A 115343-nucleotide genomic window follows, 5' to 3' on the forward strand; every position below is an offset into this window, starting at 1 on the left:
AACAGCTGCCGCCGATGGATTTCGGCCGCATCGCCGCCCAGTCGGCCAAGCAGGTCATCGTGCAGAAGGTGCGCGAGGCCGAGCGTGACCGCCAGTACGACGAGTACAAGGACCGTATCGGCGAGATCGTCAACGGTACTGTCAAACGCGTCGAATACGGCAACGTCATCGTCGATCTCGGCCGCGGTGAGGCGATAATCCGTCGCGACGAGCTGATCCCGCGCGAAAATTACAAATATGGCGATCGCGTCCGCGCCTATGTCTATGACGTGCGCCGCGAGCAGCGCGGTCCGCAGATATTCCTGTCTCGCACCCATCCGCAGTTCATGGCGAAGCTGTTCACCATGGAAGTGCCGGAAATCTACGACGGCATTATCGAGATCAAGTCGGTCGCCCGCGATCCGGGTTCGCGCGCCAAGATCGCCGTCATCTCGCGTGACAGTTCCATCGATCCGGTCGGCGCCTGTGTCGGCATGCGCGGCAGCCGCGTTCAGGCGGTGGTCGGCGAATTACAGGGCGAAAAGATCGACATCATTCCGTGGTCGCCTTCGGCCGCTTCCTTCATCGTCAACGCGCTGCAGCCGGCGGAAGTCGCCAAGGTCGTGCTCGACGAGGATGCCGAACGCATCGAGGTCGTGGTGCCGGACGACCAGCTGTCGCTGGCCATCGGCCGCCGCGGCCAGAACGTCCGGCTCGCCTCGCAGCTCACCGGCTGGGATATCGACATCCTGACCGAGCAGGAAGAGAGCGAGCGACGCCAGAAGGAGTTCGTCGAACGCTCGGCTCTGTTCATGGATGCGCTCAACGTCGACGAGATGGTCGGCCAGGTGCTCGCCTCCGAAGGCTTCACCAGCGTCGAGGAAGTCGCCTATGTCGATGCCGACGAGATCGCGTCGATCGATGGCTTCGACGAGGACACCGCCTCGGAAATCCAGGCTCGCGCCCGCGAATATCTGGAGAAGATCGAAGCCGAGCATGACGAGAAGCGTAAGGCGCTCGGCGTCAAGGACGAATTGCGTGAGATTCCAGGCGTGACCACCGCCATGATGGTGACGCTCGGCGAGGATGGCGTGAAGACGATCGAGGATTTCGCCGGCTATGCAGCCGATGATCTGACCGGCTGGAAGGAACGCAAGGACGGCGAGACGAAGGTATTCCCGGGCGTGCTCGCCAATCACGGCGTGTCGCGGGCCGATGCTGAACAGATGGTTCTGGCTGCTCGCCTCAAGGCCGGCTGGATCACCGAAGACGAGCTTGCAGCCGAAGACGTGCCGGCTGACGAAGCCGTTGGTGCGTGAGGTGAAACCGCATCGCACACAAGCCGCCCTTGGACGAGATGAACGATCGCACTTGCATCGTCACGCGCAGACAGGCCGAACCGGATGAACTGATCCGTTTCGTCGTCGGCCCGGATTCGGCCGTCGTTCCGGATATCAAGAAAAACCTGCCCGGACGCGGTTGCTGGGTGACTGCCGACCGCCTACATATCGACAAGGCGGCAGCGAAAAACCTGTTCGCTCGCGCCTTCAAGGCGCAGGTGACCGTGCCGACCGATCTCGGCGGCATGGTCGACGGGCTGCTTTCCAGATACGCTCTGGGCATGCTCGGTCTTGCCCGCAAGGCAGGCGCGATCGCGCTCGGCGCCACCAAGGTTGAGAGCGCGGTGCGTGGTGGGCTGGCGCTTTTCGTGTTGCATGCGACCGAGGCGTCAGATGACGGCGTCCGCAAGATCAGCCAGGCGCGACGGGCAATCGTCCACCTCGGTGGCCCCGCCATCCTTGCCTACAAACTTTTCTCCGAGGCCGAGTTGAGCTTGGCATTGGGGGGTACAAATGTGATACATGCTGCCGTTCTCGCGGGAGACGCGGGCAGGGCGGTCCAGAAGCGCATGGTTGCGCTCGACCGGTATCGGGGCGGTTCCCCGGACGATCTGGCAATGCTTGCGGCCGTTGCTGACGAAGATGATGCCGCAGAGGATATGGAATGAGCGATACGAAATCGGGCGACGACAAGACGTTGAGTGTTACGCCGAAGAAGACTTTGACGCTGAAGCGCCCCGGTACGGAACAGGGCACCGTGCGCCAGAGCTTCTCGCATGGCCGCACCAAGGCGGTCGTGGTCGAGACCAAGAAGCGCAAGTTCTCGCTGCCCGGTGACAAGCCGGAGCCGGCTGCTGCCCCTGTGTCCGTCTTCACGCCGAAGCCACCGGTCGCGGCAGCGCCGGTTGTGCAGGAAGCGCCCAAGGCGCCGCCGCCTCCGCCGCCGGTCGAACGCGGCGGCATGGTGCTGAACCAATTGTCGCGCGATGAAATGGAGGCGCGCCGCCGGGCTCTTGAGGGTTCGAAGGTGCGCGACGTCGAGGATCGCCAGCGCGCCATCGACGAGGCCAAGCGCCGCGCCGAGGATGAAGAGCGCCGCCGTCGCGAGCGCGAGGAATCCGCGCGCCGCCAGGCCGAGGAAGAAGCCCGGCTGCAGGCCGAGGCCGAGTCCCGCCGGCGTGCCGAGGAAGAGGCGCGCCGCCGCGCGCCGCTGACCGCCGAACTGGCGACAGTCGACGACGAGGACATCAAGCCGAAGCGGACCGGCGCCGGTGCCCCGGTGCGCCGTCCGGTCACGCCCGAAGTGGCGCGTCCGGCCAAGCCGACTAAGGGCGAGGAAGATCGCCGCCGCGGCAAGCTGACGCTGAATGCCGCACTTTCCGATGAGGATGCGCGGGCGCGTTCGCTGTCGTCGATGCGTCGGCGCCAGGAGAAATTTAAGCGCGCGCTGCATAACGAACCGCGCGAGAAAGTCATGCGCGAAGTGATACTTCCCGAAACCATCACCATCCAGGAACTGGCGCAGCGCATGTCCGAGCGCGCCGTCGATGTGGTCAAGTTCTTCATGAAACAGGGCCAGATCCTGAAGCCGGGCGACGTCATCGACGCCGACACGGCCGAACTGGTCGCTACCGAATTCGGCCACACGGTTCGCCGCGTCGCCGAGTCCGACATCGAGGAAGGCCTCTTCAACATCGCCGATCGTCCCGAAGACCTCGAGCCGCGCCCGCCGGTGGTGACCATCATGGGCCATGTCGATCACGGCAAGACGTCGCTGCTCGATGCCATCCGCAATGCCAATGTCGTGTCCGGCGAGGCCGGCGGCATCACCCAGCATATCGGCGCCTATCAGGTCGAGAAGAACGGTAACAAGATCACCTTCATCGATACGCCCGGCCACGCCGCCTTCACGGCAATGCGCGCCCGTGGCGCTCAGGCGACCGACATCGCCATCCTGGTAGTGGCGGCCGACGACAGCGTGATGCCGCAGACGATCGAATCGATCAGCCATGCCAAGGCGGCCGGCGTTCCGATCATTGTGGCGATCAACAAGATCGACAAGCATGACGCCGACCCGCAGAAGGTGCGCTCGGAACTACTGCGCCACGAAGTCTTCGTCGAATCGATGGGCGGCGAGGTGCTGGACGTCGAAGTGTCGGCGACCAAGGGCACCAATCTCGACAAGCTGCTCGAAGCGATCCTGCTGCAGGCCGAAATCCTCGACCTGAAGGCCAATCCGGACCGCACCGCCGAGGGCGTCGTCATCGAAGCTCAGCTCGACAAGGGCCGCGGCCCCGTCGCCACGGTGCTGGTCCAGACCGGCACGCTGATGCCTGGCGACATCCTCGTTGCCGGTAACGAATGGGGCCGGGTGCGCGCGCTGGTCAACGACCGTGGCGGGCAGATCAAGGAAGCGCCGCCGGCGATGCCCGTGGAAGTGCTCGGTCTGCAGGGAACCCCGCAGGCCGGCGACCGCTTCGCCGTCGTCAACAACGAGGCCCGCGCCCGCGAGATCACCGAATATCGCCAGCGTCTGGCGCGTGAGAAGGCGGTGGCCAAGCATGCCGGCCAGCGTGGTTCGCTCGAACAGATGATGTCGCAACTGCAGACGAGCGGGCTAAAGGAATTCCCGCTGGTCATCAAGGGCGACGTGCAGGGCTCGATCGAGGCGATCAGCGCAGCGCTGGACAAGCTCGGCACCGACGAGGTGCGTGCGCGCATCGTTCATGCGGGCGCCGGCGGCATCACCGAAAGCGATGTCTCGCTGGCGGAAACCTCGGGCGCCGCAATCATCGGCTTCAACGTTCGCGCCAATGTGCAGGCGCGTGCGGCGGCTGCGGCCGCAGGCATCGAGATCCGCTATTACTCGATCATCTACAACCTCGTGGATGACGTGAAGGCGGCGCTGTCCGGCCTGCTGTCGCCGGAGCGTCGCGAGACCTTCATCGGCAATGCCGAGATCCTCGAGATCTTCGACATCACCAAGGTCGGCAAGATCGCCGGCTGCCGTGTCACCGAAGGCAAGGTCGAGCGCGGTGCGGGCGTTCGCCTGATCCGCGACAACGTCGTCATCCACGAAGGCACGCTGAAGACGCTGAAGCGCTTCAAGGACGAAGTTGCGGAGGTTCCGGGTGGCCAGGAATGCGGCATGGCCTTCCAGAACTACGAAGACATGCGCGTCGGCGACGTCATCGAGTGCTTCCGCGTCGAGATGGTGACCAGGACGCTCTGAGTTCGAGCAACTTGAGTTCGAGCATTTACAGACCGGGCGGTGGTCGAAAGGCTGCCGCCTAAACCATGATCCCGAAAAGTGGTATCCGGGTTCGGAGAGGATCATGGTCAACAAAAAATAGAGCCTGATCCATTCCGATTTCTATCGGGATGGATCAGGCTTTAAAGCATATGAGACATGCGGCGCGGTCCCATCCCGTGCCTCACGATTTCAGGATAGAGAAAAATGCCCCGTTCAACCACGTCAGGTCCATCCCAGCGCATGCTTCGCGTCGGCGAGCAGGTGCGGCATGCGCTGTCGGAAACCTTGCAACGTGGCGAGATCCTCGATCCGCTGATCGAGAATTCGGTGGTTTCGGTCTCGGAGGTGCGCATGTCGCCCGATCTGAAGATCGCCACCGCTTTCGTCTCGCCGCTTGGCGCCAGTGATGCCGATGCGGTGGTCGAGGCGCTCAACAAGCATGCGAAATTCGTGCGCGGCCGCGTTTCCGGCGCGCTCCGGCAGATGAAGTACATGCCGGAATTCCGCTTCCGGCTCGACACCAGCTACGACAATTTCCAGAAGATCAACGAATTGTTGCACTCGCCCGAAGTGGCGCGCGATCTCAGCCCAGACGCCCAGATCGGCGACCATAACAAAGACAACGACAAGGACGAAAAATAGTGGCGCGTCGCGGCAAGAAGAAGGGTCGGCCGATCTCCGGCTGGCTGGTGCTGGACAAACCCGTCGGCATGGGTTCGACCGAAGCCGTCTCCAAGATCAAATGGCTGTTCCAGGCGGAAAAGGCCGGCCATGCCGGCACGCTCGACCCGCTCGCTTCCGGCATGCTGCCGATCGCGCTCGGCGAAGCGACCAAGACCGTCCCCTATGTCCAGGATGGCGCCAAGGTCTACCGCTTCACGGTTGCCTGGGGTGAGGAGCGTTCGACCGATGACCTCGAAGGGCCGGTGACGAAAAGCTCCGACCAGCGTCCGGCTGAAGCCGATGTGCTTTTGCTGATGCCAAAATACACCGGCGTCATCATGCAGACGCCGCCGCAATTTTCGGCCATCAAGATCGCAGGCGAGCGCGCCTATGATCTTGCCCGCGACGGCGCGACGGTCGACATTCCGGCGCGGGAAGTCGAGATCGGCCGCCTCGACCTGATCGAGCACAGTGCTGACAGCACCATTTTCGAGGTCGAATGCGGCAAGGGCACCTATGTCCGCTCGCTGGCCCGCGACATGGGCCGCGATCTCGGCTGTTTCGGTCACATCGCCGAACTGCGCCGGATCGAGGTAGAGCCGTTCACGCAGGAAGACTTCGTCACCATCGCCGAGCTGGAAGCCGCCCGCTTCGGCGAACAGGGCGACGAGGGTTCGGATTCAGCGGACACGGTGCCGGTCGACTTCGACGCCATCGACGCGTTTCTGGTCGACACGTCAGCCGCGCTCGACTGCCTGCCGCAGATCGCGATCAGCGACGACGCGGCAACAAAAATCCGCCTCGGCAATCCGGTCATCATCCGTGGTCGCGACGCGCCGGTGGAAGCCGAGGAAGCCTGCGCCACGGCGCGCGGCAAGCTGGTCGCCATCGGCGCCATCGAGCAAGGCATGTTCAAGCCGAAGCGAGTCTTTGCCGGCTGAGCCCCCTCGTCTAATCTTGATCAGAGGTACATTCGAGGGGCACATGGCAAAGGCCGAGACGATCAGGAAGCGGGCGCCGGTGACAGCACGGCGGCCGCCGATCGGCGCATCACCGGGCACACTGATCGCCGACCCTACGGCGCGGCGCAGCGAACTGCGACTGACACTGATGTCGCCCGACAAATTCGAGACAATCGAAGATGCCAGCATCGACGACCTGAATGCTCATTGCAACGCATGGCCGGTCATCTGGCTCGACTGCACCGGCCTCGCCAACATCCCGCTGATCGAGGAGATCGGCCGGATTTTCAGCCTGCATCCGCTGGCGCTGGAAGACGTCGTCAACACCGGCCAGCGGCCGAAGGTGGATTTCTTCGAAGACCATGCCTTCGTCGTCGTCAGGATGATCGACGACGTCACCGCGCACCGCTACGAGCAGATCGCGGTCTTCTTCGGCAGGAACTTCGTCGTCACCTTCCAGGAGCGCGAAGGCGATCCGTTCGATCCCGTGCGCAAGCGCATCGAAAGCTCGATGCCCAACCGGCTGCGCTCACGCGGCGCCGACTATCTCGCCTATGCGCTGATCGACGCCATTGTCGACAGTTATTTCCCGCCGATCGAGACCGCCGGCGACTTGGTCGACAGCATCGAGGACCAGATGCTGCGCGCGGCGGACAAGCACCAGATGCGGCGGCTTTACGAGTTGCGGCGCGACGCCAACGTGCTGAAGGGGGTGCTTTGGCCGATGCGCGACGCGCTGGCGACGCTGATCCGCAACGACGTGCCCTATGTCAAGCCCGAGACCAAGATCTTCCTGAACGACACGCTCGATCACTCGCTTCGGCTCATCGAACTGGTCGAAACCCAGCGCGACATGCTGACCAGTCTGATCGAGATGCATCTGTCGTTGAGCCAGGCACGCACCAGCGACGTCATCAGCTATCTGACGATCGTCTCGGTGATCTTCATCCCGCTCACCTTTCTCGCTGGCGTGTGGGGCATGAACTTCGATCCCGAAGCCTCGCCATGGAACATGCCGGAGCTGAAGGCCCAATACGGCTATCCGGCAGCGCTGGTGTTCATGGCCGTTGTCGCGCTCGGGCTTGTCGCCTTCTTCAGATGGAAGAAGTGGCTTTAGCCGAGGCGAAATCTTCGTTTGTGCAGCAAAAAGCCGGCTTGTGAATTGGGCTGGTGTTTTTGCCTGAATTGCCCTATATGCGCCGCAGCATCGTGCAATGCCACGTTGCTTGTACCGGCCCCTGCTGGACGACATCCCGGCCGAGGGCGTCCCGTTTCCTCAAACAGATAAGGAAAAACACGATGTCGATTACTGCCGAGCGCAAGAAGGAATTGATGGGTGAATTCGCAACCGCTAAGGGCGATACCGGGTCTCCGGAAGTCCAGGTGGCCATCCTTTCCGAGCGCATCAAGAACCTGACCGACCATTTCAAGGACCACAAGAAGGATAACCATTCCCGCCGTGGTCTGCTCGCTCTCGTCTCCCAGCGCCGCAGCCTGCTTGATTATCTCAAGCGCAAGGACGACGCGCGCTATCAGACGCTGATCGAGAAGCTCGGTCTGCGCCGTTGACGAATTGACCGGCGGGTTCTTTCGAGAGCCCGCCGCTCGCGCATTGGAGCAGTCCGTTGCTCCAATGAAGGAAGTAGAGCGCCGCGCTTCGATTTGGACGCGCACATGGGACGCTCTGAACTTTGAATTTGCGCAAGGCATTTCCGAGAGCCGCGGTTTTCGGGTCATGCGCAAGGCCAGTCGGATCGATTGGCCAGACCCGGTTTCGATATAGCACAGGGCCATTCGAAACCGCCCATGGACGGTCATGGGGCAGGATTGCAGGACGCTCGCGCGGCACCCGCGCCGGATTTACCCGAGCTTCCCGTTGTCTTGCCCGTGGCTGCCCGAGAAACGAAGCCAAGGGAAAGGGGCACTCGCGCACGGTGAAATGGCGCGGCCCTTTCCGCATATGAAGGACAAGACATGTTCAATCACCACAAAGTGGAAATCGAATGGGGCGGCCGTCCGCTCATCCTCGAAACCGGCAAGATTGCGCGCCAGGCTGACGGCGCGGTGCTCGCCACCTACGGCGAAACCAAGGTTCTCGCCACCGTCGTTTCGATGAAGGAACCAAAACCGGGCCTCGATTTCTTCCCGCTGACCGTCAACTACCAGGAAAAGACCTATGCCGCCGGCAAGATCCCGGGCGGCTATTTCAAGCGCGAAGGCCGTCCGAGCGAAAAGGAAACGCTGGTTTCCCGTCTCATCGACCGTCCGATCCGCCCACTCTTCGCTGACGGTTACAAGAACGACACGCAGATCGTTGTCACCGTCGTCCAGCATGATCTCGAAAACGACCCGGACATCCTGTCGATCGTCGCCACCTCGGCGGCTTTGACGCTGTCCGGCGTCCCTTTCATGGGTCCGATCGGCGGCGCCCGCGTCGGCTACATCAACGGCGAATATGTGCTCAATCCGCATGTCGACGAGATGCAGGAATCCAAGCTTGACCTGATCGTCGCCGGCACCTCCGACGCCGTGCTGATGGTCGAGTCCGAAGCCAAGGAACTCGGCGAGGATCTGATGCTCGGCGCCGTCATGTTCGGCCATCGCGGCTTCCAGCCGGTGATCGACGCCATCATCAAGCTGGCAGAAGTCGCCGCCAAGGATCCGCGTGACTTCACCGCGCCGGATTATTCGGCGCTTGAAGCCGAGATGCTGAAGATCGTCGAAGGCGAGCTTCGCGATGCCTACAAGATCACCGACAAGCAGAAGCGCTATGCCGCCGTCGACGCCGTCAAGGCGAAGGTCAAGGCTGCGTTCGCACCCGCCGAAGGCGAAGAAGCCAAGTATACGTCCGAGCAGATCGGCACCGTGTTCAAGGAGCTCCAGGCCAAGGTCGTGCGCTGGAACATCCTCGACACCGGTTCGCGCATCGACGGCCGCGATCTGAAGACGGTTCGCAAGATCGTCTCCGAAGTCGGCGTCCTGCCGCGCACCCACGGCTCGGCGCTGTTCACCCGCGGCGAGACCCAGGCGCTGGTCGTCGCCACGCTCGGCACCGGCGAGGACGAGCAGTATGTCGATTCGCTGACCGGCATGTACAAGGAGAAGTTCCTCCTTCACTACAACTTCCCTCCCTATTCGGTCGGTGAAACCGGTCGCATGGGTTCGCCCGGCCGCCGCGAAATCGGCCACGGCAAGCTCGCCTGGCGCGCGATCCGCCCGATGCTGCCGACATCGGACCAGTTCCCCTACACGCTGCGCGTCGTCTCGGAGATCACCGAGTCCAACGGCTCGTCGTCGATGGCTACCGTCTGCGGCACCTCGCTGGCGCTGATGGATGCCGGTGTGCCGCTGGCCAAGCCGGTCGCCGGCATCGCCATGGGTCTGATCAAGGAAGGCGAGCGCTTCGCGGTGCTCTCCGACATCCTCGGCGACGAGGACCATCTCGGCGACATGGACTTCAAGGTTGCCGGCACCGCCAACGGCATCACCTCGCTGCAGATGGACATCAAGATCGAGGGCATCACCGAGGAGATCATGAAGATCGCACTGGATCAGGCCAAGGACGGCCGCCAGCATATCCTCGGCGAAATGGGCCATGCGCTGTCCGGCGCGCGCTCCGAACTCGGCGAATTCGCGCCGCGCATCGAGGTCATGCACATCCCGACCGACAAGATCCGCGACGTGATCGGCTCGGGCGGCAAGGTCATCCGCGAGATCGTCGAAAAGACCGGCGCCAAGATCAACATCGAGGACGACGGCACGGTCAAGATCGCTTCGTCCAACGCCAAGGAGATCGAGGCGGCGAAGAAGTGGATCCACACCATCGTCGCCGAGCCGGAAGTCGGCGAAATCTACGAGGGCACGGTCGTCAAGACCGCCGACTTCGGCGCTTTCGTCAACTTCTTCGGTCCGCGTGACGGCCTCGTCCACATCTCGCAGCTCGCCAATGATCGCGTCGCCAAGACTTCGGACGTCGTCAAGGAAGGCGACAAGGTCTGGGTCAAGCTGATGGGCTTCGACGAACGCGGCAAGGTACGCCTGTCGATGAAGGTCGTCGACCAGGCCACCGGCAAGGAAATCGCCCGCGACAAGAAGGCCGACGGCGAAGAAGACGCCGCCTGAGCGATCTGACCGAACAATCGAAACGGGCGCGCCGACAGGTCGCGCCCGCTTTCATTTTCTGGTCAAGCCAGCTGCACTTCGAGATCGAAAAATGTCCGCTGAGCCGCTGAAGACACTGTTCCATCCGTTCGAGGCGGAGGCTGTTTCCTTGCCGCGTAAGGGCGAGCGTGTCCTCTTTCTGGGCGCTGAGCCGGGCTTCCGCCTGCCCGAAGGTTTTGATGCAGCACTGCATCTGGTGCAAGGCTTCCGGCCGCACTATCGCGCGCTGCAGGCGGCCGGTTCCTCCGTCACGCCGCGCCTGGAGGGCGAAGGCTTCGATGCGGCATTGGTGCTTGCCGGCCGCCATCGCGGGCAGAACGAATTGCGCATCGCCGAGGCTATCGAGTGTGTGAGGCCGGGCGGATCGATTGTCGTTGCCGGCGCCAAGGACGATGGCATTGCCAGCCTGCGCAAGCGCATCGACGAGCTTGTGCCGCTCGACGGCCATTTGCCGAAACATCACGGCATCGCCTTCTGGTTTCATCAACCTGCCGATGCTGCGCTCGCAACGGCACTTCGCGCCGCCAATCCAGCCCTTCTGGTCGAGGATCGGTTCCGCACCGCGCCAGGCATGTTCTCTTTCGACAAGATCGATGCAGGTTCGAGATTGCTGGTCGACAATCTGCCCGGCGATCTGCGTGGCAGCGTTGCCGATTTCTGCGCCGGCTGGGGCTATGTGGCGGCCGAAATCGCCGCCCGCTCACCTGGCATATCGGCGCTCGATCTCTACGAGGCCGAGTTCGATGCGCTGGAGGCGGCGAAAGGCAATATCGGCAACACAGCGACGGAACCCAATTTCTTCTGGATCGATCTTTTGAGCGAGCCGGTCGAGCGGCGCTATGACGCCATCGCCATGAACCCGCCCTTCCATCGCAGCCGGGCGGCCGAGCCCGAGATCGGCGCCGGCATGATCCGCGCCGCGGCAAAGGCGCTGAAGCCGGGCGGGCGGCTGTTCATGGTGGCGAACCGCCAGCTTCCCTACGAGCCGGTGCTGGCGGCCGCCTTCTCCAGCCATGCCGAGATCGCCCGCGACGGCATGTTCAAGGTTTTCGCGGCGCGCCGCTGAAGGCTGGTTCACGGGACCAATGCATGTCGCGCAAAAGTGCGCAGCGGTTTTGCGATAACGACATGCATAAACAAGAACTTAAAGCGCGTCGCATGAATCCATTCAAACGCGACGCGCTTTAAGGCATCTTCTGCGGCCGAAATTACTCTCGTCCGCTGTCGGTCCGCTTCAGCTCGTCGAGCGCCGGCATCGACACGATGTGGTAGCCGGAATCGACATAGTGGATTTCGCCGGTGACGCCCGACGACAGGTCGGACAGCAGATAGAGCGCGGAACCACCGACTTCGTCGATGGTCACTGTGCGGCGCAGCGGCGAATTGCGCTGCTGGTAGGAAAACATGTGGCGTGCGTCGGAAATCCCGGCGCCGGCCAGTGTCCGCACCGGTCCGGCGGATATGCCGTTCACCCTGATGCCGCGCGGGCCGTAGTCGTTGGCGAGATAGCGGACGCTGGCTTCAAGCCCGGCCTTGGCGACGCCCATGACGTTGTAGTTCGGCATGACGCGGACCGAACCGGCATAGGTCAGTGTGATCATCGAGCCGCCGTCCTTCATCAGCGCGGCCGCATGACGGGCGACCTCGGTGAAGGAATAGCAGGAGATGACCATGGTGCGGACGAAATTGTCGCGGCTGGTGTCGGCGTAAAGGCCTTTCAGCTCGTTCTTGTCGGAAAAGCCGATGGCGTGGACGACGAAGTCCAGGCCGCCCCAGGCCTCGCCCAAGGTCTCGAAGGTAGCGGCAACCGATGCGCTGTCCTCGACGTCGCAAGGCACGACCAGCGAGGAGCCGAGCTTGTCGGCGAGCGGCTTGACCCGGCGCCCGAAGGCTTCGCCCTGATAGGTGAAGGCGAGTTCCGCCCCATGTTCGGACAGTTTCCGGGCGATGCCCCAGGCGATCGAATGGTCGTTGGCGACACCCATGACAAGCCCGCGCTTGCCCTTCATCAATCCGTCCATGGCGGCAGTCCTTATGCGGAATAGCGCTGGAAAATCAGCGTTGCGTTGGTGCCGCCGAAACCGAACGAGTTGGACAAGACGGTGTCGATCCTGGCATCGTCGATGCGCTCTCGCACGATCGGCATACCCTCGAATTCCGGATCGAGCTGCTCGATATGGGCGCTCTCGCCGATGAAGCCGCCTTGCATCATCAGGATCGAGTAGATCGATTCCTGCACGCCGGCCGCACCCAGCGAGTGGCCGGTCAGTGATTTCGTCGAGGTGATGAACGGCATGTTTTCGCCGAACACCTCGCGGATCGCGCCCATTTCCCTGGAATCGCCGACCGGCGTCGAGGTGCCGTGCGTGTTGATGTAGTCGACCGGCGAAGAGACGGTCGCCAGCGCCTGCCGCATGCAGCGCACCGCGCCTTCGCCCGAGGGCGCCACCATGTCGAAGCCGTCCGAGGTCGCGCCATAGCCGACGACCTCGGCGTAGATCTTGGCGCCGCGCGCCTTGGCGTGCTCGAGCTCTTCCAGGACCAGCACGCCGGCGCCGCCGGCAATGACGAAGCCGTCGCGATCGACGTCATAGGCGCGCGAGGCAGCCGATGCCCGGTCGTTGAACTTGGAGGACATGGCGCCCATCGCGTCGAACAGGTCCGACATCGTCCAGTCGAGATCCTCATGGCCGCCGGCGAAGATCATGTCCTGCTTGCCCCACTGGATCAGTTCGTAGCCATTGCCGATGCAATGCGCCGAGGTCGAGCAGGCCGAAGAGATCGAATAATTGACGCCGTGGATCTTGAACCAGGTGGCGAGCGTCGCCGAAGCGGTCGACGACATCGCCTTCGGCACCGCGAACGGGCCGATTCGCTTGGGGCTGCCGTTCTTGAGCGTGGTTTCAGCGGCTTCGACGATGGTTCTGGTCGATGGTCCGCCCGATCCCATGACGATACCTGTGCGCTCATTGGTGATGTCGCTCTCGCCAAGTCCAGCGTCCACGATAGCCTGGTCCATGGCGACATGGTTCCAGGCCGCACCTTGCGACAGGAAGCGCATGGCGCGGCGATCGATCAGCGCCGAGGGGTCGAGCGTCGGCGCTCCCCAGACCTGGCAGCGGAAGCCGTGTTCGGCGAAGGAATCGGAGAAGCTGATGCCGGATCTGGCATCATGCAGCGAGGCCTGCACCTCGTTGGCATTGTTGCCGATCGACGACACGATGCCGAGGCCTGTCACTACGACCCGTCTCATTCGCAACTCCTTCCAGCGCATGAACCCGAAACCTGCCGGACAAGGATGCGCAAATTAAGTTCTACAGCTTCCTTTGCGCCTCCCGCGGGCTCGCCGCGCTGCGCAGGCGCCGGTCAGGCGGCGGCCGATTGCTTGGACAGACCCACCTTGAGATCCGTTGCTGCGTATATGGGTTCGCCATCCGCCTTCAGCCAGCCGTCAGCGATACCCAGCACCAGCCGGCCGCGCATCACGCGCTTGAAATCCACGCCATATTCTACCTTCTTGACCGACGGCGTCACCATGCCTTTGAATTTCACTTCGCCGGTCGACAGCGCCATGCCCTTGCCCGGCTCGCCGAGCCAGCCGAGGTAGAATCCCGTCAATTGCCACATGGCGTCGAGGCCCAGGCATCCCGGCATGATCGGGTTGCCGATGAAGTGGCAGGCGAAAAACCACAGGTCCGGCTTGATGTCGAACTCGGCGCGGATGAAGCCCTTGTCGAAGGCGCCGCCAGTCTCGCTGATTTCGGTGATGCGGTCGAACATCAGCATCGGCGGATAGGGGAGCTGGGCGTTTCCAGGTCCAAACAGCTCGCCGCGGGCGCAGGCAAGCAGTTCCTCGTAATCGTAGCTGGATTTCGAAACCGCCATCAGTCTCCGTCCCCAATAATCGTCCAGGCGGTAGCGCGCCCTTGTCGTTGGTTCCTAACACAATCTATTTCCGGCCGGAAACCGGCGTTTGCGCTTAACCTGCCCGCCTGCCGGGGTCAATGCGCGCTATTGATCGTATTCGGCCGACAGAATATATGTCGGGGGATGTCCAGGTTCGGTCAATGTTCGTTTTTTGCCGTTCTGGGCAGGTCTTGAGGCGAAACTTGAGCTTGGACGGATAGATGGATCTGGGCTGCCGGAAGGAAAATGTCGCTGTGGACAAGCGGGTTCGCGAAGCTGGCCTGAGGCCGACGCGTCAGCGCATTGCGCTGGCCGATCTGCTTTTTGCCAAAGGCGACCGCCATCTGTCGGCCGAGGAACTGCACGAGGAGGCGATCGCCGCTGGCGTGCCGGTATCGCTCGCCACCGTCTACAACGCCCTTCATCAATTCACCCAGGCGGGCCTTCTGCGCATCCTGGCCGTCGAGGGGTCGAAGACCTACTTCGACACCAACACCTCCGATCACCATCATTTCTACATTGAGGGCGAAAACAGGATTTTCGACATCGCCAGCGGTCCTGTCACGGTTTCCAACCTGCCGGAGCCACCGGAGGGGATGGAGATCGCCAATGTCGATATCGTCGTGAGGCTGCGCCCGAAACGCTGCGAGTGATCGGCGCTTTTACGCATGTCGTTATCGCAAAACCGCTGCGCACTTTTGCGCGACATGCCCATCATCCCGAACCGACAGGAAGAGGTCAGTCCTTGACCCGTTCGCCCGGATAGGCGCCCCAGACCAGCGACTGGGCGAGCCAGCCGGTGTGGCCATTGAAGGTCATTTCGCACCATTCGCCGTCACAGGACTTGATCGTGCCCATGGCGCCCGGCTCGACGATTGCGACGATGCCGGCGTCCTTTTGCGGGTCGTCGAGCAGGTTGATTCGGGCATCCTTGCCGCGCTGCCAGGGTGCCACGATCGCCGTGCGGCGACCGGAAAGCAGCGACTGGTTGATCCAGCCTTCCGAGCCATCGGCATCGCGCACACGACGCCAGGTGTCGAATTCCTGGATGATCTCCATCGGCAGGCCGGGCTTCATATACATCCAGTCGACGGAATAGTTGACGCCTGGCCCGACGCGGGAGTTGACGCGGCCGGCTTTCAGGCTGACGAAGCGTGGCAGCGGCAGGCCGCTCGGCCCGAGCGTGACGCTCTGGGTCGGTGCTGCCGCATTCTGTGCCGCCACATCCGGGGAATAAAGCAGAGCGCCGAGAAATGCTGCGCTGAGGGCCAGGCGGAGCGACGCGAAACCAGACACTTTCGTTCCCTTTCGGCGCCGGCTCATCGGCCTTGGCGCCCCTTTTTCTTTGTCTTCGGCGGAACCTCTTGTTACATGGAGAACTGGCACCGCGACCGGCCTGCAGTTTCGCCTGTCTTGGTTAAAGAGGTCTCAACGAGGTCGGGTTCGAGGAAACAATGGTAGGCAGAAAAAGGCCCCTCGTCGTCATCACGCGCAAGCTGCCCGACCCGGTCGAGACCCGCATGCGTGAGTTGTTCGACGCCCGGCTGAATGTCGAAGACCGGCCGATGACGCAGCCGGAACTGGTCGCGGCGGTCAAGGAAGCCGACGTGCTGGTGCCGACCATAACCGATCAAATCGACGCGGCGCTGATCGCCCAGGCCGGCGACAACCTCAAGCTGATCGCCAATTTCGGCAACGGCGTCGACAAGATCGACGTGTCAGCAGCTGCGAAGAAGGGCATTACCGTCACCAACACGCCGAACGTGCTGACCGAAGATACCGCCGACATGACCATGGCGCTGATGCTGGCGGTGCCGCGGCGGCTTGCGGAAGGCGCCAATGTGCTGACCGGCGACAAGAAATGGGCCGGCTGGTCGCCGACCTGGATGCTCGGCCGGCGTATCTGGGGCAAACGCCTCGGCATTGTCGGCATGGGCCGCATCGGCACCGCCGTCGCCCGGCGGGCCAAGGCCTTTGGCCTGTCGATCCACTATCACAACCGCCATCGCGTCCTTGCCGCGGTCGAGGATGAGCTGGAGGCGACCTATTGGGAAAGCCTCGACCAGATGCTTGCCCGCATGGACATCATTTCGGTCAATTGTCCGTCGACGCCGGCGACCTTCCATCTGCTTTCTGCGCGGCGGCTGGCGCTTCTGCAACCGTCCGCTTACATCGTCAACACGGCGCGCGGCGACATCATCGACGAGGACTCCCTGGTCAAGCTGATCCAGGACGGCAAGATCGCCGGCGCCGGGCTCGACGTCTACGAGCATGAGCCGGCGCTGAACAGCAAATTGCTGAAGCTCGCCGCCAAGGGCAAGGTCGTGCTGTTGCCGCATATGGGGTCGGCGACGCTCGAAGGCCGGATCGACATGGGCGAGAAGGTAATCATCAACATCCGCGCCTTCTTCGATGGCCATCGGCCGCCGGATCGCGTGCTGCCGCTACGGACGTGACCGGCTGCCATATTAAGTTAGTGCAGGCTTACGAAATAACCTTGCGCATGGTGATCGAGGTCGGACGGTCATAGCCACTGTGCGCTGTCCGTGCCGTTTCGTGAAAGCCGAGGCGGGCAAAGGCCGCGTGGTTCCCGGTCAGTTCGATCCGCGTCTGAAGCTCGATCGCAGGCTTGCCGCGGTTGCGGGCAAGATCCTCGACAGCTTGCATCAGCCGCCTGGCGATGCCTTGTCCCCGAAAATCCGGTTCGACCGCGAGCTTTCCGACATAGAAATCTCTGGCCCGCTCAAGGACAAAAACGCAGCCGACAATCCTGCCGTCGTTCAGCGCCGCAAAGCCCGTCTCCTGCCGGGCCTTGTCGCGGAGATTTTCGACCGTGAGCCGATGCGCCGAGGATGGCGGATCGATGACGCCGTCCATGGCAGCGAAGGCGCGCATGATCAGCGCCAGCACCTCGTCCCAACGGTCGAAATCGGCCGGAAGCTGCGCGACGGAAACCAGGCTGTCCAAAATCTAGCTACTCTTGTTCTAGCTGCTCTTGTAACGGATCGTGTCGAAGCGGGCTGCCAATGCATCGTAAAGCAGCAGCCGGCCGACCAGCGGTTCGCCGATCCCGGCGATCAGCTTGATCGCCTCCATGGCCTGCAGCGTGCCGACGACGCCGGTCAGCACCCCAAGCACGCCGGCCACGGCACAGGATGGCACCAGGCCGGCCGGCGGTGGTTCCGGAAACAGATCGCGATAGCTCGGATTCGGCCTGCCGTCCGTTCCCGTCTCGAACGGTTTCAGCACGGTCACCGAGCCGTCGAAGCGGCCGACGGCGGCATGGACCAGCGGCCGCTTTTCCACGGCGCAGGCGTCGGCCACCGCATAGCGGGTTTCGAAATTGTCGGAGCCGTCGACAACGATGTCATAACCGGCGACAAGGGCAGGGGCGTTGTCCGCCGTCAGCCTGAGATTGTGCAGTTCCACGGCGACGTTGGGGTTGATGCGGGCGATCGCCGCCTTGGCGCTGTCGGTCTTCGCCATGCCGACAGCGCCGGTGCCGTGGATCACCTGCCGTTGCAGGTTCGACAGCGAGACGCTGTCGTCGTCGACGATGCCGAGTGTGCCAACGCCGGCTGCGGCAAGATATTCAAGCACCGGCGCTCCCAGCCCGCCGGCGCCGATGACCAGGACCCGAGCCCGCTTCAGTCGCTGCTGGCCGGCGCCGCCAATCTCGGGCAGCACGATGTGGCGGGCGTAGCGTTCGAGTTCTTCGTTGGTGAGCGCGGTGGTGATCATCGCCGGACCATATAGCGGGAGAAAAATCTTGTCAGGCGGTAATGCACGTTGCCAAAGCCTGCCATCGGCTTGCCCATCGGGGTGCGCAGCAGTTGAATAGTGTGAATGGTGAATGGTGAATAGTGAATAGTGAACCCTGATGGTTTAGTGATTAGTGATTAGTGATTAGTGATTAGTGATTAGTGATTAGTGATTAGTGAATAATGAATAATGGTGCTCTCACTACCATTCACCATTCACCATTCACCATTCACCATTCACCATTCACCATTCACCATTCACCATTCACCATTCACTACTACTTTTGGCACAATATCCAGAACTCAAACGGTTGGCCCGACCGTGCCATGATCGACGGTCAGGAACTGCGCGCGTCCGTTGAGGCTGGAAAACAGCGCCGCATCGGTTCCGGTCATGAAGGCCTGGCAGTTCAGCTCTTCGAGGATCGAGAACAGCGCGGCGCGTCGGCCCGCGTCGAGATGGGCGGCGATTTCGTCGAGCAGCAGGATCGGCGTCATGCCAGACATCTCGCCGGTCAGCCGGGCGTGCGACAGGACCATGCCGACCAGCAGCGCCTTCTGCTCGCCAGTCGAACAGAGTTCGGCCGGCATCGCCTTTGGCCGGTGCCGCACCACGAGATCCGACCGGTGCGGCCCGTCGAGCGTGCGCCCGGCGGCGCGGTCGCGATCGCGCGCTTCGGCAAGAGTGCGGCGGAACCGCTCCTCGACATCGACAGCCGCGCTGGTTGCGACCTCGCTTTCCAGCGCGCCGGACAGGCCGATGTCGGCTTGCGGAAACGGACCGGAGCTTGGCAGCCTGTCGATCATGGCGGTGAGCAGGCGCACCAGTTCGGCACGCGCCGCGGCAATCGCCACACCGGTTTCGGCCATTTGCGTCTCGATCGCATCGAACCAGGCGCCATCGCGCGAGCCTTCGGCGAGCAGTCGATTGCGGCCGCGCATCGCTTTTTCGTAGTCGAGCGCGCGCTGGCCGTGGCCCGGATCGATCGCCAGCACCTGCCGGTCGAGAAAGCGCCGCCGATCTGCGGCCGGCCCGGTGAACAATGCATCCATCGCCGGTGTCAGCCAGACGACGCGCAACCATTCCAGCATGTCCTCCGCCGAGCGCGCCGCCGCGCCGTTGATCCGCACCCGCCGGCCGCCTTCGGCGGCGTCGCCGCCCGCGATGCCGGTGCCGATCTCGACCGGGCCGACCGGCCCATCGAGCCGGGCATGAATGGCAAAGCCGCCGTCGCCGCCTTCGCGCGCCACGTCGGCATAAGGCGCACGGCGCAGGCCGCGCCCCGGCGTCAACAGGGAGATCGCCTCCAGCAGATTGGTTTTGCCGGCACCATTGTCACCGGAAAAAACCACCGGGCCGGGATCGAGATCGATCGAAAGTGTTGTGTAATTGCGGAAATTGGTAAGCGAAAGCTTACTTATATGAGTCTGCTGATCGCGCTCAGGCTGCTTCGCAACTCCGGTCATGACAGCAAGATGGCCTCGTTCCGGCCTAAAGCGCGCCGCGTTTGACCGGCCTCATGCGACGCGCTTTAGGTTTGTTGTTTTTATCCATGTCGTTATCGCAAAACCGCGGCACACTTTTGCGCGACATGCATCAGACCCGCATCGGCATCAGCACGTAGAGGGTGGTTTCGTCGGCCATGTCGTGGATCAGCGTTGGCGAGCCGGCATCCGCCAGCATGAATTTTGCCTCGGTGCCGGTCAACTGGGCGGCGACGTCGAGCAGATATTTGGCGTTGAAGCCGATTTCGATCGCGTCGGACGAATAATCCGCGGCCAGTTCTTCGGTGGCGCTGCCCGAATCCGGATTATTGACTGCAAGCGTGACCTGGCCTTCTCCAATCGAAAGCTTCACCGCCCGGCCCCGTTCGGACGAAATGGTCGAGACGCGGTCGACGGCGGCGGCGAAACTCTGGCGGTCGATGATCAGCTTCTTGTCGTTGCCGGTCGGGATCACCCGCTGATAGTCCGGGAAGGTGCCGTCGATCAGCTTCGAGGTCAAAACGACGCTGCCGATGGTGAAACGGATCTTGGTGTCGGACAATTCGGTGGTCACCGCGATATCAGGGTCGTCGACGAGCTTTTGCAATTCGCTCACCGTCTTGCGCGGAATGATGATGCCCGGCATGCCTTCCGATCCTGCCGGCGCGTCGATCTCGGCGCGCGCCAGCCGATGGCCGTCGGTCGCTACCGAGCGCAGCTTCAGCTTGCCGTCGGCGTCATGCGTGTGCAGGTAGATGCCGTTCAGGTAGTAGCGCGTCTCTTCGGTGGAGATGGCGAATTGGGTCTTCTCGATCAGGCCCTTGAGCGCGACCGAATCAAGCCGGAAGATATGCGAGAACGATCCGGCCGAAAGCTCCGGGAAATCGGATTGCGGCAGGCACTGCAGGCGGAAGCTCGAGCGGCCCGAGGTCACCGTCATGGCGTTGCCGTCCTCGTCGGTCTTCAGCATGACCTCCGCGCCGTCGGCGAGCTTGCGCACGATGTCGTAGAGCAGGTGCGCCGGGACCGTCGTCGCGCCGCCGCGCTCGACCTTGGCGGGCGTGGCTTCGGTCACCTCCAGGTCGAGGTCGGTCGCCTTCATTTCAAGGGTGGCGCCTTCGGCGCTCAGCAGCACGTTCGACAGGATCGGTATAGTGTTGCGCCGTTCGACCACGCGATGAACGTGGTTGAGCGACTTCAGGAGATTTGACCGTTCCAGGATAACACGCATGACGAAACAGGCTCGCTTGAATGAATGAGCGGGTCTCCGGCAAGCGGCAACCCGCGAAAGGTCTGAACAGGCTCAGAATCTGCACAAACTGACAGGAAAAAACCCGTGAACGCAAGCCCGTGCTGACGGTTCGGGCCGGTTACGCGGGCTTTCTTGGGATAAAACCGGCGAAGCCCGCAAGCCATGCCTGTCGCCCAAAAGCATGCCCTCGGGTCAGGCCCGAGAGTGTGCATGGGCTTTGCGGCAACGACGTGCATAAAGACAGAGATTTCAAGCGCGTTGCAGCCATCCAGACGCGACACGCTTTTGTTTTTTCGGGCCGGTCAGGCCTGGTCGTTGATCAGTCTTCTCAGCAATTCGAGCTCCTGCGCCAGCGTGTTGTCGACGCCTGAAAGATCCTCGATCTTGCGCACGGCGTGCAGCACCGTCGTATGGTCGCGGCCACCGAAACGCCGCCCGATCTCCGGCAAGGAGCGCGGTGTCATCACCTTCGACAGGTACATCGCGACTTGCCGCGGCTTGACGATGGTGCGGGTGCGCCGGTTGGACAGAAGTTCCGTCTTCGACACATTGTAGTGGCGCGCGACGATGCGCTGGATGTCCTCGATGCGCACCCGCTTCGGCTCGCCCGAACGATAGATGTGGCCGAGGATCTCATCGATGCGGTCGATGGTGATCTGCGGTTCGAACGACTGGCGGAACAGAAGCTGGTTGAACGCACCTTCGAGTTCACGCCCGCTGCCGGTCACCGTGCGGGCGACATGGTTGAGGATCTCCTCCGAGATGTCGAGCGATTGATCGTCGGCCTTGGCGGTGGCAAGGCGCAGCTTGAGCATGCCGATCCGCATGGCGAAATCCGGCGCCGACATTTCGAGCGCGACGCCGCCGTTGAGGCGCGAGCGGACGCGGGGCTCCAGTGATTCCAGTTCCGACGGCGGCCGGTCGGCGGCGACCACCACCTGCTTGGCGCTGTCGAGCAGCATGTTGATCAGATGGCAGAATTCATGCTGGATCGACTTGCCCTGCAGGAACTGCATGTCGTCGATGATGAGGAGGTCGATGTCGCGCAACTGTTCCTTCAGCGTCAGCGCGTTGTTGTCGCGGATCGCGGTGGCAAACCGCCACATGAAATATTCGGCCGTGAGATAGACGACGCGCGACTTCGGATTCTGCTTCAGCGATTCCGCCGCGATCGCCTGCAGCAGGTGCGTCTTGCCCAGCCCCACCGTCGCGTGCAGAAACAGCGGATTGAAGCGCACCGCGCTCGACTGCGATTCCGCCACCGCCTTGGCGGCGGCGAAGGCCACCCGGTTTGACGGTCCTTCGATGAAGGAGCCGAACGTGTAGCGCGGGTCAAGCGGCGAACCGAGCACATTGTGCCTGAACTCGGTCTCGGCAGGCATTCCCGGGCGAGGTGCCGGTACCCGCTCCACCCTGCCGGGGGCTGCCGTTCCCGCGGCCAGCGCCGTTTGCGCTTGCCTGGTCATCTTGCGCGCCGGGGCCACTTCGGGCTCGACGCCGTTGCGCCCCGGGCGGGTAGCGGTGCGCACGACGATCTCGATCTTGAGGATTTCAGGGTCCTCGTGTTTCCACAGCTCGGCGATGAGGTCGAGGTAGTGGCCGTTGATCCACGAGCGCAGGAAGGCGGTGGGCACCGAGATGCGGACAATGCCCCGGGACGCCTCGGCGACCTTCATGCGCCCGAACCAGCTCGAATAGACTTCAGTTCCCAGACGCGCCTTCAACTGGGCCTTGACCCGGTCGAACTTTTGTTCCGCGTCGATGGAAGCCGACATAGCGTCCCCTCCGGTTAAGGTCCCAGGGAATGGGAGGTCGCCCGTAAGCTCCCTTTCGATGCCGCTCTGCATGATCGAGTTCCTTGTCCTTTTGTACCTTTTTCCGCCGGGAATGCGCCTCCTGCATCCATGTTTCCGGCGACCGTGTCCTCACAGCGACACCATCGCCGCCGCCGGCAGCTGATGTCGCCTCATTGTCGGGGAACCGGCGCCGGCTCCTCGGAGCCAGCCCGCTTTGGTCATGTCAGGGCAATACAATTCCGCCCGGCGAAACGCCGGCGCGTCATTGATCTGCCATGTACAATTACGCCATTCCCCTACCGTATCGAAAAGGCAAACCAAACCCGTACGCGGAGATGATCCGCGTCATGAATTCTGCCACTTTTTTGCTGGCCGATTCAGGCTGGGTTAAGGGCCAACGGCCCGTCCCTCTCGATAGACAGACCTTAGCGAAATCGCTGTGGATAGGGCAAGGCCACGACTAACGGATTTTTAAGGAATGTGGTTAGCGCAAACGGGTTCGGAGCCTGCGTTGCACTGGCTTGTTTTGACAAACCCATTGTGATTCAAACCCTTTTCCGGCGAATGTGAAAAAGGCCGCGTCGCGCGAAATTTTATCAAATAATTTTCTTGACAGGCAATTGTCCCCCATCCCTCGCACCCGATGTGAACAAGCTGTGGATGACCGTCCGCAACCGTTTGAAAAATAAAGGTGATTTTCGACAGTTGATATTTTCGCCGTGAACGCTTTCAGCGGCTGCGCCTGTCAGCCGGCATGTATATGCCGGCAAAGCAATTCGAACTTCGAAATCGTGCGGGGTGTTGCTTGCGGGCTTTCTTTTTAAGTACTTGCCGGCAAACGAAAAAACCCGGCACGAGCGGCCGGGTCTGAAAAGGACAAGTTTAGTAAAGGTATATCAGCCCGGATATCCGGGTTAGGCCGACAACACCTTGAGGCGCTGGGCCAGGCGCGACACCTTGCGGGATGCCGTATTCTTGTGCACCACGCCCTTGCTCGCGGCGCGCATCAATTCCGGCTCAGCCACCTTGAAAGCAGCCTGCGCGGCCGCCTTGTCGCCCGAGGCGAGCGCCTCTTCGACCTGGCGGATGTAGGTCCGCACGCGCGAGCGGCGGTTCTTGTTGATCGCCGTGCGGCGGGCGATCTTGCGCGTTGCCTTTTTGGCCGAGGAGGTATTGGCCATGATGCCTCTCTTCTGATCTGGTGGGCGCATGCGGGATGCCGCAAGGCGCAAAAAACAAACGGGCAGCCACAGGGCCGCCTCGGTTGGTGCGGCTTATAGTTCAGCTTTTCCGGCGCGTCAACGCTGCTTCGCCTTCTTTTTGGGCCGCTGCTGTCGCTCGCTCCCGGCTGATGTCGTCGCCATCTACCAGTTCGAGAAATTTGGCTACCGGTTCGAGAAATTTGGCTTCCGCTTCTCGACAAAGGCCGCCATGCCTTCCTTCTGGTCATCGAGCGCAAACAGTGAGTGAAACAGCCGGCGCTCGAACCGCAGCCCCTCGGTCAGTGTCGTTTCATAGGCGCGGTTGACGGCCTCTTTCGCCATCATCACCGACGGCAGCGAAAAATCGGCTATCTTGGCCGCCGCCTTCAACGCCTCCTCGAGCAATTCGCCGGCGGGCACGACACGCGACACCAGGCCGCAACGCTCGGCTTCCGCCGCATCCATCATCCGTCCGGTCAGGCACATGTCCATCGCCTTCGACTTGCCGACGAAACGGGTCAGGCGCTGCGATCCGCCCATGCCCGGCATCACGCCGAGCGTGATCTCGGGCTGGCCGAACTTGGCGTTGTCGGCGGCGATGATGAAATCGCACATCATCGCCAGTTCGCAGCCGCCGCCGAGCGCATAGCCGGCCACCGCCGCGATGACAGGCTTGCGCACCCGGGTGAGCTCTTCCCAGCCGATAAAGAAATCCTGCACATAGGCGTCGACAAAGGAGATCGCCTGCATTTCCTTGATGTCGGCACCTGCCGCGAAGGCTTTTTCGGAGCCGGTGATGACCATCGCGCCGATGTCGGCATTCGCGCAGAAGCCGTTCACGGCCACGACCACGTCCGCCAGGACCTGCGAGTTCAGCGCATTGAGCGCCTTCGGCCGGTTCAGCGTGATCAGCCCGACCTTGCCGCGGGTTTCGACGATAATCGTTTCATAGGCCATGACTGTATCTCCTCACTCGGTCATCTCCTTGCATCAGGCGTCCAACTCACACCCGGCACCTGGCTTACACCCCCCACCTAAGTCACAACTGACAGCTCCGGCAATAGAAGGTGGAACGCCCGCTTTGCACGATGCGCTCTATATGGCCGCCGCAGCCGTGCTTGGGGCAGGCCTCGCCCTCGCGATCATAGACGGCGAACGAATGCTGGAAGTAGCCCAGAGACCCGTCGGTCTGCACGTAGTCGCGCAGCGACGATCCGCCGGCGGCGATCGCATCGGCGATCACCGCGCGGATTGCTTCGGCCAGGGCGTCGCGCTGCTGTTTGGCCTTCTTTCCAGGCTTTGCGATGGTGCCTGCCTCGCGCAACGGCGACAGGCCGGCGCGCCACAGCGCCTCCGACACATAGATATTGCCGAGCCCGGCGATCAGCCGCTGATCGAGAAGTGCTGCCTTTAGCGGCGACTTCCGGCCTTTCAGCAGCGAGGCGAGCAGTTCGCCGTCCAACGCATTGCCTGTCGGCTCGACGCCAAGCCCCGCCAGCATCGGATGCGTGTCAGGCGCTCCTTCGGAAAACAGCATGAAGCCGAAACGGCGCGGATCGTTGAAGGTCACCCGGGACCGGGCGCCTTGGGGGGAGACGATATGGAAGACGACATGGTCGTGCACTGCTCTCTTCGGGCGCTCATGATAAAACGCGCCCAGCATGTCGCTGCTGTCGGGTAGTTCGCTGCCATCGGAGGTCTCGATGCGGAACGAGCCCGACATGCCGAGATGGCAGATCAGCACCGGACCGCCTTCCAGGTGCATCGTCAGGTATTTGGCCCGGCGGCCGAGCGCCGTAATCGTCTTGCCGGTCAGCCTCTCCAAAAAATTCTCGGGAAATGGAAAGCGCAGGTCGGGCCGGCGCGCCTCGACGCGGGCGATGCGGGCGCCTTCCAGAACCGGCTGCAGGCCCCGCCGCACCATTTCGACCTCAGGCAACTCAGGCATGGCCGCCTATCGCTGTGTAGAAGGAGGTGCCGTGACGGCCGCGTGCCAACCCAAGATGCTCGGCGACGGTTTCACCGATGTCGGCGAACGTCGCTCTCAGCCCGATGTCGCCGCCAAAGCCCGGTCCGGTGCCGATCACCGGAATGCGTTCGCGCGTATGATCGGTGCCGTGCCAGGTCGGATCGTTGCCATGGTCGGCCGTGAGGATGAGAAGGTCGCCTTCCCTGAGCCGTGCAAGCGCCTCCGGCAGCCGCCGGTCGAAGGCCTCGAGCGCAGCGGCATAGCCGGCAACGTCGCGCCGATGGCCGAACTCGGTGTCGAAATCGACGAAATTGGCGAAGACGAGATCGCCGTCGCCCGCGTCGTCCATCGCGCCGAGCGCCTTGTCGAACATCGCCATGTTGCCGGCGGCCTTGCGCACTTCCGAAATGCCGCGATGGGCGAAGATGTCGCCGATCTTGCCGACCGCGATCACCCGGCTGCCGTGCGCCGTCAGCCGGTCGAGCAGGGTCGGTTCGGGCGGCGGCACCGAATAGTCCCGGCGGTTGTGCGTCCGTTCGAAGCTGGCGGCGGTTTCGCCAATGAAAGGCCGCGCGATCACCCGTCCGATGTTCAGGGGATCTACCAGCCTGCGCACCACCTTGCAGAATTCGTAGAGCCGCTCCAGGCCGAAGTGAACTTCATGCGCGGCGATCTGCAGGACGGAGTCGACCGAAGTGTAGCAGATCGGCTTGCCGGTGCGGACATGCTCCTCGCCGTACCGCTCGATGATCTCGGTGCCCGGAGCATGGCAATTGCCGAGAATGCCCGGCACCTTTCCTTCGCGAATGATCGCTTCGGTCAGGTCGGCTGGAAAGGCGGGAACCGTGTCCGGGAAATAGCCCCAGTCGAAGCGGACCGGCAAGGCGGCGATTTCCCAATGGCCTGACGGCGTGTCCTTGCCGCTGGAAATCTCCTGCGCCGCGCCGTGGAAGGCGGAGGCAAGCAGGCCGCCGCTGTCGAAGCAGAATCCTGTCGCGGTTTTCGCCGCGTGCGCCAGGCCGAGCGAGAGCATGTTGGGTACGAAAAGCGGGCCTTTGCGCAGCCCCTCGCGATCCGCCCGGCCTTCCGCGCAGGCTCGAGCGATGTGTCCGAACGTGTTGGAACCGGTGTCGCCATAGCGCTCGGCGTCGGCCGCGCCGCCGATGCCGAAGGAATCGAGAACAAAAAGGAAGGCGCGCGCCATTGCAGGGGATCATTATTATCGTTTGTCTGTCCGCCCAGACATAGGCGGCCGCGCCGCCATTGGCAATTCGGAACCAGACGGCTGTGTGCACATCCGGGCGCGATGGTAGAATTGTCGCCGGCATCGGCGTGGATCGACGGAAACGAGAGGGAACTCACATGCGACATGCAAGGCATCCGCGGCTATCGTGCGCCTGGTGTCAGGCCGATAGCAATGGCGATCGGGCGCCGTCGTTCAGCAGGTGTCGCAGGTAATCGTCGGGCTCCTGCGGGGCCTGAGATAATAAGTTTCGCCCATCGATATCGAGTTGAAAGCCGAACTGAAGCCAAGCCGCTTTTCACTATCCGCCGACCAGGTGATGATCGGCTCGTATGCCAGATTGCTTTCGACGCGAACGAGAAACGTGCCCTTGACCTCGAGCTGCGGTGCAACCGTGGTGACGGAGTTTTTGGCGGCGCCAGCGCGGAAGGCATCGCCGACCATCTTGCGTGACCAAGCGACCAACACCCGCGGCGTCGGCTCGTTCGTGACCTCTATTGCGGTGATGGTGATTTCCGGGGTCGATCGGTTGTACGGCTGAAGGGTGGAGTTGCCGATCTGCATGATCGCATCGAGTTCGGCCGGCGTGACGGTCTGCTGCTGGGTGACGAGATCCGCCACCATGCTGCCGATGCGACTGACCTTCTTGTTGGTCTCGATGGCTTGCGAGGCTTCCATGGTCAAGAAGTACATCATCAGCAGGACGGGCACGATGAAGGCAAACTCAACCGCCGCGACACCGCGGCGATCACGGCAGAACCGTATGGCTTTCGCGCAGATCCCAGCGGTCCTCATATGTGCCCCCGCACGCCCCATGCTATCGTCCTTTTCCCACGCAGCGGTTTGCATTTTCAGTCGTCGAACGGCTCGTTCTTCCAGGTCATCGATGCGAAATGCAGCGTGTTGCCGTCTTTCAGATTGGCCATCGACTTGGCCATGAAATCGGTCATGACGGGCCATTTGTAAAAAACCCGCAGCATGTTTATCGATTCAGCCAAGCCGGGGGATACCGTAAAAGTCGAGGGGGTCGTACCGGTCAACGCGATTTCGCCGTCTTGGATATTGAAGCCCGCCTGGGCCGCAGCGGCGAAGCTCGGATACGCGCGCAGATCCACTTCCAATCCCGGGCAGTCCTTGGCGACCATGATCTCCAGCCGGCTGCAGATCATGGACTTCAGCGTCGCCTCGGTCACGTTGGCCTGCCTTATCTGGCCAGTCCGCAGCTGGCGCGCGACATCGTCGGTGATATTGGCCATCACCTCTTGCCCGGCAAATGAAATGCAGCTCTCCAGTATGGCAAAGACGAGGAGCGCAAATGGCACCGCAAGCATCGCGAACTCCAAAGCGGTGCTGCCGCGCCGGTCGCCAAGGAAGCGCGCTGAAAGGCTTGATCGTCCTGCTTTGCTCATGTCCCGTGCCTGCCGATCCCTTAGGGGGTGTCGGGCAACATTAGCGCAAACCCATTGAAGTGCGGTTTTGATGATCGTTAAATTCGAAGGGGAGGTTTTAACAGGCCGAGTAACCGAAGCGGCTTTTTCAGCGAGACGAAACGGTCGGGTCGCTTACTGGCCGGCGCTCATCTCGGCTTCCGAGGTCTTCTCCGCCTCGCTTTTATATGAGCTTTCGCAATACGGCGTGCACGACATGGTCTGTATTTCGGCGCGTCGATAGATGCGCACCGAGGACGCGTCCTGTCGCACGACGGTGATCTGCTCGTCGACGATCGGACGGCCCTCCTGATCGAGGACGACGAGATTGGTGACGCCGAAGCCCTTGCCCGTCAGCACGATCGTCGAAGCATCCTGCACCGAGGCGTCGGCGATCGCCGGATTGCCGACGACGATCGTATCGGCAGCGCGCGACAATTTGACGATCTTCGCCTGGTTCATGGTGACCTCGATGCCTGCGCCGGCCTTGGCCGGCACGATAAGAGCCGTGGCGGCAAGCAGCGCGGCAATCGGAAAGGACGATCTCGGCCCGGTCATTGAAGCGCTCCACGGCGGCAATTTGCTCAACGGAACATGAACGAGATTGGTGAAGCAAGGGTTAAGCGGAGGGGAGCCGTGATGATGTCGGGCTCGGCCCTTTGATCGCCTGGAGCTGGGATCGCCAGGAGCGGCCCGCCCTTTCTCAGGTCGCTAAATTGCGCCTTTCGCAGCCTGCTGCGCCTGTCGGGTCCATAGGCGTCACTTAGTCTACGGTTAACCACGCAATGTCATCGAAGCCGGAAAGGAATCGGTAAGGCTGTTTATTAAGCCGATTGAAAGAGCTTCTCGATAGATTGGCAGTATCCGATCAGCCAACAGAGAAGTTGACGGAATTGCTGTAACACCTGGAGTAGGAGCTCTTGAATGTCTAATCTCATTGCACGTTTTGTGAAGGACGAATCCGGCGCGACCGCCATCGAATACGGTCTGATCGCCGCCCTCATCGCGCTCGCCATCATGGTCGGCGCCGGCCAGCTCGGCACTGCCCTGGACACCAAGTTCCAGGCTATCGGAACCGCGGTGACCAACGCCCCCACCGGCACCCCGCCCGCCGCAACCCCCTGATAACGGCGTTCAGTTGTTTCCAGATAGGGCCGCCGCACTGGCGGCCCTTATCCAATCATGCCGCACGATTTGAATTTTCGGCCTCATCAATCGTTAATCGGACATGCCTAGGCTGAGACCAGCACAGTTCGACCACAGGCGCCACGCCCATGCTTGAAGCCCTGATCTTCGTTGTCTTTCCGTTCTGCATGCTTTTCGCCGCGATCTCCGACATGCTGTCGATGACGATCGCCAATCGCGTGCCGGTTCTGCTTGTCGCCGTCTTCGCCCTGGTCGCGCCGCTGACCGGCATGGACTGGGCAAGCTATGGCTGGCATTTTGCCGCCGGCGGCCTGGTCCTCGCCGTGACCTTCGGGCTGTTCGCGCTCGGCGGCATGGGCGGCGGCGACGCCAAGCTGCTGGCCGCCAGCGCCGTCTGGATGGGGCTGAACATCCACCTCGTCGAATACCTCCTGGTCTCGACCGTCATCGGCGGCCTGCTGACGCTCGCCATCCTCGTCTATCGGAAATCACCGCTTGCGGCCGTCACCAGCCACAATCCGTTTTTACGCCATTTCGCCGACGAGACATCAGGCGTTCCCTATGGCATCGCGCTTGGCATTGGCGGCCTGCTCACCTTTCCGGCTTCGCCGTTGATGGCATGGGCGCTCGCAAGCCTGGCAGGCTGATTCTTCCCGCGTCAGGCCAGCCTACCACATTCGATTTGGCGTTGGAGCAGGCGGCTTGGCCGCCTTTATTGCTGGCCGGACCGGATGCCTCAAATTTATGTAAACCTTAAATTAATCACGATCGTAAGTATTAAATTAACCTTGTTTTGACGATTGCCGCTGCAAGGTCCGGCTTGGCTAGGTTGTTTGCCAAGGCGAGGTTCGGACAGATGCCAGCATCCCGACTGATCATTCTAGGCGTGGCGGTGGCCGCGGCGGGTGGCGCAGGATATGTCGCAAAAAACATGGTGGCGGCGCCGCCGCCTCAAATCGTCGATTCCGGCCCCGAGGCGCCGGCAATCGCGTTGCAGGACGTGCTTGTCCTGTCGGGCGACGTTCCGATGGGCAGTCCGCTGGAGAACAACATCAGTTGGCAGTCCTGGCCGGCCGACGGCATCAACGCGAATTTCATAACCCGCGCCGCGGAGCCCGATGCGTTGGAGAAGCTGAAAGGCGGCGTCGCCCGCGTGGCGATGTATGCCGGTGAGCCGTTGCGGCGCTCCAAGCTGATCGGCGAGGGACAGAGCTTCATGTCGTCGATCCTGCCCTCCGGCATGCGGGCCGTCGCCACAGCCGTATCGGCCGACACGTCGGCCGGCGGCTTCATTCTTCCCAACGATTTCGTCGACGTCATCATGACCCGCAGAGCCGATCCGGCGGCCGGCGGCAGCGGTTTTACCACCGAGACCATCCTCAAGAACATTCGCGTCCTGGCGATCGACCAGACCATCCAGGAGGACGAGGAAGGCAAGCGGACCAGGGTCGGCCAGACCGCCACCCTGGAACTGACACCGCAGCAGGCGGAAATCATCACCGTCGCCCAGCAGATGGCGGATCGGCTGACGTTGGCGCTGCGGTCGATCACCGACACCCAGGAGAAGAACCTGGGCGAGGCCGACTATCTCGTTTCCGGCAATGGCCGGCGCGGGACAGTGCGCCTGATCAAGTCGGGCGAAGTTTCAGAAGTGGGAGCAAGGCAATGAGGTTAAACGCTCCGGTCACACTGGCTGCGGCAATCGGCCTGTTCCTGCTTGCATCGAATGCGCATGGCCCCCTCGAGGCGAATGCGGCAGGCGCCGAGGTGTCGGCTTCGACCGCCACCCAGCGCGTCAAGCTCGGTCTCAACAAGTCGGTGGTCATCGACCTGCCGAGCGATGCCTACGATATTCTCGTCGCCAACCCGGCGGTCGCCGATGCGGTGACCCGCACCGCGAGGCGCATCTATCTCTTCGGAAAGGCGGTCGGCGACACCAACATCTTCGTCTTCGGCCCTAATGGCGAACAGATCGTCAGCCTGGATCTGGCGGTCGAACGCGACGTCGCCGGACTGGAAGACTATATCAGGCGCTTCATACCGTCTTCGAGCATCACGGTCGAATTGCTGAACGACAACGTCGTCCTGACCGGAACCGTGGACACTCCGCTGGATGCCAAGCGCGCGGTCGATCTGGCCACCATCTTCGTGTCCGGCGGTGAAGCGACCACGGGGCAGTATTCGCAGACCGCCTCCGGCGGCTCGGCCGAAGCCGGTGTCGACATCGACAATCCGGATTCCGAGCGTCGCGTCAGCCAGATCGTCAACCTCTTGCAGATCATCGGCGACGACCAGGTGACGCTGAAGGTGACGGTGGCCGAGGTCAGCCGCTCGGTGATGAAGCAGCTCGGCGTCAATCTGATCGGCAGCGGCAGCAGCAACGGCATCAGTTGGGCCGCGGTAAGCGACAACTTCACCGGCCTGGGCAAGTCGCTGTCGAACTCTGGCCTCGCCATCGGCACCTCGACGCTGGACGCCTACATCAACGCCATGGAGCAGTCAGGCGTCATGAAAACCCTGGCCGAGCCGACGTTGACGGCCGTATCCGGCGAGAAAGCGACCTTCAAAGTCGGTGGCGAGTACAATATGGTGACCGGCGTTTCCCAAGCCGTGTCCGACGATAACCAGACCGGTGTGAAGACGTATGACGTCGAGAAGCTCGAATACGGCATTGGCCTGGAATTCCAGCCGGTGGTGCTGTCTCCCGGCCGCATCAGCCTGAAGGTCAGGACTTCGGTTTCCGAGCCGACGACGGAGGGATCGGTATCCTTGTCCGAGGGTGTGACAAGCCCCGGCACGAACGTCCTGTCGCTCCGCAAACGCTTGGCCGACACGACGGTGGAGTTGCCTTCCGGCGGCTCGATGATGATCGCCGGCCTGGTACGGGATGACATCAGGCAGGCCGTCAACGGCCTGCCTGGGCTGACCAAAATTCCGGTGCTCGGCACGCTGTTCCGCAGCCGGGACTTCGTCCGCAACGAGACCGAGCTCGTCATCATCATCACGCCCTATCTGGTGAAGCCGGTGACGCGCAACGCCCTTGCCAAGCCGGATGACAATTTCAACGCGGCCAGCGATGGCGCCGGCATGTTCCTTGGCCGTGTCAATCGCGTCTACGGCACCATGCAGACCGACAAGCCCAACGGCCGTTATCACGGCGTTGTCGGCTTCATCTACAAGTAAGCGGGGAAGCGGACATGTCTCAGTCAGCGTTGAAGCCAAGGACGATCACCGCAGCGATGCGGTCCGGCCGTTCGCGGATCTGCCTGCCGGTCCTGGCGGTTGCGGTCGCCGCATTGCTGGCGGGCTGCGCCAACCGGGACAGCATCACGGTCGGCGCTGTTCCGGACGACTATCNTTGCGGTCGCCGCATTGCTGGCGGGCTGCGCCAACCGGGACAGCATCACGGTCGGCGCTGTTCCGGACGACTATCGCACCAACCATCCGATCGTCATTGCGGAGAAAAACCAGAAGATCGACCTTCCGGTCGGCGCCGGCGATCGCGGCATGACCGGGTCGCAGCGCGACACGCTTCTCGGCTTCCTGGATGGCTATGACAAGAGCGCCGCTCCGACCCTGACGATCTCGATCCCGAGCGGTTCGGCCAACGAGATCGCCGCGACCGCGGCCGGTCGCGATTTCGCCAGGCTTGCGATTGCCAGCGGCATCAGCCGCAACCGGATCGTCATCACCACCTACCAGTCGGTTTCGGCCGAAGCATCCGCGCCGATCCGCGTCGCCTATGTCTTGGTGAAGGCGCAGACCGACAGATGCGGACGCTGGCCCGAAGACTTGATGCAGACCTCGGAAAACAAGCACTATGCCGATTTCGGCTGCTCGTATCAGAACAATCTTGCCGCCCAGATCGCAAATCCGACCGATCTGCTCGGGCCGCGCAAGCAATCCGATATCGACGCGGAAAATCGCGGTGCGGTAGTCGACGTCTACCGCCAGCGAGGCATTTCGGACGAATTCCTCGGCAATTCGGAAGTCGATTATTGAGCTCGAGCCGCCCAAGTCACGGGAAGACAAGTCACGGAAAGAAATGACGATGAGCAACCTTGCCTACGACACGGGGATAGATGGCGGCGACACCTCGCAGCAGGACATCGCCGCCATGCAGGCGTTGCGGCCGATTCCGCGCATCTCGATCCAGGCATTTTGCGAGACCGACGGCGTTGCCAATCCGGTCGAGCGCGCCGGCGAGGATCGCCGCATGGCGAAGGCCCATCTGAAGGTCCATATGGGCGGCGTCGCCACCGCCATCGAATTCTACCAATCGGCGCCGACACCGAACCTGATCCTGCTGGAATCGCGCAGCGAGCCGAAACAATTGCTCGAGCAGCTGACGCAGCTCTCCGAATATTGCGATCCGACCTCGAAGGTCGTGGTCATCGGCCACTACAATGATGTCGGGCTCTATCGCGAGCTCATCCGCTCCGGCATTTCCGAATATGTCATCGCGCCGGTATCGATGGCCGATATCGTCAGCGTGATATCGACGATTTTCGTTGATCCGGAAGCCGAGCCGATCGGCCGCTCGATCGCCTTCATCGGCGCCAAGGGTGGCGTCGGCTCCTCGACCATTGCCCATAATGTGGCCTGGGCGATGTCGTCGCTGTTCAAGTCCGAAGTGGTTGTCGCCGATCTCGACCTGGCTTTCGGAACGGCCAACATCAATTTCGATCAGGATCCGGCGCAAGGCATTGCCGAAGCCGTTTTCTCACCGGAGCGCCTCGACGAGGTCTATCTCGATCGGCTGCTTGCCCAGTGCGCCGAGCACCTGTCGCTGCTTGCAGCGCCTTCAACGCTCGATCGGGTCTACGATTTCGATCCAGACGCTTTCACCCAGCTTATCGACACGGCGCAGCGCAGCGTGCCGCTGCTGGTGCTCGATGTTCCGCACATCTGGACGGGCTGGACCAAGAACATACTGGTCAAAGCCGACGAGATCGTGATCACGGCGACGCCGGAGCTGGCCAATTTGCGCAACACCAAGAATCTGGCCGACATGTTCAAGCGGCTTCGCCCGAACGATCCGCCGCCGAAGCTGATCATCAATCAGGCCGGCGTGCCGAAGCGCCCGGAGATTTCGTCGTCCGACTTCGCCGACTCGCTCGGCCTGTCGCCGATGTCGGTCATTGCTTTCGAGCCGCTGCTGTTCGGAAACGCCGCCAACAACGGGCGCATGCTCGGCGAAATGGATGCCAGGAACCCGGTTGTCGGCATTATCAACGAGATTGCGCATGTGCTGACCGGGCGCAGCGAAATCAAGGCAAGAAAGAAAGCGGGCCTCGGCAATCTCCTTGGCAAGCTCTCGCGCGGCAAGAAGTGATGCTTCCGGAGCGGAATTGGTAATCGATCATGTTTGGTAAAAGAGGCAGCGACGACGGCAGCCGATTCACCCCGGAATTCCGTCAGCCGGCACCTGCGCCTGCCGCGCCGGCGGCAAAACCTGCGGAAACGGCGGTTCTTGCCAAGCCCGCACCGCCGCCATCTGGCACACCTGGCGCGTCTGCTGCGCCGCCGCCCGTGCGCCGTGCGGTCGAGGCGCCGCCATTGACCCCTGAGCCGAAAAAGCTCCAGCGCCAGAAGAGCGAAACCTATTACGACACCAAGAGCCAGGTCTTTGCCGCGCTCATCGACACCATCGACCTGTCGCAGCTCGCCAAGCTCGATCCCGAAAGCGCGCGCGAGGAAATCCGCGACATCGTCAACGACATCATCGCGATCAAGAATTTCGCGATGTCGATCGCCGAGCAGGAAGAACTGCTCGAGGACATCTGCAATGACGTGCTCGGTTACGGGCCACTGGAGCCGTTGCTCGCTCGCGACGACATCGCCGACATCATGGTCAACGGCTCCAAGGACGTCTATATCGAGGTCAACGGCAAGGTCGAGCAGACCGGCATCCGTTTCCGCGACAATCAGCAGCTCCTCAACATCTGTCAGCGCATCGTCAGCCAGGTTGGCCGCCGCGTCGATGAATCGAGCCCGATCTGCGACGCGCGCCTTCCCGACGGCTCCCGCGTCAACGTCATCGCGCCGCCGCTCGCCATCGACGGCGCCGCTCTCACCATCCGCAAGTTCAAGAAGGACAAGCTGACACTCGACCAGCTGGTCAAGTTCGGCGCCATTTCGCCGCCCGGCGCCGAGATTCTCAAGATCATTGGCCGCGTCCGCTGCAACATCGTCATTTCAGGCGGTACCGGTTCGGGCAAGACGACGCTGCTCAATTGCCTGACCAACTATATCGACCGCGATGAGCGCGTCATCACCTGCGAGGACTCGGCCGAGCTGCAACTGCAGCAGCCGCATGTCGTGCGTCTGGAAACCCGCCCGCCCAACCTCGAGGGCGAGGGCGAGGTGACCATGCGCGATCTTGTCAAGAACTGCCTGCGCATGCGGCCCGAGCGCATCATCGTCGGCGAAGTGCGCGGACCTGAAGTGTTCGATCTTCTGCAGGCGATGAACACCGGCCATGACGGCTCGATGGGCACGATCCACTCGAACAGCCCGCGCGAATGCCTGAACCGCATCGAATCGATGATCGCGATGGGCGGTTACACGCTGCCGCAGAAAACCGTGCGTGAAATCGTGGTCGGTTCCGTCGACGTGATCATCCAGGCCGCACGCCTGCGCGACGGATCGCGGCGCATCACCCACATCACCGAGGTGATCGGAATGGAGGGCGACGTCATCATCACGCAGGACATCGTTCTCTACAACATCAAAGGCGAGGACGCGAACGGCAGGCTGCTGGGCGAGCACGTTTCGACAGGCATCGGTCGTCCGCATTTCTGGGAGCGCGCCCGCTACTATGGCGAGGAACAGCGCCTCGCCAATGCGCTCGAGGCGATGGAGAAACGCGCTGACTGATCCATTTGGAGGCGTGGGGGCCAGGGCCGATGTTTGGAATTGACGGCACCGTGTTGGCATTTATCGTGCTCGCCGGCTTCAGCGCCGGCGCGGTCGCCTATGCTTTTCTATTCAACCGGATCAGCACCGAAAAGCAGGTCGGCAGACGGCTTGAAACGATCAAGACCGCAGAGACGGATGGTGCCGTCGTCAAGGCTTCGCGCGATCGCGTGGCGGAAGCGGCCAAGCGGCGCAAATCGGTTCAGGATTCACTGAAGGACCTCGAACAGAAGCACAAAACCAGCCAGAGCCTCGTCAAAAAGCCGCCTCTGAAGGCCCAGATCCGTCAGGCGGGCATGAAGGTCTCGCTCGAGCGCTTCTATCTCTACTCGACGGTTTGCGGCGTCGTCCTGACGTTTCTTGCCTTTTTCGCCGGTGCGCCGTTGTTTGTCTTGCCGGGTGCGCTCCTGGTCGGTGGCTTCGGCCTGCCACGCTGGTTCGTCTCGTTTAGCCGCGCCCGCCGGGTCAAGGCGTTCCTCAACGAATTTCCGAACGCGCTCGACATCATCGTGCGTGCGGTCAAATCCGGCCTGCCGCTGAACGACGCCGTCCGCCTGATCGCCAATGAATCCCCCGAACCGGTCAAGACCGAGTTCCGCCGCATCATCGATTCGCAGCAGATGGGCCTGTCGATCCCCGACGCCAGCATGCGCATGGCCGAGACGATGCCGTGCACCGAGGCGAGCTTCTTCGGCATCGTCATCCAGATCCAGTCCCAGGCCGGCGGCAATCTTTCCGAGGCTCTGGGCAATCTTTCGCGGGTGCTTCGCGACCGCAAGAAGATGAAGGCCAAGGTCCAGGCGCTGTCCATGGAAGCGAAGGCGTCCGCGGTGATCATCGGCGCCTTGCCTTTCGTCGTCGCCTGTCTCGTCTACCTGACAAGCCCGAACTACATCATGCCATTGTTCACCACCAGCGTCGGCAATCTGATCCTCGGCTGCTCCGCGGTCTGGATGTCGATCGGCATCCTGGTGATGCGCAAGATGATGAACTTCGAGGTTTAGGATTTCGAGCGCATGACCGAGAACGTCGTCAAAACCCTTACCGATCCGGCATTTCTGATTGCCCTGCTGGTCGGCATTGCGGTGTTTGCCACCGTGTTCACGCTGCTGCCTGCCTTTGGCGGAAACCAGCTCAAGGCGCGCATGAAATCGGTGGCGCTGGAGCGCGACGAACTGCGCGCCAAGCAGCGTGCGCGGCTTGCCCTCGATGCCGATCGCCGCCGCAAGGGCCTGCGCGAGCAACAGTCGATCGGCATGCGCAATATTGTCGACCGGCTGGACCTCAGGCGCGCCCTGGCCGATGAAGGCACCTTGCAGAAACTCAAGGTGGCTGGCTTCCGCGGGCAGAATCCGTTGACGCGTTTCCTTTTCTTCCGTTTGATCCTGCCCTTTGTCGGCTTTGCCCTGGCTGCGATCTATCTGTTCGTGCTCGGCGGGTTGCCGGAGCAACCGCCTCTCATCAAGTTGTTCGTCTGTATCGTCGTCGCCTATGCCGGTTTTTACGCGCCGGTGCTCTATGTCAACAACCGCGCCAGCAAGCGCAAGCAGTCGATCCAGATGGCGTGGCCGGACGCGCTCGATCTGATGCTGATCTGCGTCGAATCCGGCATGTCGGTGGAGGCCGCGTTTCGTAAGGTCGCCGACGAGATCGGCGCGCAGTCGGTGGCGCTTGCCGAAGAGTTCATCCTGACCAATGCCGAGCTTTCCTATTTGCAGGAACGCAAGCAGGCCTACGAGAACCTTGCAAGCCGCACCGGCCTGGAATCGGTCAAGTCGGTGTCGCAGGCGCTGGTCCAGGCCGAGCGCTACGGCACGCCGGTGGCGCACGCACTGCGCGTGCTTGCCGGCGAAAGCCGCGACATGCGTATGAACGCCGCCGAGAAGAAGGCCGCGGCCTTGCCGCCGAAGCTCACCGTGCCGATGATCCTGTTCTTCCTGCCGGTGCTGTTCGCCATCATCCTGGGTCCCGCCGGCATCCAGGTCAGCGAGCGCGGCATTTTCGGCGACCAGCCGACATCGATATGTATGGCAGGCGCGGNGTTCGCCATCATCCTGGGTCCCGCCGGCATCCAGGTCAGCGAGCGCGGCATTTTCGGCGACCAGCCGACATCGAGCAGCCAGTAATGCATTCTTGACAGGTCGGCGCTGCCCCTCATTGCCCTGCCGGGCATTTCTCCCCGTTTACGGGGAGAAAGTAGCTGGATGCCCCTCGGCGCCCTTCCTGCAATGCTTGTCGTTGGCGAAGCCGTCGACGACGGGGCTTTCTCCCCGACACTATACGGGGAGAAATGCCCGGCAGGGCAATGAGGGGCAGCGCCGACATCGATATGTATGGCAGGCGCGGTCAGTTGGTGGCGGGCTTTGTCTTGTCCTGGTCCTTGAGCTGGCNGCCGACATCGATATGTATGGCAGGCGCGGTCAGTTGGTGGCGGGCTTTGTCTTGTCCTGGTCCTTGAGCTGGCTCCAGGCGTTCTGCTGGGCGAGCATCTGGCGAAGGTAAGTCACGTTCGCCTGCGCCTGTTCGGGCGACAGCTCCTGCGAGGCGATTGTCTCGGCCTCGTCGAAGCGGCCCTGCAGGCCGACGACCAGCGCCAGGTTCTGGCGGACGCGGCTGTCGGCATTCGGCTGCTGGGCGGCCGAGCGCATATAGGTTTCAGCCGTGCGCAGATCACCTTCCAGCACATAGGACATGCCGAGATTGGAAAGGATCGAAGGTTCGTTCGGCTTGAGGTCAAGCGCCTTGCGGTAATTCTGGCGCGCCCCGTCTCTCTGGCCAAGCTGGTCGAGAATAGCGGCTTCCGCCGATACCAGCTTCCAGTCGGGATATTCCGGTGTCTGCGCGCGGCGCACCGCGTCGAGCGCCGGCTCGAACTGCCCGTTGGCGGCAAGTGCCTTGCCATAGGCGGCGAGCACGTCGCGGTCCTTCGGCAGCACGATCGCCAGTTTGCGCATCACGGCGAGCGACTGGTCGGCGTCGCCATCCATTTGCAGCGCCGCGGCATAATTCGTCGCGATCCGCTTGTCGTTGGGGTTCTTGGCGTAGGACTGACCCAGCGCGATCGTCGCGTTGTGCAACTCGCCGGACGACATGGTTTCCAAGGGTTTGCCGCTGGGGCGTCCGATCGAGCCGGTCGTCAACTTGCTGGTTCCGCAGCCTGCAACGCTGGCCGCGAGCGCTATTATGAACGCCGTGGTGGTCAGCCGCTTCCCCGTGGCGTTCGTCATGCGGTTGGTCGGCATCTGCACCAGGGCCTCCATTCGTCAAATTGGCCTTTACGTGGCCATCTTCCCTCCCGCAGAAATATTCTGTTAACCCTAACGGATCGTTAAACGCGCCGACTCGGAAGCCGGAGACCGTCGAATGCCAGTCGAACTCATCGAGAGAGAACTGAAGACCACGCTGCCGGTTCATCTGGTGGCGAAGGATAGACTGGATGCGGCAGGGCTTGCCTCCTCCTCGCTCGCCTGGGCCAGGGCCAACGGCTTTTCCGGTCAGGCCGGGAGGACGCTGATCCTGCCCGGCGAAAACGGCGGGCTTGCCGGCGCCCTGTTCGGCACGGGCGACGGCGAAGGCGCGCTTGCCATTGGCGCGCTGGCGAGAGCCTTGCCCGCAGGCGACTGGCATTTCGCCTCCACGCTGGCCGAGCCGGAAATCGCGGCCATCGCGTTGGCGCTCGGCGGCTATGTCTTCACCCGCTACGGCAAAAAGCCTGGCAGGACGCTGCGTTTTTCGCTGCCGCCCGGCGCTGAAGCGGCTTATGTTCGCCGCATCGCCGATGGCGTTTTCCTGACGCGCGATCTGGTCAACACACCGACCAGCGACATGGGACCGGACGAGCTGGAGAAGGCAGTTCGGACGCTTGCCGGGACGTACAAGGCCGAAGTGTCGGTGACCAGGGGCGACGACCTGCTCAAGAACAATTTCCCGATGATCCATGCGGTCGGCCGCGCTTCGGTCGGCGCACCGCGGCTGATCGACCTGATCTGGGGACCGGAGAACGCCCCGAAGGTGACGCTGGTCGGCAAGGGCGTCTGCTTCGACACCGGTGGTCTCGACATCAAGCCGTCCTCGGGCATGCTTTTGATGAAGAAGGACATGGGTGGCGCTGCCAACGTGTTGGGCCTCGCCTCGATGATCATGGCCGCCGGGCTGAAGGTCCGGCTGCGTGTGCTGATCCCGGCGGTCGAAAATTCGATTGCCGGCAACGCCTTCCGGCCCGGCGACGTGCTGGTGAGCCGCAAGGGCATCACCGTCGAGATCGGCAACACCGACGCCGAAGGACGGCTGGTGCTGGCGGACGCCCTGGCACTGGCAGACGACGACGAGCCGCAACTGCTGATCGACATGGCGACCTTGACCGGGGCAGCCCGCGTCGCGCTCGGTCCCGATCTGCCACCGTTCTACACCGGCGACGAAGCGCTGGCCTCCGACCTGGCTGCGGCCTCCGTCGCAGTCGAGGATCCACTGTGGCGCATGCCGCTGTGGAAATCCTATGCCGCAAAGCTGTCGTCGAAGATCGCCGACATCAACAATGTCACGTCAGACAGTTTCGCCGGCTCGATCACCGCGGCGCTTTTCCTCAAACGCTTCGTCGAGAAGACCGCCGCCTGGGCGCATTTCGACATCTTCGCCTGGAACCCCTCCGATCGTCCGCACGGTCTCGCCGGCGGCGAGGCGCAAGGCATCCGCGCGCTGGAAAGGGTCATCTCAAAACGCTACGCCTGACGCTGCGGTGCAGGACATTCTCGTGACTGAAACGGAACCGAAACAATTTGCCGTCATTGTGGCCGGATGTCGATTTCGATGCGCCCGAGCCAGGCCTTGCGACTGTGGCAGCAGGTGATGCTGTACCAGGTGCGCGACGATGCGCCGGACCTCACCATGCGCCAGACGGCGATCCTGTTCACGATCTATCTCGATCCACCGCCGCATACGGTGCGCGGCCTCGCCGCCCGGCTCAATGTCACCAAGCCGGTGATCACCAGGGCGCTCGACACGATGGGCGCAATGAAGCTGGTTTCGCGCCATCGCGATGAGCTCGACAAGCGCAACGTGCTGGTCAAGCGAACCGTAGAAGGTGCTCTCTTTGTCGAGCGCTTCGGCGATGTTATCATTGCCAGAGCCCAGGAATTGCCGATCTAGAGCAGGATTCCGAACCGCAGGTCAGCGAAGCAAAGCAGCACCGTTTCGGAAGGGATCATGCTCCAACACCAAGCCAGAGCCGAGTTGCCGATTTGATCGCCAGGGATGCCCGCCTTCACGCCTTCCGTTCCGATCTCGCCGATATCAGGCTGAAAGGCGAGGTCGCCGCCGATCGCTTCGTCGCCGGGCGGCCAGCGCGGATCTCAGCCACAGTGGCCGATCTCCGCAAGGCGCCGCGGCCGGATGCCGGCGTCAACACGCAAGCCCTGTTCGGCGACGACGTCCTCGTCTTCGAAGATGCCGAAGGCTGGGCCTGGATCCAGTCGGAGCGCGACGGCTATGTCGGCTATGTCGCCGACACCGTGCTGGGCGGACGGGACCATGCGCCCACCCATGTCGTCACGGTGCCGCGCACCTTCCTCTATCCGGGACCGGATTTGCGGCTTCCGATGAGCGGGCAACTGTCGATGGGATCGGCGCTGACGGTGACCGGCGCGGCAGAAACGCGCGGCACGCATTATGCGTTGCTGCCGTCCGGCGAGGCAGTAATCTCAGGCCATCTCAGGCCTCTGGGAGAGCCGGCTGCCGACTATGTCGCGGTCGCGGAGACTTTTCTCGGCACCCCCTATCTGTGGGGCGGCGCCTCCGGCTTCGGCATCGATTGCTCCGGCCTCGTGCAACTGGCGATGCACATGACCGGCAGGCAAGTGCTGCGCGATTCCGACATGCAGGCGGCGACCATTGGCGAGTCGCTCGACCCGGGTCGGGATCTTGCCGGGTTGCGGCGCGGCGACCTGGTGTTCTGGAAAGGCCATGTCGCTGTCATGACCGACCCGGAAACGATGATCCACGCCAACGGCCACACCATGCTTGTCTCGCGTGAAGGGTTCAGGCAAGCCCTCGCCCGCATCGGCTATCTCTATGGCGGTCCGACAGGGTTCCGGCGGCCGTAGCGCAAGCGCTTTCCCAAAAGGGGGAGAAGGAAAAGCGCACGATCACCTTTTGTTCCGATTCTGCTTGGCGATTGCACGGCGCCGCGCTACCTCTGGCGGGTGACAGAGCAGCCGCGCCTCGCCGAACAGAATGCCGCCGTGCGCTTGCCCGAGCCATTCCTCAAATGGTTTGCGCAAAGAGGCTGGTCGCCGCGCGCCCACCAGATAGAATTGCTGGCGACTGCCCAGGCCGGGCAATCGGTTCTGCTGATCGCGCCGACCGGCGCCGGCAAGACGCTGGCCGGATTTCTGCCTTCACTAACCGAGCTGGCCGGGCGGCCAGGGAGAAAGCCAGGGCAGGCGCGTCGCGGCATCCATACGCTGTACATCTCGCCGCTGAAAGCGCTGGCCGTCGACATCGAGCGCAATCTCGGCAAGCCGGTGGAAGAGATCGGCCTATCTCTCACCATCGAGACGCGCACCGGCGACACGCCAGCGCACAAGCGCCAACGGCAGAAGCTGGCCCCGCCCGACATCCTTCTGACGACGCCCGAGCAACTGGCGCTGCTGATTGCTGCGCCCGATGCCAGGCGCTTCTTCGAGGATCTGCGCTATGTCGTGCTCGACGAACTGCATTCCTTGGTGACGTCGAAGCGCGGGCATCTCCTGTCGCTCGGGCTGGCCCGGCTGCGATCCCTTGTTCCCGGCTTGCAGACGATCGGCCTGTCGGCGACGGTCGCCGAGCCGGACGAATTGCGGCGCTGGCTGGTCAGCCAGAATCCACCGGGTGGCATGGCCGAATTGATCGTCGTCACCGGAGGCGCCAAGCCCGACATCTCCATCCTCGACTCAGAACAGCACGTGCCGTGGGCCGGACATTCGGCCCGCTACGCGACACCGGAGATCTATAGCGAGATCAAGCGACACAAGACGACCCTGCTGTTCGTCAACACGCGCAGCCAGGCCGAACTGCTGTTCCAGGAATTGTGGCGGGTCAATGAGGACACTTTGCCGATCGCGCTGCATCACGGCTCGCTCGATGTCGCCCAGCGCCGGCGCGTCGAAAAAGCCATGGGCGAGAATGCCTTGCGTGCCATCGTCGCCACGTCGACGCTCGACCTCGGCATCGACTGGGGCGATGTCGACCTGGTCGTGCATGTCGGCGCTCCCAAAGGTGCGAGCCGGCTGGCGCAGCGCATCGGCCGCGCCAACCACCGCATGGATGAGCCGTCGAAGGCGATCCTGATTCCGGCCAACCGCTTCGAGGTGCTGGAATGCCGGGCGGCGCTCGACGCCAATTATCTCGGCGCCCAGGACACGCCGCCGCTGGTCAATGGCGGGCTCGACGTGCTGGCGCAGCATGTCCTGGGTTGCGCCTGCGGCGCGCCTTTTCATGCCGATGCGCTGTTCGAGGAGGTGCGAACCGCCGCGCCCTATGCCGAACTCGACCGGCCGACGTTCGACCGGGTCGTTGACTTCGTCGCCACCGGCGGCTATGCGCTGAAGAACTACGAGCGCTACGCCCGCATCCGCCTGAACAAGGACGGGTTGTGGCGCGTGTCCAATCCTCGCATCGCCCAGCAGTACCGGCTGAATGTCGGCACCATCATCGAGGTGCCGGCGCTCAACGTGCGTTATGTCAAGGCCGGCAGCAAAGGCTCTGCCTCGCGCGGCGGTCGGGTTCTCGGCAAGATCGAGGAGGCGTTCCTCGAAACGCTGACGCATGGCGACACCTTCATGTTCGCCGGCAAGGTGCTGCGCTTCGAGGGCATCCGCGACAATGAATGTTTCGTGTCGAATGCGCCCGGCAGTGACGCCAAGGTGCCCTATTATGGTGGCGGCAAATTCCCGCTTTCGACTTACCTCGCCGAACAGGTCCGCATCATGCTGGATGACCCGCAGCGATGGAAGAAGCTGCCGGAACAGGTCGCCGACTGGCTGCGCTTCCAGGCCGACAAATCGGTGCTGCCGAAGCGCGACGACCTGCTGATCGAGACCTTTCCGCGCGGCAACCGCTACTATCTGGTGGCCTACCCGTTCGAGGGCAGGCTGGCGCACCAGACGCTTGGCATGCTGCTTACCCGCCGGCTCGACAGGGCGGGAGCCAGGCCGCTCGGCTTCGTCGCCACCGACTATGCGCTTGCCATATGGTCGCTGGCCGATATGGGCAGGATGTTCCGGGCGAAGAAACCGTCGCTGGCCGCGCTTTGCGACCAGGACATGCTGGGCGACGATCTCGAAGCCTGGCTGGCCGGCAGCTGGCTTTTGAAGCGCACCTTTCGCAATTGCGCGCTCATCTCCGGACTGATCGAAAAACGTCATCCGGGCCAGGAGAAGAGCGGCCGTCAGGTCACCGTCTCGACCGACCTTATCTACGACGTTCTGCGCAGCCATGAGCCCGACCACATCCTGCTGCAGGCGACGCGTGCCGACGCGGCTACGGGTCTGCTGGATGTCAGCAGACTTGCCGAGATGCTCTCGCGTATCCAGGGACGAATCGTGCATAAAGACCTCGAGCAGATTTCGCCGCTCGCCGTGCCTATCATGCTCGAGATCGGCAAGATGCCGGTGCATGGCGAGGCCGATGATACGCTGCTGATGGATGCGGCAACGCTGGTCGAGGAGGCCATGGGGACGAAATGACATTCGCACTCGCCATGACGGCGCTCCTGGCGGATGCCGATCCTATCGGCGTCGCCGGCGAGCGTGCGATCTGCGATCGGCGCGGCGTGCTTTATTTTCCCGAGCTTCGGCTTCTGACCGTGTCCGACCTGCATCTGGAAAAGGGCTCGTCGCTGGCACGGCGCGGTACATTGATCCCGCCTTATGATACCGGTGCGACGTTGCTGCGATTGCAGGCGGTGATTGCCGATTATCAGCCGGCGATCGTCATCAGCCTCGGCGACAGCTTTCATGACGGCGGCGGCGCCGCGCGCATGCATTCAAGCTTTCGCGAACGCCTGGAAGCGCTGATGGCCGGCCGCGACTGGTTCTGGGTTGCCGGCAATCATGACCCGGATGCGCCGGCCGACCTGCCCGGCGAGACGGTGCGCGAGCTGGCCATAGGCTCTCTCTTATTCCGGCACGAGCCTTCGGCGGTGAGAGTGGAAGGCGAGGTATCAGGTCATCTGCACCCTTGCGCCCGCATCGTGCAGCAGGGCCGCTCGGTGCGACGGCGCTGCTTTGCCGGCGACGGCGGCCGCATGATCATGCCGGCCTTCGGCGCCTATACCGGCTCGCTCAATGTGCTCGACCGCGCCTATGCCGGGCTGTTCCGCCGCGAGACGCTGATGGCCTATATGCTCGGCACCGAGCGCATTTTTGCGATTTCCCACGCGATGCTGCGGCCGGGCTGAGCTGCTCTACCGGCCGTAGTAGAGGGTGACGGTGTGTTTCGCTTCGGCGAAGAACAGCCAGCGTTCGACCAGCATGCCGGCGAATTGGGCTGATGTGGCGAGTGCCGACAGCACCGCCGCATAGAGCCACGGCAAGGCGAATGCGGCAATCAGCAGCAAGACGGGCAGAGCGAAGGCCAGCACTTGCGTGATCTGGCGCAGCCGCGCCTTGTGCTTGCGGGCGATCCGAAAGCCCATCTCCTTGAGCAGGTAGTTTTCTTCGGTGTGCGGCCATTCCAGCGACCGCACCGTACCGCCGGCAAGTCCGGTCGCGGTGTTGGCGTTGGTCGGGATTTCCAGCCTGTCATTGTAGCGCCAATTTGCCAGCTTCCAGCCCCAGCCGAGCAAGGTCAGCAGCACGCAACCTGTCAGAACGATAGTCGAGCCGAGGGCGAAGCCCTGCAGCAGCGCGTTGAGAAGCACGCTGCCGCTCATCGCCGAAAAGATCAGGTAGCCGGGCAAAGTGAAGCGGCTGTGCCACTGGGCGATCGGCTTCAGCGAGGCATAGATCATGCCGGTGGTGCAGACGGTGGCGACCGCGCCGACCGCAGCCAGCAGCCCGGCGACGGCCACCCAGCCGTTTGTGCGGCCGAGGAACAGCCAGCCGACGGCGAACAATCCCGCCGGCACGAAGGTCGCGACCGAGGCAACGCCTTCGCGCGACAGCCATGAGCTGCGCCATTGCGAGAATGCTCTCCAGGCGCGTTCTGGCCGGCCGAGATGGCCGGCCGACGACAGCAGGCCGGCCGAGATCAGGCCGAGCGCCAGCCCCATGCCGACGAGGCCGAGCCAGAAGTCAGGCGGGATAATTCCTTGTCCGGCCAGCACGCCGAGCAGCGCGAGCAGGCCGTAACCGGTGCCCGTGGCAGTGGTGAAGAAGACGACGGAGAAGGCTGGATGCATGGATGCTGATCAATGCGAAAGCATGCGGTCGACCCAGCCGAGGAAACCGCCTTCAGCCCGCACCGGTTCGAGCCTCGGCGCCGGCACCGATGCAGCGCGCGGCGTGTGGGCGCGCGGCGGCAAATATTTGTTGGTCGGGTGATAGCCGAGTTCGGGCATCAGGTCGACGCCGCCGCGTTCGGCCACCAGTTGCGAGATCGCGGATGCCGGGTCGCCGAGATCGCCAAAGTGCCGCGCGCTGGTTGGACAGGCGGCGACGCAGGCCGGCACGCGGTCTTCTTCCGCCAGATTGTCGTTGTAGATGCGGTCGACGCACAGCGTGCACTTCTTCATCACGCCGACATCGGTGTCGAACTCACGCGCGCCATAGGGGCAGGCCCAGCTGCACAATTTGCAGCCGATGCACTTGTCCTCGTCGACCAGTACGATGCCGTCCGAGGCCCGTTTGTAGGAGGCGCCGGTCGGGCAGACGGTGACGCAGGCCGGTGTCTCGCAATGCAGGCAGGAGCGTGGGAAATTGACCGTGCGCCCACCCATCTCCGTCATGTGCTCATAGCTGTGCACGCGGTTGAACCAGACCCCATCGGCATCGCCGCCATAGGGATCGATGTCGGTCAGCGGCGCCATGTGGCCGCCGGTGTTCCATTCCTTGCAGGCGGCAACGCAGGCCTGGCAACCGACGCAGGTGTCGAGGTCGATGACCAGGCCGAGCTTCTTGTCGGTATGGGCGGGAAGGCAGGTCATGGTCTGGAAGCTTCTCTTGCCCGGCGAAACTCGGCGCCAAAACTGAGCTTGTCGGGCGAGGGTTTGAAATGCGGTGGCTGCCGGAAGCGCTCGAACTGCGGCTCGGTGAAGCCGGCTTCTTCAGCCGCGCATTTGACGATGCGGACGCGCAGGTCGAACCATGCCGCCTGGCCGGTGATCGGATCGGAATTCGAGTAGCGCTTGCCGTTCGCATCGGCAGAAGTCTGGTCGCCGATGATGTGGTTGAGCAGGAAGCCGCGGTTGGATTCGGCCGCGTCGTCCTTCAGGCCCCAGCTGCCACGCCGCTTGCCGATCGCGTTCCAGGTCCACACCGTGTCGGCGTTGACCCCGTCGACCAGCTTGATCTGTCCCTTGACCCTGCCGTTGATGCTCTCGATCCAAACCCAGTCCTCATCGGCAAGCCCGAGGCCGGCGGCGGTTTGGCTGTGCACGAACAGCCGGTTCTGGCTGGTGATCTGCCTGAGCCAGGCGTTCTGCGAGCCCCAGGAATGATACATGTGCATCGGCCGCTGCGTCAGCGCATGCAGAGGGTATTTCTCAACGTTGACAACCGCCTCCTCGAAGGGCGTGTACCAGAACGGCAACGGGTCCATATAGGTTTCGATGCGGCTGCGCTCCGCCTCCGGCGGCAGCACCCTGCCATGGCCGCGCGCGGCGAGGCGAAACCGCTGCATCGGCTCGGAATAGAGCTGGAACACGATCGGCTCGGCCTTCGGGATAAAACCCATAGTCTCGGCAAACTCGAGATAGGAGCGGTTGGCCATCTTATAGTAGCGCTGGTTGTCGGCAAAATCCTGGTGCCAGAAGCCGCCATTGTCGATGTAGCGCTGAAGCTGGTCGGGATTGGCCTCGCCCTTGCCGATCGAAGTACCGTCCTTGCCGCGCCAGCCGGCGAGCGGGCCGATGCCCGGCCTGCGCTCATGATTGACGATGTAATCGGCATAGTCGCGGTATTTGGCCGAGCCGTCGTCGTCGACGAAGCCGGGCAGGCCGAGCCGCGCGCCGAACTCGATCAGCACCGTCTGGAACGCCCGCACGTCGCGGTCCAGCTCGACAACCGGATGGCGGATGGCGTCACCCGGTCCATCGGCGTGGCTGATCGGCCGGTCGAGCAGGCTGATGCAGTCATGACGCTCGAGATAGGTCGTGTCGGGNGAAGCACGAGATCGGCGAACGGCACGGTCTCGGAATAATAGGCGTCGGAATAGATGATGAACGGGATCCTGTACTCGCCTGACGCATCCATGTCGGTCAGCATCGCCATCGTCTCGACGGTATTCATCGACGAGTTCCAGGCCATGTTGGACATGTACATGAACAGCGTGTCGATCCTGTAGGGATCGCCGGCCCAGGCGTTACGGATGACCGTGTGCATGAGCCCGTGTGCTGCCAGCGGCGCATCCCAGGAATAGGCCTTGTCGATACGGATCGGCGTGCCGACGTCATCGACCAGCAGATCGTCCGGGCCGCAGACGAAACCGAGCGGCATGCCTTCGAGCGGCGTCATCGGCCTGACGTCCTTGCCCGCCGGCCTCGGCCCCGGCGGCGCCGACCGCGGATAAGGCGGCTTGAAGCGAAACCCGCCGGGCACGTCCACCGTACCCAGGAGTACTTGCAGCAGGTGGATGGCGCGGCAGGTGTGAAAACCGTTCGAATGCGCCGAGATGCCGCGCATCGCGTGCATCGACACCGGCCGGCCCTTGATCGTCTCGTGCCGGCGGCCGGCCCAGTCGGTCCACGCCACCGGCAGTTCGATCGCCTGCTCGAAGGCGACATGCGCCAGTTCGGCGGCGATGCGGCGGATGGTGTCGGCGGTAACGCCGCAGCGTTCGGCGACCGCATCGGGAGAATAACTCTCGTGCAGGTACCGGTCTGCGATAAGCTGGAAGACCGGTACGCAGCGGCGGCCATCGACCTGGAAGTTGCCGGTCAGCGCCGGCTTTGCGTCGGTATCGGTGGCGCTGACGGAGACTTTGGCCAGCCTGTCCCAGGCCAGCGGATTGCCGCCGCTGTCGCGTGCGAACAGCCCGTCATCTGCTGCACCCGGCTCCTGGATGACGAGGACATGGGCGTTGGTGTAGCGCAGCAAATAATCGAGATCGACGCGGCCGGCCTTCAGCAGTTCATGGATGAGAGCAAACACGAACAGGCCGTCGGTGCCGGGCCGGATGCCGATCCAGTCGTCGGCAATGGCGTTGTAGCCGGTGCGGCATGGATTGATCGAGACCACCTTGGCGCCGCGCGCCTTGAGCTTGCCGAGACCGATCTTGATCGGGTTGGAATCATGGTCCTCGGCGACGCCGAACAGCATGAAGTACCTGGTGTTGTCCCAGTCGGGTTCGCCGAACTCCCAGAACGAGCCGCCGATCGTATAGAGCCCGCCGGCCGCCATGTTGACCGAGCAGAAGCCGCCATGGGCGGCGAAATTCGGCGTGCCGAACTGGCTCGCCCACCAGCCGGTCAACGATTGCGACTGGTCGCGCCCGGTGAAGAAGGCGAGTTTCTTTGGGTCGGTGCGGCGGATTTTCGAAAGCCGTTCCGTCGCGATCGAGAAGGCCTCCTCCCACTCGATCTCGCGAAACTCTCCCGAGCCGCGCGGACCGCTGCGCAGCAATGGTTTCTTCAACCTGGCCGGACTGTAGTGCTGCATGATGCCGGCGCTGCCTTTGCCGCACAGCACGCCGCGATTGACCGGATGGTCCTTGTTGCCGTTGATGTAGCGGACCTTGCCGTCCTTGATGTGGACGTCGATACCGCAGCGGCAGGCGCACATGTAGCAGGTGGTCTTGGCGATGCTGTCGGAGACATCAGGCGAGGTATCGACGCCATCACCCTCGTCGGGCGCGCGGGTGTCGGCAAGCGACCGTTGGGACGGTGCGGAATTGGCGCCGCGCAGCGGTCCGTGGTTCATGATTGGGCGCTTTTGCGGTCTGCGAATTTGGCTCTCGTCTTCGGCCCGGGGCCGCGCATATAGTGTTCTTCCGGATGATAACGGTCGCCGGCAAGCCGACGCCGCAGGCCGCGGGTCCAATGGGCAAACAAGGATTTGAACCGCCCGATCACTTTTCTACCCGTTCCAGGTTGGCCGCGATTTTTTTCCAACTCCGCCGGGAAAATTAGAACAAAGCAATCGATCCGTCTAACAAGTTGCTCTTGTAATTCCAATCGAAATTCTTTCTTAATTCTCCGCATGACCCTGGACCAACTGCGGATATTCGTTGCTGTCGCCGAACGGGGGCACATGACCAAGGCGGCCGAGCTGCTGGGCATTTCCCAGTCGGCCGCCTCGGCCGCCATCCGCTCGCTCGAACAGCAGCATGGCGTCCAGCTGTTCAACCGGGTCGGTCGCAACATCGAACTGGCGCAGACCGGGCGCAGGTTTCTGCCCGAGGCGAAGGCCGTGCTCGAACGGGCGGCTGCCGCCCACGACGTGCTGGAGCACGTCTCGCAGACGATCACCGGCAGCCTTTCCATCGCCGCCAGCCAGACCATCGCCAGCTACTGGCTGCCGCGCCGGCTGGCCTCCTTCCACGAGGCCTATCCCGCCGTCAGGCTGAGCGTGACCATCGGCAACACCAGGCAGGTTGAGACCACCGTACTCGACGGTACGGCTGATTTTGGCCTGGTCGAGGGGCGCACTGAATCGGACATATTGCGGCGCGCCAAGGTCGATGTGGATCGCCTGATGCTGGTCGTGGCGCATTCGCATCCCGAGATCGCCGAAGTCTCGCGCGGGCATCCCGATATCAGGGAACTCCGCTGGATCATCAGGGAAGGCGGATCGGGCACGCGCGAGGTGCTGGAAGATCTTGCCCGCCGCGAAGGGATATCGTTCGCAGAGCTGCGGATATTCCTGGTGCTGCCGAGCAACGAGGCGGTTCGTCAGGCGGTCGAGGCCGGCGCCGGCGCCACCATCATTTCGGAGCTCGTTGTCGAACGCGCGGTCGCCGAGGGCAGCCTGCGAGCCGTGCCGATCGATCTGCCAAAGCGCGATTTCGCCATGATCACGCATCGTGACCGGCAGGCAAGTCTGGCCCAGATGGCGCTCAAGGCGCATCTGGGCGTGAGGGCCGGCGAGACCGTCCGCGGGTAAGCCGGGTCAGCCGAATTTCCGCTGCGCATCGAGCGCCAGCCCAAGCCCGACCGAGCCGAACATATCACCTTCGATGACCGACGCCTGCGGCACCAGGGCCAGTATCTGCTGCCTTGCCAGCGGGATGGCGGTCGATCCGCCGGTCAGGAACACCGCGGTGATGTCGGACGGTTTCACCTGCGCGTCGCGGATCGTCTCACCAACCGTCGCGGCCACCCGTTCGATATCCCTGGCGATCGTGTCGTCGATCCCGGCGCGCGTAATTTCGGTCGCAAACCTCGCTCCCGTCAGCGCGACCATCACCTCGGCGGACGGTTGCTCCGTCAACTCGATCTTGGCCCTCTCGACCAAAGCGGCCAGCGCGTGCCCGTAACGATGCTCGACGATGTCGATGAAGCGGTCGACCAGGTCGGCGCGTTCCGCCTCGTAGCGGATCTGGCGCAGATGCGTCATCGCGCGGGCGGTGTAGACCAGATTGATGCGCTGCCATGTCGCCAGGTCGATGAAGTAGCTGGCCGGCAAGTTGCGCTTGCCGTCCTTGGTCGGCGAGAGGTAGCCGAGTTGCGGCATCACATGGGCGATGCTCAACAGCCGGTCGAAGTCGGTGCCGCCGATGTGGATGCCTCGGCTGGCCAGGATGTCGTCCTTGCGATCGAGGGAGCGGGCGCGCTGCGGCGAGACCCGCACGATCGAGAAGTCGGACGTGCCGCCGCCCATGTCGACGATCAGCGCCAGCTCTTCGCCCGTCACCGTCTGCTCGTAGTCGAGCGCCGCCGCGATCGGCTCGAACTGGAAGGCGATATGCTTGAAGCCCTGGGTGCGGGCCGCGTTTTCGAGTTCACCTTCGGCCTTGGCATCGGCCTCGGCATCGTCGTCGACGAACTGCACGGGACGACCGAGCACCACGCTTTCAACCGTATCGTCCGCATCCTCTTCCAGCCTTTTCCTGAGATGGCCGACGAACAGGCCGATGATCTCGGTGAAGGCGATCGATCGGGTTTTGATGCGCGTCTTTTCATGGACTAGCGTACCGCCGAGTACGCTCTTCAGCGAGCGCATCAGGCGACCCTCGATGCTGTCGGTATAGTTGGCGATGGCGCGGCGCCCAAAGTAGGTGCGGTTGTCCTCGAAATTGAAGAACACCGCGCTGGGCAGGGTCACCTCGCCGTCTTCCAGCGCGACCAAATGCGGCTGCCCGTTCCTGATCACGCCGACGGTGGAGTTCGAAGTGCCGAAGTCGATACCGCCGAATGCTGGTCGCATCGCAAAGTCCTGTATTTTTTATTTGGGGAGCGACAGCCGGTGTTCGGCCGGGCCGGGGTCGCGGTCTAACCCACGAGCGTAAAAAGGGGAACCGCCTGTTGAAGAGAGTTTAATCCTTCCGGAAAACCAGCCTTCCGAGCCAGCCGGTCAGCANCGGTCAGCATGGCCAACGACACCGCGAAGACGCCATACAGGAAAGAATAATCGTGGGCGACGCGGAAGATCGACTGTTCGAAACCGGATTTGCGGATTTCGAGCTGGGCGGAGCTTTCCTTGATGAACAGCCCGCTCTTGAACAGGAACGCGCGTGCCTTGTGGGTGCCGACCGGAACATTGGGGGCGAGCCTGACGGTGGCGCGGAACAGGTTCTGCGACAGGAACTGCACGCCGCCGACATTCACGCTGTAGAGGCCGGTCGCCGTCTTGCGCTCGCGCAGTGCCGCGGTGAACTCCTCGATGGTAGCCGGACTGTCGCCAGCGTCGGCCGGCTGCATATAGATGTTGGCGGCGCCGAGCGACAGTTGCTTGTAGCTGTTGGGGTCGGTGACGTCCTGCAGCGGCCGCGTCGTCGCCACCGAATAGGACACCGGCACATTCTTGAAGGTCTCGGACTCCAGATTGATCCAGATGCCGAGCACCCGGTCCTTGCGGCGCACGACGACCTTCCGGGCCGGACCCTCAAGCACGACCACGATGTCGTAGCGCCCCTGGCGCGCGACACGCGGGTCGGCATTTTCCAATGAGCCGAAGATGGTGAGGTCGGCGCCGGAAAAGCCGGCGGTGATTGAGACATGGTCGGTGGATAGGCCGATCTGGATGTTTTCGGTAACCGGCGTCTGCGCTCTTGCCGGTGACGAGGCGGCGCACAGCGACAGCGAGGCAACGGCCAGGAACGTCCTAAAACCCGCCATCAGGTCGGATCCGCGCCGGACAGCGAATAGAGGCTGGGCGGCGTCACGAACAGATCGATGGCGAGCCGGATGGCAACCGCCAGGACCAGCAGTGCCAGCAGCGCCCTGAGCTGCTCGCCGCGCAGCCTTTGGCCGGCCTTGGCGCCGTATTGCGCGCCGGCGACGCCGCCCGCCATCAACAAGAAGGCGAGCATGACGTCGACCGTCTGGTTGGTGGTGGCATGGACCAGCGTGGTGTAGGCCGAGGTGAAGATGATCTGGAACAGCGAGGTGCCGACGACGACGTTGGTCGGCACTTTCAAGAGATAGATCAGCGCCGGCACCATGATGAAGCCGCCGCCGACGCCCATGATCGACGACAGGAAACCGATGCCGGCGCCGAGGCCGAGCACCGGGATGACGCTGACGAACAGCTTCGAGGCCCTGAACCGCATTTTCAGCGGCAAGCGGTGGATCCAGTTGTGCTGGCCGGATTTCTTCAGCACCGGTGCCGCGCCGCTGCGCGTGGCGCGCAGCGCATTGACGCTCTCGACCAGCATCAGCCCGCCGACGGTGCCGAGCAGCACGACATAGAGCAGCGAGATGAACAGGTCGAGCTGGCCGAGCCGGCGCAAGAAGCCAAAGACGAAGATGCCGCCGGTCGAGCCGACGATGCCGCCGGCCAAAAGCACACCGCCGAGCTTGAAGTCGAGCGTGCCGCGCTTCACGTGCGACAATGCGCCGGAGAAGGAGGAGGCGATGACCTGGTTGGCGCCGGTGGCGACTGCGATCGCCGGCGGTATGTTGTAGAAGATCAGCAGCGGCGTGATCAGGAAGCCGCCGCCCACTCCGAACATGCCCGAGAGGAAACCCACCGCCGCGCCCATGGCCAGCAGCACGAAGATGTTGACGGAAATTTCCGCGATCGGGAGATAGATGCCCACCCGTCAGTCTCGATCAGTTTGCCCGTCGGCGAATGCAACCGTGGCGGGCATTCGCGCCAAAAGCCTGTCCGTTCTTGCGCCGGCCGGGCGGCGAAGTCAAACCTCGCCACGTCGCCGAAACAAAAAACAACTCAATCAGTTAACAGGCAAATGTGTGGCAAAGGCGTCGCGGAAACGACGCATCTGACGTTATTTGCGCGCAAGCAGCACCTTGACCAGCTTTTCGTCGACCGTGCCGGTAGGCTTCAGATCGTTGTCGGTCTGGAAAGCCATGATGGCATCCTTGGTTTTCTGGCCCATCACGCCGTCGTCATTGCCGGCCTCGTAGCCGTTCTTGTTGAGAATACGCTGGATGTTCTGAACGACCTTCTTCATGTCGACGCTGGCGGTCGTCTGCGGCGTGCCATCCTGCCACGATTCGGGAATATCGGCCGAATTGGCCGCAGGATCGAGCGGCTTTGCCTTCCACAGCTCCGTGGCGGCGCGTGCGCGTTCGAGCTGCTCGGGCCTGAGCGCCTTGGCGATCTCGTCGCGCTTTGCCGCCGCATCCTTGTCGCCGGTCTTGGCGACGAGCGCGAACCATTTGTAGGACTCTTCGAGATTCTGCTTCATGCCGACGCCCTTCGCCGCCAGGATGCCGAGATTGAACTGGCTGTCCTTGACGCCGAGATCGGCGGCGGCCTGGAACCAGTGCGCGGCCGATTCATTGTCGGTCACGCCGTCCGCCGCCATGGCGAAGAGCACGGCGAGGTTGTGCATGGCGCTGGCGTTGCCCTGCGCGGCGGCGAGCTGGTACCAGGTCTTCGCCTTCTTGACGTCGCGCGCGACGCCGGTGCCCTTCTCGTAAAAGTTGCCGATGCGGTATTCCGCCGGTGCGAAGCCGAGCTCGGCTGATTTCTCGTACCATTTGGCGGCCGCTGCCATGTCTTGCTTGACGCCGCGCGATTCGGCGTAGCGCGAGCCGATCTCGAACAGTGCCTTGGCGTCGCCGCCGGCCGCTGCGTCACGCAAGGCAGCCGGGCCGGCATCGGCTGGAATGTCGATCTTGGCAGTGGCCGCCGCCGTCGAAGCAACCGCTGACGTGACCGTGCCGGTCATGTCCTGGGTCGCGGGCGTGGCGTCCGGCGCGGTGGCCATTGGTTCGGCGTCCGCAGCCGTCGGGCCCGCAGGTGCCGACGCTGTCACGTTCGCCGCCGCCGGATCGGGCGACGTCGTTGAAGCCATTGGCGCAGGAACAGGCTCGGCCGCGGACCCTGAGTCGATCGGCGTTTCGGCATCCGCCGATCTTCCGCCATATGACGGCGTGACGATGGCGGCCTGCGCCGGCATGTCGTCCTCGGCTACCGATTCGGATGGCTCTGCCTGCCGGACAGCGTGGTCTGGTGCGCTATCCCCTGCAGTTTCTGTGTCCGTCTTCGGCTCGTTGACGGTACCGATCGATGCGCTTTCCGCTGGCTGCGCGGCCGCCATCGGCGCCGTGTCGCTGCTGGCAATATCGATCGGGTCGGAGACAAAGGCCTTGCCTAATTGCAGGCCGGCGAGCGCCAGCATGACCGCGGCGGCTGCCATCAGAATCGGCTTGCGTCGCGCCTTGAGCAAGTCGCCGATCCTGAGCGCCTTTACCGGCCCCCTCATCGTCGATTGCCGCTTGAGAGCGTCGGCCTCGGCAGCGGCCGCTTGCGCCGCGCGCCTGGCTGCGGCGATGAAGTCGGATTTCGATGCGTCGGCATTGCCGGCCCTGCCGGGGGGGCCGCGTTCGTCGCGCACGCGCTTCATGATGGCGTTGAGGTCAGGTGGGCCGGAGCCGGGCTCCAGCGGCCGGTTGGCAACCTTCGGGTCCAGCGGCTCGTCGAGATCGGCAACCGGTATCTCAACATCAGGCGCGGAGCCGGCAAGCGGTGGAACAATCGTCTCCTTCTTGGCCTTGAAGGCGCGCGCCAGTCCGCCGAGCATCGACTTCCGGCCGCCGGTCGGCTGGCTTTTTTCCGACGTGTCCGAGCCAAGCGCCGCCATGGCCGCGGCCGCGGCGGCTTCGGCCGGCGTGCGCGTGCTCGGTTCGCTATGGGAACCTGGTTCATCGCTGATCATGGCAGAGACATGGCTGTCGAGGTCGGCCATGTCTTCCGTCAGCGGCAGTGGCTGGTCGATGTCCATGGACGGCGCGTCACGTACGGCCATCTTTGGCGATCGCACGCCGCGCCAGCTGTCCGGCTCTGCCGGTTGCGTATTCAGAAGTTCGCTCACAGCGTCGGTCGGCTCGCCGGTCTCCAGCGAGCCCAGCCGGTCGACGATCTTGAGCAGCGTGTCGTGGATGGCTTCGAAGGTCCTCGAATTGCGCTCGTCGGAACGGCGCGTCAGTGCTTCGAGCGTCTTCAGATCCTGGGCGAGGCCAGAGACGGCCGCCGTGTTGGCACTGGAGCCCGCCAACGAACGGACGGCGCTCTCGGCTGCCTCGCGCGCCGCGCTGAAGATGGAATCGCGGGTGCCAGCCAGCGACTTCTCGATTTCGTTGAGACGAGGGCTGATATCCTCCAATTCCGGCAGTGGCGCGCCGGGTTTCGAAAGGTGCGCCGAAAGGCCCGCGACCTGCGCTTCCAGGCTGCGGATCAGGGCCGGGTCGATACCGGCGACTTGTGCCGCCGATGAATCCAGCCGGATTGAAATGTCTTCGAGCCGGCTTTCCAGGCCACGGATCGCGGCTTCACCTGCGTGATCGGGAACGCGCGTCTCCAAGCGCTTGGCCAGCGCGCTGAAGCGGGCGTCGAGGGCGTCCATGATGCCGGCCCCGTCGATCTGCGGCATGCGCTGGTCCAGCCTGTCGCCAACTTCGTCCAGCCGGCGCTCGAGATCGCGAAACAGCATGTTGCCTTGTTCGATCGCGTCGCCCTGGCGACGCTCCATCATGCCGGACAGCACGTCGAAACGCTGTTCCAGCCCCTGGAAGATATAGTCGGCGTCCGGCATGGTAGGCGCCCGGTCGATCTTGTCGGCAATAAGCGCGATCTGCTTGTCGAGACGCTCCATCGCCTGCTCAGGCAAATTGGCCCGGCTGGCAAGATCGTCGACCCGGCTCGACAGCATGTTGAGGCGGTCGATGACCTCGCCACTGGGGTGGACTTGCGTCACTTCCTCGATCTGTTCGGCAAGCGAGGCGATCCGCTTCTCGATACGCTCGAATGCTTCGGGGTCGAATGAATTGGCCTGCGCGGCGACGGTCGAGGCGACGATGGCGCGGGAAATCTCGTCCAGACGCTCGTCGATCATTGCGAATGTGCTGCTGCCGAGGTTGTCCTGCTGGCGGGCGAAATGCTCGACGGCGCCGGCAAGCGTGCGGACCTTCTCTTCGAGCGAACGCAGCGACAGCGATTCCGGCAGATTGTTGACGGCATTGCTGATCTGTTCGAGCCGTTCGGTCAGCATCGAAAGACCGGGTGCGTCCGACCGCTGTCGCTGATCGGCATCGACACGATCCTCGAACGCCGTCCAGCGGCGGTCGAACTCGTCCCAGCGGCGGCCGACCGCCTGCACACTCTCCTCGCGCGCCAATGTGTCGAGCGCGGCCTTGACCTGCTCCAGATCGAGCCGGAGCATGTTGACGCTTCTGTCGTCGCTCTTTTCGGCCAGGGACTGGATGGCGCCGGAAAGCCGCTCGAACTCGACGCCGAGTTCGGCGCTGCCTTTGCCTCCCGTCGATTGGCCACCCGGCTCGGTGCTTGCCTGGAAAGCCCGCTCGATGTCGTTGCGCAGCGCTTCGAATTCGCGCTGCAGGCCGGCGGTCATCTGGTGGCGCAGTTCCTCGCGCAGGCCGCGCAATTCGCCGGCGATCTTGCCGACCACGGCGACGCCGTCCTCCTGGCCGCGCACGCGGTCGATGTCGCGGGCGATCGCCTGGTAATTCTGGTCGAAGGCAGCCGGCGCCGGGCTTTTCGGCGGCTGCTCGGGGCGCGGATCCTCATAGGGCCGGGCGCTGGCATAGCGCGGCTCCGCGCTCAGCCGGCGCGGATCGGGACGTTCGCTCAAGTCCTCGCGCGTCCGCTCCAGCCGCTGCTCCAGCGTTTCCAGGGAACGGTTGAGCTGTTCAAGCGTGGTGTATGGCCTGCGCTGCCGGCCGGTGTTGAGTGTATCGAGATAGGACCGCTTGCTGTTCATCGATGCGCCCGTTCAGTTTCACTGCTGGCTTTATGACCAGTTCCCAAAGTCCTGCCGGAAACGAAGACGGCCGCGGCTTTGCTGCGGTGGACTCCGAAACCGTGAAAAATTCGCTACAGGATAACCACGGGTGACCGACATGCGCACAATTCGCCCAACGTGGTAAACAACGCGTTAACCAAGCTTAAGAAGTTGCAACGATGTTGACGAGCGCCTGAAGCGCCGCCGGGCCATGCGGTGGCGGATGCGGCAAAAAGGTCCTCCCGCACGACGCCCTTGCTTCGTGAGGCGGCTATCGGTATAGAATTGACGTAAACGTAAGGGTGCAGATTGTGCCGTTTGCGATTTTGTTTGTTGAAACCACGAGTGGAAGCACGCCCCCGCTTCGACTCAGGCGACGCACGGTCCAGGGCCGCGGCGCCACCAGATGGGGAAAGCCAGTGACCATGAAACTTGTTTCGCCCGGCGAAGCCGCGGCCAATACCAATGACATGTCCGATAAAGCCGGCGAGGATCTTGTCCGCATCGGCGAGATGGCCAAGAAATACGGAGTAACGCTGCGCACGCTGCGTTTCTACGAGGACAAGGGCCTTCTCAATCCGCAGCGCGACGGCTCGACCCGTCTCTACACGCGCCGCGACAAGGCGCGGCTGAAGCTGATCCTGCTCGGCCGCAAGGTCGGGTTCTCGCTGCGCGACGTCAAGCAAATGATGGACCTCTACGACCCCAGCGGTTCCAACACCAAGCAGTTGCGACTGACGCTCGACAAGTCGGAGAAGCAGCTTGCCCGCCTGCAGAAGCAGCGGGCTCTGATCGACGATGCCATCAACGAGTTGAGCAACTCGATGGCGGCGGTGCGTCAGATGCTGAGCGAACGCTCGGCGCCGCAGGCCAGCGTCGCCGGGTAATTCTTCGCCCGTTTCCGGTGAACCTTCTGGGAGAGAGCCGCGTGGGCCTTGGCTGCGCGGCTCTTCCCTTTGTCTTGCGGCTGCGACGGGACGAATATCTTTCAATCTGTTCGGACTGGCTACGGCCAGCGCCGTTACGCTATGAGCGAGCGGCGGGGATTAATTTGTCGCATCAAAAAATTGACGTTTACGCAAACGTCAACTTTTGCTATTCCGACCTGAACATTGGTCCGCATGCCCGTCTGACTTCACATTGGGGATTCGGGGCCAAGGCCGCATGGTGGAGGAAATGCATGCCGATCTACAGGGCGCCGGTCCAGGACACGCTGTTTGTGCTGAAAGAAGTGCTGGGCTACCAGCGCTATTCCAATCTTCCCGGATTTTCCGACGCGACGCCGGACGTCGTCGAGGCCATCCTCGCCGAGGGCGCCAAGCTCGCTGAAAATGTCATGCAGCCGCTGAACCGCGTCGGCGACATGGAAGGCTGCGAGCGCCATGGCGACGGTTCGGTGACGACGCCGAAGGGCTTCAAGGAGGCCTTCGACCAATACCGCGAGGGCGGCTGGTTGGGGCTGGCCGCACCCGTCGAATTTGGCGGCCAGGGTCTGCCTTACGCGGTGCATACCGCTGTTTCCGAATATATGATTTCGGCCAACATGTCGCTGATGATGTACCCCGGCCTGACGCAGGGCGCGATCGCCGCGATCATTACCCATGGCACCGACGAGCAGAAGGCGCTCTGGTTGCCGAAGCTGGTCGAAGGCGTCTGGACCGGCACCATGAACCTGACCGAGCCGCATTGCGGCACCGATCTCGGCCTGCTGCGCACCAGGGCGGTTCCCAATGGCGACGGCACCTACAGGATCTCAGGCCAGAAGATCTTCATATCGGCCGGTGAGCACGACCTGGCGGACAACATCGTCCACCTGGTGCTGGCCCGCATCGACGGCGCGCCGGAAGGCGTGAAGGGCATTTCGCTGTTCATCGTGCCGAAACTCAAGCTCGATGCATCAGGCAATCCGGGCGAGAAGAACACCGTCTCCTGCGGCTCGATCGAGGAGAAGATGGGCATCCATGGCAATTCGACCTGCGTCATGAATTATGACGAGGCACAAGGCACGCTGCTTGGCGAGACGAATGGCGGGCTGAAAGCCATGTTCACGATGATGAACGAAGCGAGGCTCGGCGTCGGCCTGCAGGGGCTCTCTCTGTCGGAGGTCGCCTACCAGAACGCTGTGTCCTATGCCAAGGATCGCCTGCAGGGACGCTCGCTGTCTGGGCCGAAGGCGCCGGACAAGAAGGCCGACCCGATCATCGTCCACCCCGATATCCGCCGCAGCCTGATGACCATGAAGGCCTTCAACGAGGCCGGTCGCGCACTGGCACTGTGGACGGCGATCAAGTCCGATATCGCCCACCGTGCCAGTGACGACAGGGACCGCCAGGCCGCCGACGACTACACCGGGCTGATGACGCCGGTGGTCAAGGGCGTGCTCACCGACAAGGGTTTCGACCACGCAGTGATGGCGCAGCAAGTGTTCGGCGGGCACGGCTATATCGAAGAGCACGGCATGAGCCAGTTCGTGCGCGATGCCCGCATCGCGATGATCTACGAGGGTGCCAACGGCATCCAGGCGCTCGACCTCGTCGGCCGCAAGCTGGCCTTGAATGGCGGCCGTGCCGTGCAGGCCTTCTTCAAGGAGGTCGGCGAGTTCTGCGAGGAGAACCGCACTGACGAGAAGATGGCGCCCTTTACCAAGGCGCTGAAGAAGGGCCTCAACGATCTGCAGGCGGCGACGATGTGGCTGATGCAGAACGGCATGGCCAAGCCCGATAACGCCGGTGCCGCCTCGACCGACTACATGCATCTCTTCGGCCTGGTGGCGCTGGGCTATATGTGGGCGCAGATGGCCAAGGCGGCCGGGGCGAAATTGGCGAACGGCGCCAATGGTTCTTCGGCGTTCTACGATAGCAAGCTGGTGACGGCGCGCTTCTTCATGGAGCGGATCATGCCGGAAACGTCGGCGCACCTCGCCCGCATCTCCAGCGGCGCCGATACATTGATGGCACTGCCGGCGGAAGCGTTCTAAGCTCGATTTTCCCTCCCCCTCGAGGGGAGGGGGGACGTCGGCGCAAGGGAGAAACAGCATGACCAACCCCGCCGAAATTCTTGGCCTTCCCAAACCAGCCTGGGCGGCGGACGAGGTCGGCATGCTCTACGACATGGCGCACCGCTTCATGTCGGAAGAGATCGCGCCACGCTATGACGAGTTCGAGAAGAACGAGATGGTCGACCGTGAGTGCTGGCTGAAGGCGGGCGCGGCCGGTCTGCTCTGTGCCTCGATGCCGGAGGAATATGGCGGTTCGGGCGGGACGTTCGCGCATGAGAGCGCCATCATCGAGGCGATCGGCCATGTCGGCGTCGACGGTTTCGGCATCGGCCTGCACAATTCGATCGTCGTTCCTTACATCCTCCACTACGGCTCGGAGGAGCAGAAGAAGAAGTGGCTGCCGAAACTGGCGACCGGCGAGCTGATCGGCGCCATCGCCATGACCGAGCCCGGCGCCGGTTCCGACCTGCAAGGCGTCAAAACGCGCGCCGAGAAGGACGGCAACCAATACAAGGTCAACGGCTCGAAGACCTTCATAACCAACGGCCAGCTCGCCAATTTCATCATAATCGTCACCAAGACCGATCCGGAGAAGGGCGCCAAGGGCACCTCGCTGATCGTCGTCGAGACCGACGAGGTGGAAGGGTTCGAGCGCGGCCGCAACCTCGACAAGATCGGGCTCAAGGCCAACGACACGTCGGAACTGTTCTTCAACGATATGCGCGTGCCGACCTCCAATCTACTCGGCCACGAGGAAGGCCAGGGCTTCGTCCAGTTGATGCAGCAATTGCCGCAGGAGCGGCTGCAGATCGGCACCGGCGCCATCGCCATGGTCGAACGGGCGCTGGCGTTGACCATCGACTACGTCAAGGAGCGCAAGGCCTTCGGCAAGGCGATTATCGATTTCCAGAACACCCAGTTCAAGCTGGCCGAATTGAAGACCGAGGCGACCATCGGCCGGGTCTTCTACAATGACTGCGTCGCCCGCCATATCAATGGAGGCCTCGACCCGGTGACGGCCTCGATGGCCAAATACTGGCTGTCAGACCTGCAGGGAAAAGTCGTCGATGAATGCCTTCAATTGCATGGCGGCTATGGCTACATGAATGAGTATCCGATCGCCCGCATGTTCCGCGACGCCCGCGTCCAGCGCATCTACGGCGGCACCAACGAGATCATGAAATTGCTGATCGGGCGCTCTCTCTGAGAGACTTTCAGCAAACCAAGGAGCAGGAAAATGGCCGAAGCTTATGTCTATGACGCCGTGCGCACGCCGCGCGGCAGGGGCAAGAAGGATGGCTCGCTGCACGAGGTGCCGGCGGTGCGGCTCGGCGCCAAGGTGCTCGAGGCGATCCGTGACCGCAATGGGCTGGACACCGGCGCCGTCGACGACATCATCTTCGGCTGCGTCGATCCGGTCGGCGAGGCGGGTTCTGTCATTCCGCGCGCCGCCGCCTTCGAGGCCGGTTACGACACGAAAGCGCCCGGCATGCAGATCTCGCGTTTCTGCGCCTCTGGCCTGGACGCCATCAATTTCGGCGCCGCCAAGATCGCGCAGGGCGCCGACGAGATCGTCATCGCCGGCGGCGTCGAATCGATGTCGCGTGTCGGCATGGGCGCATCCGGCGGCGCCTGGTTCATGGACCCCTCGGTCGGCCTGCCGGGCTGGTTTGTGCCGCAAGGCATCTCGGCCGATCTGATCGCCACGAAGTACGGCTTTTCGCGCGACGACGTTGACGCCTATGCGGTCGAAAGCCAGAAGCGCGCCGCCAAAGCCTGGGGCGAAGGCCGCTTCAAGAATTCGGTGATCTCGATCAAGGACCAGAACGGCCTGACCATCCTCGACCACGATGAGCACATGCGGCCTTCGACCGATATGCAATCGCTGGCGGCCCTCAACCCGTCTTTCGTCATGCCCGGCGAAATGGGCGGCTTCGATGCCGTCGCGGTGCAGAAGCATCCCGAGGTGGAGGAGGTCAATCACGTCCACCACGCCGGCAATTCGTCCGGCATCGTCGACGGCGCGGCGGCCGTTCTGCTCGGCTCGAAGAAGGCTGGAAAGTCGCTCGACCTGAAGCCGCGCGCTCGCATCCGTGCATTCGCCAATATCGGTTCGGAGCCGGTGCTGATGCTGACCGGTCCGGTCGACGTGACCGAGAAGCTGCTGAAGCGTGCCAGGATGAAGCTGTCGGACATTGATCTGTTCGAACTCAACGAGGCGTTCGCCTCGGTGGTGCTGCGCTACATGCAGGCTTTCGACATTTCGCACGACAGGATCAACGTCAATGGCGGCGCCATCGCAATGGGCCATCCGCTCGGCGCAACCGGTGCGATGATCTTCGGAACGGTGCTGGACGAACTGGAGCGCCGCGACCTGAACACCGCGCTGGTGACGCTCTGCATCGGCGCCGGCATGGGCACCGCAACGATCATCGAACGCGTCTGACGGGAGAGAGACCGATGAGCTACACCAACTTCACCCTCGACATCGACGCCGATGGCATCGCGCTGGTCACCTGGGACATGCCCGACCGCTCGATGAACGTCTTCACCGAAGAGGCGATGCTGGAGCTGAACGCCATCGTCGATAAGGTGGCGAGCGACGCGTCGATAAAGGGGGCGGTGATCACCTCCGGCAAGGACACGTTCTCCGGCGGTGCCGACATCACCATGCTGCAGAAGATGCTGTCGAAGTTCGCAGCCGATAAAGCCAAGGACCTGGACAAGGCGACCAAGGCATTGTTCGACAATGCCGGCTACATGACCGGCTTGTTCCGCAAGCTGGAGACCTCAGGCAAGCCGTGGGTTTCGGCGATCAACGGCACCTGCATGGGCGGTGCGTTCGAGCTGTCGCTCGCTTGCCATGGCCGTGTCGCGGCCGATTCCGACAAGGTCAAGATGGCGCTCCCCGAAGTGAAGATCGGCATCTTCCCAGGTGCCGGCGGCACCCAGCGCGTGCCGCGGCTGACCGACCAGCAGCAGGCCCTGCAGATGCTGACGTCCGGTCAGACGCTGTCGCCGCAGAAGGCCAAGTCGATGGGCCTGATCCATGAGATTGCCGAACCGACGAAGCTGGTCGAATCCGCCAAAGCCATGATCAAAAATGGCTTGAAGCCAGTGGCGCCGTGGGACGAGAAGGGCTTCAAGCTGCCCGGCGGCCCGGTCTATTCGGTGGCCGGCGCCAATCTGTGGCCACCTGCAATCGCCATCCTGCGTCGCGAGACCTATGGCAACTATCCGGCCGCCGCGGCCATCCTGAAATGCGTCTATGAAGGCTTGCTGGTGCCGTTCGACACCGGCTTGCGCATCGAGCAGCGTTATTTCACCGAAATCATGCAGACCAGAGAAGCGGCGGCGATGATCCGCTCGCTGTTCGTGTCGCTGCAGGAACTGAACAAGGGCGCGCGTCGTCCGGCCGGCGTGCCGGAAACCAAGTTCAAGAAGATCGGCGTGCTCGGCGCCGGTTTCATGGGCGCCGGCATCGCCTATGTCACGGCCAAGGCCGGCATTCCGGTGGTGCTGCTCGACCGCGACATGGACGCTGCCGCCAAGGGCAAGGCGCATTCGGACAGCCTGATCTCGGATCAGGTCAGGAAGGGCCGCGCCAAGCCGGAGGACAAGGACAGGCTGCTGTCGCTGATCACGCCGACGGCGGACTATGCCGACCTCGCAGGCTGCGACCTGGTGGTCGAGGCGGTATTCGAGGATTCGGGCGTCAAGAAAGACGCCACCGAAAAGGCGGAGGCCGTGCTGAAGGCGTCGGCGATCTTCGCGTCGAACACGTCCACCATCCCGATCACGTCGCTGGCGAAGAATTCGGCGCGGCCGAAGAATTTCATCGGCATCCATTTCTTCTCGCCGGTCGACAAGATGATGCTGGTCGAAATCATTTTGGGCAAGAAGACGGGCGACAAGGCGCTGGCCACCGCGATCGACTTCGTCCGCGCCATCAAGAAGACGCCGATCGTCGTCAACGACACGCGCGGCTTCTACGTCAACCGTTGCGTGCTGCGCTACATGTCGGAAGCCTACAAGATGCTCATCGAGGGGGTTCCGGCGCCGATGATCGAGAACGCGGCGAAGGCCGCCGGCATGCCGGTCGGCCCCTTGGCGCTGACGGACGAAACGGCGATCGACCTCGCGCAGAAGATCATGAAGCAGACCATGCGCGATCTCGGCGACAAGGCTGTCGACCCGAAGCAGATGACGCTGATCAACACGCTGGTCGACACGCATGGCCGCTTCGGCCGCAAGAACGGCAAGGGTTTTTACGACTATCCGCAAAAGCCTGCCAAGAAGAAGCTGTGGCCGGGCCTGAAGGATCTCTATCGGCAGTTGCCGCCTGAAGAGGTCGACTATGAGGAACTGAAGCAGCGGCTCCTGGTCACCATCGCGTTGGAGGCGGCCCGGGTGATGGAGGAGGGCATCGTCACCGATCCGCGCGAGGCCGATGTCGGCTCGATCCTCGCCTTCGGCTTCGCGCCCTTTACCGGCGGCGTGCTGTCCTACATCGACGGCATCGGCGCAAAAAAATTCGTCAAGATCGCCAAGGGTCTTCAGAAGAAGTATGGCGCCGAGTTCAAAGCGCCGAAGCTCCTGCTCGAGATGGCAGAGAAGGGCGAGACTTTCTACGAACGCTTCGATCCCTATGCCAGGAGCGAGGCCAAGAAGGCGGCGTGACGCCGCCTTCGATGGTGGACAAACTCACGGCCACCGGTTAGAACGGAGAAGGTATTTTTTCCTGTTCTGAAGGAGAGCAAAAGTGCTCTCGCATGACCGCGTGTGGGCCGCCATCGATGCTCTCGCCGAGCGCTATTCGCTCTCGGCGTCGGGGCTGGCGAAACGCGCGGGCCTCGATTCGACGGCCTTCAACAAATCGAAGCGGCTGTCCTCGGACGGGCGGCCGCGCTGGCCGTCGACCGAGTCGCTGGCCAAGATCATCGAGGCGACCGGCGCTTCGCTCGACGAATTCACCGGACTGGTCGAAGGCCGGGGCAAGACCGTTCCCGGATCTCTGCCGGCACAGACGTCTTCGGTGCCGCTGCTCGGCTTCGCCCAGGCCGGCGCCGGCGGCTTCTTCGACGATGCCGGCTTTCCCGTGGGGCAGGGCTGGGATCTGATCGAGCTTCCGGCACGGGCGACTGAAACCTCCTATGCGCTGCAGGTCCAGGGCGATTCCATGCTGCCGCTCTACCGCAACGGCGACGTGCTGATCGTCGAGCCGGGCGCCGCCACCCGCAAGGGCGATCGCGTCGTCGTCAAGACCAATGCCGGCGAGGTGATGGCCAAGGTGCTGGACCGTCAGACGGCGAAGTCGATCATGCTGGTCTCGCTCAATCCCGATCACCCGGATCGCGAGATCCCGATGCGCGATGTCGAATGGGTGGCGCGGATTGTCTGGGCAAGCCAGTAGGGGCCGCCGGTGCGTCCGCTTCATGCCGCCGCCGCGGTGTTGACGATCCTGGCAATGGGGGCTGCGATTGCCGCCGGTGGCCGCGCCGTTCTGCAGGACGAAAATGGGCGCGTCGCGGCTCGGGCGCAGGCCGGCATCGCGGCGCAATCCCGAGCGCCTGCTACATCAGCAAATCCGCGACCCAAGGCGGCGAGCCCAGAGGCGCATTCCAGGGCCATCGATCCCGAAGTCGTCGCCCCGCCGCAGCTTCAGCCGCAAGAGCTTGAACGGGTCGAGCCGCGCGCGCCGCTGAGTGAGTTGGCGCTGGCCGGACCGCCCAAGCCGCCCAAAACGAAAATGCCCGACGACTGGAACGGGACAAAACTGTTCCAGCCGGTTGCATCGGCCGCCGGTGTGATCGAGGCCAAGGGCTACTCCGTCGCGATTTCCGGCGTCGACATCGTCAGGCAGGACGAAACTTGCACCGACGGCGGCAAGTCGTGGACGTGTGGCACCCGGGCGCGAACGGCGTTCCGTGCCTTCCTGCGCGGTCGGGCGGTGGTCTGCACGGTGCCACCCGAGGGCGGCCGCGACCTGATCACCGCCGATTGCCGCGTCGGCAACCGGGATGTCGGCCAGTGGTTGATCGAAAACGGCTGGGCGCGCGCCGCCAAGGGTGGCCCTTATGTCGAGACCGGCGAGAAGGCCCGTATGGCGAGGAAGGGCATTTTCGGGCCGGCGCCCAGTCTCTCCGGCCTGCCTCCGGCGCCAGCCCCTTTTGCGGCCACAGCCCAGCCGACGCAGCCGATTCTCGATCCGTCGGCGACGGCTACGCCGACATCTGAGACGACTGCTACGCCGCCAACTGACCGGCTAGCGCCTTCTGAATGAGCGCGCGGGTTTCTGCGATGCCGTAGAGCGCGGCGAAGGAACCGAAGCGCGGGCCGCGCTCTTGTCCGATCAAAATCTGGTAGATCATCTGGAAGAAGGCGACGGAGACGCCCGGCCCGCCTTCCGGGCTTTGCTTCGAATGGTCCTGATAGCGTTCGATCTTGCGCGCGACGTTGAGCGCGGCATTCTGGATCGCCTCGCCATCGGCATCTGGCGGCAATGCGGCGAGCGCTTCGGACAGTTTCGTCAGCGCCTCGCGCTCGACCGGGTCGGCGGCCCGGTACACCTTGGCCGGCTTCACGAAATCGTCGAAATAGCGGATCGCATATTCGGCCAGCCGGTCGAGCTCGGGATGGGTCTTCGGCGTCACGCCTGAGGTGTGGCGCAAAATGAACCCCCACAGCACGTCCTTGTTCTGGGCGTTCGAGGCGCTGACCAGATTGAGCAGCAGCGCGAACGACACCGGCAGGTCGACGACAGGCGGGTTCCCGTCATGCATGTGCCAGACGGGATTTCCCAGCCGCTCCTTCCACTCCTGCCGGCGATAGGCGGACAGAAAGGCGTAATACTCGTCCACCGCCTTCGGAATGACGTCGAAATAGAGCTTCTTGGCCTGCCGCGGCCGCTGGTACATGTAGAGCTCGAGGCTTTCGGTCGGCGCGTAGGTCAGCCACTCGTCTATGGTCAGTCCGTTGCCCTTCGACTTCGAAATCTTCTGGCCGTTCTCGTCCAGGAACAGCTCATAGACGAAATGCTCGGGAGCGCGCCCGCCCAGGATATTGCAGATACGGTCGTAGATCACCGCATTCGTCTGGTGGTCTTTGCCGAACATTTCGAAATCGACGCCGAGCGCCGCCCAGCGCATGCCGAAATCCGGCTTCCACTGCAGCTTCACCCTGCCGCCGGTTATGGGCAGCGTGGTTTCGGTGCCGTCATCGTCGAAGGTGATCGTGCCGGCCTTGGCGTCGACATGCTTCATGGGGACGTAAAGCACGCGGCCACTTTTGGGGGAAATCGGCAGGAACGGACTGTAGGTCGCCTGACGCTCCTCTCCGAGCGTCGGCAGCATCACGTCCATGATTTTGTCGAAACGTTCGGCAGCGCGCAGCAGAACGTCGTCGAAACGGCCAGCCTTGTAGTATTCCGTCGCGCTGGCGAACTCGTAGTCGAAGCCGAACGTGTCCAGGAAACGGCAAAGCATTGCGTTGTTGTGGTCTGCGAAGCTCGCATAGTCGCCGCCGAAAGGATTGGGGACGGACGAGAGCGGCTTGTGCAGGTGCGGCTCGAATGCGGCGCGATCGGGGACGTTGTCCGGAATCTTGCGCATGCCGTCCATGTCGTCGGAAAAGCACAAGATCTTGGTCTTGACGGTGTCCCGGGTGAGGACGCGGAAGGCGTGGCGCACCATCGAGGTGCGTGCGACCTCGCCGAAAGTACCGATGTGCGGCAGCCCCGACGGACCGTAGCCGGTCTCAAACAGGACGGTCTCGGGAAAGTCAGTGTCTTTGTAGCGCTCGACGATCTTCCTGGCTTCCTCGAACGGCCACGCCTTGCTTTCAGCCGCTGCCGCAAGCACCTCGGGATTGAGATCGATGATGTTTGATCCCGCCATGTCACCGTTTCCAAATTATTCGCCGGGATGATTTTTTCAACCGGTCTCTAGGCGTGCCTGCCGTGGGCGTCAACGATCGCGGCTCTTTTTCCTTGCGACGTCGGTGCCTCGTTCCTAACTTCGGAGCCCGTTTGAGGAGTTTTAAATGCCGTTGCCGCCGCAAGAAGCCCTGATCTATCTTATGGTCATCACCTCCGCGTCCGATCGCGACATGACCAATGTCGAATTGGCGCGGATTGGCGACGTCGTCCGCTCATGGCCGGTGTTCGAGGACTTCGACCACGACCGGCTGGTCGGCGTCGCCCAGGACTGCCAAAAGTTGCTGCACGAAAAGGACGGCCTGGAAGGCGTTTTGGCGCGCGTCGCTGAAGCACTGCCCGATCGCCTGCTTGACACCGCCTATGCCGCGGCCTTCGAGGTTGCGGCCGTCGACCTCGAAATGCGCTTGGAGGAGGTGAGGGTGCTGCAGCTTATCCGTCGCCAGCTTGATCTCGACACGCTCACCGTCGCCGCCATCGCCCGTGCTGCCAAGGCTCGCCTGCGCACGCTGACTTGATCCAGACGCCAACGGGTCAGAAGAAGCTGACCGGGCCGGATCAGAAAAAACTGACCGGGCCGGATCAGAAAAAGCTGACCGGGCCGGATCAGAAAAAACTGACCGGGAAATAGCGCAGATAGAATTCGGCGAAGATGCCCTTCACCGAAATCTCCTGCAGTGCGTAGTCGAACGCTGCGGCCAGCGCTGGATCGTTGGCCCTGGTGGCGATGGCCATACCCGACCCCAGATATTCGGGCGCCAGATAGGGACCGCCGGCAAAGCGGCAGCAGGCTGCGGCATTCGAACTGCCCAGCCAGAAGGCGAAGCGCATGCCGTCGCCGAAGCCGGCGTCGACCTTGCCGTCCTTGAGACCATCGTAGAGCTCTTTCAGTTGCGCGAAGGGAACGACCTGAACGGTGCCGAAATAATCGCGCAGCATCCGCTCATGCGCGGAGCCTGCGACCACGCCGACGCGCTTGCCGCGCAGTCTGTCGAAGATAGGTTCCGTGAGCGCCTTTGCCTTCGGCATGATGAAGCGCGCCGGAAACTGCAGGTAGGAACGCGAGAAGGCATATTTCGACCGCGACTCTGGCGTGGCGGCAATGCCGGCAATGATCGCTTCGCCTTCGCCCTTTTGCAGCGCCCCTTCGAGCTCGGCCCAAGGCAGCGCCTGGATCTGGCATTTTTCGGCGATGCCGAGTTCGGCGCAGATCGCGCGCGCCAGATCGACGTGGAAGCCGGACAAGCGGCCCGCCCCGTCGAGGAAGTTGAACGGCGGGAAATCGGTGGTGGTCAGGAATCTCAGACGCGGCAGCGCGGACAGGTCAGGCTTCGGCAGCCGCTCCTTGGCATCCCACAGCATCGGCACTTGCGGCTCCGCGGCGCGCGCCGCCGTGAGCCACTGTGCCCCCGTCATTGCCAGCGTTAAGACGATGGATATCCATCGAATTGCCACGATCGAACTCCGCCCTGTCTTGTCCAATGTGGCTTTTGGTACGAAAAAGGCACAGGCACAACGGTTTTTGATTTCATCACGCCGATTTAGGGTTATGCTTCAGCGAGCTTGCAAACATGTGTTGCGTCGGCTGGAGGGGTAGTCGCAAGGCGCTGCAGACAGAGAGGAGCAGGTTTGTAATCCGGGGTCGAGGGCAAAGTGCGGGTCAAGCACTGCGCCGTTGATCTCAACGCGGGAAGGCAACATGGGGTAGATGTTGCAATGGGCCACTTCGATCGCACACTGGAATTCATAGATCAGCTGCAGCACGCCGATACGGCGGCCGCGGTCTGCGAAAAACTGCTTGGCATAACCTCGGAGTTCGGCCTGACGGCGCTGATGGCCGGAACGGTTCCGCAGCCGGGCACGCCAAGAGGCCAGCAAAAGGACCATGTGCTGCTTTGCGAGTGGCCGGGAGAATGGCTGGAGCGCTATGTGGCGCGCAACTATGTCGACCATGACCCCGTCGTCAGCCACATGAAGCAGCTGCAGGCGCCGTTCCAGTGGCGGGAAGCGTCCCAGAGCATCCGCATCGACAAGAGCAGCGGCGAAGTGATGGGCGACGCCGGCGAATTCAAGCTGCGCGACGGATTGGCCTTCCCGCTGATCACGCTCGATGGCCAGATCGTCATGGTGTCGCTGGGCGGCGAGGCCGTCGAATTGTCGGGCGCCGATTTTGGGCTGGTGTCGCTGGTGGCGACCTATGCGATTGGCCGCGCCATGCAGATCCACACGATGGCGGCCAAGACCCTCGACCACCACGTCGAACTGACGCCGCGTGAGCGCGAATGCATGCAATGGGCCGCCGTCGGCAAGTCCGAATGGGAGATTTCACAGATTCTCGGCATTTCGGAACACACATCAGAGAAACACCTTCTTAACGCCAAAAGCAAACTCGGTGCCGTCAACCGGGTGCAGGCGGTCGCGGAAGCGATAAGGCGCGGCTATATTAGCTAGCTCGGCCGTGCCGGCCTAGAAATTCTTGCCTACGTGATCGCGTAATTTCCTCGGGACAGCCCGGCCGTATCTTCCTATTGAACCTAGGAGACGGCAGATGCTTTTTTCCCTTACAACACAGGAACTTATGGAACGTCCCGACCTTTGGGAGGCCGTTCATCGTTTACGCTACAAGATTTTCGTCGAGGAGATGGGGTGGTCCGATCTGCAGCGCCCCGACGGCCTTGAGATCGATCAGTTCGACCATGACGAGGCGGTGCACCAACTCGTCATCCGCAATGGCGAACTCGCCGGTTATCAGCGGATGTTGCCGACAACGCGTGCGCATCTTCTGACCGAGGTGCTGGCGGACCTCTTTGAAGGGACGCCGCCATCCGGGCCGAACGTGTGGGAACTGACCCGCTATGCGGTCGCGCCGGGCTTTCGTGACGGCAAGCGCGGCGTCTCCACGGTCGGCACCGAGCTCATTGCCGGCTTCGTCGAGTGGGGGCTGAAGCGGAATGTCAACCAGGTGATCATCGAGTTCGAGCCGATGTGGGTTCTGCGGGCGCTGCAGTTGCACTTCCTGGCGAAGCCGCTTGGCTACCAGCGCACCTATGGCAACCAGCAGGTCGTCGCCACACTGCTCACCTTCAACGAGCACACGCTTGAGGTGGTGCGGTCGCGTCGCAGTCATTTCGCGCCGGTCCTGGCCAGGGGATATCCCGACAGGCTCGGAATGAGGCAGGCCTCGTGAGAATTGGAGACAGCCATGAACATCCACCCGCAAACAGAGTTCCGCAATCATTCGTTGATCGTCACGGTGTCGTCGGATGACGGCCGGCCGGTGCTGGACGGGCGAGCCTATGAAAGCCTGGCCAGGATCTTCCACGAAGCTGCAATCGACGATGATGTGCGCGTCGTGGTGCTGCGCGGCCTCGCCGGCTGCTTCTGCCTCGGCGGCGATTTCTCCGAGTTCCTCGACGCCACCAAGCATCAACGGTTGATCGCTGCCGTCACCGACATGTTCCGCATGTTGGCGACGTTCCCCAAACCGGTCCTTGCCTGTGTCGACGGCGACGCCGTCGGTGTCGGCTGCACCATCCTGTTCCATTGCGACATGGTGATCGCATCTGACGAAAGCACGTTCCGGGTGCCGTTCGTCGATTTCGGCCTCGTGCCGGACGCGGCGACCAGCATCCTGGCGCCGCAGAAACTCGGTTATGCCGGCGCTTTCCGCTTCTTCTGCCTGGGCGACACGCTCAGTGCCGCGGACGCCAGGATGCTGGGCCTGGTCACGGAGATCGTGGTCGGCGACGTCGAGGAAGCCGCACTTGGCAGAGCCAGGCAACTCGCCAAGAAGCCGGTTGCCGCACTGCTGCAGACGCGCGACCTGCTCAAGGGCGACACAGGCGCACTCTGCGATCGCATCGACCAGGAGATTTCGCTGTTTCAGCAGGCTTTGCAGGACGATACCACACTGCGGCGGCTGCAGCGGATTGCCCGGCTGGCGGCATGAGACGTCATTCGGCAGAATGACAAAAATATCCGGAATCGTGCCGCGCGTCCTTGGGGGCGCGCGGCAGCGCTTCAGGCCTGTCTTCCCAGGAACGAAGGCCCTTCCCCGATGATTTTCTTGTCTTCCTTGCCGATGGCGTCGAGATCGCGGCCGTCATAGGGAAGCGACAACAGGATGCGCCGGATGATGGCAAGTCGCGCGCGCCGCTTGTCGTTGGCCTGGATGATGATCCAGGGCGCGAATTCCTTATGCGTGCGTTCGAACATGAGATCGCGCGCCTTGGTGTAATCGTCCCATTTGGCGATGCCGGCAATATCGATCGGCGAGAATTTCCAGTTCTTCAAAGGACTCCAGCGGCGATCGTGAAACCGCTCAAGCTGTGTTTCCCGACCGATGTTCAGCCAGAATTTGAAGAAATGGATGCCCTCGTTGCAGATCATCCGTTCAAAATACGGCGTCTCGTCCAGGAATCTCTGATGCTGCTCCGGCGTGCAGAAGCCCATGACCGGCTCGACGCCGGCTCGATTGTACCAGGAGCGGTCGAAGGTGACGAACTCGCCGGATGTCGGAAAGTGCGCGACATAGCGCTGGAAATACCATTGCCCGATTTCGGTTGGGCTAGGCTTGGTCAGCGCCACGTTGCGCGCTGTCCTGGGGTTCATGTACTGGCGCAGCGCGAAGATTGTGCCGCCCTTGCCGGCGGCATCGCGTCCTTCGAACAGCGACATCACCCGCTTGCCCGTCGATTGCAGCCATGCCTGCGCCTTGACCAACTCGATCTGCAGCCGCTCGAGCGTCTCGTCATACTCGTCGCTTTTCATTTTCTTGTCGTAGGGGTAGCCGCCGGCGGTCAGCTTGTTGTCCTCGATCCAGTCCGGAAGCTTGGGATCCTCGATGTCGAACTCGAACTCCTTGCCGTTGATCCGGATCTTTTGCGGACCCGGAACAGGCGCGGCGGCATCTTCCTTGGGGTTTTTCATCGAGACCAACCTTTCCAGCTTCCGGACTCATGCTATTGGGAGCCTTACTGCATCGGCCCGAAAATCGGAATCGATTTTCGAAAGGAACGATGCAGCAGATTAGTGATAGCGCCGGTCAGCGGGAAGTTTCCAACCTGCCGGTCGGGGTGGGGACGGAGGCATAGTGCGCGCGAATGGCTGACAGTGGCTGACAATGGCTGATATGGGCGGCGCAGAACAGCGAACCACGGCGCAAGTCGTCGTCACCCGGTTGTGGAACAGCCGCTGGCTGCTTGCGACCGGCATCGTCGCGATCTTGACGGTCTATGGTTTCGCAGACATGTCCTTCCATGTTGTGCTGCTGGCATGTGCTGTGCTGCTGCTCGCCGCCGCGATGCTGCCGGCCGGCGTAGCGCGCCAATCCGCGGAGGATGCCGCGGCGATCGAGGCAGGCGGGCTGCAACAGCTGTCGGGAGAATATCTGGCGGCTGCCGTTGCCGATCCGCTGATCATCTTCGATCGCGCCGCGACGATTGTCCATGCCAACGCCGCCGCCTTCGCCGCCTTCGGCGGCATTGCACCGGGCATGTCGCTGTCGCTGAAATTCCGCGCGCCCGAGATGCAGGCCCTGCTGGACAGTATCCTGTCAGGCGCCGCTTCGGACGTCGTCGAATATACCGAAAAGCTGCCGGTCGAACGGGCCTATCGCGTAAGTGCATCTTCGGTCGGCCACGGCACCGACCTCTATGTGCTGGTCTTCAAGGACCAGAGCGAGGCGCGCCGCATCGACCGGATGCGGGCCGACTTCATCGCCAATGCCAGCCATGAGCTGCGAACTCCGCTCGCCTCGATCTCCGGTTTCATCGAGACGCTGCGCGGCCCGGCCCGCAACGACCCGGCGGCGCGCGAGCAGTTCCTGCAGATCATGCACAACCAGACCGGCCGCATGGCGCGCCTGATCGACGACCTGCTGTCACTTTCGCGGCTGGAGATGAAACCCTATCTGCAGCCGGGAACCGAGGTCGATCTCCGCCAGACCCTCGACAGCGTCATCGATTCGCTGGGTCCGCTTGCGCGGGAAAACGGCGTTGCCATCGAGCGGGATTTCGCGAAAGGACCACTCAATGTGGCGGGGGATCGCGATGAACTTTTCCAGGTTTTCGAAAATCTGCTGGAAAACGCCTGCAAATATGGACAGTCGGGTGGACGTGTCGTGGTGACGATTGCCCACAGCGATGACGGTCCCGAACCGGGCATCGACATCACCATCCGGGACTTTGGCCCCGGCATTCCCGAGGAGCACATCCCGCGCATCACCGAACGTTTCTACCGCGTCGATGTCGAAAACAGCCGAACCCAGAAGGGCACCGGCCTTGGCCTGTCCATCGTCAAGCATATCCTGACGCGCCACAACGCCAGGCTGTCGATCAAGTCGGAGGTCGGCAACGGCGCAGCTTTCACGGTGCATTTGCCGGTGCACTGACACCTCACTATCTAAGCACGCGCCGGCCCGAGTACCGGAAGACTTTAGGACCACCGGATGCGTGGATACAGGACTTTAGAGCCTACTCTGTGGCCTAGTGGACGCACGTCGCTCTATCGCTTTCTTTTTTCTGTCATCCGGCTAGCGTATCAGCGGGGATTCGAGGAACGACTCGGACCAGAAGACCCGGGAAGGCATCTCCATGCAGTCCGTGCACATCGTCAGCGCCTATGACGAGGAGCTGAAATATCTGTCGAAGCGCATTGCCGCGATGGGCGGGCATGCCGAACGCATGGTCGAACAGGCGATTGCGGCCCTGGTCAACGCCGACCCTGGCCTTGCCCAGAAGGTCATCCGCGACGATGCCGTTCTGGACCAGGGGCAGCGCGAGATCGACGACAAGGCGATCATCATCATCGCCAAGCGCCAGCCGATGGCGACGGATTTGCGCGAGATCGTCGGCGCGATCCGCATCTCGGCGGATCTCGAGCGGGTCGGCGACCTCGGCAAGAATGTCGCCAAGCGCGTGGTTGCCGTCATAGAAGGGCGCCAGCCGACCAGCCTGTTCCGCGGCATCGAGGCTTTGGCGGACCTGGCGTTGACGCAGCTCAAGGAAGTGCTCGACGTCTACGCGTCGCGCTCGGTGGAAAAGATCGGCTTCGTGCGTGACCGCGACGATCAGATCGACGCCGTGTACACCTCGCTGTTTCGCGAGTTGCTGACCTACATGATGGAAGATCCGCGCAACATCACGCCCTGCACGCACCTGCTGTTCTGCGCCAAGAACATCGAGCGGATCGGCGACCACGCCACCAATATCGCCGAGACGATCTACTACATCGTCACCGGCGACCAGATGCCGGCCGAGCGGCCGAAGGGCGACAAGACAGACAAGATTGTGCTTCCCGCAACGCTACCGGCGAAGTGAGCGGCTGCCTCTCGAACCCATTGCTGATTTAGGCTAAGCTTTACCGAACGTTCCTGATCCTGACCCGAGGCCATGCCTCCAGGAGGTAGCGATGGAAACCGTTCGGAACCTGACGCCGGCCCCGCCGACATCGGCCATCGTCGCTTCCAGCGTCTATACCGCCGGCCGGCGTGTCGCCGACATTCCGATCGAGGAAGCCGGCGAATGGGCCAAGAAGCCAGGTCATGTCGTCTGGATCGGCCTGCTGGAGCCGGACCGCGACCTGTTGCTTCGTGTCCAGGCACAATTCCACCTGCACGATCTGGCGATCGAGGACGCCGAGCATCCGCATCAGCGGCCGAAGATCGAGCAATATGGCGATGCGTTGTTCATCGTTGCCCGCACGGCTCAACTGATCGACAGGCGCGTCACCTTCGGCGAGACGCATCTGTTCGTCGGCGCCGGCTACATCGTCAGCGTCAGGCACGGTCCGTCGACTTCTTATGCCGCCGTTCGCCAGCATTGGGAAAGCTGCCCGCATTCGCTAGCCAAAGGCGAGGATTTCGTCCTCTATGCCATTCTCGATTTCATCGTCGACAACTACATGCCGGTGCTCGAGCAGATCGAGGACGAGGTCGAGGCGATCGAGGACAGGGTTCTGCTGAAGCCGATGACCGGCTCCGACATAGAGCGGCTCTACATGCTGCGCCGCGATCTCTTGCGCCTGCGCAACGCCGCGCTGCCGCTGGTGGAAGTCTGCCGCCGGTTGACCAGCGCCGACCTGCCGCAGATCCATGCGGCCATGCACCCGCTGTTCCGCGACGTCACCGACCACATCCGCACCGTCCAGGAGAAGATCGACAGCTTGCGGGAGGTGCTCGCATTTGCCTTCGAGGCGAGCCTCCTGGTTGGCCAGAGCCAGGAAACGGCGATCACCAAGAAGCTCGCCTCATGGGCTGCAATCCTGGCGGTGCCGACGGCGCTCGCAGGCATCTACGGCATGAACTTCAACGACATGCCGGAACTTAGGATGGAATATGGCTACCCGGTCGTTCTGGGAGCGATTATTTTGGTCTGCTCGGTTCTCTACTGGCGCTTCCGCAAGAGCGGCTGGCTGTGAAGAGTAGGGCAGTAGAGCAGTAGAGCAGTAGAGCAGTAGAGCAGTAGAGCAGTAGGGCAGTAGGGCAGTAGGGCAGTAGGGCAGTAGGGCAGTAGGGCAGTAGGGCAGTAGGGCAGTAGGGAAAGATGGCGCCTCACGAGCGCAGTCTTTTGCAGTTCACCCCATATGTACTGCCGTACTCCCTCACTCCCTTACTCCCCTACCTACTGCGCCGCCGCTCCGAAGCGGGCTGAAACGCAACGCGGGCGTGATACTTGCAATAGGGTCCGGTTTCGGCCGCGTCGTTGCCGCAGAAATGGAACTCCTCCGAAAGCGGATCGCCATTCGGCCATTTGCATGTCCGCTCGGTCAATTCGACGAGCTGCAGATGCCGCGAGATCGGCACGACGACGTTCTCGACCGGACGGACATAATGACGCGTCACCGGTACGGCGTCGAATTGCGCCTGCAGCGCGGTCGCGCCGATCGACGTGGTGATATGCCGCGCAGTGCTCGCGGCCCGCGACACCGATTTCTGCACGCTCGATCCCTGCACGCTCTTCTTCTGGCGTGCCGGCGTGGCAGTCGCGCGTCCGCGGCCCGACAGTTTCAGCCGATGCACCTTGCCGATGACGGCATTGCGGCTGACACCCCCAAGCTGTGCGGCGATCTGGCTGGCGCTCAGCCCCTCCGACCACAATTTTCTAAGAAGTTCGACCCGCTCGTCAGTCCAATTCATGAGACCGCGCTCCTGCTGAAATGTGCGGCGATCGGAATCCTTCCACGATCCGGCTTCCGCCGGGCAGACACCACATATATCGGGTGATTAGGTCCGCCGCACGAAATCTAGTTATTTCTCGACCTATAAGTACCTTATGCGCTGACTCGGTGACAAGAGTCCGAAGGCCAACACGAATCGGTTTTTTCGGTTTTCCCCAACTTGCCCGGTCGCTGATGAGCCGGCGTCTCGCTGGAAAGCTTGCCGCGCGTCCTTGCGCGACGTTTTCGTTGACTTCATGGCCGAAAAACACGATAAGCCGCACAGGCCGCCGCTTTGGCGGCTTTTTGATTTTCCGGTTCCGGAGACGCATATAATGAGCGGTTCGGCGCTTTTCGAGACCTTTACCCGCGCGCCCCTGGCCTTCGACCATGGGGAAGGCACCTGGCTGGTCACCGACAAGGGCGAGCGATATCTCGATTTTGGCGGCGGCGTTGCCGTGAATTCGCTGGGCCACAGCCATCCGCATCTGGTCTCGGCACTCACCGAGCAGGCGGCCAAGCTCTGGCATGTCTCCAACCTCTACGAGATTCCGGGGCAGAGCCGTCTGGGCGAGCGGCTGGCCGACGCAACCTTCGCCGACAAGGTGTTCTTCACCAATTCCGGCGCCGAGGCGCTGGAATGCGCCATCAAGACGGCGCGGCGCTACCATTTCGTCAAGGGCCATCCCGAGCGCTTTCGCATCGTCACCTTCGAAGGCGCTTTTCATGGCCGCACGCTGGCGACCATCGCCGCCGGCGGCCAGTACAAATACCTGGAAGGTTTCGGCCCCAAGGTCGAAGGTTTCGACCAGGTCGGTTTCGACGACATCGAGGCCGTCGAAAAGGCGATCACATCAGAGACCGCCGCGATCCTGATCGAGCCGGTGCAGGGCGAGGGCGGTATTCGCCCGGTGCCGACACAGTCGCTGAAGCGGTTGAGGCAGCTCTGCGAACAGCATGATCTGCTGCTGATCTTCGACGAGGTCCAGTGCGGCATCGGCCGCACTGGAAAACTGTTCGCGCATGAATGGGCTGGCGTCACGCCCGACATCATGGCCGTTGCCAAGGGCATCGGCGGCGGCTTCCCGGTGGGCGCCTGCCTTGCCACCGACGAGGCCGCCGTCGGCATGACCGCCGGCGTGCACGGCACCACTTTCGGCGGCAATCCGCTGGCGATGGCGGTCGGCAACGCCGTGCTCGACGTCGTGCTGGAAGACGGGTTTCTGGAGGATGTGCAGCGCAAGGCGTTGCTGCTGAAGCAGGGGCTGGCGGGCGTCGCCGACGAATTTCCCGATGTCATCGAAGACATCAGAGGCAGCGGCCTGATGCTCGGCCTGAAATGCGCCGCGCCCAACACCAAGGTGAATATGGCATTGCGCGACCAGCATCTGCTGGCGGTTCCTGCCGGCGACAACGTTCTTCGCCTGCTGCCGCCGCTCACCGTCACCGACGCCGAGATCCATGAGGCGCTCGACCGCATCCGCGCCGGCGCCCGGGGCCTGTCGGACGCCATCGCCGCGGCTGCGGCGAAATAACAGTCGGAAGACCCACATGAGCCTTCGCCATTTCACCGATCTTTCCGCCGTTTCCGAGGGCGATCTGCGCCTTATGCTGGACGATGCCGTCGTGCGAAAGGCAAGGCTCAAGGCTGGCGAGCGGACAAAACCGCTTGAAGGCAAGGTGCTGGCGATGATCTTCGACAAGCCGTCGACGCGCACGCGCGTGTCCTTCGACGTCGGCATGCGTCAGCTCGGCGGCGAGACCATCATGCTGACCGGCGCCGAGATGCAACTCGGCCGCTCCGAAACCATCGCCGACACGGCCAAGGTGCTGTCGCGCTATGTCGACGCGATCATGATCCGCACCACATCGCATGACCGGCTGCTGGAACTGACCGAGAACGCCACCGTCCCCGTCATCAACGGGCTGACCGACGATACCCATCCCTGCCAGCTGATGGCCGACATCATGACCTTCGAGGAGCATCGCGGCCCGGTCGCCGGCAAGACGATCGCCTGGACCGGCGACGGCAACAACGTGCTGCATTCACTGCTGGAGGCCTCGGCGCGGTTCCGCTTCAACCTCAACGTCGCCGTGCCGGAAGGCAGCGAGCCGGCGCAGAAGCATGTCGACTGGTCGAGGGCGCATGGCGGCAAGTTGAACTTCACCCGCTCGCCCGAGGAGGCCGTCCAGGAGGCCGACTGTGTCGTTACCGATTGCTGGGTGTCGATGGGCCAGGAGCACCGTGCTCGCGGCCACAATGTCTTCTCACCCTATCAGGTCAATGCGGCACTGATGGCGAAGGCAAAGTCCGACGCCTTGTTCATGCACTGCCTGCCGGCGCATCGCGGCGAGGAGGTCACCGACGAAGTCATCGACGGCCCGCATTCGGTGGTGTTCGACGAGGCCGAGAACCGGCTCCACGCGCAGAAGGCGGTTTTGGCCTGGTGCCTCGGCGCTTGATCCGGGTCACCGTGATCCGGGCCGCCGTTATCCCGGCCGCCTTGATCCGGGAGTGCGTGATGCCTATCTCAGGCGCATCACGCAAATCGAGCGCGTTTCGACGCATGCGCCCCGGAGGGCGGCATCGCCGCGCCCCGGAGCTTTGTCATGTTGGAAACCCGTCAATTGGCTGAACATCAACCCAAACTCGGCGAATTCGGCTACGCCGGCGACGATCATGTCGTGCCTTTCGAGGTCGGCCCGCTCGACGTGCGCGGCCGTACCGTCCAGCTCGGGCCGATGCTCGACGCGATCCTCGGTCGGCATGACTATCCCGAGCCGGTCGCCCGCCTGCTGGCGGAAGCTTGCGTGCTGACGGTGCTGCTCGGCACTTCGCTCAAATTCGAAGGCAAGTTCATCCTGCAGACCCGCACCGACGGGCCGGTCGACATGCTGGTGGCGGATTTTTCCACGCCGCATGCGCTGCGCGCCTATGCCCGCTTCGACGCCGACCGGCTGGAGGCACTGACGTCTGCCGGCGAGACCTCGCAGCGGACGCTGCTTGGCAGCGGTGTCCTGGCGCTGACCATCGACCAGGGCGCCCACACGCAGCGCTATCAGGGCATCGTCCAGCTCGACGGCGAGACGCTCGAGGAGGCCGCGCGCACCTATTTCCGGCAGTCGGAGCAGATCCCGACCGATCTCAGGCTTTCGGTGGCCAAGCTGTTGACGCCCGGCATCGGCGGTGCCCGCGAGCAATGGCGCGCCGGCGGCATCCTGGCGCAGTTCCTGCCGCAATCGCCCGAACGCATGCGCGTGCCCGACCTTCCGGGTGGCGACGGCGATCCGCGCGAGGAGATCCATGATCCGGCCGACAATTCTTGGCAGGAACTGCTCGCGTTGCTTGGCACCATCGAGCCGACGGAACTGATCGACCCGACGATCGGCGCCGAGCGGTTGCTTTACCGGCTGTTCCACGAGCACGGCGTGCGCGTCTTCGGCGGCGTGCCGGTAGCCGACCAGTGCTCATGCTCCAGGGAGAAGATCCGCGGCATTCTCGGAGGCTTCTCCGCCGACGAGATCAGGGACAGCACCGAGGATGGCGGCATTCACGTCGCCTGCGAATTCTGCTCGAAGCAATATGACTTCGACCCGGCGGAATTTGCTGCGGCTCAATAGAATTGAAATCACTGACGAAGCGTTGGCGCTGCCCCTCACCCTTACCGTCTCCCCGTGAAGAACGGGGAGAGGGGGCACCAGCGTTGCGACAGGTTGTCCAGTTGATAGATAGATGGGTTCCCTTTTCCCCGTTCACTATACGGGGAGAAGGTGCCGGCAGGCGGATGAGGGGCAGCACGACCTTCCGGCCATCTATCTCTCTCAGTTCACCGTCCGCCGCGTGCCCGGCAGGTCGAGCGAAAAGGCGGGGATGGCGACGTCGAACGTCTCACCCCGCTTATTGCGCATCGTGTAGTGGCCGACCATGATGCCGGATGGCGTCGAGAGTGGGCAGCCAGACGTATACTGATAACTATCGCCGGGATTGAGTTCAGGCTGGTCGCCGACAACGCCGGCGCCGCGCACCTCCTCGACCCGGCCGGTGCCGTCGGTGATCTGCCAGTAGCGCGACAGAAGCTGCACGAATTCATCCGACTGGTTGTCGATGGTCACCTGGTAGCCCCAGACATAGCGGTTCTCCGACGGGTCGGAGCGATCTTCCAGATAGAACGGCCTGACCTGCACTTCGATGTCGCGCGTGACGGCGCTGTACATAAATCACTCCACACTATGCAGACGGAACATTCGACCCTCTCCGCAGTTCGGTCAATGGGGTGCGTCCCCTCGGTGTCTGCCATCGTTGCCCGAATTTGTTAAGCGCAGGTGCCGAACAACAATGTCATTTAAGTGACACGTGACAATGATGGTGTGCAGGGCCGGGGATGGTGTGCAGGGCCGGGCGACTCAGCATTCTGTCGAACTGTTGAAAACGGCTTTCATACGGCCGGTTTTTTTCTGGAGCGACCAGATATTGATGGAATTGACAGTCACAGCCGCCTTGCTTTCCATAGCTCTGCTTGTTGTCAATCTCGCCAGCATCCTGCTCGCTTCGTTGAAGCTGAAGCGGCCTGGCAGGATCACGCCGCCAGCCGCCAAGGCGCCGCCGGTGTCGATCGTCGTGCCGTCGCGCGGCGTCGAGCCGTTTACCGAGGAGACGCTCGAGCGCGCCTTCTCGCTCGACTGGCCGCACTATGAGCTCATCTTCTGCGTCGCCCATGCCGACGACCCGGTGGTCGGGCCGATCACCGATGCGATCGCCCGCTTTCCGGCCGTGCCGGCCCGGCTGCTGGTCGGCGACGACCGCATCAGCGGCAATCCGAAACTCAACAATTGCGTGAAGGCCTGGGAGGCCGCGCGCCACCACTGGGTCATCCTTGCCGATTCCAACGTCCTGATGCCGAGGGACTATGTCCAGCATCTGATGACGGCATGGCGGCAGGACACCGGCCTCGTCTGCTCGACGCCGATCGGCTCGCGGCCGGACGGGTTCTGGGCGGAGGTCGAATGCGCTTTCCTCAACACGCTGCAGGCGCGCTGGCAATATACCGGCGAGGCGCTCGGCCTCGGTTTCGCCCAGGGCAAGAGCATGCTGTGGAACAAGCCATTGCTCGACGCCAATGGCGGCATCCGTGCGCTTGCCGCCGAGATTGCAGAGGATGCCGCCGCGACCAAGCTGGTCAACGGGCTCGGACTGCGCGTCAACCTCGTTGCCGCGCCCTTCGAACAGCCGCTCGGCTTGCGCACATTTGGCGAAATCTGGTCGCGCCAGGCCCGCTGGGCACGCCTGCGTCGCGTCACCTTCCCACTGTTTTTCGCGCCCGAGATCCTGATCGGAGCGGCGCCGCCGCTGGTGCTTGCGCTGGTTGCGGCAGCAGGCGCCGGTTTCAGCCTGCCGGCTACCGCCATCGCGGTGCTGATAGTCGCCTATCTGCCGGAATGCGCTCTCGCCTCGGCCAAGGGCTGGCACCTGTCGCTGCGCATGATCCCGGCGATGGTTGCGCGGGACGTGATGCTTCCCGCCATCTGGGTGCGCGGCTGGCTCAGCGGTGCCGTCGACTGGCGCGGCAACACGATGACCATCCAAACCAGCGCCGTTGCGGAATTGGAAGAGACGCCGTCGGGCGCCTGACCGCGCCTGCTTTGACAGATCAGAGCGCAGCAGTTCGGCGCGTATCCCTACCTGGCGGCTTTCAAGGCCTGCTCGATGTCTTCGAGCAGGTCGTCAGTGTCCTCCAGTCCGACGGACAGCCTGAGCGTGCCTGGCCCGATGCCAAGTTCGGCCCGCGCCTCGTCGCTCAGATTCTTGTGTGTCGTCGTCGCCGGATGGGTGATCAGGCTCTTGGCGTCACCGAGATTGTTGGAGATCAGCACGACATCGAGCGCGTTCTGGAAGGCGAAGGCCGCCTGCTTGCCTCCCTTGACGTCGAGGCAGATCAGCGTCGAGCCGCCCGACATCTGCTTCTTGACGATCGCCGCCTGCGGGTGATCGGCGCGGCCGGGATAGATGACGCGGACAATTTCCGATCGCTCGGCGAGGAAGTCCGCGATCCGGCCGGCACTTTCCGTCTGCTGGCGCACGCGCAGCGGCAGCGTCTCCAGGCCCTTCAGCAGCGTCCAGGCATTGAAGGGCGAGAGGCTGGGACCGGTGTGGCGGAAGTAGTCGTGCAAATTCTCGTCGATCCACTTCTTGTCCGACAGGATGATGCCGCCGAGGCAGCGCCCCTGGCCGTCGATGTGCTTGGTCGCCGAATAGACGACGATATGGGCGCCGAGTTGCAACGGCTTCTGCTGCAAGGGCGTGGCAAAGACGTTGTCGACGATCAGCCGCGCGCCGATCGAATCGGCAAGCGAGGCTACGGCTGCGATGTCGACGACCTCCAGCGTTGGATTGGTCGGGCTTTCAAGGAAGAACAACTTGGTGTTGGGCCTGACCGCCTTTTCCCAATTGGCGATGTCGGTGCCGTCGACCAGCGTCGCCTCGATGCCGTATTTCGGCGCCAGCGTCTCGACCACCCAGCGGCAGGAGCCGAACAGCGCGCGCGCCGCCACGATGTGGTCGCCGGCCCGGGCACTGCACAGCAACGCCGCCGCCACCGCCGCCATGCCGGATGCGGTGGCGCGGGCATCTTCGGCACCTTCCAGCGCACACATGCGCTTCTCGAACATGTCGACCGTCGGATTGGCATAGCGCGAATAGATGAAGCCCGGTTCCTCGCCCTTGAAGCGGGCTTCCGCCGCCTGCGCCGTGTCGTAGACATAGCCTTGCGTGAGATACATCGCCTCGGAGGTTTCGCCGAAGCCGGAACGCAGCGTTCCTGCATGCACGAGGGCGGTCTGAGGCTTCCAGTTGCGCGTGTTGCTCGTCATCACCTTGTTCCAAACACAAAAAATGGTCCAAACACAAAAAAACCGGCCGCGAAAGTCGCAACCGGTCGTACGGCCTTTCGGCCCGACGGTCCTTTAGCGACTTGTTTAACGTGGCTGCAAGCCGACCGGCCAAATCACCACGGGATAACGATCCTTTAGACCTGCACCGCGCTTGCGTCAATTGCCGGCATGATTAAGAGGTTTGTACCAGCGGGTTCCACGGCAAGAACCTGCGACAAGACGAGACCACGCCCGGCCTTCGAGCGGAGCCAGACTTTGCGGCAGACAGGCATTCTTCCGGATCAGGATATTTCCGCGCTGTACCAGTCGGGCGCGCTGAAGTCGCCGCGCGCGCTCGACGCCGACCAGGTCCAGCCGGCCAGCCTGGACCTCAGGCTTGGCGACAAAGCCTGGCGGGTGCGCGCCTCCTTCCTGCCCGGCCCCAACCACAGGGTTGCTGAAAAACTCGACCGCCTGAAGCTGCACGAAATCAATCTCACCGATGGTGCGGTGCTGGAGACGGGCTGCGTCTATATCGTGCCGCTGCTCGAGAGCCTGGCGCTTCCGGCAAACATTTCCGCCTCGGCCAACCCAAAAAGCTCGACCGGGCGGCTCGACATCTTCACCCGCGTGATGACCGATCGCGGCCACGAGTTCGACAAGATCGCTGCCGGCTACAACGGCCCGCTCTATCTCGAAGTCAGCCCGCGCACCTTTCCGATCGTCGTCCGCGCCGGCTCGCGGCTGTCGCAGATCCGGTTCCGCACCGGCAACGCGCTTTTGTCGGAAAGCGAGCTGCACGAATTGCACCGTGCCGAGACGCTCGTCGCCACCGAGCCGCCGAACATTTCCGGCGGCGGCATCGCACTGTCGATCGACCTCGATGGCGACAAGGACGGGCTGGTCGGCTACCGCGGCAAGCACCACACCGGCCTGGTCGATGTCGACAAGCGCGCCGCGCAGGATGTCGTCGATTTCTGGGACCCGCTCTACAAGAGCGGCGCCGGCGAACTGGTGCTCGATCCGGACGAATTTTATATCCTCGTCAGCCAGGAAGCGGTGCATGTGCCGCCGCTCTATGCCGCCGAGATGACGCCCTTCGATCCGCTGGTCGGCGAATTCCGCGTCCACTATGCCGGTTTCTTCGATCCGGGTTTCGGCCATTCGGCCTCGGGCGGCACCGGCAGCCGGGCCGTGCTCGAAGTGCGCAGCCACGAAGTGCCGTTCATCCTCGACCACGGCCAGATCGTCGGACGGCTGGTCTACGAGCACATGCTGAAGCGGCCGCAGGCGCTCTACGGCACAGATCTCGGCTCGAACTATCAGGCGCAGGGCCTGAAACTGTCCAAGCATTTTCGCGCCGCGCGCTGATCGCCCACTATGATCAGACCATGCTTGCCTGACCTTACGGGTCGTGCTTGGCTGTCTTAGCCGTCAATACGGTTGGAACAAGGGGAACAAAAAATGCAAATTTCAAGATGGATCGCATCGGCGGCAACAGCCGTCATGCTGGCGATGTCAGTCGGGTCCCTGTCGGCGCAAGCACAGGAAAAGTTGAAGATCGCCACTGAAGGCGCCTATCCGCCGTTCAACACCATCACCGCGGATGGCAAGCTCGTCGGCTTCGACATCGACATCACCAATGCGCTTTGCGCTCAGATGAAGGTCGAATGCGAACTTGTCACGCAGGACTGGGACGGCATGATCCCGGCGCTCCAGGCCAAAAAGTTCGACGCCATCATCGCGTCCATGAGCATTACCGAGGAGCGCAAGAAGCAGGTCTCCTTCACCAACAAATATTATACGACGCCGCTTTCGCTGGTGGCCTTGAAGGACAGCGATATTGCCTCGACCGAACCGGCGGCACTCGCCGGCAAGACAGTCGGCGCCCAGGCTTCGACCACCCAGGCCGACTATGCCCAGGATGTCTATGGCAAGGCCGGCGCCGAGGCGAAGCTCTATCCAACCCAGGAGGAGGCGGTCGCCGACCTGATGAACGGCCGTCTCGATGCCGTCCTTTCAGACAAATTCGTGCTGATGGACTGGATGAAGAAGTCGAGCGACGACTGCTGCAAGATGGTCGGCGACGTGAAGGGCACGGAGACCGAAGCCGGTATCGCCGTGCGCCAGGAAGACAATGCGCTGCGCGAAAAGCTCAACGCCGCAATCGACGCGATCGTCGCAGACGGCACCTACAAGAAGATCCAGGCCAAATATTTCGACTTCGACATTTATTGAGAGGTCGAAGCTGCCAATCTCCCCCCTTGAGGGGGAGATGGCCGGCAGGCCAGAGGGGGTCGGTCCGGCCGGGCCCGGCTCTCTTTATCGCAGATGCAGGGGGCTGGCGCTCCACGCGAGACGACCCCCTCTGTCGCCCTCGGCGACATCTCCCCCTCAAGGGGGGAGATCACGCCGTCAAAGCGCCTTGACCGCCACCTTCACCGGCTGCTCGATTTCAAGCGGGTTGCGCAGCGGCAGGCCGAAATCCTTGGCCTCGATCTCGAAGACGTCGCCGGCCTCGGTCCTGACGCCGTCGGCGAAGGACAGTGTCGCCGTGCCGAACATGTGCACATGCACGTCGCCCGGCTGGCGGAAGGCCGAATATTTGAAGTGGTGATGTTCGAGATTGGCGATGGTGTGCGACATGTTCGCCTCGCCCGACAGGAACGGTTTTTCCCACAGCAACTGGCCGTCGCGGAGGATGCGCGAGGAACCCCTGACGTCGGACGGCAGCTCGCCGATCAGGATCTCCGGTCCGAACGAAGCGTTGCGCAGCTTGGAATGCGCGAGGAAAAGATAGTTCACGCGCTCGGTGACGTGATCGGAAAACTCGTTTGACAGCGTGAAGCCCACGCGGAACGGGACGCCGTCGTCGCCGATGACATAGATGCCGGCGACTTCCGGCTCCTCGCCGGCATCCTCGGCGAAGGCGGGCGACAGAAGTGCCGCACCGGGCGCCACTGCCATGGTGCCGTTGCCCTTGTAGAACCATTCCGGCTGCACGCCGGTCTGGCCCTTGGCCGGCTTGCCGCCCTCCAGCCCCATGCGGAACATCTTCATGGAATCGGTGAGCTGCTCCTCGCCGTCGCTGCTGAGCTTCTTGTGCATGGAATCGCGGGTCGCGGCGGAGCCGAGATGTGTCAGCCCGGTGCCGGTGAGGTGGAGATGCGCCGGGTCGGGATGGTTGATCGGCGACAACAGCCGCCCCTTCTTGTAGGCGGCATCGAGGTCGACCGCTTCACCAAAACCCTTGCGCTCGATGAGGGCGACAAGCCCGGTGCCGGTGCGCGCGGCCTCCATCGCCAGCGAATAGACGCTGCGGGCGCCGTTGATGATTCTGGTCTTGCCCCCGTTGCGGGCGACGACGCGGATGGTCTCCGCCTCGTCGAGGATCTGGGAAATCAGCATGACGTACCCTCTCTCAATTGCCTTGGCCGGCCTGCCGGTCTGGCAAGCTTTTCCTGGCGCAGCTCGGACGGTGTCCGCGCCACGGGTGAAATTCTTCGTCCGGATTGCGCTCGCGGGCCCGGTCCCCTAGGGGGACTTCCTTGCGTCGCCCGGCAGCGCCGCGATGTGACCCGTGCCTCCTAAAAGCGCGCCGCTTGAAAACGGGCCCGCTTTGATCTTTGCTTTCATGCGTGCCGTTGTCCCAACACGCTGCACACGTTTGGCGACATGCATGAGTTCCCTCGCCCTCAAGCCTTGTTCTTGTTGTAGACGTCGAAGACCACGGCGCCGAGCAGCACCAGGCCTTTGACCACCTGTTGCCAATCGACATTGACGCCCATGATCGACATGCCGTTGTTCATGACGCCCATGATGAAACCGCCGACCACCGCGCCAACAACCTGACCGACGCCGCCCATCGCCGAAGCGCCGCCGATGAACACAGCGGCGATGACGTCGAGCTCGCTGCCGAGGCCGGCCGCCGGCACCGCCTGGCCAAGGCGCGCCGCAATAATCAGCCCGCCGAGCGCCGAGAGCACGCCCATATTGATGAACACCATCAGGGTCAGCCGCTCGGTCTTGATACCCGATAGCTGCGCCGCCTTGGCATTGCCGCCCATTGCGTAGATGCGGCGGCCGACCGTCATGCGTTTGGTGACGAAGACGAACAGCGCGATCAGCACGCCCATCACCACGAGAACGATTGGCAGACCCCTGTAGGTGGCGAATTGGTAAACCAGAAACAGCGCCAGGGCGCTGGTCACCAGGGTCTTGACGACGAACAGCGAGAAGGGCTCGGCTTGGTAGCCGTGCCGCTCGCGGCTGCGCCGTGCCCTGAGCCCGAAATAAGCATAGGCGACCACGGCGACGATGCCGAGCACGATCGTCGTCATGTGCAGCGTCAGGCCGCTGCCGACGATTGTCTTGCCGGCGGCGTTCACGACCGGCGGTATCAGCGTCAATGAGCCGATCACGTCGGGAATGAAGCCGGAACTGAGCGCCTTGAAACCGACCGGAAGCGGCCCCACGGAAGACCCCCCACCCAGCAGCGCCTGGCAGATGCCGCGGAAGATCAGCATCCCCGCCAGCGTGACGATGAAGCTCGGTATTCGGTGATAGGCAATCCAGTAGCCTTGTGCCGCGCCGATGGCACCACCGACGATCAGGCAGATGATCGACACCACCAGCGGATTGCTGAAAGGGCCGAGAGGCCAGATGACCATCATCATCGCCGCCAGCGCGCCGATGAAACCGGCGACGGAGCCGACGCTGAGATCGATATGGCCGGAGACGATCACCAGCAGCATGCCCAGCGCCATCACGATGATGAAGCTGTTCTGCTGCACCAGGTTGCTCAAGTTCACCGGTTTGAACAGCGTTCCGGACGTCGTGTACTGGAAGAACACCATGATGGCGATAAGCGCCAGGATCAGACCGTATTCGCGCAGGTTGGTGACCAGCGCCGAGACAGCAATGCGCGGCCCTTGCTGCACATCTTCGGCGACGCCGCTTTTCGGGACGGGACCGCTTTCGGTGCTCATGATGCTTTTCCTTCTCCGCGAACGATGGCGCGCATGATCTTTTCCTGGCTGGCATCGCTCGCCGCCATTTCGCCGACGATGCGTCCTTCGTTCATGACATAGATACGGTCGGTGATGCCGAGCAGTTCGGGCATCTCGGACGAGATGACGATGATCGCCTTACCCTCCGAGGCGAGCCGCGCGATGATCGTGTAGATTTCATACTTGGCGCCAACGTCGATGCCGCGCGTCGGCTCGTCGAGGATCAGCACCTCCGGATTGGCGAACAGCCATTTCGACAGCACCACCTTCTGTTGATTGCCGCCCGATAGATTGCCGGTCATCTGATAAACGCTGGACGAGCGGATGTTGGTCTTGGCCTTGTAGTCGTTGGCGACGGCGAGCTCGCGCATGTCGTCGATCACGCTGTGGCGCGACACGCCGGGAAGATTGGCCAGCGTGATGTTGTGCTTGATATGATCGATCAGATTGAGACCGTAGGTCTTGCGGTCTTCGGTGACGTAAGCAATGCCGTGTTCGACTGCCTTGCTGACAGAGGAGACATCGATGGGCTTGCCCTTAAGCAGCACCTCGCCGGTGATGCGGCGGCCATAGGAGCGGCCGAACAGGCTCATCGCGAATTCGGTGCGTCCGGCGCCCATCAGCCCGGCGATACCTACCACCTCGCCCTTGCGGACGTCGATATCGATACCCTTGATCACTTGCCGCTCGGCATGGATCGGATGATAGACCGACCAGTTCTTCACCTGGAGCACGACCTCACCGATGTCAGGCTCGCGCGACGGATAGCGGTCGTCCAGCGAGCGGCCGACCATCGAGGTGATGATGCGGTCTTCCGAGATGTCCTTCTTGGGCAGCGTCTCGATCGTCCGCCCGTCGCGGATGATCGTGACCTTGTCGGCGACCCGGTTGATTTCGTTGAGCTTGTGCGAGATCAGGATCGAGGTGATGCCCTGCCGCTTGAATTCGAGCAGCAGGTCGAGCAGCGCCTGGCTGTCCTTTTCGGACAGGCTCGCCGTCGGCTCGTCGAGGATCAGCAACTGCACTTCCTTGCTGAGCGCTTTGGCGATCTCGACCAGTTGCTGCTTGCCGACGCCGATATTGGTAATCAGCGTCTTGGGGTCTTCCTTGAGGCCCACCTTCTTGAGCAGAGCGCTGGTGCGCGTCTCGTTGGAATTCCAGTCGATGATGCCGTAGCTGGCGTGTTCGTTGCCGAGGAAGATGTTTTCGGCGATCGACAGCATCGGCACCAGCGCGAGTTCCTGGTGGATGATGACGATGCCGCGGCGCTCGCTGTCGTGGATGCCTTTGAAATGGCACTCATCGCCGCGATAGACGATTTCGCCATCATAGGTGCCGGCTGGATAGACGCCCGACAGCACCTTCATCAGAGTCGACTTGCCGGCGCCGTTCTCGCCGACAACGGCGTGGATCTCGCCTTCCTCGACGCTGAGGTTGACATTCGAAAGCGCCTTGACGCCGGGAAACGTCTTGGTGATGTCACGCATCTCCAAAATCGTCTGGGCCATCGGGAATACCACTCCTGCGAGGTCCGGAAACATACCGGGTCGTTCACTGGCGAAGCGGGGCCCTGCGTTGCGCAGGACCCCGGGTTTTACGTCTGCGGTTACTTCAGCTCTTCGGCCTTGATGTAGCCGGAATCGACCACCAGGGCCTGGTAGTTCGACTTGTCGACATCATGCGGCGTCAGCAGGATCGAGGGGACGACCTTGACGTCGTTGTTGTAGGTCTTGGTGTCGAGGCCCTCCGGCTTGCCGCCCGAGAGCACCTTGTCGACGAGCTCGACCGTCGCCTTGGCGAGTTCGCGGGTGTCCTTGAACACGGTCGAGTACTGCTCGCCGGCGATGATCGCCTTGACCGAAGCGGTTTCGGCGTCCTGGCCGGTGACGATTGGCCATGGCTGATCGGCCGTGCCGTAACCAACGGCGCGCAGCGAGGCGATGATGCCGCGCGACAGGCCGTCATATGGCGAGAGCACGCCATCGACGCGGCTGCCATCCGAGTAGTGGGCGGAGAGCAGATTGTCCATGCGGGCCTGGGCGGTGGCTGCCAGCCAGCGGAGCGTGCCGACCTTGTCCATGCCCATCTGGCCGGATTTCACGACGAGGGTCTTGTCGTCGATCAGCGGCTGCAGAACGGACATGGCGCCGTCGTAGAAGAAGAAGGCGTTGTTGTCGTCAGGCGAGCCGCCGAACAGTTCGACGTTGAACGGCCCCTTGTTCTCGGGATAGCCGAGGCCCTTGAGCAGCGATTTCGCCTGGATGACGCCGACGCCGAAATTGTCGAACGTGGTGTAGTAGTCGACATTCGGGGTTTTCTTGATCAGCCGGTCATAGGCGACGACGACGACGCCGGCGTCAGCCGCCTTCTGCAGCGCGTCCGACAAGGTGGTGCCGTCGATCGAGGCGATGATCAGCGCCTTTGGGCCCTTGGTGATTTCGTTTTCGAGCTGGCTGAGCTGATTGGGGATATCGTCCTGCGCATATTGCAGGTCGACAGTGTAGCCCAGAGCCTCGAGCTGGGACTTGACGGCGTCGCCGTCGTTGATCCAGCGCTGCGAGGTCTTGGTCGGCATCAGCACGCCGATGAGGCCTTCGCCTGCCTGCGCCGGGACCGTCATGGCCGCGATGCTAAGGGCCGCGACGGCGGCCAGTGTCTTGATGATCTTCACATTAACTCTCCCTGGTTGATGGACGCGCCCCCTGGGTTTCGTGGGCCGCGCGATCGTGCAGGAGCGCCAAAACGCGCCGCTGCCGCCATATCGATCTCCGGTATCCTCCCAATCGGCCCTGAGACTCTGGTTCCGGTCGATGCGATTTTTCTCGCTGGCGACGGTCAGGTTTCAGGACGCGCAAAGGTGTGGCGCTTTGCCATAACTGTCAAATGCGATCTTTGGTAGTTGCTATACCCAAACTGGTATACTGAAAGTGGCCAAAAGAATTGAAAGTGGCCAAAAGATCGGGCCGGGATTGCCGGCCGGCCACCAGCGAGGAGCAAACGGAGATCATGGCGGCGCTACGGGATTCTGGCGGACTTACAGAGGGTTATGGGAAAGGTCCCGGCAGGAGTGAGACCTTGCTGCGCAGCGGCCTCAGTCTGCGCCACATGCGCATGATCGCAGCCCTCGACGACCATGGCCGGGTCAGCGCGGCAGCCCAGGTCATGAACATCTCCCAGCCCGCCGCCTCGCGCATGATCGCCGAGATGGAGGCGGTGCTCGACGTCAAGCTGTGCGAGAGGCTGCCGCGCGGCATCACGCTGACGCCCTATGGCAAGGCGTTGGCGAGGCGCGCGCGTTCGATCCTGCTCGAGATGCGCGAGGTCGACCGCGAGATATCCGAGCTCAAGGCAGGCAAGGGCGGCTCGGTGTTCCTGGGCGCGGTGACGGCCCCTGCAATCGAGCTCGCCGTGCCGGCGATCCGCGAGATCCGGCGCATCTATCCGCGTATCGAGATCACCATGCAGGTCGAGACCTCCAATGTGCTGGCGCGCGAACTGATCGCCACACGTCACGATTTCATCATCGCGCGCATCCCCGAGGACCTCAATCCGCGGCTGTTCGAGGCCCGCGTCATCGGCGTCGAAAAAGCCTGCCTCATTGTGCGCCGCGGCCACCCGCTGGCCAAGGGCAAGGCGGTGCGGCTGGAGCAGACCGCCGCCTATGACTGGGTTTTCCAGTCGGGCGGCTCGCCGCTGCGCCAGGCGATGGAGAGCAATTTCCTGAACCGCAACATCGCGCTGCCGGACCGCATCCTCAACACCAGCTCGCTGCTGCTCACCCTGGTCATGGTCGCGCAGTCGGACGCCATCGCGCCGGTGTCGATCCAGGTGGCGAAATTCATCCAGAACCCCGAGGGGCTGGCCGGCGCCATCGACGTCGTCCAGACCGAATTCGACATCGAGGTCAGGCCTTACAGTCTGATCACCGTAAAAAATCGCGTGCTGTCGCCGGCGGCCAAGATGCTGCACGACTTCATTTTGCGAGAGGTGGGCTGACGGCGTTAAATCAAGCGATCCGTTGCCAATTCACTCTTCCGCCATGTCGCTTCAATCAGAATATCGCTCGAGCGAAGGAACCACACAGGGCCGTGCCGCGTCATAGAAGCGGGCTCCTGTGCAGGTCCCCAGGGAGGCTATCTATGATCAGGCTTCTCCTCGTCTTCGCCGCGTTGCTTGCCTTCGCGTGCGGCGGGGCGCGTTCGGCCAAGCTGGACCTGGCGACCGTTAATCAGGCCCAATTCACCGCCGGTGAACCGAACGATCCGACGCTGCTCAAGGCGCAGATCCTCTTGGATCGCGCCCGCTTCTCGCCGGGGCTGATCGATGGTCGCCTCTCAGAGAACTTCGCCAAGGCAGTCGGCGCCTTTCAGCAGGCGAACGGACTCCGATCCGATGGCAAGCTCACTGCGGAGACCTGGAGCAAGCTCACGGCGACCTCCGCCGACCCGGTGCTGGTCACCTATGAGGTGACGCGCAAGGATTTGCGCGGACCTTTCACCGGGCGTATTCCGGCTCGCATGGAGAGGATGGCCCGTCTGCGGCGGCTCGCCTATCGCAACGTGTTGGAGCAGCTGGCGGAACGCTTCCATGTCAGTGAAAAGTTGCTCAGGATGCTCAATCCGGGCGCCGGCTTCAGGAAGCCCGGCAAGACCTTGATCGTGCCTGATGTTGGCCGCGGCGATCCTCCCGCCGGCGTAGCCGGCATCGAGGTCGACAAGGGCGCTCGCCTGGTGCGCGTGCTCGATCCTTCCGGCAAATGGCTCGCAGTCTACCCCGCCTCGATCGGCAGCGATGAAAACCCGGCGCCAAGCGGCACGGCGGAGGTCAAGCGCGTGGTGCGCAATCCGACCTATCACTACGATCCGGATTTTGCCTTCAAGGGAGTCAAGACCAAGCGTCCCTTCACCATCGCTGCCGGGCCGAACAATCCCGTGGGGTCGGTGTGGATCGATCTCTCCATCGAAAGCTATGGCATCCACGGCTCGCCCGAACCCGGCAAGATCGGCACGACCTTCTCGCATGGCTGCATCCGATTGACCAATTGGGATGTCGAAGATCTCGGCTCCATGGTGCAGCCGGGCACGAAAGTCGAGTTCAAGGACGAGATCGCCCGCGCCGTCGACGAGCTTGCCCCGTAGCAAAGCGGACTGGCCCGCCACCTGCTCTCGCAAGCCCGGGCGCGCGCCGGAGACGATGCCGGATGACGTCCTATGGACCTGACCTTCAGGCCGGTGGCGAGCTACGAGGTGGCTGAAGACTCGTCCGACGGCCCCGGCAAACGATCGCGAATGGCTTCCTCAGTTCTGTTTGCGGTCGATTCCACAACTTTGCCGACCTTGCCTGCTAGGGGGCCTGCATCTCCACCCGAGCCTTGCCGGTCGGTCTCTTCCTTGANGGCGCGTCGGAGCCGCTATCTCGCTGGCGCTTGAGCCGAGCTGTCCGGCGGTTTTTGTCATCCTCTCCTTGGCGCCCGTTGCAGCGTTTGCTGCAGCTTCGGCCGCGCCGCTTGCTGCCGATGTAACCGAACCGGCGGCATCGGAGAGCATCGCCCCGATTCCGGACGCTTCGCTGCCCTGGCTGAAATCCTCATCGCTGCGCGGGTCGGAGAACGCGTCACGAGCCGTGTCTGTCCGATAAGCGGCGGCAGCTGAGTTGGTTGCCGACGTGCCGTCGCCCAGCATCAGCCAAGCCAAGCCGGCTCCAATCAACGTCAGCGGCAACGGGTTGTCCCTGACTTGCGACTTAAGATTGCCAAGCATGGCAGACCCCTCGCCGCCGGAAAACATTCCGGTAAATTCGTCGATCAATTGACCCGGTGTCATCTTGCTGCGGATCGAATCGGCGGTGTCTGCTATTTTNCATTCCGGTAAATTCGTCGATCAATTGACCCGGTGTCATCTTGCTGCGGATCGAATCGGCGGTGTCTGCTATTTTGGCCCGGGCGATGTCGGCATCGCGTTCAAGCTCGGCTGCGGATTTTTCGCTCATCTTATTTGATCCTTGATCACGCGTGCATCGCGCTTCAGTTGGTCTTGTGTGCGATCGGGCGTCAGCTCGGAAGGAGCCATGCTTTTCGTGCCAGAGCGCAAGAGAATGATCCCCAGTACCGCGACGACGATCCCGACCAGCAGCGAGGACTATCCCGCTCCCAGGCCGGCACTCGCCAGGGCGATTACAAGTGCTTGCAAAAGCACCATCAAGGCTGCGAGAAGGCATATGGCGCCGGCCAGAACCTCGGCTGCGCCTGCGCCGGCCTTGCTGATTTTTTCCGACATTTCGGCCCGCAGCAGCCTACTTTCGGTTTGAAGCAGGGTTGTGACCTGCTGTGCCAGATCGCTGACGAGGGTTGCGAGGCCGCGACTTTCCTGGTTGTTGATCAGGTTTCCGCTCCGGGCTTTCGCCGGCCCAGTCGCCACCGCCTCGGTGCACCGGACCTCAAAGGCTCATGGTCGGACTGCATAATGACGCGCCACGCTTAGCTCTCATTAAGGTCAAAGCTCACCGGAAGGTTGTAGTCTATTGCACGATTGGCAATCATGTTCGCCAGGTCGGAATCTGAGACCGAACATGCCGGTACGATCTGTTTGAGCGCCTTAACGGCGAGCCCCGTCGATATGAAACTATGGCGCCGCCTCCGACTATTTACATACTGTTCGATGAGATTTTCGAGCTCACGCATGTGCAATCCTTCTTTGACGTCAACTGTGCCAATTGAACCCAGCCGTAATCGATCCGGAGCGAGGGCTCATTCACATTGTTTATTTGACGAAATCTTGATGCCGCATCGGTGCGCCGACGCGTCTTGGCCGAGGGCGGTCACCGTGGCTCATGGAAGAGATTTAGGTAAGTCGTATCAAAGTCGGCCAGTAAGGCCAATCGCTGGAAATCAAGGATAACAATCCTCCGGTCTTTCCAGATAACCAGGTCCTTCGCCCGAAGCTCCTGCAGTGTCCGATTCACGTGAACTACAGATAGACCAAGCACGTCCCCCATTTCCGCTTGCGTCAGTGGAATAGCGAACTTCTGGTCAGAGGCCAATCCGACTATCTCTAATCGGACATACAACTCGCAAATTATATGTGCGAGATGCTGTTTGGCGGAGCGACGCCCGAGGCAGGTTATCCAAGTCCTTTGGATCGAGGCGTCGATAGTCGTCGAAAGCCAGAGCATCCGGGTGAGATGTGGACTTCCACCCATTGCTGTAAGCAGGTCTTTGTGTCGAATGAAAACTACATCGCACGAACCCAGCGCGCTCACGCTGTGGTCCATCACTTTTAGCAGTAAACTATGCAGATCGACAAAGTCACCCGGCACGTGAATTGCCGTTATTTGACGCTTTCCTTCCCGAATAGCCTGGTTTCGAACTGCGAACCCATTCGCGACAAGGCAGCTTTCGGTGGGGCGGGATCCCTCCCTGACGATCTCCTCATCGGGTCCGAAAGTTACCGGCCGAACCGGAAGAGCCTCAATGAGCGCGATCTCGTCTGGCGGCAGGGTGTCGCGGCGGTCGAGCATCTGAACCAGGAGGTCTTTGCCGAACATCGCGGTGCCTTTTGAGCAGATCAGGCATTGAGTTCCAGCGGCTCGTGCCAATTGACATGCCGCAGATCCCGAGCATCTACGACTTGGCCGCCTGTCGGACACAGATAGAAATGGTCGCTCTCATGTTCGACTTCTTGGCTATGTCTCTTGCCGATCATGGGCGGCCCTGGTTGTGAAAGGTTCGGTCGTCGTTCGAGATCCGTTCTTGTGTGGTCACGGCGTTTCCGAGCTTCCGAGCCTCCCGATACAGGGTCTCGCGATCATTGCCGTGCTTGCCAAAAAGCTCGCGGATCTGCGGTATTGAGAGGCCGAACTTGGTAGCGAAATAGCGGAATTCATAGTCTTGGTCGCGCGCGACGCGGTTTCCGTCGCCAGAACCTCTATTGCTCTTGTCGTCGGCCATTTGGGTTCCTCCCTGGCTGCCTTCAGATCAAGCGCAAACGCGGATCAGCGTCTTTTGTTGCCGCCTCTTATTAGAATCACGTTATGTTCTATCCGGCTGATGTTTGCCGCTCACCTGATCATGTGGTCCTGTGAGGTGCGGCGCCGGCCGGCCCGACTGGGCAAGCTGGAGCGGGTAGCGGGAATCGAACCCGCGCATTCAGCTTGGGAAGCTGGGTGTAATGCCGACATTTCAGTGACTTAGCTGTAAAACAGGTCGATTTTCTACCAGAGATTACCCAATGAAATCAATGCGCCTGTAAAATCTTTGAGCGCCGTCGCGGTGCCGTCGATGATACTCTAGTCGGGGCACTTCGGCTTCCTTAGCAATCGCTAAATTCTCTAGACACTCACCCGCAACGGTCGCATGCTGTCTTGGGGAGAGAGGGCGTGGACAAGAACCGATACGACAATCGGTCCGATCGGTGGCGCAGGCGTTCGAAACGTCGTCACGGCGCAGGGGAGATCCTGGCGGGCAGCCGATCCGGCTGGCGATGCCAGCGCTCTTTATCTTAAGGTCGTCTGGCGAGACAAGCCGCCGGTGGCCTGCGGTATCAAGGGAAGCACCCGCTACACTGGCGAGCGCATCGGGCCATGTCCCGAGGCAGCAGCACTACTGGGAAACTCGGATAGGCGTATTAAAGAGCGAGCGGTGGTTCTGCAGCGAAGCAGGCCGCCGGCTGGGCAGGATCAGGCGTTGAGGGCGAGCCATGGATAATAACCCCATTGTTACATCCGGCATCATTGAAGACGCCTTCTTGATATCGTGCCTCGTTCTTGCGCTTCAAAATGTCGAGCAAGCAACCAGCAGAAATCCGGAATCCGATATTTTTCTGGACGACTGCCAGACCAGCATCGAAAGCATGCTCCTTAAGAGGCTTCTCGCCACGGCCGGCATGATTCGAAACGTGGTGTTTGAAAAGTATCCTATTGAGACGAGAAACGACGAATGGCGGATGCTCGCGGAAAGGGAAGTTGGTCTGCTTTTGACGGATGGCAACGAAACCACCCTACTTTTTCGGGACAGCTGCAACAAAATTCTACATCATCGCAGCTATGGCTTCCCGGCATCAACTCAGCTGGCTGGTCTTTCCCTGAAAGACTGCGCACAATTCTCTGGAACCCGGCAAAAGAGCGAGTGGCACGCAATTGTCAACTTACACCAGTTTGCGTCGACTGCTTACATGTGCGCCGACATAGGGAGCAGAGCCTGAGTCATGCAAAGCTGAGCATGGCGTTAGCGCTTCACCTGCGTCTTGATATCTCGCGAGAGAGTTGAAACCGAAATCATTTCGATTTCCACTTAGTCAGTTAGGGCGGACAAAGAGCTGGCTCTGGCTCGGCGGTCCAGTGGTGCTAGCAGCCTCGCGTGGCACGCAGAGACGCTAAGGAGCGCGCGCAAGGCAAACGTAAAGTCCAAGCATTTCGCCATATCCCTCGCGACTTAACCCATAAGTCGATCGCTATAAATCAGATCAAGCAGCGCGTTGATGCTGTGAGACTGAGAGAGAAGATCGATGGTTAGGCAAACAACACCTAGGCCTTATTTTGATACAAGGCTGGCGAAATTCGTCGAAAGGCGAATTCTTGAAATGAAACCGCGCAAGACACAGTCGCTCATCTCGAGCGAAGCCGGTTTCGCTCAACATAACATGTTAACGAACATTAAGGGCGGCAACAGCAAGCTGCCGCTCGACCGCGTCCCAGCCCTGGCCAAGGCCTCAATGCGATCCGGCGTTGCTCTTCATGATGGCCGTCGAGCAGCTCGGCGGCGACACGACGGAACTAGCGATCCGGAAGATCTTCGGCACCCTCGTCACGGAAAATGAAGCGGCCTGGCTGGAGGAAATCCGCAAGGCCTCAAACCATTCAGACCCAAGCCTGACGTCCAGGTCGAGGGCGGCTCTCCGCGGGATCTTTGGCAAATGAGGAGCGCCCAGGACGACGTTTCCGTGGCCATCTACCGGAGGCGCACGGGCGAGACAGCCGTCACGCCAAATGAACGCGCATGGATCGAATTCATCAGGCTTGCGAGCGGTGATACCGATCCACCGCCTACGCTAAGCCAAATTCAGAAGCTCCGGCAGATTTTCCAGAAGTCGAGCACCTGCCGATGAGCAGGAAGCCTTACTTCAATCCACGATGGCTCGGCGCTTCCATCCCGCAGAAGCATTGGCATTTCCACCGTCAGCTGCTCATCCGATACAGCATCGTCCTCCAGCCTGGCGAGTTCTCCGACATGGTTCGGGATATCAAATCCGGCTACGCCATGCTGATCGAAAAGCGATCGAAAAGGACGTCCATCTACTCCGTCAGAATCGATCGCCTTGGCGAACGGATCTATATCCTGTCGGATGGCAAGCACGTCATCACCGCATGGCCGCCAGAGAAGCGGCTAAATGAGAAGCGACGCCGAATGCGTGAGCGAGGACTGACGGAGTAATCAAGTAGCACGCTCATGAATGGCGATGAGCCGATGTCCGGTTCCGGTGCTGCTTCGGACATCGACTTGGCGATCGGCCACATCACAGATGCGGATAGCCGACACTCCCGCCGCTTGCTCGAACCAGACCTGCTCGCTTCGAGGTGACTTAGAGAAGCAAATCCCGACAATCCGGTTCATCGAGAAGGGAGGCACCTGGCGCTCGAGAAGTGTAGGGCTAGGGTGCGAGGGCTGGGCGAAAACCCCCGTGATACGCCGCCTTTCTTCATGCTCGGCTCTCATGTCGGCTATTCGGTGATGGCGTGCGCGCCTCGAACAGATCGCCGGCCCGCGAGACATAGCTGGCCACATTGAGTGGCAGCTGCGGATCGACCAGTTCTGGCGTGGCTGGGCCCTTCGGAAGGTCTGCGGCGACGCAAGCGGCGGTGGAGGGAACGAAGCATGCCGGCGACACTGGCCAGCCTGCCGCACGAGCCATGCCCATGCCTGGACCTGACCAGGAGGCGAGCAGAGCGGGACCTCACCACCTCGAAACGCCGCAACCGCACGTCCGGGTAAACCGATGAAATCGGACTCGGACTATTTTCCCTTTTTTTCCAGCTCGGCAAGGACGTCGGCGACGATGCGGTCGCGAAGTAGCGGATAGGCTCGCTTGTCTTTCACGGTTTCCAACGGCATTTGCGCGAATCGATCCAGCACCTGTTTGGCGAAATCCTTTAGTGCCTTCTGTTGTGAAGCATCGGCTTCGTCCAGCCTCTTTCCAAGAGCTTGTATCTCAGCCCTCACGGCCGTAAGTTCTCCATCAATCCGAGCATCCACCCAGGGCTGTAAGGCTATAATCGACATCTGCCCAGTCTGAGTAATCGTGAACATGAAATCGTAAGGTGAGCTCGGCTTCGCCGGGCTGCATGAACTCGGCGGCGACTTTGGATTTGGACAGTTTCTTACCTTGCCCGCGTCGAGATCTACGCGCGGTCCGCGGTAAGCGTCCCCCGCGAAGCGGCCGATAACATTGAATTTCCCTTCCGAGATAAATCGGCCTTCAGCGCGACCAATTGCCGAAGTCGAAATTGAAACGCAAGTGGCCGCGACCAAACCCGCGAACAGCCTAAAGCACTGCGACATCTTATCCTCCTTCGTTCGAGATTGTTGGCACAAGGTTCCGAGAACCGTTCCAATGTGCGCATTTCTTCTCCCTGTTCTTCGTCAAAACCCCCTACAACCTCTCCATAATTCTCCGGTTCCTGCAGGAATTCGGCCACGATCGTCACGCGCGGCGTAGTTGGAATTCGCTTGGACTTCGAAAACGTAGTATAAGAGATCGCGTCTGAGTGGGGAATGGCCGTGCGCCCTGGTCACAGAGTGGTTTTGCTTACTACTTCCCTGTATTTGGGCGCTGTGCCCTGTTTCGCCGGGAACAAGGTCGAGTTTACGAAGAGCCTTGTTGAAGCCTCCTCGAAAATGACGTTCACCATGGTCAAGACCGTCATCAAATCATCGCCTGATGCTGCTGTCGCCGACCCAAATCTGCCCGCCGAGCGGGCGGCGCTTCGGAACGTCATGCGAGGATATCAGGAGGAGCGCGCTCGCAGGGAACGCAGTCTCGGCTTGAAAAAACCGGCCGCCGAGTTTGGTGTTGCCGCAGTATCTGCAGGCGTCGCGTTTGGCGCCAGCCCAGTGGGGGGCATCATCATCAAGGCAGCGGCGCAGGCCGCTACCGACGCCTATTTCGAGGATGCCGAGCAGAAGCTCAAGCAGGACCTGCGCGTCGTGCTCGCTTCGAAGCGAGACCAGCTTCAGACGGTGGGGGGCGTAAAATACGATCAGCTCAAAGATCTGCCCGTCAAGGAGATTAAGGAGAAGCTGGCGGCGTCGCCGGAACTCTACAGCGACTTAAGATCGATGTTTCCTGTAGACGAGGACGGCAAGGCCCTCGCGGACTCGCTGATCGTCGACGCCGTGCGCAACACCACCCTCGTCGCCTTGGACAAGATAGAGCTCAACGCAAAAGCGATCGACGAGGCGAAGGGTAGAATCGAAACGGTCAACAAGTCTCTCGAGAAATTTAAAGACCAGACGACCACGGCGTTTAAGGCGCACGAGGATGCGATTGGTGCCCTGCAGGGCGCGATGGGCGATTTGGGCAAATCGGTCAAGGGGCTCGACGACCGCCTGAAGGCGCAGGAGCAGCAGGGTGCCCTTATCGCCGAATTCATGTTCGACAATTCCAGCCCCGCCGAAAAGGCCGCCCTGCTCGAAGCCGGCTACAAGGAAGACCAGTTCCGGTGCGGAGACGGCGGGTCCGACTGCGAAGTGGCCAAGACCAAGGACGCGCTGATCGAGCAATTCAAGGCGGAGGCAAAAGTCCAGGAGGCGCTCGGGGACATGCGCGTGACACTGGCTGCGGTGAGCAACGTCGCTTCCATCGCGAACAATCTTGGACTGAAGATCGATGGCCTGGACCAGGCGGTGAGCATTGGCAACGCTGCCGTCAGCGCCTTCGCTGCCTACGCCTCCGGCGATTACCTCGGGGCGATCTCGGCGGTGAGCGGCGTCTTCGGCGGCAGAACCGATCCGGCCGCCGAGCGACACGCGCAACTCATGGCCTATCTTGGGCAGGAGTTCGCCAAGATCAACAAGAAACTCGAAGAGATCGTCGGTCTCCAGAAACAGACCTTACAGATGATTGCCGATCTGTCAAAACAGCTCGAGGCTTATTATCAGGCTTTGGACGAGAAGCTCGATCGGATGAACTTCGAGTTGAAGTCCGTGCTTCTGTCCCAGAAACGGGAGGAGTGGCGGCCCTGGCTGCAGTGCCATTCTGCCTACCAGGAGCTCACTGATGCTCCGGCCATGTTCGATTTTGTCAACGGGCAGTTCACGAGCCTGACGGGGATCGACCGCTTTATCTCGGCATCGGGACAGGAGCTGAAGAACTGCCTGAACGTGGCGAAGACGACCGCAGCCAGCATCACCGCCACGAACTGGTTCGGAAATTTCTTCTCTCTGGCTGCTGCAATCAACATCACGGTCGATGCCGACCTTACAGGTAGCGCGGCAGAGAAGTATCACGAAAAGAAGTCGCTCGAGCTTTACCAGAAAAACGTTTATGACCCAGTCAGAAACTGGGTCGAGGAGGAGGCGGCAAATTCGCGGACACCATTGCCGCTCGTCTATCAGGGTCTGGTCGCCCCGAGCGCTACAACAGTCGAGCTTCGTCGGAGAACGGCTGCCGAAGTTGCCCTCCTTAATGCCCTGAGAAAGAATCTTCCGGAAAACCAGCAGCCTGCCGCCTGCAACAGCAACGGGGAAAAAGGCTTTCTCACGGACAGCGACACCCGCCGACTGCTGTGTTCCACGGGAGAGGGCGCCGAACGTAACGCCCAGCTCCTCCTCGAAAGCCCGATGGTGACGGACCACATCATGCTGATCAGCGACTGGCTGCTGACGCTTGCTCCCGTCTTCGACCTGTTTTCCAATGATTCTTTTGTAAAGGCCCAGCAGGTGCTGGGTTCTGAGAACGTCGACCTCCAGAGACAGGGCCGTAGCGCGCTGGACAAGATCTCGCTCGTTCTTGACGCGTCAATCGCTTCCTATGCAATGACCTACGGAGACATCGGAGCCGATGTTGTCGCGGCCAAGCTGGGCAGGATGCGCAATGGAAAGGAAGGCGACCTGAAGGACGACCGCGCCGCAATCAGGCAACTCCTCACGCGCAACCCGTATCTGAGCCGGAACGTCCTGATGATCGCGTTGCGCTCGCCTCGACCGGATGCCGCTCTACCGAGAGGCGCCTTCAATCCCGCCGTCGACTCTATGCAAGGTTACGATATGGCTCTGGACTACGCCAGCAAGCCGAATGAACGACGCTTCATGGAGTTGGAGGCCCTGTTCGGCGACGGCTGGTCTTTCTCGTTTGATGAAAAGCGCGGGGTCGTTACGGCAGAACTCCTGCCGGCTGAGGGCACCGACCCCGCGATTATTTCGGACATGCCGCTTGCTAGCGAGTTCCTGGACGGACAATTCCACTATCCGGAACGACTCCACCGCATGCTTTCCTACCGAAACGCCTTGGCGGAGCGCCTGCTCGACTACGATCTCCTGGGAACCCTGACGACAGAAGATCGGGTCGCCCTGATAGGAATGATGACGCGCACCGAGGCGAAGTCCGTGAAGGAATGACTTTCGGAATTGAGATGGTTTTGAACGGTGTGCAGGCAGTCCGTGCCTGCACAAGATGCCGATAGCGTCGGAGGCCCGCCGAAGCAGTCCCTCATCGAAGCTGATCGGAATTGCCAACCACGGTCGAGGGAGACCACGTGCTCATCAAGTGGTGAATTCGAGCACCACTTTCATAGTGAGTCGGGATCTCCAGATCGAACGGCTGGTCACTCGAACGCCCGTGACGACCATCGCGCCTGGCGACGGAACGATGTGTAGGAGCAGCCGGATCTCAAAGCTGTCCACGACATTTCAGATCGTCGTGAGTGAGAGCTGCCGCGAACTCCAAAATCTGATCGAAGCTCCGATCAATCCCACTCGATTCGCGATCGTAAAGGATGAAAAGCCATCTGCCGCCCCGCCCCGATAAATGGGGCACGACGCTCGTCATCAGAAGCGAGTCCGTCCGCGTGAACGAGCAAACTCCTCGACTCGATAGCGGCATGATATGGAGTCAACGAGCTCCACCCGACGGGTGCTTGGGTCTTCTATCGATTGTCAGGACTCTCGTCCGGACAATCCGCCAGCTAGCCGGACTGTCGGATTCACTATCGGTGATGCTAATCGTCAATCTGTTCTCGCAGCAAGGTGTCACGCAGGTTGCCTGCAAGCGCTGCGCCGATTGGTATGCCTCGAAACCAGCTGCGTCACCACCGGTCAGCCGTCGCCGGACCAAAACCCCAGGAACCAACCGACTTTGATCGATGGGTGATTCCGTCCCCAAGTCCTAGGGTGCCCGCCGTCCCTCCATCCGGATGCGTTCTGGCGCCACAGAGCATGAAAATCCGGAAGCGCCTATCCTCATGGGCTAGGGCGAAACTAATCAGTTGGCTGCCGCCAAAGTCCGAGACGAGTGGACCTTGCCGTTTTGACGCGGTCAGCGGGAAACGACCACAGAGGGCGGGGGAACCGACGCTCTCAGCTTCGAAGCCGACCTTCCCTTTGCGGCCGGTGAAATTCGTGGACTTTTTCGACACTGTCGACCCTTTGCGGAAGTTCGCTCGCCCCAGCCGAACTCGCCTCCATCACCCAAGGCGGAGGTCAACGCGGCTACAAGCGGCTTTGTGTGACGGGTTCTCTCACTTGCGTGAGGGGTAGGTTGTGCGTCTGCAAGATCCCTCAAAATCTGCAAGATCCCGCAAAAGGAGAGTGGCCCGCGCGGCCACTCCCTTTGGCGCCCCTCTGCTACGCGTTGCCCGCTTTGTAGTGAGCGAAAATCTCGATGGAGATGTTCGCTCCCTCGGCACGTTGGCATACATTTCCCCCTCCCCACGGCATCCTGAGCCTTGTGCCCGCGCCACGCGCGCGCAAATTGTAAGTCACTGCAGCTCCACCGTCGGTGAAGGTTAGGTTGCCATATGAGGCAGTCCCGTTGCGCTCGCGGACAACCACCTCAATGCCCGCCAACGCACCTTGGAAGCCGGTGTCGAGCTTTTCGAAGTTCGGGATGACCGTCTTGAACGATGCCGTCGATTCCGAGCAGCCGACCTCGCGATGGCTGCTACTAGCGATCTTGACCCGCGTTGCCTCGATTACCGACGCCGAATTGGAGAAGACGCTCGCGGACAGAGCAACCAGGCTCACGCCCGCCACGATGTATTTTCGGGCCGTATTCATGGCTAGACACCTCCTTGACAGGTTGATGCGATCTTACGGATGAACGTGCGCATCGCAGTGCCCGTCGTCCGCTCTTCATTGATGGCACCAAATTAGTTCGATGGAGACACGCCGTTGCGGTTTCGGGGCGGTTGGGACAAAACGGAACCAAAATGGCTTGGCGGCAGTCCCGTTGTGCTCAAATAGTTCAGCGTCATGAAGGAGCTCGCCATGACCCTGGTTAGCAGGTTTCGACGTCGGACAGACCGCCGAAAGATGGTTAAGAATGCTGACACCGTCGCATCGGAATCGCTGCGTCGAACGCTCATGCCGCTGTTGCATCGAGGGTTCAACTCGGCTGATCTGTCCGAGATGCTTGCCAAATGGGGGAGGCGTCCAGACAAGAAAACGCTCGAGCGGATTTTCCGGGGAGAGACCCAGCGAACTCACCGGATCGCCGGAGGGTCTTCTGTCGTCTTTGACAATCTTGTTGCCACGGATATCGCTCTATACCGGGTGGCGCGACTGGCACATCACATACACGAGCTAATTGGAAGCGCCCGCCGCGATGGCACCAGACCGGACGATCTTGCAAATGCTTTGGCAGCTGCCGACGATCTCTGCGCCATTTACCGCGCTTCCTCGACTGAGGTTGTGGCGGGTGTTTTGGATTTTTTAGCAGGGGTCGCAAAACTGTCGCGTGTGGCAACAAGCTGCGGCGTGGAGGGTCCGGACCAGGCGTTGCGCATGCTTGAAGACACGATGTCGCTCTTGAGGAGTTCGATCGACCGCCTTCGGTCTTTCCGCGCCGACGACGATTCAGATTACGTGGACCTTTTCCTAATCCCTGCCTATGAGAACCTTCTGGCCTGCGCATCTGATTTCGATGAAAGAGCATTCGATTGCCCATTCAACAGCGCCCAAAACCCTCGGACCGCGGCGCGCGACGTCGTCCACTACCTAAATCGATGCGGCGCTATGAGGGCTCTTCGCCGCTATGCCGAGAAGTGCAACTGCGCGATCGTCGCGTATAATCTCGCGGAGTATGCCGGTTTGACCGGCAATGTGGACGAAGTCGAAAAGGCCTTTCTTCTATGCTTCAAACTCCGTCGCCCAGGAGCGACTGGCGAATGGCGGCTGCCCGAAATGACTGATGACCCACGGAACGTTCCATACCTCTCTGCCGGATATGACCGGGCGCTCAAAAGATTTGAGCAGAGGAATGAAAAGGGCGACAGCGCAGAGTGTCAGGGCCCGTTCAAGAGAAGAATCAAAGGCGCAGCCTTCGGGATGCTCCTCTATGTAACAGGGATAAGCATCGGTCTGAGCATCTTCATCGCCGAGGCGCTCGCGTTCGTCACGAAACCGATCATTCACTAATTTCCTTTGGTTTTTCTGGAGAGATGCCGCCCAAGATTTCCTTGCAGTCAGCCAATGCCGAAACAGGAGTCGGCGAGTTGAGATTACAGACCTGCAGGTTTGCGTCGTCCGGCTCTCGGCGTCAGCCGTCCGAGAGGGCACCCGAATCGGTCGTCCAGAGTGTTTGGGTCTTGACTTCAGGATAACCAGGCCCGGACTTCAGGTTGCGCGACGTCAACCAAATCCTGTTCAGTCATCATCTCTCTAAAGATCAATTTCGATTTTGGTTTCCCCTAAGGTTCCATCAAGTTGTCAAACGGAGGGTCCCAAAAAAATTTTCCCAGGATGTAAACCACCGTCGTCTGCTCGCTCTCCTTAGGTTCAGCCGCGCTTCATGCTCGGACGTCCTCTCGGCCAGCGACCACGTGGCCGATCGGCGAAATAGCTATCGAGCCGTTCTGGAACAGCCGTTTGAGTTCAAGTGGTTAGGTTGTCAAACGCTTCGTTATTTGGCGTTGATAACAAAGGGTTTCTTCCCAAATTGTCAAACCATCGGACTAGCGTCGTGGTGCCAGAGCGGAGCAGATCTGAGTTCAAATAAGCCGTTTTCGGGAACGCACAAGGCATGGTCCAAACCCGATGGGGCAGCGGGCTGGCGACAGCTGACGAGCAGCTCGGAAAATCGTGATCCGTATCCGGCTCATCAATCGCCAATAGATGCGACTGCGGTTCAAACCCAACAAGTGAGAGTGCTCAATCAACGCCTGGGCGTTGCGCAGCCAAGCCCACTGGCGCAGGTTCGTGAGGTATCATCAGATGGAGCCTCTGTCCATGAAACGTCCTACAGATCCTACAACCGAGCGAACGGGCCGCCTCAACTTTCAAGTCACACCTGACATTAGGAGGCGATTCAAGCTTAAGGCTATAGCTGCCGATATGTCGCAGTCGGCGCTTTTCGAGTTTATCTTCGAACAGGCAACCTTAATCGATGCCCTTATAAAAAACCTTCAAAAATTGTCGTAGCCGTCGCGCGCCTTTTAGAGGCGGCTTTGATAAAAATAGTCTGATTTCGATTTGCAAATAAGTAATCTATGACTTACAATTTTGTTGTTCGTGTTCGGCAGCCCCGCCCCGCCATGTGGCATCACGAATTGCCTTCGGGAACCTGACCAGCTCACGCGCCTTCACCTGAACGTCGATATTCGTCAAATAGACGACGTGCCTCTTCCTCATTTCGGAATGCGAAGATAGCGGCATTGAACGCAATGGTATCTGCTCATACCACGGGCAGGCTATAAGGCAGCCGTAGCCGACCGGAAGATCGAAACGATCGCTCCCCTGACAGAGATGTCGGGACGCACGCTTTTGGTTGTCGCCGTGAGCATTGGCTTTCGCCTTTGCACGTAAAGGACGCCACAAAAAGATGGAGGGCTCTGCGGATAGCCCACAACCCTCCAGACAGCGCACCGATTGCTTCAAGTCGTGCGCGTCATAACCGAGTGTGATCCTTCTGGGATCAGGGATTCGGACTCAATGATCAGGTTTAGGCACTCCACCTGGTCGGCTCGACAAGCCTAGGGTCTGCTGAAGAAGCGTTGAACGGTGTTCCAGCTCAATCCCCCTTGTCCTTCTGCTATCAAAACAGAAGGACAGGGGGATAAAAGCATTCCCGGATTGGATTGAAGAATGGTGCAATTAGGCGGTGGATGAGACGCGGCCAGCAATACATGCTGCTTGGTTGGAGAGGCACCTTCCGACCCGAGGCGTTTAATCACGAGCGCGGTTGCCTCGCGAAAGCGACCTTGAGCGCAACCATACTTAACAGAAGCCTGGAACATAGGCTTAGCGTGCGGGGAAATATCCGCCAGCCCCAAGCAGGTGTGGAGGCCGGATGACCGAGACGAGGAGAGCCGATGCGGAAAGTCCTGCAATGGGAGTTTGACTTCTGCGCTTTATCGCTCCCACGCGGACACGGCTTCGGCGAGCAAACGCCTGTGGCAGCATGGGCCTGCGATGATGCACGTGGATTTGGGATCGTCACCCAAGGCGTTGCCGATGGCAGGCTCGGCATTATGGTTATGCGACGGCGGCTCGATTCCGTCTGGACGGTGACGGGACGGACGAGCGGGTTCCCATCTATCGAAGCCGCGTTCGAAGCGCTGGAGCCCCACCTCAAGGAGGGCCAGCCACCGGAACCGTTGCCGCCCGGTGCTGTGTTTCGGGCACCGCTCTTCGATTTTGCCGGCCGGGAGCCGAGCGATGTATTTCGTGTGCTCGCGGGCGTGACCCACCGGCCGGCGGCGTGGGCGCTAAACCAACTGTATCTCGCGATGCCCAAGCCTGATCGCAATTGGGTGAGTGATTGTCTGACGACGAACTTCCATACCCGGCTGTGGGAGGCCCAACTCGTCGCATCGTTCCGCGAAACAAGGCTTGCTCGTCGAGCAGCCGTTCCGGTCACCGGATTTTCGGATCGAGAACAGTTCGGGCGTCGAGGCCTGGGTCGAGGCGGTCACGGCAAACCCGCCAGTGCCGTATAATCATGTGAACGCGCCCTTCGCGCAAGGGTGGCGCGCATACTGAATCGCTGCCCCGCTGATCCATTGAGAGAGGTTGAGAGCAGTCCGGTCTTGTCAGCCGTTTCATGCAAATCGCCGAAAGTCCGGCGATGTCGGCGTGCCGTATTCAATATGCTTAAGAATGCGGCCCACTTCGCGCGCTGCCTTGATGGCTCCCAGACGGCAAGGTGGCAACATATATCTCGTCGGGAATACGCACACGAAGCAGATTGATGATCGCCAATTCTCCCTGATTTAGGGGAGGCACGAAGACGCCCGCCGTGCGGCGATCTATCGTCAGGCCACCGAGGCGATCGGCGCAAGATTTGTCGAAGACGTCCGCCTGCTTGTCAAATTGCAGCCGGCGTTCGTCGCCCCTGATGGAGTCGGTCGCGTCCTTCCAGTATGCTGAGTTATCAGACTGACGCCACAGGACGATTATGACGGGAATATTCGACTGACGCCAATAGCTGAGGTCGTCTGGCTTAAGTAGATACTCGAACTGATTGTCCGCTTCGCGGCTGTATCGACCTTCTGCCGTGGCCTTGACTTGGACCCCCAATAGCTTTCCGAGCGGGGTTCCGTTGCGCGGGTCTCGCAGTTCAATCAGACCGTCCGTGCCTGCCTCCAACCTGCCGCGGTGCTCGTAGATGAACCCGGTCTCCAGCACAATCTTCTTAACGGACGTCTCGCCGAGTTCGCCCAGTATCTGACTGTCGGTGATTCTTTTCATCATCCCCCGATCATAAAGGCATTTTCATCAACGGCGCCAAGATTGTTCTTGTTATGTCTCTTTGAAGACGTGCGCCCGGCCGCCGCAGTGATCGCGGTTTTCAAGGGTTCCTGGAGTGTCCGGTTTTCGAACGGACCTAACGCCAACTCCTAGAGGGGCAAAAAGCTAACAGTTGTGAGCGCGCACATCACACTATCATCCTGGAGGTCTCCTTTCAGATGAGCTTCTCCAAGTGGAAAGCTTATTTGCAAGGCATTAATAGAAATCGGTGCGTGTATCGAAACATAAATCTAATAGAAATTTTTCGACTCCCTACGATGTTGTGATATATGTATAGTATACATGATGATTTCATAGATAGGAAACGCCAATATGATTAACGAAAATCATCTAATATCGGATATAGCCAAATTCTTGGACAAGCGCATCTATGAACTGAGCTATCGAAAGAGTCAAAGGGACATAGCCAGAGAGATCGGTTTTGTGAACGACAACGTCATAGCGATGCTTAAGAGCGGGAGAACCAAGGTGCCGCTTTATCGCGTCGTGAGCATCGCCAAGGCGCTAGAAACCGATCCTCGACAGCTATTCGTCCTGGCGCTCACCCAGCACGGCAATGAAAAAGACCGTGAAGCTTTTCAAGGAAATGGTGGGCGAGTTCTCAGAAAACGAGCAGGAGATCATTGGCGCTATCCGCAAGTTCTCAAACAGAACGGATCCGAAGCTATCGGTCGTGTTTAGAAAGATCCTACGCGCCCTCTTTGGTGGCTCGAAAGGCAAGAAGGCGGGTGAACGATGCTGAGCGACGCCAGGGTTGAACCCATGGTCAACACCCATATGGTTTTTCGACCAATCAATAGTGACTCCGGCTATCGTAAGGTCTATCTCAGTGCCCAATGTGTCACCTCTTTTCTATAAACAAATACAGGTCGACACATCAAAGCGGTTCATTCGATCGCGACCAGAAACGGCTCACTTTTGCCGATCTGAACATTGTCGCGCTTGCGGATGACGAACGCCTCCGCAAGATGCACTCCGCGATACTCAAGCTTCTCCCAGCGATATCCACGCGTGCTTGATGGATAGAAATCCCCGCGGAGCTGGTTGCGGGACTTTGCTACCTGATCAGTGTTGGTGACTCGCCACTGCACGTCATATTCGTCACTTGTCAATGGCAGTCCGTTGGCTGTCGTTGCCCTAAATTGAAGCCAACATCCAGACGGTAGCAGGCCCAGCGAGTCCACATCACGAAGCTTGTTGTATCCCTGGGAGGCATACAGTTCGGCCTTCACGACGACGGATACGACAGGAGCCGCTGCAATCCGCCATCGGGGTTGCACCATGTGCGGGTGACGTCTGAACCCATTCGGGATGACAGCCGTGCCATATCGCTTCAAGAGCGCAATCAAGTCCCCAGAGGTGTCTGCCAGAGCGCCTACGACCTGTCGGGCAACGGCGGCCGCAGATTTGCTGACCTCCACCGCCTCATTAAGAATGACGTCCTTGGCAAATGCGTCACCAAAAACGCGGCGCCACTTCCCAATGCTTTCGCTTCGCTCCGTCTCTAGGAACGCATCGTCAATCCACCCGCGATACCGGTGAATGAAATCCCGCAAATTGGTGTGTTGCTGGTCTGTGAGGGCGGCGGCGAGATCCTCGCCGTAGAGGCAGGGATTGTAGACCGCCGTCTTGGCAACGTTGGCCTGCAGCCAGTCATCCAGCCTGCCAAACAAGGTTCTTAGCGCGGTAGGAACATCTCCCACACCGTTCGTATATTGATCAACCGCCGTAACGCGGTCGCCGAGTAACGTCGTAAGCAAAATCGACGGACAGGTGAACGTGGTTTTGATGTCCCGGAGGTATTTGACCAATCGGGTCACCTTTCGGAAGCTGTTGCTGCCCGACCACGAGTTTCGTTCGAGTAGCCATTCGGTATACCGTGCCGGCTCCGACCGTTCAAACTCGTTGGTGTCTCTGTTGCAAACCTCGATACTGCCGACGTAAGACCGACCGATCAAGCAGGGCGCGACATCTATTTTCTTGTCATTTGCGTAAGTTATCGTCACGCAGTGCGACCAACGCCTGGTCATGTCGGCATATGTCGAGCTGCCTTTGAAGACTCGATTCAGGTCGTTGATGTAGTCCTTGGCTTCCCACCCCTCCACCGGCGAAACCATGACCAGCAGGTCCGCGTCAAACTCGCCGCCATCGACCGGCTTTATGATCGTCTTATGAGTCCACGAACCCTGCCCTACCCATTCGATGATCGAGGCATTCCAGTCGCTGGCCTCGACAAACTCCTTGATCGCCTCAACACTGACAGCAAGGCTGTCAACCCGCGTTTGGTTTAGATTCACCTCGTCCTTCAGGAAGGCCGCAAAAAGGTCGACGTGCTTCACCGCTTCACCAGTGGCTTTTGGCTGATCTGTCGAAGATTTTCCATGTATTCAGCCCAGAGCCGGTTCAGCCGCTTCTCAGAAATGTCGTAAGCATATGGCACGCTTTCGGGAGCGCTTTCGACCGCCAGATTGTAGTCCCCCATGAGCAAGAGGACATCGACTAAGGGGAAATTGTCCCGTCTTGCCAACTGAAGCCGTGACCGCACGCTTTCGATGTCCCTCGCGGCACTTCGGTGGCTTAGATAAGCCCCTAGCACGTCGGAAGACATGCCAAATACCAACAGCGCAAGGAAGACGCGTAGGATTGTGAGGGTGGTCGCCTCGTCGATGAACGGCAGCGCCGCGAAGGCAATCCCCGCGAACACAATGGCAAATATAACCAATATTCCCAGCATTGCGAGGGCGCTGAATCGCTGCAGGTGGGCACTATAAAATGCAGATTCCTCGATCATCTCGCCAAGGCGCGCGGGACCGGCTGGGAAAGATGTCGCGTAGTAGTCCGCCTTCTCATGAGTGGCGGCCTCCTCCTCGGCTACAGTCATAAGGCGCCTGAAGCTGAGCGTTGCGTCTGGAGACAGTTCACCTCCTAATCCCCCAATCAGGAGGGAGGCTCTTCTTGCCGACTGCGCCGCATTCCGGGTGCGCTGGTAGGTAGTGAATGCGACCCACCACAATACCAGGAGAACGAAACCAGAAATTGCAAGCCCGTAAACCCACACCTCGTCCGTCACCAGGACTGAAGCGGCTGCCGGCACCGCTATCGCCAGTTGCAATACGAAAAGCCAAAGCCTTCTAGTGGCCGCTTTTCCGAACTCGGCGCGCTGATAGCCGACCAATGTTTCCGGTTTGATTGACACAGCCGCCCCCAAAATGTGTTCTTCGATATAAGCATTCAAATCGCAGTCGTCGAGCAAATCACGGTGCTGCTCGGCTGCGGCGTAGTTGCTAGGTGTGGTATTCGCGGACGCCGGCTTGAACCTTCTGCTTATGGAAGGCTCCAGAGCCGGCGGCAACACTGGTAGAGTGCACCAGCGCAAACAATTCACCGAATAGAGTTTTGACGTCGAAATCTGCGTGAGCCCCAACAGTAGATTGTTGCGCCTCTCCCTCAGGGCATCAACTCAA

At 61.8% G+C, this 115343-nt stretch carries 92 protein-coding genes, 5 pseudogenes and 1 riboswitch (1 of these 98 running past the window's edge); of the genes and pseudogenes, 54 read left to right on the forward strand and 43 right to left on the reverse strand.

Annotated elements, in window-relative coordinates; genetic code table 11:
- From nusA to X738_RS71265, 9 genes are all read left to right on the forward strand, one after another.
- A protein-coding gene (gene nusA / locus X738_RS71225) for a transcription termination factor NusA (RefSeq protein ID WP_023802116.1) crosses the window boundary here: on the forward strand, positions 1-1298 show its 3' portion. Its footprint begins 298 nt before the window's first position; 1298 of the gene's 1596 nt are visible here — the last part of the coding sequence; its start codon lies beyond the left edge, outside the window; it ends in the stop codon at positions 1296-1298.
- Positions 1299-1336: 38 nt separating this feature from the next.
- The gene (locus X738_RS71230) at positions 1337-1987 is read left to right on the forward strand and encodes an RNA-binding protein (protein ID WP_023802117.1); all 651 of its coding nucleotides are present in this window, start codon (positions 1337-1339) and stop codon (positions 1985-1987) included.
- Positions 1984-4551, forward strand: coding sequence for a translation initiation factor IF-2 (gene infB / locus X738_RS71235; RefSeq protein WP_023802118.1), 2568 nt, complete (start codon positions 1984-1986; stop codon positions 4549-4551). The genes X738_RS71230 and infB overlap by 4 nt, the downstream gene beginning before the upstream one ends.
- 225 nt (positions 4552-4776) lie before the next feature.
- Entirely contained in the window at positions 4777-5214 is a 438-nt protein-coding gene (gene rbfA, locus X738_RS71240; protein WP_023802119.1) for a 30S ribosome-binding factor RbfA, read from the forward strand.
- Positions 5214-6176, forward strand: a complete 963-nt coding sequence (gene truB, locus X738_RS71245) for a tRNA pseudouridine(55) synthase TruB (protein WP_023802120.1) — start codon at positions 5214-5216, stop codon at positions 6174-6176. Before rbfA ends, truB begins: the two co-directional genes overlap by 1 nt.
- A gap of 43 nt (positions 6177-6219) precedes the next feature.
- On the forward strand, positions 6220-7314 hold the full coding sequence (corA, locus tag X738_RS71250; protein WP_023802121.1) for a magnesium/cobalt transporter CorA: 1095 nt from the start codon (positions 6220-6222) through the stop codon (positions 7312-7314).
- A 77-nt stretch (positions 7315-7391) separates the two neighbouring features.
- Positions 7392-7766, forward strand: a complete 375-nt coding sequence (gene rpsO / locus X738_RS71255; RefSeq protein ID WP_274609416.1) for a 30S ribosomal protein S15 — start codon at positions 7392-7394, stop codon at positions 7764-7766.
- Between the two features lie 405 nt (positions 7767-8171).
- The gene (pnp, locus tag X738_RS71260) at positions 8172-10319 is read left to right on the forward strand and encodes a polyribonucleotide nucleotidyltransferase (protein ID WP_023802123.1); all 2148 of its coding nucleotides are present in this window, start codon (positions 8172-8174) and stop codon (positions 10317-10319) included.
- Positions 10320-10410: 91 nt separating this feature from the next.
- Positions 10411-11424 carry a class I SAM-dependent methyltransferase gene (locus tag X738_RS71265; RefSeq protein ID WP_023802124.1) on the forward strand — a complete coding sequence of 338 codons (1014 nt, stop codon included), beginning with the start codon at positions 10411-10413 and terminating at the stop codon, positions 11422-11424.
- 142 nt (positions 11425-11566) lie between these two features.
- On the opposite strand, the gene fabI is transcribed toward X738_RS71265, so the two are convergent.
- The 3 genes from fabI to fabA all read right to left on the reverse strand — a co-directional run bounded on the left by fabI (position 11567) and on the right by fabA (position 14243).
- Entirely contained in the window at positions 11567-12379 is an 813-nt protein-coding gene (gene fabI, locus X738_RS71270) for an enoyl-ACP reductase FabI (RefSeq protein WP_023802125.1), read from the reverse strand.
- An 11-nt stretch (positions 12380-12390) separates the two neighbouring features.
- Positions 12391-13611 (reverse strand): beta-ketoacyl-ACP synthase I, encoded by a 1221-nt coding sequence (gene fabB, locus X738_RS71275; RefSeq protein WP_023802126.1) that lies wholly within the window; start codon positions 13609-13611, stop codon positions 12391-12393.
- Positions 13612-13724: 113 nt separating this feature from the next.
- Positions 13725-14243, reverse strand: a complete 519-nt coding sequence (gene fabA, locus X738_RS71280) for a 3-hydroxyacyl-[acyl-carrier-protein] dehydratase FabA (RefSeq protein ID WP_023802127.1) — start codon at positions 14241-14243, stop codon at positions 13725-13727.
- Positions 14244-14485: 242 nt separating this feature from the next.
- On the opposite strand from fabA, the gene irrA reads away from it, so the two are divergent.
- Positions 14486-14917 carry an iron response transcriptional regulator IrrA gene (irrA, locus tag X738_RS71285; protein ID WP_023802128.1) on the forward strand — a complete coding sequence of 144 codons (432 nt, stop codon included), beginning with the start codon at positions 14486-14488 and terminating at the stop codon, positions 14915-14917.
- Positions 14918-15002: 85 nt separating this feature from the next.
- Here the strand turns inward: irrA and X738_RS71290 are convergent, their stop codons facing one another.
- Complete coding sequence (locus X738_RS71290; protein WP_023802129.1) at positions 15003-15560, reverse strand: SH3 domain-containing protein; 558 nt, start codon at positions 15558-15560, stop codon at positions 15003-15005.
- A 158-nt stretch (positions 15561-15718) separates the two neighbouring features.
- Here X738_RS71290 and X738_RS71295 point away from each other — a divergent pair, with 158 nt between their 5' ends.
- The gene (locus X738_RS71295) at positions 15719-16720 is read left to right on the forward strand and encodes a 2-hydroxyacid dehydrogenase (protein ID WP_023802130.1); all 1002 of its coding nucleotides are present in this window, start codon (positions 15719-15721) and stop codon (positions 16718-16720) included.
- 28 nt (positions 16721-16748) lie between these two features.
- Here the strand turns inward: X738_RS71295 and X738_RS71300 are convergent, their stop codons facing one another.
- From X738_RS71300 to X738_RS71355, 12 genes are all read right to left on the reverse strand, one after another.
- Positions 16749-17231 (reverse strand): GNAT family N-acetyltransferase, encoded by a 483-nt coding sequence (locus tag X738_RS71300; RefSeq protein WP_023802131.1) that lies wholly within the window; start codon positions 17229-17231, stop codon positions 16749-16751.
- Positions 17232-17249: 18 nt separating this feature from the next.
- Complete coding sequence (locus X738_RS71305; RefSeq protein WP_023802132.1) at positions 17250-18005, reverse strand: molybdopterin-synthase adenylyltransferase MoeB; 756 nt, start codon at positions 18003-18005, stop codon at positions 17250-17252.
- 323 nt (positions 18006-18328) lie between these two features.
- A complete protein-coding gene (gene recF, locus X738_RS71310; protein WP_023802133.1) occupies positions 18329-19492 on the reverse strand; it encodes a DNA replication/repair protein RecF in 1164 nt (387 codons plus the stop codon).
- Positions 19493-19622: 130 nt separating this feature from the next.
- A complete protein-coding gene (dnaN, locus tag X738_RS71315) occupies positions 19623-20741 on the reverse strand; it encodes a DNA polymerase III subunit beta (protein ID WP_023802134.1) in 1119 nt (372 codons plus the stop codon).
- A gap of 323 nt (positions 20742-21064) precedes the next feature.
- Positions 21065-22537, reverse strand: a complete 1473-nt coding sequence (gene dnaA, locus X738_RS71320) for a chromosomal replication initiator protein DnaA (RefSeq protein ID WP_023802135.1) — start codon at positions 22535-22537, stop codon at positions 21065-21067.
- Between the two features lie 935 nt (positions 22538-23472).
- On the reverse strand, positions 23473-23739 hold the full coding sequence (gene rpsT / locus X738_RS71325; RefSeq protein WP_023802137.1) for a 30S ribosomal protein S20: 267 nt from the start codon (positions 23737-23739) through the stop codon (positions 23473-23475).
- 204 nt (positions 23740-23943) lie between these two features.
- Positions 23944-24717, reverse strand: coding sequence for an enoyl-CoA hydratase (locus tag X738_RS71330; protein WP_023802138.1), 774 nt, complete (start codon positions 24715-24717; stop codon positions 23944-23946).
- An 82-nt stretch (positions 24718-24799) separates the two neighbouring features.
- Positions 24800-25708, reverse strand: coding sequence for a bifunctional DNA-formamidopyrimidine glycosylase/DNA-(apurinic or apyrimidinic site) lyase (gene mutM / locus X738_RS71335; protein ID WP_023802139.1), 909 nt, complete (start codon positions 25706-25708; stop codon positions 24800-24802).
- Positions 25701-26933, reverse strand: a complete 1233-nt coding sequence (locus X738_RS71340) for a phosphopentomutase (RefSeq protein WP_023802140.1) — start codon at positions 26931-26933, stop codon at positions 25701-25703. Before X738_RS71340 ends, mutM begins: the two co-directional genes overlap by 8 nt.
- Before the next feature lie 234 nt (positions 26934-27167).
- Positions 27168-27788 (reverse strand): TadE/TadG family type IV pilus assembly protein, encoded by a 621-nt coding sequence (locus tag X738_RS71345; protein WP_023802141.1) that lies wholly within the window; start codon positions 27786-27788, stop codon positions 27168-27170.
- 35 nt (positions 27789-27823) lie between these two features.
- A complete protein-coding gene (locus X738_RS71350; protein ID WP_023802142.1) occupies positions 27824-28381 on the reverse strand; it encodes a TadE/TadG family type IV pilus assembly protein in 558 nt (185 codons plus the stop codon).
- A 153-nt stretch (positions 28382-28534) separates the two neighbouring features.
- A complete protein-coding gene (locus X738_RS71355; RefSeq protein WP_023802143.1) occupies positions 28535-28957 on the reverse strand; it encodes a pilus assembly protein N-terminal domain-containing protein in 423 nt (140 codons plus the stop codon).
- 366 nt (positions 28958-29323) lie between these two features.
- On the opposite strand from X738_RS71355, the gene X738_RS71360 reads away from it, so the two are divergent.
- The 9 genes and pseudogenes from X738_RS71360 to X738_RS71400 form a co-directional block, all read left to right on the forward strand.
- Positions 29324-29524 (forward strand): Flp family type IVb pilin, encoded by a 201-nt coding sequence (locus X738_RS71360; protein WP_023802144.1) that lies wholly within the window; start codon positions 29324-29326, stop codon positions 29522-29524.
- A gap of 149 nt (positions 29525-29673) precedes the next feature.
- Positions 29674-30192 (forward strand): A24 family peptidase, encoded by a 519-nt coding sequence (locus X738_RS71365; RefSeq protein ID WP_023802145.1) that lies wholly within the window; start codon positions 29674-29676, stop codon positions 30190-30192.
- A gap of 209 nt (positions 30193-30401) precedes the next feature.
- Positions 30402-31214 (forward strand): Flp pilus assembly protein CpaB, encoded by an 813-nt coding sequence (gene cpaB, locus X738_RS71370; RefSeq protein ID WP_023802146.1) that lies wholly within the window; start codon positions 30402-30404, stop codon positions 31212-31214.
- Positions 31211-32728, forward strand: a complete 1518-nt coding sequence (locus tag X738_RS71375; RefSeq protein WP_023802147.1) for a type II and III secretion system protein family protein — start codon at positions 31211-31213, stop codon at positions 32726-32728. Before cpaB ends, X738_RS71375 begins: the two co-directional genes overlap by 4 nt.
- 14 nt (positions 32729-32742) lie before the next feature.
- Positions 32743-33547: pseudogene (locus tag X738_RS71380) on the forward strand (CpaD family pilus assembly protein).
- A 49-nt stretch (positions 33548-33596) separates the two neighbouring features.
- Positions 33597-34880, forward strand: coding sequence for an AAA family ATPase (locus X738_RS71385; RefSeq protein ID WP_023802149.1), 1284 nt, complete (start codon positions 33597-33599; stop codon positions 34878-34880).
- Between the two features lie 29 nt (positions 34881-34909).
- The gene (locus X738_RS71390; RefSeq protein ID WP_023802150.1) at positions 34910-36424 is read left to right on the forward strand and encodes a CpaF family protein; all 1515 of its coding nucleotides are present in this window, start codon (positions 34910-34912) and stop codon (positions 36422-36424) included.
- A gap of 29 nt (positions 36425-36453) precedes the next feature.
- Entirely contained in the window at positions 36454-37467 is a 1014-nt protein-coding gene (locus X738_RS71395) for a type II secretion system F family protein (protein ID WP_023802151.1), read from the forward strand.
- 12 nt (positions 37468-37479) lie between these two features.
- Positions 37480-38484, forward strand: a pseudogene (locus X738_RS71400) (type II secretion system F family protein); the annotation flags it as partial.
- A 399-nt stretch (positions 38485-38883) separates the two neighbouring features.
- Here X738_RS71400 and X738_RS71405 read toward each other — a convergent pair.
- Complete coding sequence (locus tag X738_RS71405; protein ID WP_023802153.1) at positions 38884-39705, reverse strand: tetratricopeptide repeat protein; 822 nt, start codon at positions 39703-39705, stop codon at positions 38884-38886.
- Positions 39706-39826: 121 nt separating this feature from the next.
- Between X738_RS71405 and X738_RS71410 the strand changes: the two genes are divergently transcribed.
- The 5 genes from X738_RS71410 (at position 39827) to pdeM (ending at position 45896) form a co-directional block, all read left to right on the forward strand.
- Positions 39827-41191 carry a leucyl aminopeptidase family protein gene (locus X738_RS71410; RefSeq protein ID WP_023802154.1) on the forward strand — a complete coding sequence of 455 codons (1365 nt, stop codon included), beginning with the start codon at positions 39827-39829 and terminating at the stop codon, positions 41189-41191.
- 66 nt (positions 41192-41257) lie between these two features.
- Complete coding sequence (locus X738_RS71415) at positions 41258-41608, forward strand: MarR family winged helix-turn-helix transcriptional regulator (RefSeq protein ID WP_023802155.1); 351 nt, start codon at positions 41258-41260, stop codon at positions 41606-41608.
- Between the two features lie 92 nt (positions 41609-41700).
- A complete protein-coding gene (locus X738_RS71420) occupies positions 41701-42561 on the forward strand; it encodes a C40 family peptidase (RefSeq protein ID WP_023802156.1) in 861 nt (286 codons plus the stop codon).
- Positions 42562-42660: 99 nt separating this feature from the next.
- The gene (locus X738_RS71425) at positions 42661-45183 is read left to right on the forward strand and encodes a ligase-associated DNA damage response DEXH box helicase (RefSeq protein WP_023802157.1); all 2523 of its coding nucleotides are present in this window, start codon (positions 42661-42663) and stop codon (positions 45181-45183) included.
- Complete coding sequence (gene pdeM, locus X738_RS71430; protein ID WP_023802158.1) at positions 45180-45896, forward strand: ligase-associated DNA damage response endonuclease PdeM; 717 nt, start codon at positions 45180-45182, stop codon at positions 45894-45896. The genes X738_RS71425 and pdeM overlap by 4 nt, the downstream gene beginning before the upstream one ends.
- 6 nt (positions 45897-45902) lie before the next feature.
- On the opposite strand, the gene X738_RS71435 is transcribed toward pdeM, so the two are convergent.
- The 3 genes and pseudogenes from X738_RS71435 to X738_RS71445 all read right to left on the reverse strand — a co-directional run bounded on the left by X738_RS71435 (position 45903) and on the right by X738_RS71445 (position 50514).
- Positions 45903-46838 carry a dimethyl sulfoxide reductase anchor subunit family protein gene (locus tag X738_RS71435; protein ID WP_023802159.1) on the reverse strand — a complete coding sequence of 312 codons (936 nt, stop codon included), beginning with the start codon at positions 46836-46838 and terminating at the stop codon, positions 45903-45905.
- Positions 46839-46847: 9 nt separating this feature from the next.
- Positions 46848-47582, reverse strand: a complete 735-nt coding sequence (locus X738_RS71440) for a 4Fe-4S dicluster domain-containing protein (protein ID WP_023802160.1) — start codon at positions 47580-47582, stop codon at positions 46848-46850.
- Positions 47579-50514 (reverse strand): annotated as a pseudogene (locus X738_RS71445) (molybdopterin oxidoreductase family protein). The gene X738_RS71440 and the pseudogene X738_RS71445 overlap by 4 nt, the downstream one beginning before the upstream one ends.
- 279 nt (positions 50515-50793) lie before the next feature.
- Here X738_RS71445 and X738_RS71450 point away from each other — a divergent pair.
- Positions 50794-51696, forward strand: a complete 903-nt coding sequence (locus X738_RS71450; protein WP_023802162.1) for a LysR substrate-binding domain-containing protein — start codon at positions 50794-50796, stop codon at positions 51694-51696.
- Between the two features lie 6 nt (positions 51697-51702).
- Here the strand turns inward: X738_RS71450 and X738_RS71455 are convergent, their stop codons facing one another.
- The 4 genes and pseudogenes from X738_RS71455 to X738_RS71470 all read right to left on the reverse strand — a co-directional run bounded on the left by X738_RS71455 (position 51703) and on the right by X738_RS71470 (position 58942).
- Positions 51703-52959, reverse strand: a complete 1257-nt coding sequence (locus tag X738_RS71455) for an Hsp70 family protein (RefSeq protein ID WP_023802163.1) — start codon at positions 52957-52959, stop codon at positions 51703-51705.
- Positions 52960-53068: 109 nt separating this feature from the next.
- Positions 53069-53870 (reverse strand): annotated as a pseudogene (locus X738_RS71460) (TIGR02186 family protein).
- The gene (locus tag X738_RS71465) at positions 53870-54793 is read right to left on the reverse strand and encodes a sulfite exporter TauE/SafE family protein (protein ID WP_023802164.1); all 924 of its coding nucleotides are present in this window, start codon (positions 54791-54793) and stop codon (positions 53870-53872) included. The pseudogene X738_RS71460 and the gene X738_RS71465 overlap by 1 nt, the downstream one beginning before the upstream one ends.
- Positions 54794-54982: 189 nt before the next feature.
- Entirely contained in the window at positions 54983-58942 is a 3960-nt protein-coding gene (locus X738_RS71470; protein ID WP_023802165.1) for a peptidoglycan-binding protein, read from the reverse strand.
- 446 nt (positions 58943-59388) lie between these two features.
- Here X738_RS71470 and X738_RS71475 point away from each other — a divergent pair, with 446 nt between their 5' ends.
- The 7 genes from X738_RS71475 (at position 59389) to X738_RS71505 (ending at position 68244) form a co-directional block, all read left to right on the forward strand.
- Entirely contained in the window at positions 59389-59850 is a 462-nt protein-coding gene (locus tag X738_RS71475) for a MerR family transcriptional regulator (RefSeq protein ID WP_023802166.1), read from the forward strand.
- A 293-nt stretch (positions 59851-60143) separates the two neighbouring features.
- Positions 60144-61940 (forward strand): acyl-CoA dehydrogenase, encoded by a 1797-nt coding sequence (locus X738_RS71480; RefSeq protein WP_023802167.1) that lies wholly within the window; start codon positions 60144-60146, stop codon positions 61938-61940.
- Positions 61941-61998: 58 nt separating this feature from the next.
- Positions 61999-63168, forward strand: coding sequence for an acyl-CoA dehydrogenase family protein (locus tag X738_RS71485; protein WP_023802168.1), 1170 nt, complete (start codon positions 61999-62001; stop codon positions 63166-63168).
- Positions 63169-63198: 30 nt separating this feature from the next.
- The gene (locus tag X738_RS71490; protein WP_023802169.1) at positions 63199-64407 is read left to right on the forward strand and encodes an acetyl-CoA C-acetyltransferase; all 1209 of its coding nucleotides are present in this window, start codon (positions 63199-63201) and stop codon (positions 64405-64407) included.
- Between the two features lie 14 nt (positions 64408-64421).
- Complete coding sequence (locus X738_RS71495; protein WP_023802170.1) at positions 64422-66641, forward strand: 3-hydroxyacyl-CoA dehydrogenase NAD-binding domain-containing protein; 2220 nt, start codon at positions 64422-64424, stop codon at positions 66639-66641.
- Positions 66642-66723: 82 nt separating this feature from the next.
- On the forward strand, positions 66724-67374 hold the full coding sequence (locus X738_RS71500) for a S24 family peptidase (RefSeq protein WP_023802171.1): 651 nt from the start codon (positions 66724-66726) through the stop codon (positions 67372-67374).
- 9 nt (positions 67375-67383) lie between these two features.
- A complete protein-coding gene (locus X738_RS71505) occupies positions 67384-68244 on the forward strand; it encodes a thermonuclease family protein (protein WP_023802172.1) in 861 nt (286 codons plus the stop codon).
- Here X738_RS71505 and X738_RS71510 read toward each other — a convergent pair.
- The gene (locus tag X738_RS71510) at positions 68207-69856 is read right to left on the reverse strand and encodes a lysine--tRNA ligase (RefSeq protein ID WP_023802173.1); all 1650 of its coding nucleotides are present in this window, start codon (positions 69854-69856) and stop codon (positions 68207-68209) included. The two genes, X738_RS71505 and X738_RS71510, sit on opposite strands and share 38 nt — an antisense overlap.
- Positions 69857-70001: 145 nt before the next feature.
- Here X738_RS71510 and X738_RS71515 point away from each other — a divergent pair, with 145 nt between their 5' ends.
- On the forward strand, positions 70002-70412 hold the full coding sequence (locus X738_RS71515) for a tellurite resistance TerB family protein (RefSeq protein WP_023802174.1): 411 nt from the start codon (positions 70002-70004) through the stop codon (positions 70410-70412).
- Positions 70413-70500: 88 nt separating this feature from the next.
- Here X738_RS71515 and X738_RS71520 read toward each other — a convergent pair whose 3' ends face one another.
- Positions 70501-71349: a transporter substrate-binding domain-containing protein gene (locus X738_RS71520; protein WP_023802175.1), complete on the reverse strand. Its 849-nt coding sequence runs from the start codon at positions 71347-71349 to the stop codon at positions 70501-70503.
- Positions 71350-71610: 261 nt separating this feature from the next.
- Between X738_RS71520 and X738_RS71525 the strand changes: the two genes are divergently transcribed.
- The 3 genes from X738_RS71525 (at position 71611) to X738_RS71535 (ending at position 73843) form a co-directional block, all read left to right on the forward strand.
- Entirely contained in the window at positions 71611-72345 is a 735-nt protein-coding gene (locus X738_RS71525) for a helix-turn-helix transcriptional regulator (protein ID WP_023802176.1), read from the forward strand.
- 97 nt (positions 72346-72442) lie between these two features.
- Positions 72443-73081, forward strand: coding sequence for an acyl-homoserine-lactone synthase (locus tag X738_RS71530; protein WP_023802177.1), 639 nt, complete (start codon positions 72443-72445; stop codon positions 73079-73081).
- 15 nt (positions 73082-73096) lie between these two features.
- Complete coding sequence (locus X738_RS71535; RefSeq protein ID WP_023802178.1) at positions 73097-73843, forward strand: enoyl-CoA hydratase-related protein; 747 nt, start codon at positions 73097-73099, stop codon at positions 73841-73843.
- A gap of 71 nt (positions 73844-73914) precedes the next feature.
- On the opposite strand, the gene ppk2 is transcribed toward X738_RS71535, so the two are convergent.
- Entirely contained in the window at positions 73915-74823 is a 909-nt protein-coding gene (gene ppk2 / locus X738_RS71540) for a polyphosphate kinase 2 (RefSeq protein ID WP_023802179.1), read from the reverse strand.
- Positions 74824-75016: 193 nt separating this feature from the next.
- On the opposite strand from ppk2, the gene X738_RS71545 reads away from it, so the two are divergent.
- The 3 genes from X738_RS71545 to X738_RS71555 all read left to right on the forward strand — a co-directional run bounded on the left by X738_RS71545 (position 75017) and on the right by X738_RS71555 (position 78312).
- Positions 75017-76285, forward strand: a complete 1269-nt coding sequence (locus tag X738_RS71545; RefSeq protein WP_023802180.1) for a sensor histidine kinase — start codon at positions 75017-75019, stop codon at positions 76283-76285.
- A 202-nt stretch (positions 76286-76487) separates the two neighbouring features.
- Complete coding sequence (gene phoU, locus X738_RS71550; RefSeq protein WP_023802181.1) at positions 76488-77213, forward strand: phosphate signaling complex protein PhoU; 726 nt, start codon at positions 76488-76490, stop codon at positions 77211-77213.
- 91 nt (positions 77214-77304) lie between these two features.
- Positions 77305-78312 carry a magnesium and cobalt transport protein CorA gene (locus X738_RS71555; RefSeq protein WP_023802182.1) on the forward strand — a complete coding sequence of 336 codons (1008 nt, stop codon included), beginning with the start codon at positions 77305-77307 and terminating at the stop codon, positions 78310-78312.
- A gap of 199 nt (positions 78313-78511) precedes the next feature.
- On the opposite strand, the gene X738_RS71560 is transcribed toward X738_RS71555, so the two are convergent.
- A complete protein-coding gene (locus X738_RS71560) occupies positions 78512-79030 on the reverse strand; it encodes a GcrA family cell cycle regulator (RefSeq protein ID WP_023802183.1) in 519 nt (172 codons plus the stop codon).
- Positions 79031-79385: 355 nt separating this feature from the next.
- On the opposite strand from X738_RS71560, the gene X738_RS71565 reads away from it, so the two are divergent.
- The 3 genes from X738_RS71565 (at position 79386) to X738_RS71575 (ending at position 82671) form a co-directional block, all read left to right on the forward strand.
- A complete protein-coding gene (locus X738_RS71565; RefSeq protein WP_023802184.1) occupies positions 79386-80585 on the forward strand; it encodes an aspartate aminotransferase family protein in 1200 nt (399 codons plus the stop codon).
- A gap of 16 nt (positions 80586-80601) precedes the next feature.
- Positions 80602-81513: an ornithine carbamoyltransferase gene (argF, locus tag X738_RS71570; protein ID WP_023802185.1), complete on the forward strand. Its 912-nt coding sequence runs from the start codon at positions 80602-80604 to the stop codon at positions 81511-81513.
- 147 nt (positions 81514-81660) lie between these two features.
- On the forward strand, positions 81661-82671 hold the full coding sequence (locus tag X738_RS71575) for an Hsp33 family molecular chaperone (protein ID WP_023802186.1): 1011 nt from the start codon (positions 81661-81663) through the stop codon (positions 82669-82671).
- Between the two features lie 201 nt (positions 82672-82872).
- Here X738_RS71575 and apaG read toward each other — a convergent pair whose 3' ends face one another.
- Positions 82873-83265 carry a Co2+/Mg2+ efflux protein ApaG gene (gene apaG / locus X738_RS71580; protein WP_023802187.1) on the reverse strand — a complete coding sequence of 131 codons (393 nt, stop codon included), beginning with the start codon at positions 83263-83265 and terminating at the stop codon, positions 82873-82875.
- 259 nt (positions 83266-83524) lie between these two features.
- Between apaG and X738_RS71585 the strand changes: the two genes are divergently transcribed.
- Positions 83525-84679 carry a ceramide glucosyltransferase gene (locus tag X738_RS71585; RefSeq protein WP_023802188.1) on the forward strand — a complete coding sequence of 385 codons (1155 nt, stop codon included), beginning with the start codon at positions 83525-83527 and terminating at the stop codon, positions 84677-84679.
- A 47-nt stretch (positions 84680-84726) separates the two neighbouring features.
- Here X738_RS71585 and X738_RS71590 read toward each other — a convergent pair whose 3' ends face one another.
- The gene (locus tag X738_RS71590; RefSeq protein ID WP_023802189.1) at positions 84727-85917 is read right to left on the reverse strand and encodes an O-succinylhomoserine sulfhydrylase; all 1191 of its coding nucleotides are present in this window, start codon (positions 85915-85917) and stop codon (positions 84727-84729) included.
- A 73-nt stretch (positions 85918-85990) separates the two neighbouring features.
- A riboswitch (SAM riboswitch) is annotated at positions 85991-86068 on the reverse strand.
- 125 nt (positions 86069-86193) lie between these two features.
- Here X738_RS71590 and X738_RS71595 point away from each other — a divergent pair.
- Positions 86194-87288, forward strand: a complete 1095-nt coding sequence (locus tag X738_RS71595; RefSeq protein WP_023802190.1) for a 2'-deoxycytidine 5'-triphosphate deaminase — start codon at positions 86194-86196, stop codon at positions 87286-87288.
- Between the two features lie 93 nt (positions 87289-87381).
- Positions 87382-88155 (forward strand): ABC transporter substrate-binding protein, encoded by a 774-nt coding sequence (locus tag X738_RS71600; protein ID WP_023802191.1) that lies wholly within the window; start codon positions 87382-87384, stop codon positions 88153-88155.
- Positions 88156-88332: 177 nt separating this feature from the next.
- On the opposite strand, the gene araD1 is transcribed toward X738_RS71600, so the two are convergent.
- From araD1 to chvE, 4 genes are all read right to left on the reverse strand, one after another.
- Positions 88333-89325, reverse strand: coding sequence for an AraD1 family protein (gene araD1, locus X738_RS71605; RefSeq protein WP_023802192.1), 993 nt, complete (start codon positions 89323-89325; stop codon positions 88333-88335).
- Positions 89326-89612: 287 nt separating this feature from the next.
- A complete protein-coding gene (mmsB, locus tag X738_RS71610) occupies positions 89613-90905 on the reverse strand; it encodes a multiple monosaccharide ABC transporter permease (protein WP_023802194.1) in 1293 nt (430 codons plus the stop codon).
- The gene (gene mmsA, locus X738_RS71615) at positions 90902-92509 is read right to left on the reverse strand and encodes a multiple monosaccharide ABC transporter ATP-binding protein (RefSeq protein WP_373420473.1); all 1608 of its coding nucleotides are present in this window, start codon (positions 92507-92509) and stop codon (positions 90902-90904) included. Before mmsA ends, mmsB begins: the two co-directional genes overlap by 4 nt.
- Before the next feature lie 23 nt (positions 92510-92532).
- A complete protein-coding gene (gene chvE / locus X738_RS71620) occupies positions 92533-93597 on the reverse strand; it encodes a multiple monosaccharide ABC transporter substrate-binding protein (RefSeq protein WP_023802196.1) in 1065 nt (354 codons plus the stop codon).
- Between the two features lie 335 nt (positions 93598-93932).
- On the opposite strand from chvE, the gene X738_RS71625 reads away from it, so the two are divergent.
- Both X738_RS71625 and X738_RS71630 read left to right on the forward strand, forming a co-directional pair.
- Positions 93933-94922, forward strand: a complete 990-nt coding sequence (locus X738_RS71625; protein WP_023802197.1) for a LysR family transcriptional regulator — start codon at positions 93933-93935, stop codon at positions 94920-94922.
- 143 nt (positions 94923-95065) lie between these two features.
- Positions 95066-96064: a L,D-transpeptidase family protein gene (locus X738_RS71630; RefSeq protein WP_023802198.1), complete on the forward strand. Its 999-nt coding sequence runs from the start codon at positions 95066-95068 to the stop codon at positions 96062-96064.
- Between the two features lie 846 nt (positions 96065-96910).
- On the opposite strand, the pseudogene X738_RS81145 reads toward X738_RS71630, so the two are convergent.
- From X738_RS81145 to X738_RS71650, 3 genes and pseudogenes are all read right to left on the reverse strand, one after another.
- Positions 96911-97342 (reverse strand): annotated as a pseudogene (locus X738_RS81145) (phage holin family protein).
- Between the two features lie 400 nt (positions 97343-97742).
- Positions 97743-98468, reverse strand: coding sequence for a Crp/Fnr family transcriptional regulator (locus X738_RS71645; protein ID WP_023802201.1), 726 nt, complete (start codon positions 98466-98468; stop codon positions 97743-97745).
- Between the two features lie 154 nt (positions 98469-98622).
- The gene (locus X738_RS71650; RefSeq protein WP_023802203.1) at positions 98623-98871 is read right to left on the reverse strand and encodes a DUF3606 domain-containing protein; all 249 of its coding nucleotides are present in this window, start codon (positions 98869-98871) and stop codon (positions 98623-98625) included.
- Between the two features lie 748 nt (positions 98872-99619).
- On the opposite strand from X738_RS71650, the gene X738_RS71655 reads away from it, so the two are divergent.
- Positions 99620-100123 (forward strand): hypothetical protein, encoded by a 504-nt coding sequence (locus X738_RS71655; RefSeq protein ID WP_023802204.1) that lies wholly within the window; start codon positions 99620-99622, stop codon positions 100121-100123.
- 532 nt (positions 100124-100655) lie between these two features.
- A complete protein-coding gene (locus X738_RS86325; RefSeq protein ID WP_198032878.1) occupies positions 100656-100838 on the forward strand; it encodes a hypothetical protein in 183 nt (60 codons plus the stop codon).
- A gap of 142 nt (positions 100839-100980) precedes the next feature.
- On the opposite strand, the gene X738_RS85240 is transcribed toward X738_RS86325, so the two are convergent.
- Positions 100981-101274, reverse strand: a complete 294-nt coding sequence (locus X738_RS85240; protein WP_156942676.1) for a hypothetical protein — start codon at positions 101272-101274, stop codon at positions 100981-100983.
- 657 nt (positions 101275-101931) lie between these two features.
- Entirely contained in the window at positions 101932-102477 is a 546-nt protein-coding gene (locus tag X738_RS85245) for a hypothetical protein (RefSeq protein ID WP_156942677.1), read from the reverse strand.
- A gap of 348 nt (positions 102478-102825) precedes the next feature.
- Between X738_RS85245 and X738_RS71685 the strand changes: the two genes are divergently transcribed.
- The gene (locus X738_RS71685; protein ID WP_156942678.1) at positions 102826-105534 is read left to right on the forward strand and encodes a hypothetical protein; all 2709 of its coding nucleotides are present in this window, start codon (positions 102826-102828) and stop codon (positions 105532-105534) included.
- 1224 nt (positions 105535-106758) lie between these two features.
- Here the strand turns inward: X738_RS71685 and X738_RS71690 are convergent.
- Positions 106759-107190, reverse strand: coding sequence for a hypothetical protein (locus X738_RS71690; protein WP_023802211.1), 432 nt, complete (start codon positions 107188-107190; stop codon positions 106759-106761).
- A 210-nt stretch (positions 107191-107400) separates the two neighbouring features.
- Between X738_RS71690 and X738_RS71695 the strand changes: the two genes are divergently transcribed.
- Together X738_RS71695 and X738_RS71705 are read left to right on the forward strand one after the other, a co-directional pair.
- Positions 107401-108549 carry a hypothetical protein gene (locus tag X738_RS71695; RefSeq protein ID WP_156942679.1) on the forward strand — a complete coding sequence of 383 codons (1149 nt, stop codon included), beginning with the start codon at positions 107401-107403 and terminating at the stop codon, positions 108547-108549.
- Positions 108550-110441: 1892 nt separating this feature from the next.
- Positions 110442-111068: a hypothetical protein gene (locus tag X738_RS71705; protein ID WP_051407928.1), complete on the forward strand. Its 627-nt coding sequence runs from the start codon at positions 110442-110444 to the stop codon at positions 111066-111068.
- Positions 111069-111222: 154 nt separating this feature from the next.
- Here X738_RS71705 and X738_RS71710 read toward each other — a convergent pair whose 3' ends face one another.
- Positions 111223-111822 carry a DUF4365 domain-containing protein gene (locus X738_RS71710; RefSeq protein ID WP_023802214.1) on the reverse strand — a complete coding sequence of 200 codons (600 nt, stop codon included), beginning with the start codon at positions 111820-111822 and terminating at the stop codon, positions 111223-111225.
- A gap of 369 nt (positions 111823-112191) precedes the next feature.
- On the opposite strand from X738_RS71710, the gene X738_RS87540 reads away from it, so the two are divergent.
- Positions 112192-112560, forward strand: coding sequence for a transcriptional regulator (locus tag X738_RS87540; RefSeq protein WP_023802215.1), 369 nt, complete (start codon positions 112192-112194; stop codon positions 112558-112560).
- 206 nt (positions 112561-112766) lie between these two features.
- Here the strand turns inward: X738_RS87540 and X738_RS71715 are convergent, their stop codons facing one another.
- Complete coding sequence (locus X738_RS71715; protein WP_023802216.1) at positions 112767-114218, reverse strand: SMODS domain-containing nucleotidyltransferase; 1452 nt, start codon at positions 114216-114218, stop codon at positions 112767-112769.
- The gene (locus X738_RS71720) at positions 114215-115132 is read right to left on the reverse strand and encodes a hypothetical protein (RefSeq protein WP_156942680.1); all 918 of its coding nucleotides are present in this window, start codon (positions 115130-115132) and stop codon (positions 114215-114217) included. Before X738_RS71720 ends, X738_RS71715 begins: the two co-directional genes overlap by 4 nt.
- Positions 115133-115343: the final 211 nt, after the last annotated feature.

Source organism: Mesorhizobium sp. L48C026A00 (genome assembly GCF_000502375.1).
Classification (GTDB): domain Bacteria; phylum Pseudomonadota; class Alphaproteobacteria; order Rhizobiales; family Rhizobiaceae; genus Mesorhizobium; species Mesorhizobium muleiense.

Bases quoted from the DNA above. Each gene is read 5' to 3' on its own strand.
- X738_RS71340 (WP_023802140.1), bottom strand. From the start codon at position 26,933: ATGGCGCGCGCCTTCCTTTTTGTTCTCGATTCCTTCGGCATCGGCGGC.
- X738_RS71395 (WP_023802151.1), top strand. From the start codon at position 36,454: ATGTTTGGAATTGACGGCACCGTGTTGGCATTTATCGTGCTCGCCGGC.
- X738_RS71585 (WP_023802188.1), top strand. From the start codon at position 83,525: ATGGAATTGACAGTCACAGCCGCCTTGCTTTCCATAGCTCTGCTTGTT.
- X738_RS71410 (WP_023802154.1), top strand. From the start codon at position 39,827: ATGCCAGTCGAACTCATCGAGAGAGAACTGAAGACCACGCTGCCGGTT.
- fabB (WP_023802126.1), bottom strand. From the start codon at position 13,611: ATGAGACGGGTCGTAGTGACAGGCCTCGGCATCGTGTCGTCGATCGGC.
- X738_RS71495 (WP_023802170.1), top strand. From the start codon at position 64,422: ATGAGCTACACCAACTTCACCCTCGACATCGACGCCGATGGCATCGCG.
- X738_RS71600 (WP_023802191.1), top strand. From the start codon at position 87,382: ATGCAAATTTCAAGATGGATCGCATCGGCGGCAACAGCCGTCATGCTG.
- fabI (WP_023802125.1), bottom strand. From the start codon at position 12,379: ATGGACGGATTGATGAAGGGCAAGCGCGGGCTTGTCATGGGTGTCGCC.
- pdeM (WP_023802158.1), top strand. From the start codon at position 45,180: ATGACATTCGCACTCGCCATGACGGCGCTCCTGGCGGATGCCGATCCT.
- infB (WP_023802118.1), top strand. From the start codon at position 1,984: ATGAGCGATACGAAATCGGGCGACGACAAGACGTTGAGTGTTACGCCG.
- X738_RS71305 (WP_023802132.1), bottom strand. From the start codon at position 18,005: ATGATCACCACCGCGCTCACCAACGAAGAACTCGAACGCTACGCCCGC.
- X738_RS71230 (WP_023802117.1), top strand. From the start codon at position 1,337: ATGAACGATCGCACTTGCATCGTCACGCGCAGACAGGCCGAACCGGAT.
- X738_RS71645 (WP_023802201.1), bottom strand. From the start codon at position 98,468: ATGTTCGGCAAAGACCTCCTGGTTCAGATGCTCGACCGCCGCGACACC.
- X738_RS71650 (WP_023802203.1), bottom strand. From the start codon at position 98,871: ATGGCCGACGACAAGAGCAATAGAGGTTCTGGCGACGGAAACCGCGTC.
- X738_RS71655 (WP_023802204.1), top strand. From the start codon at position 99,620: ATGGATAATAACCCCATTGTTACATCCGGCATCATTGAAGACGCCTTC.
- X738_RS71525 (WP_023802176.1), top strand. From the start codon at position 71,611: ATGGGCCACTTCGATCGCACACTGGAATTCATAGATCAGCTGCAGCAC.
- cpaB (WP_023802146.1), top strand. From the start codon at position 30,402: ATGCCAGCATCCCGACTGATCATTCTAGGCGTGGCGGTGGCCGCGGCG.
- X738_RS71625 (WP_023802197.1), top strand. From the start codon at position 93,933: ATGGCGGCGCTACGGGATTCTGGCGGACTTACAGAGGGTTATGGGAAA.
- corA (WP_023802121.1), top strand. From the start codon at position 6,220: ATGGCAAAGGCCGAGACGATCAGGAAGCGGGCGCCGGTGACAGCACGG.
- X738_RS71705 (WP_051407928.1), top strand. From the start codon at position 110,442: ATGCGGAAAGTCCTGCAATGGGAGTTTGACTTCTGCGCTTTATCGCTC.
- argF (WP_023802185.1), top strand. From the start codon at position 80,602: ATGAGCCTTCGCCATTTCACCGATCTTTCCGCCGTTTCCGAGGGCGAT.
- X738_RS71350 (WP_023802142.1), bottom strand. From the start codon at position 28,381: ATGAGCAAAGCAGGACGATCAAGCCTTTCAGCGCGCTTCCTTGGCGAC.
- recF (WP_023802133.1), bottom strand. From the start codon at position 19,492: ATGACCGGAGTTGCGAAGCAGCCTGAGCGCGATCAGCAGACTCATATA.
- X738_RS71475 (WP_023802166.1), top strand. From the start codon at position 59,389: ATGAAACTTGTTTCGCCCGGCGAAGCCGCGGCCAATACCAATGACATG.
- fabA (WP_023802127.1), bottom strand. From the start codon at position 14,243: ATGGCGGTTTCGAAATCCAGCTACGATTACGAGGAACTGCTTGCCTGC.
- X738_RS71385 (WP_023802149.1), top strand. From the start codon at position 33,597: ATGAGCAACCTTGCCTACGACACGGGGATAGATGGCGGCGACACCTCG.
- X738_RS71545 (WP_023802180.1), top strand. From the start codon at position 75,017: ATGGCTGATATGGGCGGCGCAGAACAGCGAACCACGGCGCAAGTCGTC.
- X738_RS71530 (WP_023802177.1), top strand. From the start codon at position 72,443: ATGCTTTTTTCCCTTACAACACAGGAACTTATGGAACGTCCCGACCTT.
- X738_RS71565 (WP_023802184.1), top strand. From the start codon at position 79,386: ATGAGCGGTTCGGCGCTTTTCGAGACCTTTACCCGCGCGCCCCTGGCC.
- araD1 (WP_023802192.1), bottom strand. From the start codon at position 89,325: ATGCTGATTTCCCAGATCCTCGACGAGGCGGAGACCATCCGCGTCGTC.
- X738_RS71405 (WP_023802153.1), bottom strand. From the start codon at position 39,705: ATGCCGACCAACCGCATGACGAACGCCACGGGGAAGCGGCTGACCACC.
- X738_RS71295 (WP_023802130.1), top strand. From the start codon at position 15,719: ATGGTAGGCAGAAAAAGGCCCCTCGTCGTCATCACGCGCAAGCTGCCC.
- X738_RS71630 (WP_023802198.1), top strand. From the start codon at position 95,066: ATGATCAGGCTTCTCCTCGTCTTCGCCGCGTTGCTTGCCTTCGCGTGC.
- X738_RS87540 (WP_023802215.1), top strand. From the start codon at position 112,192: ATGATTAACGAAAATCATCTAATATCGGATATAGCCAAATTCTTGGAC.
- X738_RS71355 (WP_023802143.1), bottom strand. From the start codon at position 28,957: ATGACCGGGCCGAGATCGTCCTTTCCGATTGCCGCGCTGCTTGCCGCC.
- X738_RS71685 (WP_156942678.1), top strand. From the start codon at position 102,826: ATGGTCAAGACCGTCATCAAATCATCGCCTGATGCTGCTGTCGCCGAC.
- X738_RS71590 (WP_023802189.1), bottom strand. From the start codon at position 85,917: ATGACGAGCAACACGCGCAACTGGAAGCCTCAGACCGCCCTCGTGCAT.
- X738_RS86325 (WP_198032878.1), top strand. From the start codon at position 100,656: ATGATGGCCGTCGAGCAGCTCGGCGGCGACACGACGGAACTAGCGATC.
- X738_RS71365 (WP_023802145.1), top strand. From the start codon at position 29,674: ATGCTTGAAGCCCTGATCTTCGTTGTCTTTCCGTTCTGCATGCTTTTC.
- dnaN (WP_023802134.1), bottom strand. From the start codon at position 20,741: ATGCGTGTTATCCTGGAACGGTCAAATCTCCTGAAGTCGCTCAACCAC.
- X738_RS71345 (WP_023802141.1), bottom strand. From the start codon at position 27,788: ATGGGGCGTGCGGGGGCACATATGAGGACCGCTGGGATCTGCGCGAAA.
- X738_RS71560 (WP_023802183.1), bottom strand. From the start codon at position 79,030: ATGAATTGGACTGACGAGCGGGTCGAACTTCTTAGAAAATTGTGGTCG.
- X738_RS71710 (WP_023802214.1), bottom strand. From the start codon at position 111,822: ATGATGAAAAGAATCACCGACAGTCAGATACTGGGCGAACTCGGCGAG.
- X738_RS71375 (WP_023802147.1), top strand. From the start codon at position 31,211: ATGAGGTTAAACGCTCCGGTCACACTGGCTGCGGCAATCGGCCTGTTC.
- rpsO (WP_274609416.1), top strand. From the start codon at position 7,392: ATGCGCCGCAGCATCGTGCAATGCCACGTTGCTTGTACCGGCCCCTGC.
- ppk2 (WP_023802179.1), bottom strand. From the start codon at position 74,823: ATGAAAAACCCCAAGGAAGATGCCGCCGCGCCTGTTCCGGGTCCGCAA.
- X738_RS71515 (WP_023802174.1), top strand. From the start codon at position 70,002: ATGCCGTTGCCGCCGCAAGAAGCCCTGATCTATCTTATGGTCATCACC.
- X738_RS71330 (WP_023802138.1), bottom strand. From the start codon at position 24,717: ATGGCCTATGAAACGATTATCGTCGAAACCCGCGGCAAGGTCGGGCTG.
- X738_RS71555 (WP_023802182.1), top strand. From the start codon at position 77,305: ATGGAAACCGTTCGGAACCTGACGCCGGCCCCGCCGACATCGGCCATC.
- apaG (WP_023802187.1), bottom strand. From the start codon at position 83,265: ATGTACAGCGCCGTCACGCGCGACATCGAAGTGCAGGTCAGGCCGTTC.
- X738_RS71390 (WP_023802150.1), top strand. From the start codon at position 34,910: ATGTTTGGTAAAAGAGGCAGCGACGACGGCAGCCGATTCACCCCGGAA.
- X738_RS71480 (WP_023802167.1), top strand. From the start codon at position 60,144: ATGCCGATCTACAGGGCGCCGGTCCAGGACACGCTGTTTGTGCTGAAA.
- mutM (WP_023802139.1), bottom strand. From the start codon at position 25,708: ATGCCTGAGTTGCCTGAGGTCGAAATGGTGCGGCGGGGCCTGCAGCCG.
- pnp (WP_023802123.1), top strand. From the start codon at position 8,172: ATGTTCAATCACCACAAAGTGGAAATCGAATGGGGCGGCCGTCCGCTC.
- rbfA (WP_023802119.1), top strand. From the start codon at position 4,777: ATGCCCCGTTCAACCACGTCAGGTCCATCCCAGCGCATGCTTCGCGTC.
- X738_RS71265 (WP_023802124.1), top strand. From the start codon at position 10,411: ATGTCCGCTGAGCCGCTGAAGACACTGTTCCATCCGTTCGAGGCGGAG.
- X738_RS85245 (WP_156942677.1), bottom strand. From the start codon at position 102,477: ATGTCGCAGTGCTTTAGGCTGTTCGCGGGTTTGGTCGCGGCCACTTGC.
- X738_RS71450 (WP_023802162.1), top strand. From the start codon at position 50,794: ATGACCCTGGACCAACTGCGGATATTCGTTGCTGTCGCCGAACGGGGG.
- rpsT (WP_023802137.1), bottom strand. From the start codon at position 23,739: ATGGCCAATACCTCCTCGGCCAAAAAGGCAACGCGCAAGATCGCCCGC.
- X738_RS71360 (WP_023802144.1), top strand. From the start codon at position 29,324: ATGTCTAATCTCATTGCACGTTTTGTGAAGGACGAATCCGGCGCGACC.
- X738_RS71510 (WP_023802173.1), bottom strand. From the start codon at position 69,856: ATGGCGGGATCAAACATCATCGATCTCAATCCCGAGGTGCTTGCGGCA.
- X738_RS71695 (WP_156942679.1), top strand. From the start codon at position 107,401: ATGACCCTGGTTAGCAGGTTTCGACGTCGGACAGACCGCCGAAAGATG.
- mmsB (WP_023802194.1), bottom strand. From the start codon at position 90,905: ATGAGCACCGAAAGCGGTCCCGTCCCGAAAAGCGGCGTCGCCGAAGAT.
- X738_RS71485 (WP_023802168.1), top strand. From the start codon at position 61,999: ATGACCAACCCCGCCGAAATTCTTGGCCTTCCCAAACCAGCCTGGGCG.
- X738_RS71415 (WP_023802155.1), top strand. From the start codon at position 41,258: ATGTCGATTTCGATGCGCCCGAGCCAGGCCTTGCGACTGTGGCAGCAG.
- X738_RS71535 (WP_023802178.1), top strand. From the start codon at position 73,097: ATGAACATCCACCCGCAAACAGAGTTCCGCAATCATTCGTTGATCGTC.
- X738_RS71575 (WP_023802186.1), top strand. From the start codon at position 81,661: ATGTTGGAAACCCGTCAATTGGCTGAACATCAACCCAAACTCGGCGAA.
- dnaA (WP_023802135.1), bottom strand. From the start codon at position 22,537: ATGTCGGCTTCCATCGACGCGGAACAAAAGTTCGACCGGGTCAAGGCC.
- X738_RS71470 (WP_023802165.1), bottom strand. From the start codon at position 58,942: ATGAACAGCAAGCGGTCCTATCTCGATACACTCAACACCGGCCGGCAG.
- X738_RS71490 (WP_023802169.1), top strand. From the start codon at position 63,199: ATGGCCGAAGCTTATGTCTATGACGCCGTGCGCACGCCGCGCGGCAGG.
- X738_RS71455 (WP_023802163.1), bottom strand. From the start codon at position 52,959: ATGCGACCAGCATTCGGCGGTATCGACTTCGGCACTTCGAACTCCACC.
- X738_RS71435 (WP_023802159.1), bottom strand. From the start codon at position 46,838: ATGCATCCAGCCTTCTCCGTCGTCTTCTTCACCACTGCCACGGGCACC.
- irrA (WP_023802128.1), top strand. From the start codon at position 14,486: ATGGATCTGGGCTGCCGGAAGGAAAATGTCGCTGTGGACAAGCGGGTT.
- phoU (WP_023802181.1), top strand. From the start codon at position 76,488: ATGCAGTCCGTGCACATCGTCAGCGCCTATGACGAGGAGCTGAAATAT.
- X738_RS71690 (WP_023802211.1), bottom strand. From the start codon at position 107,190: ATGAATACGGCCCGAAAATACATCGTGGCGGGCGTGAGCCTGGTTGCT.
- X738_RS71440 (WP_023802160.1), bottom strand. From the start codon at position 47,582: ATGACCTGCCTTCCCGCCCATACCGACAAGAAGCTCGGCCTGGTCATC.